Source organism: Methylomarinum sp. Ch1-1 (assembly GCF_030717995.2).
Classification (GTDB): Bacteria; Pseudomonadota; Gammaproteobacteria; order Methylococcales; family Methylomonadaceae; genus Methylomarinum; species Methylomarinum roseum.
This window is the reverse complement of sequence record NZ_CP157743.1, coordinates 747459-862801: the sequence shown is the minus strand read 5'-3', so window position 1 is coordinate 862801 and position 115343 is coordinate 747459. Positions and strand designations below refer to the sequence as shown.

At 51.4% G+C, this 115343-nt stretch carries 96 protein-coding genes and 3 pseudogenes (1 of these 99 only partly in view); 41 read left to right on the top strand and 58 right to left on the bottom strand.

The window, feature by feature from the left end:
- The 5 genes from rep to Q9L42_RS04245 all read left to right on the top strand — a co-directional run.
- Positions 1 to 1659: the 3' portion of a DNA helicase Rep gene (gene rep / locus Q9L42_RS04265; protein ID WP_349432039.1), read on the top strand. 345 nt of this gene lie to the left of the window's left edge; only the last 1659 of its 2004 coding nucleotides appear in the window; its start codon lies beyond the left edge, outside the window; it ends in the stop codon at positions 1657 to 1659.
- Between the two features lie 239 nt (positions 1660 to 1898).
- On the top strand, positions 1899 to 2534 hold the full coding sequence (gene nth, locus Q9L42_RS04260; RefSeq protein ID WP_349432037.1) for an endonuclease III: 636 nt from the start codon (positions 1899 to 1901) through the stop codon (positions 2532 to 2534).
- Between the two features lie 478 nt (positions 2535 to 3012).
- The gene (locus Q9L42_RS04255) at positions 3013 to 3636 is read left to right on the top strand and encodes an HvfA family oxazolone/thioamide-modified RiPP metallophore (RefSeq protein WP_305909667.1); all 624 of its coding nucleotides are present in this window, start codon (positions 3013 to 3015) and stop codon (positions 3634 to 3636) included.
- Positions 3637 to 3742: 106 nt separating this feature from the next.
- Positions 3743 to 4594 carry an HvfB family MNIO-type RiPP peptide maturase gene (locus tag Q9L42_RS04250; protein WP_305909668.1) on the top strand — a complete coding sequence of 284 codons (852 nt, stop codon included), beginning with the start codon at positions 3743 to 3745 and terminating at the stop codon, positions 4592 to 4594.
- The gene (locus tag Q9L42_RS04245; protein ID WP_305909669.1) at positions 4575 to 5345 is read left to right on the top strand and encodes an HvfC family RiPP maturation protein; all 771 of its coding nucleotides are present in this window, start codon (positions 4575 to 4577) and stop codon (positions 5343 to 5345) included. The genes Q9L42_RS04250 and Q9L42_RS04245 overlap by 20 nt, the downstream gene beginning before the upstream one ends.
- Here Q9L42_RS04245 and Q9L42_RS04240 read toward each other — a convergent pair.
- Positions 5326 to 5658, bottom strand: a complete 333-nt coding sequence (locus Q9L42_RS04240; RefSeq protein ID WP_305909670.1) for an ASCH domain-containing protein — start codon at positions 5656 to 5658, stop codon at positions 5326 to 5328. The genes Q9L42_RS04245 and Q9L42_RS04240 overlap by 20 nt on opposite strands.
- Before the next feature lie 180 nt (positions 5659 to 5838).
- Here Q9L42_RS04240 and Q9L42_RS04235 point away from each other — a divergent pair, with 180 nt between their 5' ends.
- Complete coding sequence (locus Q9L42_RS04235; RefSeq protein WP_305909671.1) at positions 5839 to 6279, top strand: VOC family protein; 441 nt, start codon at positions 5839 to 5841, stop codon at positions 6277 to 6279.
- A 171-nt stretch (positions 6280 to 6450) separates the two neighbouring features.
- Here the strand turns inward: Q9L42_RS04235 and Q9L42_RS04230 are convergent, their stop codons facing one another.
- The 6 genes from Q9L42_RS04230 to Q9L42_RS04205 all read right to left on the bottom strand — a co-directional run bounded on the left by Q9L42_RS04230 (position 6451) and on the right by Q9L42_RS04205 (position 14081).
- The gene (locus tag Q9L42_RS04230) at positions 6451 to 7650 is read right to left on the bottom strand and encodes an ABC transporter permease (RefSeq protein ID WP_305909672.1); all 1200 of its coding nucleotides are present in this window, start codon (positions 7648 to 7650) and stop codon (positions 6451 to 6453) included.
- 233 nt (positions 7651 to 7883) lie between these two features.
- On the bottom strand, positions 7884 to 8189 hold the full coding sequence (locus Q9L42_RS04225) for a DUF3240 family protein (RefSeq protein ID WP_349432033.1): 306 nt from the start codon (positions 8187 to 8189) through the stop codon (positions 7884 to 7886).
- A complete protein-coding gene (locus Q9L42_RS04220; protein ID WP_305909673.1) occupies positions 8186 to 11248 on the bottom strand; it encodes an efflux RND transporter permease subunit in 3063 nt (1020 codons plus the stop codon). The genes Q9L42_RS04225 and Q9L42_RS04220 overlap by 4 nt, the downstream gene beginning before the upstream one ends.
- Positions 11248 to 12345, bottom strand: coding sequence for an efflux RND transporter periplasmic adaptor subunit (locus tag Q9L42_RS04215; RefSeq protein WP_305909674.1), 1098 nt, complete (start codon positions 12343 to 12345; stop codon positions 11248 to 11250). The genes Q9L42_RS04220 and Q9L42_RS04215 overlap by 1 nt, the downstream gene beginning before the upstream one ends.
- On the bottom strand, positions 12342 to 13598 hold the full coding sequence (locus tag Q9L42_RS04210) for a TolC family protein (RefSeq protein ID WP_305909675.1): 1257 nt from the start codon (positions 13596 to 13598) through the stop codon (positions 12342 to 12344). The genes Q9L42_RS04215 and Q9L42_RS04210 overlap by 4 nt, the downstream gene beginning before the upstream one ends.
- 78 nt (positions 13599 to 13676) lie before the next feature.
- Entirely contained in the window at positions 13677 to 14081 is a 405-nt protein-coding gene (locus tag Q9L42_RS04205; protein WP_349432030.1) for a hypothetical protein, read from the bottom strand.
- A gap of 112 nt (positions 14082 to 14193) precedes the next feature.
- Between Q9L42_RS04205 and Q9L42_RS04200 the strand changes: the two genes are divergently transcribed.
- Together Q9L42_RS04200 and Q9L42_RS04195 are read left to right on the top strand one after the other, a co-directional pair.
- Positions 14194 to 15153, top strand: a complete 960-nt coding sequence (locus Q9L42_RS04200) for a Tim44 domain-containing protein (RefSeq protein WP_305909676.1) — start codon at positions 14194 to 14196, stop codon at positions 15151 to 15153.
- An 86-nt stretch (positions 15154 to 15239) separates the two neighbouring features.
- Positions 15240 to 15857 carry a class I SAM-dependent methyltransferase gene (locus Q9L42_RS04195; RefSeq protein ID WP_305909677.1) on the top strand — a complete coding sequence of 206 codons (618 nt, stop codon included), beginning with the start codon at positions 15240 to 15242 and terminating at the stop codon, positions 15855 to 15857.
- Positions 15858 to 15859: 2 nt separating this feature from the next.
- Here Q9L42_RS04195 and Q9L42_RS04190 read toward each other — a convergent pair whose 3' ends face one another.
- The 3 genes from Q9L42_RS04190 to Q9L42_RS04180 all read right to left on the bottom strand — a co-directional run bounded on the left by Q9L42_RS04190 (position 15860) and on the right by Q9L42_RS04180 (position 20399).
- Positions 15860 to 18721, bottom strand: coding sequence for a cation-transporting P-type ATPase (locus Q9L42_RS04190; protein ID WP_305909678.1), 2862 nt, complete (start codon positions 18719 to 18721; stop codon positions 15860 to 15862).
- A 409-nt stretch (positions 18722 to 19130) separates the two neighbouring features.
- A complete protein-coding gene (locus tag Q9L42_RS04185; RefSeq protein ID WP_305909679.1) occupies positions 19131 to 19454 on the bottom strand; it encodes a chaperone modulator CbpM in 324 nt (107 codons plus the stop codon).
- The gene (locus Q9L42_RS04180) at positions 19455 to 20399 is read right to left on the bottom strand and encodes a DnaJ C-terminal domain-containing protein (protein ID WP_305909680.1); all 945 of its coding nucleotides are present in this window, start codon (positions 20397 to 20399) and stop codon (positions 19455 to 19457) included.
- Positions 20400 to 20810: 411 nt separating this feature from the next.
- Here Q9L42_RS04180 and Q9L42_RS04175 point away from each other — a divergent pair, with 411 nt between their 5' ends.
- The 8 genes and pseudogenes from Q9L42_RS04175 to Q9L42_RS04140 all read left to right on the top strand — a co-directional run bounded on the left by Q9L42_RS04175 (position 20811) and on the right by Q9L42_RS04140 (position 30067).
- A complete protein-coding gene (locus Q9L42_RS04175; RefSeq protein ID WP_305909681.1) occupies positions 20811 to 21389 on the top strand; it encodes an Hsp20/alpha crystallin family protein in 579 nt (192 codons plus the stop codon).
- Between the two features lie 62 nt (positions 21390 to 21451).
- The gene (locus Q9L42_RS04170; RefSeq protein ID WP_305909682.1) at positions 21452 to 22798 is read left to right on the top strand and encodes a DegQ family serine endoprotease; all 1347 of its coding nucleotides are present in this window, start codon (positions 21452 to 21454) and stop codon (positions 22796 to 22798) included.
- Between the two features lie 67 nt (positions 22799 to 22865).
- Complete coding sequence (locus Q9L42_RS04165) at positions 22866 to 23834, top strand: zinc metalloprotease HtpX (RefSeq protein ID WP_305909683.1); 969 nt, start codon at positions 22866 to 22868, stop codon at positions 23832 to 23834.
- Positions 23835 to 24151: 317 nt separating this feature from the next.
- Positions 24152 to 26583, top strand: a pseudogene (locus tag Q9L42_RS04160) (DUF1631 family protein); the annotation flags it as partial.
- A gap of 24 nt (positions 26584 to 26607) precedes the next feature.
- Positions 26608 to 27933, top strand: a complete 1326-nt coding sequence (locus Q9L42_RS04155; RefSeq protein WP_349432732.1) for an EAL domain-containing protein — start codon at positions 26608 to 26610, stop codon at positions 27931 to 27933.
- 645 nt (positions 27934 to 28578) lie between these two features.
- Positions 28579 to 29217 carry a hypothetical protein gene (locus Q9L42_RS04150; protein WP_349432025.1) on the top strand — a complete coding sequence of 213 codons (639 nt, stop codon included), beginning with the start codon at positions 28579 to 28581 and terminating at the stop codon, positions 29215 to 29217.
- Positions 29218 to 29664: 447 nt separating this feature from the next.
- The gene (locus Q9L42_RS04145; protein ID WP_305909686.1) at positions 29665 to 29844 is read left to right on the top strand and encodes a heavy metal translocating P-type ATPase metal-binding domain-containing protein; all 180 of its coding nucleotides are present in this window, start codon (positions 29665 to 29667) and stop codon (positions 29842 to 29844) included.
- Between the two features lie 19 nt (positions 29845 to 29863).
- Positions 29864 to 30067, top strand: a complete 204-nt coding sequence (locus tag Q9L42_RS04140) for a hypothetical protein (RefSeq protein ID WP_349432023.1) — start codon at positions 29864 to 29866, stop codon at positions 30065 to 30067.
- 61 nt (positions 30068 to 30128) lie between these two features.
- On the opposite strand, the gene Q9L42_RS04135 is transcribed toward Q9L42_RS04140, so the two are convergent.
- Positions 30129 to 30698: a hypothetical protein gene (locus Q9L42_RS04135; protein ID WP_349432021.1), complete on the bottom strand. Its 570-nt coding sequence runs from the start codon at positions 30696 to 30698 to the stop codon at positions 30129 to 30131.
- A 578-nt stretch (positions 30699 to 31276) separates the two neighbouring features.
- On the opposite strand from Q9L42_RS04135, the gene ppnN reads away from it, so the two are divergent.
- A complete protein-coding gene (gene ppnN, locus Q9L42_RS04130; RefSeq protein ID WP_305909690.1) occupies positions 31277 to 32647 on the top strand; it encodes a nucleotide 5'-monophosphate nucleosidase PpnN in 1371 nt (456 codons plus the stop codon).
- Between the two features lie 556 nt (positions 32648 to 33203).
- On the opposite strand, the gene Q9L42_RS04125 is transcribed toward ppnN, so the two are convergent.
- The 7 genes from Q9L42_RS04125 to Q9L42_RS04095 form a co-directional block, all read right to left on the bottom strand.
- Entirely contained in the window at positions 33204 to 33941 is a 738-nt protein-coding gene (locus tag Q9L42_RS04125; RefSeq protein ID WP_305909691.1) for a DUF5765 domain-containing protein, read from the bottom strand.
- A gap of 72 nt (positions 33942 to 34013) precedes the next feature.
- On the bottom strand, positions 34014 to 34826 hold the full coding sequence (locus Q9L42_RS04120; RefSeq protein ID WP_349432018.1) for a class I SAM-dependent methyltransferase: 813 nt from the start codon (positions 34824 to 34826) through the stop codon (positions 34014 to 34016).
- Positions 34819 to 35349: a disulfide bond formation protein B gene (locus Q9L42_RS04115; protein ID WP_305909694.1), complete on the bottom strand. Its 531-nt coding sequence runs from the start codon at positions 35347 to 35349 to the stop codon at positions 34819 to 34821. The genes Q9L42_RS04120 and Q9L42_RS04115 overlap by 8 nt, the downstream gene beginning before the upstream one ends.
- Positions 35339 to 36034, bottom strand: a complete 696-nt coding sequence (locus Q9L42_RS04110) for a potassium channel family protein (protein ID WP_305909695.1) — start codon at positions 36032 to 36034, stop codon at positions 35339 to 35341. The genes Q9L42_RS04115 and Q9L42_RS04110 overlap by 11 nt, the downstream gene beginning before the upstream one ends.
- Entirely contained in the window at positions 36031 to 37635 is a 1605-nt protein-coding gene (locus Q9L42_RS04105) for an NAD-binding protein (protein WP_305909696.1), read from the bottom strand. Before Q9L42_RS04105 ends, Q9L42_RS04110 begins: the two co-directional genes overlap by 4 nt.
- A gap of 22 nt (positions 37636 to 37657) precedes the next feature.
- Positions 37658 to 38383: an SDR family oxidoreductase gene (locus Q9L42_RS04100; RefSeq protein WP_305909697.1), complete on the bottom strand. Its 726-nt coding sequence runs from the start codon at positions 38381 to 38383 to the stop codon at positions 37658 to 37660.
- On the bottom strand, positions 38371 to 39363 hold the full coding sequence (locus Q9L42_RS04095; protein WP_349432015.1) for an SPL family radical SAM protein: 993 nt from the start codon (positions 39361 to 39363) through the stop codon (positions 38371 to 38373). Before Q9L42_RS04095 ends, Q9L42_RS04100 begins: the two co-directional genes overlap by 13 nt.
- 199 nt (positions 39364 to 39562) lie before the next feature.
- On the opposite strand from Q9L42_RS04095, the gene ribF reads away from it, so the two are divergent.
- The 5 genes from ribF (at position 39563) to Q9L42_RS04070 (ending at position 48363) form a co-directional block, all read left to right on the top strand.
- Complete coding sequence (gene ribF, locus Q9L42_RS04090) at positions 39563 to 40504, top strand: bifunctional riboflavin kinase/FAD synthetase (RefSeq protein WP_305909698.1); 942 nt, start codon at positions 39563 to 39565, stop codon at positions 40502 to 40504.
- Entirely contained in the window at positions 40501 to 43332 is a 2832-nt protein-coding gene (ileS, locus tag Q9L42_RS04085; protein ID WP_349432013.1) for an isoleucine--tRNA ligase, read from the top strand. Before ribF ends, ileS begins: the two co-directional genes overlap by 4 nt.
- A gap of 271 nt (positions 43333 to 43603) precedes the next feature.
- Entirely contained in the window at positions 43604 to 44074 is a 471-nt protein-coding gene (gene lspA / locus Q9L42_RS04080; RefSeq protein ID WP_305909699.1) for a signal peptidase II, read from the top strand.
- A complete protein-coding gene (locus Q9L42_RS04075) occupies positions 44074 to 45987 on the top strand; it encodes a TonB-dependent receptor plug domain-containing protein (protein ID WP_349432011.1) in 1914 nt (637 codons plus the stop codon). The genes lspA and Q9L42_RS04075 overlap by 1 nt, the downstream gene beginning before the upstream one ends.
- Positions 45988 to 46458: 471 nt before the next feature.
- Complete coding sequence (locus Q9L42_RS04070) at positions 46459 to 48363, top strand: TonB-dependent receptor plug domain-containing protein (protein WP_349432009.1); 1905 nt, start codon at positions 46459 to 46461, stop codon at positions 48361 to 48363.
- On the opposite strand, the gene ampD is transcribed toward Q9L42_RS04070, so the two are convergent.
- Entirely contained in the window at positions 48360 to 48902 is a 543-nt protein-coding gene (gene ampD, locus Q9L42_RS04065; protein ID WP_305909703.1) for a 1,6-anhydro-N-acetylmuramyl-L-alanine amidase AmpD, read from the bottom strand. The two genes, Q9L42_RS04070 and ampD, sit on opposite strands and share 4 nt — an antisense overlap.
- Positions 48903 to 49547: 645 nt before the next feature.
- Here ampD and Q9L42_RS04060 point away from each other — a divergent pair.
- From Q9L42_RS04060 to Q9L42_RS04045, 4 genes are all read left to right on the top strand, one after another.
- A complete protein-coding gene (locus Q9L42_RS04060; RefSeq protein WP_349432006.1) occupies positions 49548 to 50402 on the top strand; it encodes a 5-bromo-4-chloroindolyl phosphate hydrolysis family protein in 855 nt (284 codons plus the stop codon).
- Positions 50403 to 50421: 19 nt separating this feature from the next.
- Positions 50422 to 51585 carry a toxic anion resistance protein gene (locus tag Q9L42_RS04055; RefSeq protein WP_305909705.1) on the top strand — a complete coding sequence of 388 codons (1164 nt, stop codon included), beginning with the start codon at positions 50422 to 50424 and terminating at the stop codon, positions 51583 to 51585.
- 253 nt (positions 51586 to 51838) lie between these two features.
- Positions 51839 to 52936, top strand: coding sequence for an SPFH domain-containing protein (locus Q9L42_RS04050; protein WP_305909706.1), 1098 nt, complete (start codon positions 51839 to 51841; stop codon positions 52934 to 52936).
- An 11-nt stretch (positions 52937 to 52947) separates the two neighbouring features.
- Positions 52948 to 54135 carry a primosomal protein N' (replication factor Y) - superfamily II helicase gene (locus Q9L42_RS04045; RefSeq protein WP_305909707.1) on the top strand — a complete coding sequence of 396 codons (1188 nt, stop codon included), beginning with the start codon at positions 52948 to 52950 and terminating at the stop codon, positions 54133 to 54135.
- A 40-nt stretch (positions 54136 to 54175) separates the two neighbouring features.
- On the opposite strand, the gene Q9L42_RS04040 is transcribed toward Q9L42_RS04045, so the two are convergent.
- From Q9L42_RS04040 to Q9L42_RS04030, 3 genes are all read right to left on the bottom strand, one after another.
- Positions 54176 to 55429, bottom strand: coding sequence for a glutamate-5-semialdehyde dehydrogenase (locus tag Q9L42_RS04040; RefSeq protein ID WP_305909708.1), 1254 nt, complete (start codon positions 55427 to 55429; stop codon positions 54176 to 54178).
- A 254-nt stretch (positions 55430 to 55683) separates the two neighbouring features.
- Positions 55684 to 56223: a copper resistance protein NlpE gene (locus Q9L42_RS04035; protein ID WP_349432003.1), complete on the bottom strand. Its 540-nt coding sequence runs from the start codon at positions 56221 to 56223 to the stop codon at positions 55684 to 55686.
- Between the two features lie 256 nt (positions 56224 to 56479).
- The gene (locus tag Q9L42_RS04030) at positions 56480 to 57370 is read right to left on the bottom strand and encodes a WYL domain-containing protein (RefSeq protein WP_305909710.1); all 891 of its coding nucleotides are present in this window, start codon (positions 57368 to 57370) and stop codon (positions 56480 to 56482) included.
- Between the two features lie 259 nt (positions 57371 to 57629).
- Between Q9L42_RS04030 and Q9L42_RS04025 the strand changes: the two genes are divergently transcribed.
- From Q9L42_RS04025 to pgi, 5 genes are all read left to right on the top strand, one after another.
- Positions 57630 to 59090 carry a DUF3375 domain-containing protein gene (locus Q9L42_RS04025; protein WP_305909711.1) on the top strand — a complete coding sequence of 487 codons (1461 nt, stop codon included), beginning with the start codon at positions 57630 to 57632 and terminating at the stop codon, positions 59088 to 59090.
- A complete protein-coding gene (locus Q9L42_RS04020; protein ID WP_305909712.1) occupies positions 59087 to 59914 on the top strand; it encodes a DUF4194 domain-containing protein in 828 nt (275 codons plus the stop codon). The genes Q9L42_RS04025 and Q9L42_RS04020 overlap by 4 nt, the downstream gene beginning before the upstream one ends.
- Position 59915: 1 nt before the next feature.
- A complete protein-coding gene (locus Q9L42_RS04015) occupies positions 59916 to 63308 on the top strand; it encodes an ATP-binding protein (RefSeq protein WP_349432000.1) in 3393 nt (1130 codons plus the stop codon).
- Positions 63301 to 64509, top strand: a complete 1209-nt coding sequence (locus Q9L42_RS04010) for a DUF3322 domain-containing protein (protein ID WP_349431998.1) — start codon at positions 63301 to 63303, stop codon at positions 64507 to 64509. Before Q9L42_RS04015 ends, Q9L42_RS04010 begins: the two co-directional genes overlap by 8 nt.
- Positions 64510 to 65087: 578 nt before the next feature.
- The gene (gene pgi / locus Q9L42_RS04005; protein ID WP_349431996.1) at positions 65088 to 66722 is read left to right on the top strand and encodes a glucose-6-phosphate isomerase; all 1635 of its coding nucleotides are present in this window, start codon (positions 65088 to 65090) and stop codon (positions 66720 to 66722) included.
- A gap of 241 nt (positions 66723 to 66963) precedes the next feature.
- Here pgi and Q9L42_RS04000 read toward each other — a convergent pair whose 3' ends face one another.
- From Q9L42_RS04000 to Q9L42_RS03860, 30 genes and pseudogenes are all read right to left on the bottom strand, one after another.
- The gene (locus Q9L42_RS04000; protein WP_305909717.1) at positions 66964 to 68460 is read right to left on the bottom strand and encodes an HsdM family class I SAM-dependent methyltransferase; all 1497 of its coding nucleotides are present in this window, start codon (positions 68458 to 68460) and stop codon (positions 66964 to 66966) included.
- Between the two features lie 44 nt (positions 68461 to 68504).
- Positions 68505 to 70343: a S8 family peptidase gene (locus tag Q9L42_RS03995; protein ID WP_349431994.1), complete on the bottom strand. Its 1839-nt coding sequence runs from the start codon at positions 70341 to 70343 to the stop codon at positions 68505 to 68507.
- A 21-nt stretch (positions 70344 to 70364) separates the two neighbouring features.
- Positions 70365 to 71006, bottom strand: a complete 642-nt coding sequence (locus Q9L42_RS03990; protein ID WP_305909720.1) for a hypothetical protein — start codon at positions 71004 to 71006, stop codon at positions 70365 to 70367.
- Between the two features lie 15 nt (positions 71007 to 71021).
- A complete protein-coding gene (locus Q9L42_RS03985; protein WP_305909721.1) occupies positions 71022 to 72029 on the bottom strand; it encodes an AAA family ATPase in 1008 nt (335 codons plus the stop codon).
- Between the two features lie 204 nt (positions 72030 to 72233).
- The gene (gene herA, locus Q9L42_RS03980; RefSeq protein WP_349431991.1) at positions 72234 to 73997 is read right to left on the bottom strand and encodes an anti-phage-associated helicase HerA; all 1764 of its coding nucleotides are present in this window, start codon (positions 73995 to 73997) and stop codon (positions 72234 to 72236) included.
- Positions 73987 to 75231 (bottom strand): SIR2 family anti-phage-associated protein, encoded by a 1245-nt coding sequence (locus Q9L42_RS03975; protein WP_305909724.1) that lies wholly within the window; start codon positions 75229 to 75231, stop codon positions 73987 to 73989. The genes herA and Q9L42_RS03975 overlap by 11 nt, the downstream gene beginning before the upstream one ends.
- Positions 75228 to 76742, bottom strand: coding sequence for a restriction endonuclease subunit S (locus Q9L42_RS03970; RefSeq protein ID WP_305909725.1), 1515 nt, complete (start codon positions 76740 to 76742; stop codon positions 75228 to 75230). Before Q9L42_RS03970 ends, Q9L42_RS03975 begins: the two co-directional genes overlap by 4 nt.
- A complete protein-coding gene (locus Q9L42_RS03965; protein ID WP_349431988.1) occupies positions 76742 to 79549 on the bottom strand; it encodes a DEAD/DEAH box helicase family protein in 2808 nt (935 codons plus the stop codon). Before Q9L42_RS03965 ends, Q9L42_RS03970 begins: the two co-directional genes overlap by 1 nt.
- A gap of 15 nt (positions 79550 to 79564) precedes the next feature.
- Positions 79565 to 79804 (bottom strand): helix-turn-helix domain-containing protein, encoded by a 240-nt coding sequence (locus Q9L42_RS03960; protein ID WP_305909728.1) that lies wholly within the window; start codon positions 79802 to 79804, stop codon positions 79565 to 79567.
- A 397-nt stretch (positions 79805 to 80201) separates the two neighbouring features.
- Complete coding sequence (locus Q9L42_RS03955; RefSeq protein ID WP_305909729.1) at positions 80202 to 80633, bottom strand: hypothetical protein; 432 nt, start codon at positions 80631 to 80633, stop codon at positions 80202 to 80204.
- 522 nt (positions 80634 to 81155) lie between these two features.
- The gene (locus Q9L42_RS03950; RefSeq protein WP_305909730.1) at positions 81156 to 81329 is read right to left on the bottom strand and encodes a hypothetical protein; all 174 of its coding nucleotides are present in this window, start codon (positions 81327 to 81329) and stop codon (positions 81156 to 81158) included.
- Between the two features lie 840 nt (positions 81330 to 82169).
- Positions 82170 to 83303, bottom strand: coding sequence for a Fic family protein (locus tag Q9L42_RS03945; RefSeq protein WP_349431985.1), 1134 nt, complete (start codon positions 83301 to 83303; stop codon positions 82170 to 82172).
- Between the two features lie 119 nt (positions 83304 to 83422).
- A pseudogene (locus tag Q9L42_RS03940) lies at positions 83423 to 83838 on the bottom strand (virulence RhuM family protein).
- A gap of 67 nt (positions 83839 to 83905) precedes the next feature.
- Positions 83906 to 84034, bottom strand: a pseudogene (locus Q9L42_RS21430) (REP-associated tyrosine transposase); the annotation flags it as partial.
- Between the two features lie 120 nt (positions 84035 to 84154).
- Positions 84155 to 85984 carry a glutamine--fructose-6-phosphate transaminase (isomerizing) gene (gene glmS / locus Q9L42_RS03935; RefSeq protein WP_305909733.1) on the bottom strand — a complete coding sequence of 610 codons (1830 nt, stop codon included), beginning with the start codon at positions 85982 to 85984 and terminating at the stop codon, positions 84155 to 84157.
- A 1-nt stretch (position 85985) separates the two neighbouring features.
- Positions 85986 to 87356, bottom strand: coding sequence for a bifunctional UDP-N-acetylglucosamine diphosphorylase/glucosamine-1-phosphate N-acetyltransferase GlmU (gene glmU / locus Q9L42_RS03930; RefSeq protein ID WP_305909734.1), 1371 nt, complete (start codon positions 87354 to 87356; stop codon positions 85986 to 85988).
- A 247-nt stretch (positions 87357 to 87603) separates the two neighbouring features.
- Positions 87604 to 88026, bottom strand: a complete 423-nt coding sequence (locus Q9L42_RS03925; protein ID WP_305909735.1) for a F0F1 ATP synthase subunit epsilon — start codon at positions 88024 to 88026, stop codon at positions 87604 to 87606.
- A 21-nt stretch (positions 88027 to 88047) separates the two neighbouring features.
- Positions 88048 to 89427, bottom strand: coding sequence for a F0F1 ATP synthase subunit beta (gene atpD / locus Q9L42_RS03920; protein ID WP_305909736.1), 1380 nt, complete (start codon positions 89425 to 89427; stop codon positions 88048 to 88050).
- 43 nt (positions 89428 to 89470) lie between these two features.
- Entirely contained in the window at positions 89471 to 90334 is an 864-nt protein-coding gene (gene atpG / locus Q9L42_RS03915; protein ID WP_305909737.1) for a F0F1 ATP synthase subunit gamma, read from the bottom strand.
- Positions 90335 to 90345: 11 nt separating this feature from the next.
- Positions 90346 to 91887, bottom strand: a complete 1542-nt coding sequence (gene atpA / locus Q9L42_RS03910) for a F0F1 ATP synthase subunit alpha (RefSeq protein ID WP_305909738.1) — start codon at positions 91885 to 91887, stop codon at positions 90346 to 90348.
- A 23-nt stretch (positions 91888 to 91910) separates the two neighbouring features.
- A complete protein-coding gene (locus Q9L42_RS03905) occupies positions 91911 to 92441 on the bottom strand; it encodes a F0F1 ATP synthase subunit delta (RefSeq protein ID WP_305909739.1) in 531 nt (176 codons plus the stop codon).
- Positions 92442 to 92444: 3 nt separating this feature from the next.
- Positions 92445 to 92918, bottom strand: coding sequence for a F0F1 ATP synthase subunit B (locus Q9L42_RS03900; RefSeq protein ID WP_305909740.1), 474 nt, complete (start codon positions 92916 to 92918; stop codon positions 92445 to 92447).
- A gap of 39 nt (positions 92919 to 92957) precedes the next feature.
- On the bottom strand, positions 92958 to 93242 hold the full coding sequence (gene atpE, locus Q9L42_RS03895; protein WP_432648877.1) for a F0F1 ATP synthase subunit C: 285 nt from the start codon (positions 93240 to 93242) through the stop codon (positions 92958 to 92960).
- A 48-nt stretch (positions 93243 to 93290) separates the two neighbouring features.
- A complete protein-coding gene (gene atpB, locus Q9L42_RS03890) occupies positions 93291 to 94055 on the bottom strand; it encodes a F0F1 ATP synthase subunit A (RefSeq protein ID WP_305909741.1) in 765 nt (254 codons plus the stop codon).
- An 18-nt stretch (positions 94056 to 94073) separates the two neighbouring features.
- The gene (locus Q9L42_RS03885; protein WP_349431980.1) at positions 94074 to 94442 is read right to left on the bottom strand and encodes an ATP synthase subunit I; all 369 of its coding nucleotides are present in this window, start codon (positions 94440 to 94442) and stop codon (positions 94074 to 94076) included.
- 298 nt (positions 94443 to 94740) lie between these two features.
- Entirely contained in the window at positions 94741 to 95124 is a 384-nt protein-coding gene (locus Q9L42_RS03880; protein WP_305909742.1) for a hypothetical protein, read from the bottom strand.
- A gap of 158 nt (positions 95125 to 95282) precedes the next feature.
- Entirely contained in the window at positions 95283 to 95474 is a 192-nt protein-coding gene (locus Q9L42_RS03875) for a CPXCG motif-containing cysteine-rich protein (protein WP_305909743.1), read from the bottom strand.
- Positions 95475 to 96308, bottom strand: a complete 834-nt coding sequence (locus Q9L42_RS03870; RefSeq protein WP_305909744.1) for an SDR family oxidoreductase — start codon at positions 96306 to 96308, stop codon at positions 95475 to 95477.
- Positions 96305 to 96883 (bottom strand): DUF4124 domain-containing protein, encoded by a 579-nt coding sequence (locus Q9L42_RS03865; protein ID WP_305909745.1) that lies wholly within the window; start codon positions 96881 to 96883, stop codon positions 96305 to 96307. Before Q9L42_RS03865 ends, Q9L42_RS03870 begins: the two co-directional genes overlap by 4 nt.
- Positions 96884 to 96918: 35 nt before the next feature.
- Positions 96919 to 98259, bottom strand: coding sequence for a POT family MFS transporter (locus tag Q9L42_RS03860; protein WP_349431976.1), 1341 nt, complete (start codon positions 98257 to 98259; stop codon positions 96919 to 96921).
- A gap of 309 nt (positions 98260 to 98568) precedes the next feature.
- On the opposite strand from Q9L42_RS03860, the gene Q9L42_RS03855 reads away from it, so the two are divergent.
- The 7 genes from Q9L42_RS03855 (at position 98569) to bamE (ending at position 105837) form a co-directional block, all read left to right on the top strand.
- A complete protein-coding gene (locus Q9L42_RS03855) occupies positions 98569 to 99555 on the top strand; it encodes an AAA family ATPase (protein WP_305909746.1) in 987 nt (328 codons plus the stop codon).
- Between the two features lie 45 nt (positions 99556 to 99600).
- On the top strand, positions 99601 to 100506 hold the full coding sequence (locus Q9L42_RS03850; protein ID WP_349431974.1) for a DUF58 domain-containing protein: 906 nt from the start codon (positions 99601 to 99603) through the stop codon (positions 100504 to 100506).
- Positions 100506 to 100970, top strand: a complete 465-nt coding sequence (locus Q9L42_RS03845; protein ID WP_305909747.1) for a DUF4381 domain-containing protein — start codon at positions 100506 to 100508, stop codon at positions 100968 to 100970. Before Q9L42_RS03850 ends, Q9L42_RS03845 begins: the two co-directional genes overlap by 1 nt.
- On the top strand, positions 100967 to 101953 hold the full coding sequence (locus tag Q9L42_RS03840) for a vWA domain-containing protein (RefSeq protein ID WP_349431972.1): 987 nt from the start codon (positions 100967 to 100969) through the stop codon (positions 101951 to 101953). Before Q9L42_RS03845 ends, Q9L42_RS03840 begins: the two co-directional genes overlap by 4 nt.
- Complete coding sequence (locus tag Q9L42_RS03835; protein ID WP_305909748.1) at positions 101950 to 103713, top strand: VWA domain-containing protein; 1764 nt, start codon at positions 101950 to 101952, stop codon at positions 103711 to 103713. The genes Q9L42_RS03840 and Q9L42_RS03835 overlap by 4 nt, the downstream gene beginning before the upstream one ends.
- Entirely contained in the window at positions 103707 to 105407 is a 1701-nt protein-coding gene (locus tag Q9L42_RS03830) for a BatD family protein (protein ID WP_305909749.1), read from the top strand. Before Q9L42_RS03835 ends, Q9L42_RS03830 begins: the two co-directional genes overlap by 7 nt.
- A gap of 91 nt (positions 105408 to 105498) precedes the next feature.
- Complete coding sequence (gene bamE, locus Q9L42_RS03825) at positions 105499 to 105837, top strand: outer membrane protein assembly factor BamE domain-containing protein (RefSeq protein WP_305909750.1); 339 nt, start codon at positions 105499 to 105501, stop codon at positions 105835 to 105837.
- On the opposite strand, the gene Q9L42_RS03820 is transcribed toward bamE, so the two are convergent.
- Positions 105838 to 106812: a hypothetical protein gene (locus Q9L42_RS03820; RefSeq protein WP_349431969.1), complete on the bottom strand. Its 975-nt coding sequence runs from the start codon at positions 106810 to 106812 to the stop codon at positions 105838 to 105840.
- Positions 106809 to 107363 carry an ADP compounds hydrolase NudE gene (nudE, locus tag Q9L42_RS03815; protein WP_305909753.1) on the bottom strand — a complete coding sequence of 185 codons (555 nt, stop codon included), beginning with the start codon at positions 107361 to 107363 and terminating at the stop codon, positions 106809 to 106811. The genes Q9L42_RS03820 and nudE overlap by 4 nt, the downstream gene beginning before the upstream one ends.
- A 311-nt stretch (positions 107364 to 107674) precedes the next feature.
- On the opposite strand from nudE, the gene yrfG reads away from it, so the two are divergent.
- Positions 107675 to 108334: a GMP/IMP nucleotidase gene (gene yrfG, locus Q9L42_RS03810; RefSeq protein ID WP_305909754.1), complete on the top strand. Its 660-nt coding sequence runs from the start codon at positions 107675 to 107677 to the stop codon at positions 108332 to 108334.
- On the opposite strand, the gene rhlB is transcribed toward yrfG, so the two are convergent.
- The gene (gene rhlB / locus Q9L42_RS03805) at positions 108294 to 109574 is read right to left on the bottom strand and encodes an ATP-dependent RNA helicase RhlB (protein ID WP_305909755.1); all 1281 of its coding nucleotides are present in this window, start codon (positions 109572 to 109574) and stop codon (positions 108294 to 108296) included. The genes yrfG and rhlB overlap by 41 nt on opposite strands.
- Positions 109575 to 109674: 100 nt before the next feature.
- On the opposite strand from rhlB, the gene trxA reads away from it, so the two are divergent.
- On the top strand, positions 109675 to 110001 hold the full coding sequence (gene trxA, locus Q9L42_RS03800) for a thioredoxin TrxA (RefSeq protein WP_305909756.1): 327 nt from the start codon (positions 109675 to 109677) through the stop codon (positions 109999 to 110001).
- Between the two features lie 182 nt (positions 110002 to 110183).
- The gene (gene rho / locus Q9L42_RS03795) at positions 110184 to 111440 is read left to right on the top strand and encodes a transcription termination factor Rho (protein ID WP_305909757.1); all 1257 of its coding nucleotides are present in this window, start codon (positions 110184 to 110186) and stop codon (positions 111438 to 111440) included.
- A gap of 358 nt (positions 111441 to 111798) precedes the next feature.
- On the opposite strand, the gene Q9L42_RS03790 is transcribed toward rho, so the two are convergent.
- From Q9L42_RS03790 to Q9L42_RS03780, 3 genes are read right to left on the bottom strand one after another with little or no spacing between them, the layout of a single operon-like run.
- Positions 111799 to 112071 (bottom strand): oxidative damage protection protein, encoded by a 273-nt coding sequence (locus Q9L42_RS03790; RefSeq protein ID WP_305909758.1) that lies wholly within the window; start codon positions 112069 to 112071, stop codon positions 111799 to 111801.
- A complete protein-coding gene (gene mutY / locus Q9L42_RS03785; protein ID WP_305910300.1) occupies positions 112055 to 113122 on the bottom strand; it encodes an A/G-specific adenine glycosylase in 1068 nt (355 codons plus the stop codon). The genes Q9L42_RS03790 and mutY overlap by 17 nt, the downstream gene beginning before the upstream one ends.
- Before the next feature lie 43 nt (positions 113123 to 113165).
- Complete coding sequence (locus Q9L42_RS03780) at positions 113166 to 115292, bottom strand: AsmA family protein (protein ID WP_349431965.1); 2127 nt, start codon at positions 115290 to 115292, stop codon at positions 113166 to 113168.
- Positions 115293 to 115343: the final 51 nt, after the last annotated feature.

Below are 115343 nucleotides of genomic sequence, written 5' to 3'. Positions count from 1 at the left end.
CTGTTGCGCAGCCTAATCAATCACGGCCTCAAGGACTGCGACATCGATGCCGTGGAAAGCTATAACCGGCAGATCGGACAATGGAAAAACGCCTTCGTGACCCCGGAACAGGCGCTCAGCAATGCCGATCATGAGACCTTGGCGGCAGCTCGTCTATATGTCGATTTTAACCGCAGCCTGAAGGCCTATAATGCGGTCGATTTCGACGACCTGATTTTATTGCCGGTGTTATTGTTCCAACAACATCCGGAGATCCTGGAAAAATGGCAGAACCGCATCCGCTATCTGCTGGTCGATGAATATCAGGACACCAATATCACTCAATATCAATTGGTGCGCCTGCTGGCCGGCAACCTGGGCCGCTTCACCGTGGTCGGCGATGACGACCAATCCATTTACGCCTGGCGTGGCGCGCAACCGGAGAACCTGAGCCAGTTGCAGAAGGATTACGGCCGCCTGCAAGTCATCAAGCTGGAACAAAACTATCGCTCCGCCGGCCGCATCCTGAAGGTCGCCAATCAGCTGATCGCCAACAACCCCCATACCTTCGACAAGAAACTATGGAGTAATCTAGGTTTTGGCGAACCGCTGCGAGTATTAAGCCATAAAAACGATATCACCGAAGCCAAACAGATCGTCTCCGAAATCATCCATCATAAATTCAGACACGGCGGCAGTTACGCCGACTACGCGATACTCTATCGCGGCAACCATCAATCACGGCTGTTTGAACGAGGCTTGCGGGAAAACAATGTGCCTTATTTCATCAGCGGCAGCACCTCGTTCTTCGCCTATTCCGAAATCAAGGACATCCTGGCCTATCTACGCCTGTTCGTGAATCACGAGGACGATGCCGCCTTTTTGCGCATCATCAACACGCCACGCCGCGAAATCGGCCCTAGCACACTGGAAACGCTCGGCGACTACGCCAATCAGCGCCATGTCAGCCTGTTCGCCGCCTGCTCCGAATTCGGTCTGCAACAAAGGCTGGCGGAAAAAGCCGTGCAACGGTTGCAAAGATTCTGCCATTGGGTTTCCGATACCGCCGAGCGCATCGAACGGGAAGACACCTTCGCCGTCATCGACGAGGTGATTCAGCAAATCAATTATGAGCAATGGCTGCAGGAAAACAGTAAAACGCCGGCCTCGGCCGAACGCAAAATTTCCAATGTCTACGAACTGATCGACTGGCTGAAACGCATCGCCGGCAATGAACAGGGCGGGGAAAAATCGCTGGCGGAAATCATCAGCAAGGTGCTGTTAATGGATATCCTGGAACGAAATCAGGAGCAGGAAGCCGGCGACCAGGTCAGTCTGATGACCTTGCATGCCTCCAAGGGACTGGAATTTCCGCATGTGTTTTTGATTGGCATGGAGGAAAATCTGCTGCCGCATCAAAACAGCATCGAAACCGATAATATCGAGGAAGAACGACGGCTGGCCTATGTCGGCATCACCCGCGCGCAGAAAAGCTGCACGTTCAGTTACTGCACCCATCGCAAACGCTACGGCGAAATGACCGAGTGCGAACCCAGCCGCTTCCTGAATGAATTACCGGAAGGCGACCTGGAATGGGCCAACAAAAAACAGCTGGACCCCGAAGTCGTCAAGGAGCGTGGCAAGGCTAGCCTGGCTCATTTGAAAAACATGCTGGCGTGATCACTAAAGGCTAAAGCCGGTCTGAGGCTAGCATGCGAGCAACACCTATTTAAGAGATCAAAAAGTGCGCGGGGTGTGTTTGACAAGGATCTCGGCGTCAGGGAGTCCGCCGTCAGCCCTCCCAAGGATGGGTTCCTCGACAGACACACCCCAAGTCCTAAACACCGCTAAAACACTCAAACTGGTGCTTTAAACTAACAAACAGAAAATTGCGCATTATCCAATAAACACTCGTTTTAATGAACAAAGAAAAACGACTGGCGATTTTCGATCGCCTGGCCGCCGCCATCCCCGAACCCACGACGGAGCTGAACTACAGCACGCCATTTGAATTATTGATTGCGGTCGTATTGTCCGCTCAGGCTACCGACAAGGGGGTCAATAAAGCCACCGCCAAGCTGTACCCGGTCGCCAACACCCCACAAGCCATTCTGGAGCTCGGCGAAGAGGGGCTGAAGGAATACATCAAGACCATCGGCCTCTACAACAGCAAGGCCGCCAATATCATCAAGCTGTGCCGGAGCTTGCTGGAAAAACACGACGGCGAAGTTCCGCAGAGCCGCGAGCAATTGGAAGCACTGGCCGGGGTCGGCCGAAAAACCGCCAATGTGATTCTAAACACCGCATTTGACCAACCGACCATCGCCGTCGATACGCATATTTTCAGGGTATCGAATCGCACACGAATCGCACCGGGCAAAACCGTGCTGGAAGTGGAAAAAAAGTTGGAAAAATGGGTGCCGAAGCAACATAAAAAAGACGCGCATCACCTATTGATTTTACATGGTCGCTATACCTGCATCGCCCGTAAACCGCGCTGCCAAAGCTGCGTGATCGCGGATCTGTGCGAATATAAGGATAAGACCGACAGTTAATGCACGAAACTTCCCAACGAACCTTAATGAGGCCGTGAGGCGATATCAACAACTACCCATTAGAATAACAAAGAGGTCTTGGGGTGTGTTTGGCGAGGGTGTCGGCGGCAGGGAGTCCCCCAGGGGTGAGTTTACCCAGCACCTAATTCCATGGCTACAGGACTATATTTTACATTCCAGGATAATTTAGGTGCTGGGTGAACGGCGTTCCTCGACAGACACTCTCCAGGCCCTAAACAGCGCTAAAACGCTCAAACTTGGAATTGCTGAAAGGCATCCCCTTTATGGATGGAACGTTCATTTTTCTGTATAGTCGTAGGGCAATGCTTAACATGAACTGCATCGATCTATTTCATATCGTATGCCGCAATGGATGCGCTTTATATTTCGTAACTATTCAGTATAAAAATGTTTTCTCAGTATCAAGCTGAATAGTTACTATATTTCAAACAATAAAAAACAGCAAAGAGGATTACTAATGAAAAAAATGCATAAAACTCCATTGGCTACTGCGATGGGAACCGCTCTTGTCACCTCACTCACCGCAACATCGGCACAAGCCGAAACCAATCCGTTCGCGATGACCGAACTCTCCGAAGGTTACATGCAGGTCGCCGAAGCGGGTAAGGGCTATAGCGTCGTCCCTTATTCGGGCGGCAAAAAATCCAAGGAAGCCAGCTGCGGCGAAGGTCAATGCGGCGCGATGATGGAAAACGGCAAAATGAAAAAAGGCATGGAGAATTCCTGCGGTGCGATGATGAAAGGCAAGGAAGGCAAATGCGGCATGGGTATGTCCAAGCCTAAAGATACTGAAGGTAAATGCGGCGAAGGACGCTGCGGCGATATGATGGAAAACGGCAAAATGAAAAAAGGCATGGAAAATTCCTGCGGCGCGATGATGAAAGGCAAGGAAGGCAAATGCGGCATGGGCGGCATGATGAAAGGCAAGGACATGAAAGGCGGTGAAATGTCCTGTGGCGCGATGATGGAAAATGAAGGAAAGGGCGGTGAAATGTCCTGCGGCGCGATGATGGAAAACGAAGGAAAGGGCGGTGAAATGTCCTGCGGCGCGATGATGGAAAACGAAGGAAAGGGCGAATAAATCCCCCAAAAATCCCGTCGGGTGCAATAGGCTCCGGCCGACTTGCACCCTTCTCTGCAGTCAAAGCTGCTGACTTTTTTATCGTTAGTTTCCAAGAGGTAAACATATGGAAACATGTCAAAATCTCGTGCATGACGCCGGTCTGGGTTTACGACGCTCATTTTTAAGCGAAATAGTCGATCATCCGCCGGAAAACGTCTCTTTTTACGAAGTCGCGCCGGAAAACTGGATGACTCTAGGCGGCAAGCTAGGCAAACAATTTCGCGCACTGACCGAACGCTTTGATTTTGTCTGTCACGGCCTGTCCTTGTCGATCGGCAGCAGCGATCCGCTCGATGAAGACTTTGTCCGCGCGGTGAAAGCCTTCCTGAGCGAACATCGAATCAAATTCTACAGCGAACATTTAAGCTACTGTAGCCACGAAGGCCATTTATACGATCTAATGCCGATCCCCTTTACCTCTGATGCCGTCAAGCATGTCGCGGAACGCATCAAGCAGGTGCAAGATATTCTGGAACAAAAAATCGCGATCGAAAACGTCTCCTATTACGCTGCGCCGGGCCAGGAAATGGATGAAATCGCTTTTTTCAACGCCGTCGCCGAAGAAGCCGATTGCGATGTGCTGATCGATATCAACAACATCTATGTCAACAGCATCAACCACGGTTATGATGCCGAAGCCTTCCTGCGCGCGATTCCGGCCAAACGCATCGCCTATGCCCACATTGCCGGCCACTATGTCGAAGCGGACGATTTTCTGGTCGACACCCACGGCGCCGAAGTGATCGACCCGGTGTGGAAACTGCTGGGCAAGGCCTATGAGCTTTATGGCGTGTTTCCAACGTTACTGGAGCGCGACTTCAATATTCCGTCATTGGACGTGTTGTTAAAAGAAGTCGACACGATCCGTAGCATTCAGAAAGCCTGGGGCAGCCAACATGAGCAGCGCACAGCCTAAGACAGACTTCAAAGCCAAGCAAGCCGAATTCGCCGCCTATATCCGCGACCCGGCCAATAATCCGTGCCCGAGCGATGTCAAAAAACAGCGCATGGACACCTACCGAGAGCTATTTTTCAACAATGTCGACAGTTTCCTGAGCAGCAACTTTCCGGTGTTAAAACGCATTCTGAGCAATCAACAATGGTTTGAATTGAGTCAGGATTTTTTCAGCAAGCATGTCAGCCGCTCGCCGTATTTTTCCGAAATACCGGAAGAGTTTCTGGAATACCTGCAACATGAACGTGACAATGCCGACGATTACCCTTTCCTGCTGGAATTGGCGCATTACGAATGGGTGGAAATGGCGCTATCGATCGCCCAAGAGCATGTCGCGCCAGCCGATGAGACCTTTATCGACACGCTTTTGCAACAAAACATCGCCTTATCGCCGCTGGCCTGGCCGCTGGTTTATCGATACCCGGTGCAAAAAATTTCTCCCGACTATTTGCCGGAGACGGCGCCGGAACAACCGACTTATTTGCTGGTGTATCGTGATAGCGTCGATGAGGTGCATTTTATCCAGATCAACGCGATGACCTTCAGACTGCTGCAGATGATTCAACAGCACGACGGCATCAATACGGCAGCATGTTTACAGCAATTGGCCACGGAAGCCGCCCAACCGAATCAACAAATCATTATCGAAGGCGGCTTAACGATACTGCAGGATATGGCCAGCAAGGGAATTGTTATTCCTGAACGCGAGTGAATGTATGCACCCATACGCTGTGCGTATCGTCCCAGCTCATCCCCGGATGCATCTTGATAATTAAATCGCGATAGAACTCCAGATTGGGGTATCCTTCCGCCTGAGCATCGCGGTCACTCATGTCGCCCAGTGTTTGTTTTTCTACCGCGGTTACGATAAAGCGAACCCCTTCCAGCTCGAAAGTTTCATCGGGATAGGCATACAAGCCGTCGCGGCGTTGCTGGGTTTTACGGCCTTCTAAGGCGGCTGCTACTAATTTCGGATGGCGAATCAGACGATCTATGTCACAGGTTTTTTCTGGGTACTCGGTCATTGTTTTATAGGGCTAATCTGGTTAAAGTATCGGGTTGAAAATAAATGCAGCGCAAATCGAAATTCTTTCATCGCTTACAACCCTAGAAAAGCTCGTGAAGGGTAAAAAGCGAATTTTGAACCGCACTATAGCGCCGCTTAGCATAGCAGAATCCTTTTAACCAAACAGTGAAATCAACAAATGCGTTATTTACATACAATGGTACGAGTCAAGGATCTGGACGAGTCTCTGGATTTCTATTGCAATAAATTAGGGCTGGTGGAAACCCGCCGAATAGAGAGCGAAGAAGGTCGATTCACGTTAGTCTATCTGTCTGCGCCGCTGGACAAAGGCAGCGCGGAATCGACGCATGCCCCGGAACTGGAATTGACTTATAACTGGGATCCCGAGCAATATGACGGCGGACGCAATTTCGGTCATCTGGCTTACGAGGTCGATGACATTTATGCGCTCTGCCAGCGCCTGATGAATCAAGGCGTCACAATCAATCGTCCGCCGCGCGACGGTTGGATGGCGTTCATACGCTCTCCGGATAACATCTCCATAGAACTGCTGCAAAGAGGAGACAAACAGGAGCCTCAGGAGCCCTGGGCATCGATGGAAAATATCGGTAGCTGGTGACCTTCTCTCCGCTCTTTGCCGGAAATGAGAATCTCCTTGTTTAAATTCCCATAGGAGAACAAAGCGGTCTTCATACCTAAGGCGGCATAGAAAAGCTCACCGCCAAGGGCAGGAAGAGCATGAGCTTCACTTCGTTCAGTACACCTATGAAGGCGATGTAATAAGCGACCTTCATTCGGTGCGCAATGCGTCCAGCGGCTTCAATCTCGCCGCCTTCATCGCCGGCAATACGCCGGCGGCGATACCGATCACCAATGAAATAAAAAACGCCCCGACGATGTAATACCAGGCCAATTCCACCGGTAGTTTTGGCACGACCAGCTTAAGCGCCTGCGCAACGGCGATGCCTAACAAGATGCCGCCGGCGCCGCCGGCCAAGCTCAAGGCCAATGCTTCGGCGAGAAAAATTTGGAAAATGGTGCGCTGTTCTGCGCCCACCGCTCGCAACAGGCCGATTTCCGAAATGCGCTCGGAGACCGCGATGGTCATGATCGTCAAGATGCCGACCGAACCGACGAGTAACGAAATACTGCCTAACGCGGCCACCGCCATAGTCAGAATATTCAAGATGGAGTCCATCGTTTCCAACATTTGATTCTGGGTAATGATGGTAAAATCCTCCTGACCGTGACGGGCGACCAACAAGCGGCTAACCGCTTTTTCGATGCCTTCGACCGCAACCCCGCTTTGATAGAGTAGATCTATTTCCATGACACTTTCCCGATCAAACATTTCCAATGCCTTACCGATCGGAATATAAATCGAGTCGTCCATATCAAACCCCACCATCTGACCTTTCTCCTCCATTACGCCGATGACCCGATAACGGTCAGCGCCGATACGCACCCGCTTTCCCAGCGGATTGTCGCCGCCAAACAGCTCATCACGCAGTTTGCTGCCCAACACCGCAAACGCTCGCGGGTTATTCATCTCGCCCGCCGGCAGGAACCTGCCTTGCTGAACATTGATTTTCCACACTTCCGGAACCGCCGCGCCAACACCGAAGACGCTGGCGCGGCGTTGTTTATCGCCGGCCTCAATCCTGGCATTGCCTTGTATCACCGGCACAACCGCTAAGACATGATCCAATCTTTCCAGGCTAGCCGCATCATCCTGGGTCAACGGCCTGACCGTGCTGATCGTCGCGCCGGACAAGCCCAACGTCGTGGTCTTGCCGGGAAACACCGCCAACAGATTGGTGCCGAACTGGGTGAACTCGGCCAATACAAATTGATGCACGCCGCGACCGATCGACGTCAGGATCACCACCGCCGCAATGCCGATAATCAAGCCCAGCGCCGTCAACACCGAGCGCAATTTCTGGCTGCCGATGCTGCGATAGGATAAGGTGATGAGATCGATAGCGCGCATGGTTGGCCTCACCGAATAATGAGCTAGGGTCTAGTATAAATGCATCTGGGCCGCCTTTTCAGGTTTTTATTGCCTTGAGTTTTTTGCCCCGGGAGCGGCGCTCCTACGATTTATGCAATTATCGACAATGGTGATCGGAGCGGGGAACGCAGGAAACATAGGATGCGGCCGACGCAGAAGGCGCATCATTGCATTTAACCCCTCCTGCATCGCAATTAGCCAAAGAGTCCTTATTAAATCAGGCCATTTTCGATCACCGGCATCACCCAGTAATGGATGCCGGCCCCAGCAAAATCCGCTCTCAATCGATCGATCAAGGCCGATAAAGCCTGCTTCTCGATATACATCTGAAAGCGCACTTTTTTTTGCCGGCCACCGACCTGCTCGGCCACCGACAAACCTTCATTCCTATGGTCGTGCGCCGACACCGGCAAGCTGCTGAAGCCGTGTTCCGACTCGAAGGTCAGCAAGCAATCGACAATCGCCTCCTCCAGACTGGGAGGCACATTGAGGGTGATTAGAAACTCCTGATGATTCATGCTCTCGCCTCCTTAGATTGGCCGAATAAGCGATACAATATCGGTAATAAAACCAGAGTCAGAAACGTCGACGATACCAGCCCGCCAATCACGACGATGGCAAGGGGTTTTTGTATTTCGGAACCCGGCCCGCTCGCGAACAACAATGGAATCAAACCCAGGGCGGTGGTGCAGGCGGTCATCAACACCGGCCGCAGACGTCTGCCGGAACCGACCAACACCACCTCATCCAGATCCATGCCGGTATCGAACAACTGGTTGAAATAGTTCACCATTACGACCCCATTCAATACCGCGATCCCCAACAGCGTGATGAAGCCGACCGACGCCGGAACCGACAGATATTCGCCGGAAATCCACAGGGCGAAGACGCCACCGATCATCGCCAGCGGAATATTGGACAATACCAGCGTCGCCTGTCTGACCGAACCAAACGTGGAAAACAGCAGTAAGAAAATCAAACCCAACGAGACAGGAATCACCAGCGACAGCCGCGCCGCGGCGCGTTGTTGGTTTTCAAACTGGCCGCCGAATTCGACGTAATAGCCGCTCGGTAACGACACTTTATCGGCGACGGCCTGACGCGCTTCGTCGACGAAGCCGACCAAATCGCGATCTTCGACATTGCTGCGTATCACGACGAAACGTTGACCTCTTTCCCGTTGTATCGACACCAGCCCTTCGACGCGTTTGATCTTGGCCACCTCGGTGATCGGCACATGACCGCCCTCTGGCAGGGCGATCTGCAAATTATCGAAATTAGCGCTATTACTGTCGCCGCGCACGATCAGCGGCGATTTCACAATGCCTTCCTGCACGATGCCAACCCGCAATCCTTCAATCTGCGAACGCAACAGCATTTGAATTTCGTCGCTGCTCAGCCCCCAACGCCCGGCCGCTTGTTTGTCGATCTCCAACTGCAAAAACTGCATGCCTTCGTTTTCCCGGGTAAACACGTCGCTGGCTCCCCGAATGCTTCTCAGCACGGTGACGATTTCCTGGGCTTTTTGATTCAACACCTCCAAATCGGCGCCGAACAGCTTGACGGCGACATCGCCTCGGGTCCCGGTCAACATTTCCGACACCCGCATTTCGATCGGCTGGGTAAAACCGAAGGCGATGCCCGGCGTCTCCGCCATATATTTGCGGATTTCATCGATCAATTCTTCCTTGGTTTCCATGCGCCATTGATCCTTGGGCTTGAGCACCATGAAGGTATCGGTGTCATTCAAGCTCATCGGGTCCAGCCCCAGTTCGTCGGTGCCGACCCGTGAAACCACACTGCTGACTTCGGGAATGTTTTTCAGGATATTCTTCTGGACTTGCACATCCAGAGCCACGGATTGCTCCAGCGTGATCGACGGCAGCTTTTCCAACTGCACGATGATGTCGCCTTCATCCATGGTCGGCATGAACGTACTGCCGATCCGGGTAAATATCAACCCCGTCACCAACAACATCGCGAGGGCGCCGATAAACACTTTTTTGCTGTTATGTAGACACCAATCCAACGCCGGCAAATAAAGCCTCTGCAATTGCCTGGGCAGCCAAGGTTCCTCGTCCGACACATTTTTCAATAAAAACGACGCCAACACAGGAATTACCGTCAGCGACAATAACAGCGAACCGGATAACGCAAATACGATGGTCAACGCCACCGGTGTGAACAGCTTGCCTTCCAACCCTTGCAAAGTCAGCAACGGCACGAACACGATAACGATGATCGTGGTGCCGGAAACGACCGGCAGCGCCACTTCCCGGGTCGCCCGGTAGATGCTGTGCAGATGCGGCAAGCGTTTGGACTTTTCCTTATCGGCGAACAGGGTGGTGATGTTTTCGACCACCACCACGGCGCCGTCGACCAGCATGCCGATGGCGATGGCCAAGCCGCCCAGACTCATCAAGTTGGCCGACATGCCGGTATAATGCATTAAAATAAACGTGAACAACGCCGCCAGCGGCAAAGCAAGCGCAACGGTCAAGGCTGCGCGCAGATTACCCAAAAACAGAATCAAGGTGACGACGACCAGCACGATCGCTTGAACCAGCGCCTCGGACACGGTATTGACCGCCTTTTCCACCAAGGTGCCGCGATTGTAGAACACATTGACCTTGACGCCTTCCGGAAAACCGCTACTGAGCTCCGCCAGCTTTTTCTCGATATCCTCGACGGTCTGGCGGGCATTGGCGCCACGAAGACTCAGCACCAGCCCCGTCACCGCTTCCCCTTTACCGTCCTTGCTGACCGCGCCGTAACGAGTCAGCGCTCCGATGCGCACTTTGGCCACATCGGCTACGCTAATCGGCACGCCTTGATGTTCGGCGACGACGATGGCGCCGACATCGCGTTCGGTCTTGATGCGTCCTTCGGCCCGGACAATCAGCGTCTCCTCGCCTTCGGTCAAACGACCGGCGCCGTCATTGCGATTGTTGCTCTTCAACGCATCGACCAGTTGCCCGATGCTGATGCCCCGTGAGGTCATCCGGGTATTATCGGGCACGACTTCGAAACTACGCACCAGGCCGCCCAGGGAATTGACATCGGCCACCCCCGGCACGGTGCGCAGCGCCGGTCTGATCACCCAGTCCAACAGCGTCCGTCTCTCCATCAGATCCAGATCACCGCCTTCGATCGCGAACATGAACATTTCCCCCAGCGGCGTCGTCATCGGGGCGATGCCGCCTTCGACGCCTTCCGGCAAATCGGCCCAGATCGTATTCAGGCGTTCGGCCACCTGTTGCCTGGCCCAATAGATATCGGTGCCTTCCTCGAAATCGATGGTAATGTCGGTAATCGCATACTTGGCCAACGAACGCAACATCGTCTGCTTCGGTATGCCGAGCAATTCATACTCCAACGGCGTCGTGATACGAGTCTCGACTTCTTCCGGGGTCATGCCGTTGGCCTTGACGATCACCTTCACCTGGGTCGGGGAGACCTCCGGAAAGGCGTCGATCGGAATTTTCTGAAAGGCCAAATAACCGCCGCCGATCAGCAGCAGAATAAACAATAGCATTAAGATGCGCTGGCTCAGCGCAAAACGTATCAGCGCAGTCATCATTCATCCTCGCCCAAGCCCAGCCAATTGGCTTTCAGCGCCACGGCGCCGCGCACGGCAATCTCCTCACGTCCCGTTAATGGACCGCTGATCACCGAATCTTCGTCCTGCCTGCCGATCACCGTTACCGGCGTGGCGACAAAACCATCGTCGTTACGAACAAACACATAGGCTTGCCCTTCGTTTTGCGCGATCGCCACATTGGGAACCTTATAAGCGGACTGACCGGCGGCGGCCTGGATAATTTGCGTATTGACCGTCTGTCCGGCGCGGATTTTGCGCCGGTTGTTGTCGATCACGGCGCGCGCCAACACCGTCTGATTATCGGGATTGACGCTCTGCCCCAGCATGCTGATTTTGGCCCTGACCTCGCCGCCTTCGACCAGCACCTGATCGCCGACCTTAATCAAGCCGACGCGCTCCTGGGGAATGTTGATCTCCAGCCAGAGCAGATTCAGGTTGGCGATGCGATACAGCGGCTCCAGAATATCCAGGCGCTCGCCGGCAACCACCATGCGTTCCAGCACCACGCCTGTAATCGGCGATCGAACATTCAACTGGCTGCTGAGGTGACGATTTTTCTGTAGGCTGTCGATGTCCGCTTTCGACATGCCGGCGATTTCCAGCAGTTGTTTCGCCTCGTTCAACTCCGAGACCTTACTGCTGTATAGACTGCGGGTTTCCTGCCAGCGCCGATCGGCAATCACGCCTTCCCGCAGCAGTTTTTTATCGCGCTGATAAGCCAGCCAGGCTAAGCGGTGTTCACTGCCGGCCTTCAGAAACTGACGTTGCAGCGTCAGCAATTCCGGGCTGTTGATATGCGCCAGCACCTGGTCTTTTTCGACTCGATCGCCGACGGCCGCATTCAGCTTGCTGATCAAGCCGGCCTGCGGAGCGCTGACGATGAATTCCTGACTGGGCGGCACAACTACTTTAGCCGGCGCATAAAGCAGGGGGATTTGTTCAATCGACTGCAAGCGCCCGATTTTGACGCCCAGATTGTAAAACTGCATTTGCGAGATGTTGATCTGCTCATTTTGAGCTTGTATAGGGCTGCTGCCGATCAACAACAGCAGGGTGCATAAAAGAATTCTCATGGTTGTACTCCTACCGCCTGATTATAAAAGGCGATGTGACGTTGCTTTTGGACTTCATGTTCTTTGGCGTGACGGATGGCGTTATGGGTTTGCGCCTGAATCTTCAACAAGTCCAGTAAATTGATCTCGCCGGCGGCGAAACTGAGTTCGATCATCTTCAGATGTCTTTCGGCGATCTCTTTCATTTCGTTGGCGATCGCCAGTTCCGCTTCGTCCACTTCCAGCGCATGCTCAGCTTCATGCAGATTTTTCTCCAGCTGACGATATAAATGTTCGCGCCGGGCCAGACCCTGAGTCAGTTCTATATTGGCCTGCTCAACCTGCGGCTGCAGAAAGGCCTTGCCGCCAAACGGAATGGAAATACCGACGCCGGCGCTTTGTATCGCGCGGCCGCCGCGCTGATCCCTCTCGTTTTGCATGCCGATCTGTAGATTCGGCTGTCCGGAACCCTGGCTTTTCACCCAATGCAGTTCCGCTTGCTTGCGTTCGATCTGGGCGTTGACGGCTTGCAACAGCGGGTGTCGATCGCTGATCGTCGCTTCCTCGCTTAAGGTTTCGGTATAATTTTCCGGAATCCGGTTCATGCCGGTAAGGATGGAATAATTTTTTCGGGCATGCATCACTTTCGCTTCGGCCTGAGTGACCAAGGAACGTTTTTGCAGATAATCCGATTTTGCCAGCAGATAATCGGAGCGGGGCAGGTCGCCCAAATCCACCCGGCGACGGATTTTTTGCAACAGCTTCTCGGAAATATCGAGAATCTGTTTGGACTGCTGATAACGGATATTTTCCAGCGCCAGATCCCATAACGCCGCCCTGACCAATCCGGCAACCTGCAGCTTCAATACCGCCACTTGCTTGTCCGCGGACAACTGCGCCTGCTCGGCGACCTTCTCCCCGGCGGAACGTTGATTCCAGTTCCATAATGGAACTTGTATTTGTCCGGAAATCTGTCGATAGCCGATATCATCGGCCACGACATCATCGAGATATTGCACCGATAGGCTGGAGGAACCCGCCAACCAGCTGTCCCCACGCTGCTTCAAGGCATCGGCTTCCCGTTGTAGCGCCTGATTCAGCGTCCGATCCGGATATTTGGCCAGCGTTTGCTCGATGACCTGAGGCAGGGTCAGCTGAACATCGATGCTGATCGGATCTACATGTTCGACAATATAGTTATTTTCGGCAAAATTCGGCGTTGCCGTCAGACATAACAACGGCAGACAAAACTTAGCTAAGCTAGAGCCTTTCATACTAAAACTCCGCTGCGAACGGATCGCAGGTAAATAAAAAGAAGTTTTTACAGAGGTCAGAAATTCTGACGATGACTTTTAAAGAGGAAGAGTACGGGGAGGCGCACGGGGACTGTGCAGACAGAAAAGCAGACGATCGACGAGCGACTTATCCTGCGGGGAAAAATTAATCGTGCAGCCATTTAGCGCGATGGAAAAGACCATCTCAGCCGGAATATACGAATCAATATACGAAGACTCAACGGATGCATCTTGCTTCTGAGGTATCGCCGAACTGATGCCGACCAAACAGCTATCCTGATGATATTGACCGCTAATGGAACTAAACTTGTCCACATCCGTTCCAACCGACAGAGCTTCCAACCCTGGCACATGCACACCCAGATTAGAGATTTCCATGCCTGCATGCGCATGCACCAGCGGCGCTGCAAATTGCAGCAACACCAATAGCGCCATGATCATTTTTTGCAGGAATGAAATCATCTTAAAATTGCTAAGCGAGATAAAGTTAACTATTCTACTTGAAAATAATTAATTTACCCAGAACATAAGATAAATCTTATTAATTCAACAACACCGATACTTAAATTACGTTATGAATAAATTTTTTGGTCTTGCAGCAACTCTCATCATGACCCTGACCTTTTCTTTGGGCGCTATATCCGATGCTGAAGCCAAACGCTTCGGAGGCGCCCGCTCATTTGGCGGCAAGTCTGCTTACAGCTCGCCTTATCGCCGCTCAACAACCAGCCAGAGCAGCCGTTCCGCCAGTCAACAGCAGGCTCATAATAAGAATCAGGCGCTTAAACAGAATCTTTCCAAACGCGGCGGCCTAATGGGCATGTTGGGCGCCTTGGCTCTGGGCGGGCTGCTCGGTTCGCTACTTTTCGGCGGCGCCTTCGAAGGCTTTAACTTCATGGATATCCTGATATTCGGCGGCATAGCCTATCTGCTCTACCGCCTGTTCGCGGCCAAGGCCGGACAAACGCCATCACCGGCTTATAGTCGCAATGATGGCCATGATACACAGACGCCTTTTCAATACCGCGACAATCAACAGACCTATGGCGGCAATTCGTCCGAATTTGACACCGACGTGTTATTCAACAAGGACAAGACAAGCAACATGAATACACGTAGCCCTGCTCAACAGGACGCCGACTTCACCCCGGCGATGATACCCGACGGCTTCAATGAACAGGATTTCCTGGCCGGCGCCGAAATCGCCTTCCGCAGCCTACAGACCGCCTGGGACAACCGGGATTTGGCTGAGATTCGCGGCCTAACCACCGATAAGGTCTTTGCCGAAATAAAGGAACAATTGCAGGCCAACGATGAAGAAGACCAAACCGACGTGCTGAAACTGCAAGCGGAACTACTGGAAGTGCGCGAAATCGGCTCGGAACTGGAAGCGGTCGTGCTGTTCGATGCGATCATGCGTGAAAACGCCAATGAGCAGGCCGAACAAATTCGCGAAGTCTGGCATTTCATCAAACCGAAAACCAGCATCCAGCCTAAATGGTATTTGGACGGCATTCAGCAACTTGAGAATTAACCGACGAAGACGGTGAGTCAGTTGGGTATCGGGAGACAACCCAGCTGGCCCATTATTGTCACCCACTTTTTCCAGGCTATTCCACGATGAGCTCCGACAGCGAAAAAACTCGACGCCGCTACGACCGTATTGCACCTTATTTCGAAGTCCTGGAAAGCGTCCTGGAAGGCTTGTTTTTCAGCCGTTGGCGCAAGCTATTATGGTCCAAGGCCAGGGGACCGCATATCCTTGAAGTGGGCGTCGGCACCGGTAAGAATTTTCCCTTGTATCCGCAGGACGCCAACATCACCGCCATCGATTTCAGTCCGAAAATGCTGGAACAGGCGCAAAACAAACGCGATCGCAAGCATATCAATGTCGATCTGGAGCTGATGGATGTGGAATCCTTATGTTATGCCGACAACAGCTTCGACACCGTGATCGCGACCTTTGTGTTCTGTTCGGTGCCCAGACCCAACAAAGGCTTACAGGAACTTTACCGGGTCTGCAAACCCGGCGGGCAGGTATTATTGCTGGAGCATGTATTGAGTTCAAACAAGGTCATGGCGGCGATGATGAACCTGATGAACCCGCTGATCAAATCGCTGGTCGGCGCCAACATCAACCGGCAAACGCTGAAAAATGTCCAGGCCCGTCCGTTTCAAAAGGTACTGCTGGACCCGGCCAGCGGCGACATGGTCAAACTGATCCGGGCGATAAAATAGATTTAAGTCGGCCGCCTAGGCTTTTTGAATACCCTGATAAGCAATTTCTCGATCTCCACGAGCGGCAACACCGTAAAGGCGATCAAGATGATCGGCAGCCATTGTTCCGCGTCGATCGCGACGGTGCCGAACAAATGATTCAGCGCATCCAAATAGGTGAAGGCTAATTGAAACACGATCAGGATCGCCACCGCCAGCAACACATAACGATTGCCGGTCACCCCCCGCCAATTGACGATCGAAGCCTCGATTTTCCTAGAGTTGAATAGATAGAAGATTTCAAACATCACTATCGTATTGATCGCCACGGTACGGGCATGTTCGATCGTTTCACCCTGCCATTTTTCCCACAGAAACAGGCCGAAAGCGCCGCAGAGCATGATCAGAGAGACAAAAAGAATGCGCCAAACCAACAACGGCGTCAGCAACGGTTCGTCCGGATTCCTCGGTGGCCGCAGCATGATGCCTTCTTCGCTGGGTTCGAAACCCAAGGTCAACGCCAGCGTCACCGTCGTGATCATGTTGATCCAAAGGATCTGTACCGGCGTGATCGGCAACTGCTCGCCGAGCATGACTGCGGCGATAATCACCAATGCTTCGCCGATGCTGGTCGGCAATATAAATAATATCGACTTTTTAAGGTTGTCATAAACCGTTCTCCCTTCGACGACGGCCTGCGCCAACGAAGCGAAATTATCGTCGGTCAACACCATTTCCGCCGCTTCCTTGGCCGCTTCGGTGCCTTTTTGTCCCATCGCCGTGCCGACATCGGCCCTTTTCAGCGCCGGCGCATCGTTGACGCCGTCGCCGGTCATCGCGACGACATGGCCATTGGCCTGCAAGGCCTTAACCAGACGCAGCTTATGTTCGGGGCTGGAGCGAGCAAAAATATTCACTTCGCCGACCGTCCGCCGCAATTCCGCATCGGATAAATCTTCGATTTGATGGCCAGCCAATACGCCGCCCTGGCCGTTCAAGCCTAATTGCGAACTGATCGCCGCCGCGGTGTCGGCATGATCGCCGGTAATCATCTTGACCACGATGCCGGCCTGCTGACATTGGCGCACGGCGGCGATCGCTTCGGAACGCGGCGGATCGATCATGCCGACGACGCCAAGCAAGGTCAGACCGCTTTCCAGATCATCGGATTCTAGGCTCCTCAAACCGTCGCCGCCCTCTTTGATCGCGATCGCCAACAGCCTTTGCCCTTGTTGCGCCAGGGCCTGCATCTGCTCCAACCAATAATCGCGATCCAGCGCGCCGTCTTCGGCGCCGTTGCGCTGTTTCGTACACATCTCCAGCAGTCTTTCCGGCGCGCCTTTGATATAAGTAAAACCTTGGCCGGCATGATCATGATGCAGGGTCGCCATGAACCTGTGTTCCGATTCAAACGGAATGACATCGGTGCGCGGCCATTTTTCCCTCTCCGGCATGATTTTCAAACCTGCTTTCAGCGCCATCGCCAGTAATGCAACTTCGGTCGGATCTCCTTGCAGAGTCCATTCGCCATTAGTTTCATGCAAAACGGCGTCGTTGCACAGCAACGCCGCACGGGCCAGTTCCTGCAGCACCGGAAAATTCCGCGCTTCAACGGCCTGTTGCTGACATTGAAAACCGCCATCAGAATTATAGCCGACGCCGCTGACCGAAAATGACTGTTCGGCGGTCAGCACCGAACCGACCGTCATTTCGTTGCGGGTCAGCGTGCCGGTTTTATCGGAGCAGATCACTGTCACCGAGCCCAAGGTTTCAACGGCCGGTAAACGACGGATGATCGCGTGACGATCAGCCATTCGTTGCACGCCTATCGCCAAGGTGATGGTCATGATCGCCGGCAAGCCTTCCGGTATCGCGGCGACGGCCAACCCTACGGCCGCCATGAACATTTCGGTCATCGGATAGCCGCGATAGAAAAAGCCGAATAGAAAAGTGCCCGTCGCCAATAACAGGATAGCCGCGGTCAACCAGCGGCCGAAATGCGCCAGTTGCTTCAATAATGGCGTCGTCAGTGTTTCGACCTGAGCCACCAACGCGCTGATCAAGCCTATTTCGGTATCGCCGCCGCTAGCCACGACGACGCCTGTCGCCTGACCGCTGCTGACCAGGGTGCCGGAATAAGCCATGCTCACACGGTCCCCGAGCTCCACCCGTCGCTCGACCGCTTCGACCTGTTTTTCAACCGGCAGTGACTCTCCGGTCAGCACCGCTTCCTGCACTCGGAAATTACGACATTTCAGCAAACGCAAGTCGGCCGGCACCTTATCGCCAGATTGCAGCAACACGATATCGCCGGGCACCAGTTGTTCGGCCGCGATGCTCAGCTGTTTGCCGCCGCGCATCACCGTCGCCTGCAACGACAGCATGTTACGAATCGCCCGCAACGCATTCTCGGCCTTGCCCTCCTGAATAAAGCCGATCAGTCCGTTGATCAAGACGACGCCGACGATGACCGCACTATCGACGATATGGCCGATTAAATAGGTAATCAACGCAGCAATCAGCAGCACATAGATCAACAAGTTGTGGAACTGGCCGAAGAAGCGCAATATGGCGCTGCGCGATTTGCTTTCCGGTAGACGATTGAGGCCGTAGCGACGCTGACGCTTCGAGACTTCTGCCGGCGCTAAGCCGGACTCCGAAGCGTTTAATTTGACCAGCACTTGTTCTGGGTCCAGCGCGTGCCAAGCTTTTTTAGCGGCGCGTTTTGGCTGACTTTCCCGTTGCGTTTGTCGCCATTGCAGCACCTGCCAAGTGGCCCAGGCGGAGACGATGCCGAGGACAATCGAGGCGGACATCACCCACCAGGGCCATACCTGCGGCTGAGATAAATAGCGATAAACGAAATCGAATAAATTATTATCCAAGGCTTTATCCCCCGGGTTACGATGCGAAATATCGACGCTTGGAACGTCGCTAATATTCAGTCATGTTATATATGACGGGTACTCGGTAGGCGCCAGCCATTCCCAGTTTTAGCATTTTTGCTGTGTTTAAGGTGTGTCTGGCGAGGAGCGCCGTTGACCCATGCCCTTTTTGAAAGCCAAACTGGAAATTGCTGCGATAGGTGCGAATTTATTCGCATAGCGTGGCTAAATCTGCACCTACATTCGCAATTGCCGACAGAATAATATTGACTATGTACTAGTACAGCATCCATTTTCATCTGACGAGTTGTCTGCTTTAGCAAGCGGATGAATTCTTAGCTATTTTTTAATGTCTTTACCCGCCATTGGAATAATGGTGTTGTACTAGGTTGATTCGTAACCGCGATGACTATCGCTCGTGCAGACCTTCGAGTGCGGCAACGCGGGCGCGCAAAGCCTCGATTTCCTCCAATAATTCCAACACCAGCGCGCTGCCGGCCAAATTGACGCCGAGATCTTTTTGCAAGTGCTGAACGGCAAGAACCCGTTTCAGGTTATCACCGCTAAAACGCCATTCAGTCACATCATTGCCGCTGGGTTCCAAAATGCCTTCGTCAACCAGCGCGATGATCCACTCGGCATGGACCGAACAAGCTCGACTCAGATCGACGAGCGTGAACTCCATTTCTTCTTCCAACACGACGCCTTTTAACACATAGGATTTATCAGTCATCTAAACCCCCATTCCGGCACGCGGATTAAACCCCAGTTTTTGCTGCATTTCCCGATATAAAGCCTTGGCCTGGTCGCTGTCGGCTTTCGGTAAGACAATCTGCAGGATAACATAAAGATCCCCGGGCGGCTTGCCCGGAATGCCTCTGCCTTTCAAGCGTAGTTTCTTGCCCGATAAATTGCCGGATGGAATCGTCAAATCCACCGGACCGTTCGGCGTCGGCGTTTTTATTTTTGCCCCCAAAGCCAACTCCCAAGGCGCTATCGGTAAATCCAGCATAATATCCTTGCCATCGACGCGATAAAAACGATGCGGATTGAATTCGATCTGCAAATAAAGATCGCCGGCCTTGCCCTGACCGCTGCCAGCGCCACCCTGCCCAGACAAGCGGATATGCTGGCCCTGGCGTATGCCTCTGGGGATATGCACATTCAGCGAGCGAGTCTTGACGTGCGGGCGGCCGTCCTCGCCCAACTCGGTGTTGCGCAAATTGATGTTACGCGTGGCCCCGTTGAAGGCATCTTCCAGATCGATGCTGATTTTGGCGAAGGTATCTTGGCCGCGGACATTGAAATTCGCGCGTTGAAAACCTCTTCCGAAAAGGCCGCCGCCAAACAGCGATTCAAAAAAATCACTGAACCCGGAGGCGTCGGCGTCGGTAAAGCCTCCGCTATGAAATTCAAAACCTTTGTCCCAGTCGGGTGGCGGCCTAAAATCCTGTCCGGCCTTCCAATTGGCGCCTAAACGGTCATAGGCGGCACGCTTTTCCGGATCTTTCAATACCTCATAGGCTTCGCCGACTTCCTTAAAACGCGCCTCGGCATCCGGCTCCTTGCTGACGTCGGGGTGATACTTGCGCGCCAGCTTTCGGTAGGCGCGCTTGATTTCGTCCTTGCTGGCATCCCGGCTGACGCCCATGATTTTGTAATAGTCTTTAAATTCCATTATTGACACCCTATATGACTAACGCTTCTGACGAAGTTTAAATCAATATGGCTTGCTGTGCATGGTTTCAAAGCGAAACAACGACTCGCCCTGAAGCAGAATACTCGAAAAGTTTGGGTGCAAACAAAGCGATAACGACTTAAATAATGTGTTAGATTATCCATCAAATGATTTTGCGTTAATTTTAGAAAAATGAAAAATGGTAACTATTCAGTATAAAAATACTTTTACTATCAGTTACTTGCTCCAGAAGACGCCGTAAATATGTCCCTATAGGCTTGGATGCGACATCCTTGCCGCATACACTTCTTCCGCAAGCAATTGATAGTAAAAGAAAAATTTTCTTAGTATCAAGCTGAATAGTTACGAAAAATGTTGGTCTTATCTGTTTGAAAATTTGGGAGATCGGCTATGAACTTAAAAAAACTGAACCCCTGGAATTGGTTTAAACACGAAGAATCCCCGACTGCCCAACCGGACACCATACCGGTACGCAGAGAGCAATACGATAAACAACTCGGCGCGCAGCATCCCATGGCCCGCTTTCATCGCGAAATCGACCGTCTGTTTGACGAGGCCTTCAGAGGCTTCAGATTTCCAGCGCTTAGCCGGGACGTCTTTCCTGAGACCGGCTTTCAATGGCAACGATTGCCGACCTTCAATCCGGAACTGAATATCTCCAGCGACGACAAGGAATACACGATTACGCTGGAAGCGGCGGGATTGGAAGAAAAAGACCTGAACATTAAGCTGAACGGACGGCGTCTGTCCATCGAAGGAAACAAACAAGAAGCGAGTGAAGACCAAGACAAGAGCTTCTATCGCATCGAACGCCGATATGGAGCCTTCCAGCGGGTTCTGTCGTTACCGGATGATGCCGATGCCGACCACATCAAGGCATCGATGAAAAACGGCCTGCTGACCATGCGCATACCGCGCGAACAACAGCCGAACAGCGATACAAGAACCATCAACATCGAAAAATCGTGAGCGCAATAGGGCGGGAGCATAATTCCGCCCATTTTACTCTTTCAGAACCAGCAGAGGTCGTCATGTTTTTTGCCCATCGAGTCTTAATCCTGTGTATTACCTTGTTTTCCGTTACCGCCGCTAATGCCGCGTTACCGAACTATGACAGCAGCGGCCGGCCGGTGCCGTCCATATCGCCGATGTTGAAACAAGTGAATCCGGCCGTCGTCAATATTTCTACATTTTCGACCCGGGAAGTTTACAACCCGTTGTTAAACGATCCTTTTTTCCGCCACTTTTTTCAAATTCCCGAGCAGCCCCGCTATCAGCCGAAGCGGCGTCAACAAAGCGCCGGCTCCGGCGTCATCGTTAATAAAGACGAAGGGATAGTGCTGACCAATTTTCACGTCATCAACAATGCCGACGAAGTCTATGTGTCGTTGATCGACGGTCGTGATTTTAAGGCCGAGGTCGTCGGCGAAGACCGCGACCTGGATATCGCCGTGCTGAAAATCAAGGCCTCGAATCTGACCGAAGTGAAAATAGGTCGCTCCAGTCTGCTTGAGGTCGGAGATTTCGTCGTCGCGATCGGCAATCCGTTCGGACTGGGACAAACGGTCACGACCGGTGTAGTCAGTGCATTGGAACGTTCCGGGTTGGGCATCGAGGGCTACGAGAACTTCATTCAGACCGACGCCTCGATCAATCCGGGCAATTCCGGCGGCGCATTGGTTAATTTACTCGGTGAATTGGTCGGCATCAATACCGCCATCATCGCCCCCTCGGGCGGCAATATCGGCATCGGCTTCGCAATTCCGATCGACATGGTCAATGCAAGCATGCGGCAAATACTCGCATTCGGTGAAGTCCGACGCGGGATGATCGGCGTCAATATCCAAGACATCACCTCGGACTTGCGCAAGGCCTTCGATCTGAAACACGGTCAGCAAGGCGTGCTGGTAACCGGCGTCATAGAGGGCGGCGGCGCCGACAAAGCCGGATTGAAGGCGGGCGATGTCATCATCAGCGTCGACGATCAAATGACCCGTTCCACCGGCCGGCTGCGCAGCATGATTGCGGTCAAGGCGATAGGCGACGAACTGACATTGGGAGTGATTCGCGACGGCAAAGAACGCAAATTCAGCGTCGAAATCCAAAAGCCTAAAGCCGTCGCCGCCAGCGAGCATGCACTACTGCAAGGCGTCAAATTGGAAAATACGCCCAACAACGAAGGCGTGATTATCACCGCGATTGCGCCCAACTCCATGGCCGCTTACAGCGGCTTGCGTCCCGGCGATATCATTACCGGCGCGAATCGCAAGCGGGTCAGCGACATCGATAGTTTACGCAAGGCCTTGAGTCGGACGGATAAAGAGTTGTTGCTGCATATCAACCGCAGCGGCAGATTCTTTTATCTGATCATTCGTTAGACCACTATGCTTGGGCTCGCACGCACCGGCATCGAGCCCAGGCGAATTAATCAAAGAGTCCCGCATTATGGCGCTTGATGTAGACAACTGGAAGCAACACTCCTTAGCCAATCGGATGCAAACCCTGTTGTTGCTCGTGGTGATGGGCAGCCTCATGTTATTGCTTGGCTACTTGCTATGGGAATTCGAAGGCGTCATCGCCCTGGCCTTGATGTGCTTGCTGTTGCTGCTGTTAAATCCTAGATTTACGCCAAATCTGATCATGAGCCTATACGGCGCTTATCCGTTGCCGCCCCATCAGGCCCCGCTGATCCATAGGGCGATCGAAGAATTGAGCCGCAGGGCCGGTTTAAGCAAGGCGCCGTCACTGCATTACATCCCCAGCCGAACGCTCAATGCCTTTTCGGTCGGCCAAACTTCTGACGCCAGCATTGGCATCAGCGACGGCCTGTTGCGCGCGCTGAATATCGAGGAACTGGTCGCGGTGTTAGCCCATGAAATCAGTCATATCGGCAACAATGATATGGGCGTAATGGGGCTGGCCGACATGTTCAGCCGCCTAACCAGTCTGCTTTCTTTATTTGGTCAGCTATTATTGTTGCTTAACCTGCCTTTGATCCTGCTCACCGACGCCACTATAAACTGGTTTGCCATCATATTGCTGATTTTATCGCCCAATATCTGCGCCTTAGCTCAACTCGGCTTGTCCCGAACCCGAGAATACAATGCGGATTTGAATGCGGCGCGTCTAACCGGCGCCCCGGAAACTCTGGCCCGAGCGCTGATTAAAATTGAACATGTGCAGGGAGGCTGGATGGAGCGCGTATTTTTCCCCGGCCGCAGAATACCCGAGCCGTCTTTGCTGCGCACCCATCCTCCCACCCAGGAAAGAGTGCGTCGTTTAATGGAGCTTAAGATTCCGGAAACCGTAACTCCGCTGCCATTGATGTTGGGCAGCAGTCCCTTGCAAGATATCCTGCAAAGACGAACGGTAAAACGTCGGCCCAGATGGCATATTAACGGCTTATGGCATTAAGCCGCGGTTCGCGCCGAAGCTCCTAAGGACCTGGCAATAGTCGTGGCTCTGATGTTTATTTCCTTTGGCAATTTATTTTTTAGCAGTATGATTGGTAACTATTCACTATCTTTCGGGTTTTAGGCAGTAGGTCATTGATTTCTGAGGACGCGTTTACCCAGCACCTAAATTAACGAAGATTTTTAATCATAGCCAATAACCTGGGGTATTTCGGTGTTGGGTAAATCCCTGGCAGCTAAAGGCATCCTGCCTCACGCGTCACTTGCACCTCCCTGTGCGGCGGCCGCTGCCGATGCCCTATCTCACGCTGAATAGTTATGTTTGATCAAGTCTTAGCAACTCATCTAATATTACATTTCCGAATGCCTATGATAAAGCGTCGCCGTTATATGCGTCATGGAATTGAACTAGCCGCCACGCTGGTCGTTAATGATTCCCAGCAAATTAAAGGCATGATACGGGATTTTTGCTCCGGCGGTTTGTTCATAGAACTGCAACAAGCTCATCAGGACGGGGACTTACAACTTCAACAAATGTTACAGGTTCAATTTACCTTGAACCTTGGCCAAGATGGCGGCAAAGACTTCGAGTTAGACGTACAAATCCGCCATTTCCGCGCCCATGGCGTCGGCGTCGCGTTTGCAGGCGATGCCAAAGCGGCTTTTCAGGCGCTAAAACAGCACGCAGCAATCTCCGACGAAGCCTCTTCGACGACCAATGGACCGCCTCGCGATCCATCGAATATCCTGGAAGCGGAGCTGGCTACCCTGTTGCAGGCGCATCTGTCGAGGATATTCCGGCAATTTTATCAACGAGCGGCGCCGAAATTAACTGAAACCGCCGAGCATGTCGCCGATTTTCACGACTATACGGCCTTACTCGACGCCATTCCCAATCTGCAACTCAACAAAAACATGTTGTTTGACAGATTTTGCCATGCCGCACTGCAAGAGCCTCGTCACGTTAACCAACCAAGTCGAGAAGACAAGGAAATAGCCTTACCGCTGTCATTGGTTGATAAAAATGAGTTTGAAGACTGGCTCGATTTATCGGCCACCATCAGAAACCTGGATGCGTCATACCGATCGGAGCTACGACAACTGCAACACAAAACGGCCTATCTTATCGGCGCCGATGCCAATAGCGCGAGCAATCCCGCCAGCCCGGAAAAATTATGCGACTGTTTACGTGACGCCTTAACCGGTATAGAGGAAAATCCCCAGGTCAAACGCACCCTCTATGCTGTCTTTGAACAAACGCTGCATGACTGTCTGCCGGATTTATATAAAAAAATGGATCAAATCCTTGTTGCCCATGGCGCTCCCAGACAAATTACGGGGCCCAACACCTGGAAAAACATCATCCTAGGCAACGCAGTTACGGAAGGCCTTGCTACTGCCGATAGGACTTATCCTAGATATCCTGCAAATGCCGCCTTCAACAAAGACACTCCGTCCACTCAAACGGCGCTTAACACCGAAGGCAGCCAACCGCTCGTCAATGTCGCCAGTCATCTGTTGCGCCTGGTTAAAGGCCAAATTTCTCCCCAGCACTCCACAACCGCCGAGTCGCCGTCCAGGGATGCGGAATATTCACCCGAAGAAATCGCCGCCGCCCTGTCACACTTGCAAAAAAAACCGCCGGCAGCCCCACTCCCCATCTCGAAGGCCAGTCTCTGCAAAAGGAACTGCAACGGACGTTAAAAAAATTCGCTGGCGACCACAAAAATCTCTCCAACGCCGACCAAAGTGCTCTCGATGTCCATCAACGTCTGTTTGACACCCTGCTCAGGGACATGTCGTTGAACAAGGAAATTCAACCGTATCTGCAAAACATTTATTTGCCCGTCATGGCTCAAGCCTTGCTGGATCCGAGCTTCCTCGAATCCGATCAGCATCCTGCCCGTAATATCGTCAATCACCTGGCCTGGCTGGAGTCGGCCGTCAAAGACAATAAAGTGATCCGGAACCGACGCCTTAAGCAGACCTTAGATCAACTGGTCGAACAAATCGCCCATCAGTCAGTGAAAAATCCCGATATTTTCGTGTCGGTGGAACGGCAACTCAATGAGCTGACTCAATCGGTCAATCAATCCATCGACCACAACATTAAACGCATCATCGAAGTTTATGAAGGCAAACAGAAGTTGGAAAAAGCGCGTCTATCGGTCCAGCACGAACTCAATCGGCGCTTTGCCGGCAAACGCATCCCGAAAATCATCACGGCTCTGCTAGCGGCCGGTTGGCAACATTTATTGGTCATCGCCAAATTAAATGACGGCGCCGGTGACGATGCCTTTAGCAACTATCTGCGTCTCATCGATCAGCTGAATAACTGGCTAACCGGACCAAACAAGGTTAGCGAAGCGCAAACGCTAACGACGCTGGAATTCATCGATACCCACCTGCAGCAGGTCTGCACCAATACGTTTGTACAGCAAAAAATACTGCGCCAATTGAAAACATTATTGTCGGGAGCCCCTGATAACCAGGCGGAAATGATCACATTCCCGGTTTCCGAGACCGATAAAATTGCCGATAAGACCATCAGTCACGACGAAGGAGTCGATCAACTCCGGGTTGGAGAATGGCTGACCGTCCTAATTGACGATAATTTGGAACCCTTGAAACTGGTCTGGATCGGCGACATTCAGGATGTCTACGTCTTTGTCGACCGAAACGGTATGAAAAAGCTGGAACTGGAGCGGGAGGCGCTATCCGATCTGATCAGAAACGGCACCGCCAACCGCATTGAAAGCCTCGATGTGCCGGTCATGGACCGTGCAACTCATACCATGCTGCAGAAAATGCATGAAAAACTGGTCTATAACGCCACTCATGATCCGGTGACTCAGCTGATCAATCACAAAGAGTTTATCAAACAGTTCAAAAGAGAGCTGTCCAGACTCGACGGCGCCCAGTATGTGCTCTGCAATATCGAGATCCAGGACTTCCGCATGATCACCAATACCTGCGGCCTGGCCGGCGGCGAAGCACTGATAAAACAGTTGGCCGACTTATTGAAAAACCAACTGCATCATCGACAAATCCTGGCCCGCCTCGGCGATAACACGCTAGCCATATTATTGAGAAACTGCTCCGCCGAAGCCGCCTATGATATGGCCAGAAAACTGCAATCCCGGCTCATCGACAGTCATTTCGAGTGGCGGGATAAAAGTTATGCGATCGGCGCCAGTATCGGCATGTTGCCTTTCAACGATAATAGTTACGACATCGCCAGCCTGCTGCAAAAGGTTGATTCGGCCACGCTTTCGGCAAAAAACGCGGGTCGCAACAGCATCCGCATATTCCAGAAAAATGATCAGATGTTGAAGTCCCAACTCAATACCCATGACTGGGCCGGGCGCATCGATCAGGTCCTCAACAATGACCGCCTGTTCATCAGATGCCAGAAAATCGCCGCAATCGATCCGCAAAAAAAGGCTCACTGCCATTATGAAATCCTACTTGGCGTCAAAGATGAAAACGGCAAGGTCATCGCCCCTGACGATTTTATCCCGGCCGTCGAACGTTGCCGGCGCATGTCCGAAATAGACCGCTGGGTGGTGTTGACGGTTTTAGCCTGGATAGAACAACACCCCTCAGTCTTCGAGGCGCTGGATGGCTTCTCGATCAACCTGTCCGGCGAATCGATGAATAGCGAAGATTTTCTGGCTTTTTTAAAAAACACGCTGGCCTCCAGCAATATAGCGTTGGAAAAAATCACCTTTGAAGTCACCGAAACCGTCGCCGCCGAAAACGTCTATTTCACTCAACAGTTCATCAAACAAATCAAACGCTACAACTGTAAGTTTTCCTTAGACGACTTTGGCTCCGGCTATTCATCCTATTCTTATTTGAAAAGCCTGGATGTCGATTTCCTGAAAATTGATGGCGTCTTTGTCAAAGACATGCTCAACAACAGCACCGATGTCGCCATCGTCCGCTCGATGAATGAGATCGCTCATAGTTTAGGATTGAAAACCATCGCCGAATATGTCGAAAACGATCAAATCCACGCCTTGCTGCACGAAATAGGCGTCGATTATGCGCAAGGCTGGGGGGTGGAAAAACCCATGCTGCTCAGCGAACTGGCATAGCCTGCTCGCAACTGATCGTCATCGCGATAGCGACAATTTGTCGCGCGACACTATGCCACATTTTCAACATGGTCATTGCGCTATAAACTACGCACAACTCTTGAATGCGCTCCCAACCTCCTGGGATAGAGAGTTTTTTTATATATCCTTCTATACTAATGCGGCCTCAGGCCGCATTTTTTTTGCCTATTGCTCGGGAAAATCGCATATGTCTCAGATCGAACGCTGAGAAATCCTGGACAACACGATTCAGCATCCCATATAAACCGGCAACCACCGCCCCTCATCTGAAAAAATATTTTCAACTAATTTCCGCCGCTCATCAGAGAAAAAAAGGGCTGATCGACTCGGCAATACAAAACTAGGGGATATGACTCGGTTAAATAGGGCATATCACCCAATTTTCGTTCTTTTCAGCCCTCAAGATACCCATCTAGCGCATTTCAGCCAGGCAAACCCAGCATACATTGCAAACTTCTTGCCACAATCGGCGGCATATTGTCGCGCGACACTATGTCACATATTCAAGACAGAGTCTTGTCGCTAGACTTTACCCAACTCTTATCGCTGCTCCCTCCTCGGAGAAGTTGAGTTTTACCATCCTTCCTACTGCGGCCCTTCGGGCCGCTTTTTTGCGAGGTGCCCATGGAAAGAAATTATCACACCACCGATGCCATCCAAATTGATAACCTGGAACTGTATGCACAAACAGCCTTCCATGAAGCTGGACATGCCGCCGCCATCTATTTTGGCAACCGCCAAAAAAAACTGCCGCCGGTTTATTTTGAAATTCAGGTCAGCAAGCCGGCTGAAAATAACGCGCAATTGTTCGCCAAGGTGATTGACGGACAACTAATACAAAATTTGCCCGTCACCGTCATCGATAACCTAGCCGATCTCTCTGATGCCGATAAACACAGTTATCAATGCGCCTATGAAGCGGATGTGATGAATTTGCTGGTCGGCCCTTTAGCCGAAGCGAAATATGTCGCCGAACGTGACGGAGAAGTGTTCAATCAAAACTTGGTCAATTGCAACGCCTTGAAACACTACGGCGGCTGTTCCGATGTCAAAAAAGCCACCACCTATTTACAATATTTCATCGGTTCGCCATCGCGGCAAAAAAAGAAAATGCAGGAACTATTCATGCAAGCCTACCGCTTTATCAATCGGCCTAGTTATTGGCAAGCGGTTATGCAACTGGCGGAGTTTATCCTGGCTCATGACCACGACACGATTTCCTGCGAAGAAATCATCACAGTTTTCAACCATTATCATCGTTAAAATGACTTCAGCGTTGTCCGGCTAACACAGCAGCAATTCCCACTTTGGCGTTCAAAAAGGGCATGGGGTGTGTTTGGCGAGGATGTCGGCAGCAAGGATGCTGCCGTCAAGCCCCCAGGGATGGGTTTACCCAGCACCTAAATTCCATGTCTACTGGACTATATTTTACATTCCTGGATAATTTAGGTGCTGGGTGAACGGCGCTCCTCGACAGACACATCCCATGCCCTAAACCCTGCAAAAATACTCAAACTGATGATATGGGAATTGCTGCTAACACAGCGGAGTTTGTGTTTTTTGCTTATCCGCGGTTAGAATGTCCTAACGATTATTGACATGCGCACCGGTAATGCAAGCGCCATGCATCGTGATAAACCGATCATCTGTCACGGTTAACGATACGGTTGCAACTAAGCCGCGACTATGCGGTAATGAGTCTGAATAACAATGAAAGAACAAGCGCCCAAAGCCTGTGCATTGTGCAGTCTGCCTGTTGAGCTGAATATCTTTACCGAATTAACCAAAGACAATCAGGTATTGCATTTTTGCTGCGAAGGCTGCAAAAATATTTACAGGCTGATTAATGCCGAGGAATTAAAGCCGGAAGAAAAAGCCGATAAACACTAATCCATTATCGAGAATTATGATGAGTTCACACGCGAATCATGGCGCCAAGGGCGCCGTCAAGGCCGGAGCAATCGCCACCGGTAGCGGTCTGGGCGCTCGCATCCTAGGGGGCGCGGCCAGACATCCTGTTTTGCTATTTGGCGTCGGCGTGGTTGCCGGCATTTATCTGCATAAATACCGGCAACAGATTAATGAAGCAAGTTGCTGCGAAACGGAAGAATAAGGTCTAAATCTAGTGAGTCTATTTTGCCGTCAACGACGGCTTAATAGCTTCCGACGGCTGTTCACAAGCTTGCCAATATCGTTGTCGCCAGTTCGTAATAGGCATTGAGCAGACTGGATAATAATTCCATAGTGGCCGTTTCCAAGGTCTGTAATGGCTGTTCCATTAACAAGGCAATGATTTCCTCGCTTTTGTTTTGTAAGTCCTCCACCAGTTCCGCCGATAAATGACCTGCCGCTGTCAGGCTTTCCGTCATCGATGCTATGGCTTCGGCGCTTACCTGTTCCGGATTTTCGACGATATAGTCGACGTTATCGAGCGTCTGCGTCGCTAACTCTGACGCGGCAAGCAGCATCTGATCATAGCTTTGCTCGGCCTGAGGCAGCCATTTTTCAAAAAAAACGGCATAAAGATCGGCGCCGTATGCGACCGCCTGGTTATACCAACGCTCCGACGTTGCGATCGGGTCGTCATACCATTCCCTGCCCAGGACCGCGAGGCTATTATGAGCATCGATCGCGCCTTGACGAATCATCGTAAAAAGCCCGGCTAAATCCAATTGAATCTGATCGAGCAGTTTCTGTGTCGGAATATACAGTTTGTTTTCGAGATCCAGATATTCATATGCCATCTGTTGCTCCTTTGGATATCGCGAGATAACAAAAAAGAATGCGGCCGCAAAGCCGCATCAGAGGAAGGGTTTTCAACTCTAGTTCCCGCTTGGAAGGGTCGCATACAAGAGTTGCAAAAAAGTTTAGCGTCGGATGGCGAAAATTGAAATGTGGCATAGTGTCGCGCGACAATATGCCGCCGAAATCGGCATGGATTTTGTTATGTATATCTTTTGGCCAAACAGAAATACCGGAAAATCGGCTTAGCCGTATACTCTTAGCATTGATTTTATGGCATTTACCATACTGACTCAGTCAATTGACACAATTCTGCAGTGATCAGACGGAAAAACAGAAATCACCGTTGTTTGCTTACAAAAAAATACTCGACAATCACCGGCAATCGTTGCCGCTACCGGATAATCCCAGAACAATCCAAGACTGCCTTGTATAATCCCCCCCCTCTAAAACTTGGGAACGAGTTAAGCCGTGGCTAGATGACATCCGCGGTCGTTATAACCGATTTCCACGCCAGAGCTTTCCCTCGTCCGATTATCCGGGCTAAACTCTGTAGATAACCTTTAAGGAAAAAATTGCCATGACAGAAATGACCGTTGACGCCAGAGTCTCGCCCGAAGGGCCGCTAGCCGTTCTCTCGAAAGCCGAAGTAAATAAACTACTGGACACTAGCCAGGGCGGCTTGTATCGCTTGTTGCATAACTGCTCTCTGGCGGTGCTGAACTGTGGCAATTACATGGATGACGGCAAGGAATTGCTTGAGCGTTACCGTTCGTTTTCAATCCAAGTCATTCAGGAAGAGCGTGGCATCAAATTGGAAGTCACCGGCGCGCCGGCCAATGCCTTTGTCGATGGCTATATGATCAAGGGCATCAAGGAGCATCTATTTGCGGTGTTGCGCGACATCGTTTATGTCAGCGATGAAATCAATGACAATCCCAAGTTCGACCTGAACAATTCCGAAGGCATCACCAATGCGGTATTCCATATCCTCCGCAACGCCAACATCATTCGTCCACGCACGGAACCAAAGCTGATAGTGTGCTGGGGCGGACATTCCATTTCCCGCGAGGAATACAATTACACCAAAGAGGTCGGCTACCAGATCGGCTTGCGGGGCATGAATATCTGCACTGGCTGCGGGCCGGGCGCGATGAAGGGACCGATGAAGGGCGCGACCATCGGCCATGCCAAGCAGCGCATCAACAACGGCCATTATATCGGCATCTCGGAGCCGGGCATCATCGCCGCCGAATCGCCCAACCCGATCGTCAATGACCTGGTGATTCTGCCGGATATCGAAAAACGATTGGAAGCATTCGTGCGCACCGGCCACGGCATCGTCGTCTTCCCCGGCGGCGCCGGTACGGCCGAGGAAATACTCTACCTGCTCGGCATTCTGTTGCACCCTGATAACCGTGAAATTCCGTTTCCGTTGATTTTTACCGGCCCTCACTCCGCCTTGGAATATTTCAAACAGATCAATCAATTTATCGGCGACACCTTGGGCTTTGAAGCGCAGCAGCGCTATAAAATCATCATCGATGATCCCGCACGGGTGGCGAGGGAAATGAGAACAGGCATGCGTCAGGTGCGCGAATTTCGCCATAGAAAAGACGATGCCTACTATTTCAACTGGTTGTTGAGAATAAACCCTGAATTTCAGCTGCCGTTTGTGCCGTCGCATGAAAATATGGCTAACCTGGAATTACACAAAAACCAGGAGAGGCATCAACTGGCGGCCGATCTGCGCCGGGTATTTTCCGGAATCGTGGCCGGCAATGTCAAAGATGAGGGCATACGAGCGATAGAACAGTACGGTCATTTTGAAATCAAAGGCGATGCGGAGATTATGGAGCCTGTGGACAGGTTATTGAGCGCGTTCGTCGATCAACAGCGCATGAAACTGCCGGGCAAAGCCTATGTGCCTTGCTACAAGATTGTAAAATAAAAACGGGAAAATGTTATTTGCCCGTTCGCCAAGAACGTATTATTCACCATGAAGCACACGAAGACAACGAGTCGATCAATCTTGATGTTCTCCATGGTCGCGTCTAGTCGAATCATTGCCAATCGTAGGACGGATCAAGCGCAGCGGATCCGCCCAAATAGCGGAAACACGCACCAACCGTATTCTTCACCATGAAGCTCATGAAGCACAGGAAGACAGTAAGTCGATCAATCTTCATGCTCTTGATGTTCTCCATGGTCGCGTCTAGTCGAATCATTGCCAATCGTAGGACGGATCAAGCGCAGCGGATCCGCCCAAATAGCGGAAACACGCACCAACCGTATTCTTCACCATGAAGCTCATGAAGCACAGGAAGACAGTAAGTCGATCAATCTTCATGCTCTTGATGTTCTCCATGGTCGCGTCTAGTCGAATCATTGCCAATCGTAGGACGGATCAAGCGCAGCGGATCCGCCCAAATAGCGGAAACACGCACCAACCGTATTCCTCACCATGAAGCTCATGAAGCACAGGAAGGATTCGGCTTTAATTATTCTTACTCGCTGCTCTTATAAGCCAACTCGCCGGCTTGCTGTTGTTGCGACTGCGCGGAGAAGAATCTCTTGAAGTACGGCATGAAGCTGGCGGTGATCGGGATCGAGTAAAAGCAATACATCGCCGCCGCTTCGCCGGTGCTGACGCCGAATAGCCATTGCGGCATGAACAAAGTCATGATGGCCATGCCGAAATGATAGGAAGCGATTTTCCAGTTGTCTTTCCACAGGAAACCGCTGACGGCCAGCGCGAATAAAGAGCCCCAGGTGACCAACAAGCCGAAAGCGCTGGGAATTTGATAACCGATGTGATATTCGCCCATGAACAAACAGGCAATCATATCGCCGATGAAGTTCGGATTAATGTCGAACAGCTGCCAGCTAGTCGGCAAGAAGCTAAAAACCAAGAATGAACCACTTAAGGTCATCCCGATCATAAAGGCTTTTTTCAATGCTCCCTTGTCCGAAGAATAGGTGGCCAGCGCCGGCATGATGGCCAAAGCCTGAAGACTGATATGGTAGGTCGATAGTTCACTGAGAAATAAATTCGTTCCGTAGCCGCATTGATCGGCAACCGGATAAGCGAAAAATTGAATAAACTCCATCATCGAAAAATGTAAAATCGCATAGGAGCGGGCAACCCGCACCCACAGCGGTTCGCTTTTATCCCTGTAGGTGACGCCTGATGCAGCGAGCCCGACCAGGCCTAAACCAAGTGACATATTGGCACTAAAACACATATTGAATCCGTATATTTGAAGAAAAAATACTGTCCTATTCGGCATCATTTGCTGAATAGGGCGGTTGTTGATTTATTGATAGTCCGGCTTGATAAATTTCAGCGTCATTCTGTCGCTTTCACCGATGGCCAGATATTTGTTCCGTTGCGTCTCTCCGAGCCTCAATGTCGGCGGCAAGGTCCAAACCCCTTTAGGGTGTTTGCCAGTATCCTGCGGATTGGCATTGATTTCGGCTTTATCCAGCAACTTAAAACCGGCTTTTTCGGCCAAATCGATCACATAATCCTCGCGCACATAGCCGGAGACGGCCTGTGGATCCTGCGTGATATAGGTCGGACTGCGGTGTTCGACAACACCCAGCAAACCGCCCGGTTTCAAGGCCCGGTACATCGCCTTGAAAACCGTTTCCGCCTGACCACTTTTCATCCAATTATGCACATTCCTGAAGGTCAAGATCCGATCGGCGCTGCCCTCGGGGGCGATCGTCAGTTTTTGCGGCGGCTGTAAAACGGTCAGTTTAAGCTCGCCATAGACTTCGGGTTCGGCGGCGATTTTATCTTTGAAGGCGGCCAGACTTTTTTTGAAATAGGGAACGGTCGACTCGGCCGAGAAATGCGCCGCATACAACTGTCCCCGGCCTTTTAGGTACGGCGCCAGGATTTCCGTGTACCAGCCGCCGCCGGGCCAGATTTCAACGACGGTCATGTCGTCTTTCACGTCAAAAAATGTCAACGTCTCGGCCGGGTGACGATATTGGTCGCGAGCCTTGTTTGCGGCGCTGCGCCGCTCGCCGTCAATCGCCGCCTGCAAGCCATCCGGCGTTTGCGCGCCGGCTATCGATGCAAACAATAAGGGGAAACATAAGGCTAATAAGTATTTATTCATCGTCTAGGCCTCTAGGTGTCAAGGTGTTGTCATTCCAGTATTGCAGCAAGCTGACCGCGGCCAGCATCAGAAAGGCGATCAGTGTCCAGCCGGGAATGCTCAGGCCTAAGAAGGTCCACAGCACATCGGCGCATTCACCGGTGCCGTTCAGCATCAGCTTGATCGTTTCCGTCAACGGAAAGTGTTCAAAAACATAGGACAATCCGGGACCGCATTCCGGCACCTCTTCCGGCGGTAGATTCTGCAGCCAGACATGACGGGTGGATATCGCGGCGCCCGCCAGAGCGACCACGGCGCCGAGTATCGCGTATATCTTCCGCCCCGTCGCCACCGGATTGTGTATACAAGCGGCCAAAAAGACGAGGCCGGTCGAAAAAATGGCGATGCGTTGCGAAATACAAAGCGGGCAGGGCTCCAGATCCATGATCAATTGAAAATAGGCACCTATGGCTAGCATGCTAAAACAACTAAAAAAACCGATAAAAAACCAGGTTCGGGGATTAAATTTAATTTTATTCAACATGGGCGACTTCTTTTTTAAAAGCTCTGATGTCCCTGGAGGGGCCTAAAATAACGAGGGTATCGCCGGCATTCAACAAGTAATCCTGTTCGCCGGTGGCAAAATGCAGGTCTTCCCCCAAATCCTTGTCTATGATACCAATTAAAATCAAATTATGGTCTTCATTCAATCTTAGTCGGCTGCTATGAATATTTTCCAATACGCTGTTTTCGGGAATCACGACTTCGGCGATGTTCAAGTCCTGGCGACCGAAAACGGTGTGATCGATGATATTGGTAATATCCGGTTTTTTGATCAATTCATGTATTTTTCGGCCACAGATCTGATAGGGATCGATTACCTTATTGGCGCCCGCCGCGATCAGCTTGTCAACGGCATCGGGATCTTCGACGATGGCGATGATGTGCAGCGCCGGATCGATCGCCCGGGCCGAAATCGTCAAGAATACATTTTCCGAATCTTCCGTTAAAAAACAAAAAATCGTATCGATATGTTTGCCTAGGCCTATCGACTTTAAATCCTCATCATCGCGAAAATCGATGGTCGCGACCGCATAGCCTTTTTCCGTTGCCGACTCGATCGCCGTTTCGCTTTGTTCGACGATAATAACGTTATGGCGTTCGGTATCCAGGCGTTTCAAGGCTTCTATCGACAAGCGGTTATAACCGAAAACGACGATGTTTCTCATACTTTATTCCTTTTCAACAATCGTTTCTGTTCGATTTGGTCGCGAAAATGCTCGATGCTATATTGCCGTCCCAACACCACGAGTATATCCCCGGCCCGCAAGATGAAATGGGGATCGGGATTAAAATAAAAATGCTGTTGTTTAAGTGGATACTTGTTCCTATGCTTCAAATGGATCGGATTGGCGCTGATCACGCCAACCAGCGTCAGCCTGATGCCGGTAAAGTCAAAGCCTCCGACTTGGGCATTATCCAGCATCGAATCCGGTCTAATTCGAATGGTTTCCAAGCGCACATCTTTTTGTTCTTGCAGTATGCCGAAAATAACCTCAAAAGCCACCGGTTGACCAATATATTCGGCGGCCAGCAGGCCGGCGGTCGCGAACGGTTCTATCACATTATCGGCGCCGGCCTGATAAAATTTATCGATATTTTCAGGCTGATTGGCGCGAGAAATGATCTGAATATCCGCATTCAGTTGTCGACTGCTCAGGGTGATATAGACATTGGTGACATCATCGCCCGTTACGCATAACACCGCCGTCGCGCCTCGCTTGATGCCGGCCTTGACCAGGCTATCGTTCTTGTTCACGTCGCCCAGATTGGCCAGAAAGCCCTGTTGTCTGGCGAGGTTGATATTGCTTTCGTCTTTATCGATAACGATGAAATTCTGTCGGTCATTAGCCAACTGCCGGGCGATTTCCTGCCCGACCCGGCCGTAACCGCAGATGATAATGAAACTCTTAAAACGCTCCAATTCCGAAGTCGTTCTGTTTTCTCTAAGGGCCAGCATCTTGTCGCTGAAGGCGGCGACAATAATTGAGGTGAAAAAGGCCAGCACGCCCAGCCCGGTCAGAATCAAGGAAATGGTCACCAAGCGGCCGCCGACGGTCTGCGGAGCGATGTCGCCATAACCGACGGTGGAAATAGTCACGATGGACCAATACAGCGCATCATATAAATTATCGACATGACCTCCAGCAACCTTGTTCTCGAACAAGTAAATGCCGATGCTGGCGATAAACACTAAAAAGCCCATGAAGACCATCAAGGTAATCAATTCAAAGCGTTTGCTGGCTAAGACATCGGCAAATACCTTGATGCTATTCGAGTAGCGGAATAGCTTGAACAGACGGAAGATCAAAAAAATACGCAGAATTCTCAACGACCGATAACTGGGCAGTATCGCCAGTAAATCGATGATCGCCAACGGCGAAAAAACATAATGCAGTTTTTTGTCCATCGCCTGTCTCAGCGCCCGCGATAAACTGAAACGGATATTCAGATACTGCGCTTTTTCGTAATGTTCGATAATGATCCGATGCGAATCGGAATAAAGCCACCCCCTGAGCAAGTACTCGATAATAAATATCGTCACGACGCCATGCTCCAAATATTCCCCGAGCCTGCCGACTTCATGCTCGACACGATAAACCAGCACAAAAACACTGAACATGACCAAAAAGATCATAAACACGTCGAACTGTTTTTTCGCCCGACTGTCCGGATTCTCCAACAGATCGTAGAACAGACGCTTGACAAGGTTATAGCGACGCGCGTTCTTTAAATAATAAGCGCAATAAACGACGGTTCTGGAAATCATGCGATCTATCTGTCAATAAACATTATTGTCGGCCTTTCGTCTTAAACTTAATCACCTTATTGGCTGGGCTTAGGTTGATTTCATCGACCACCATATGAGTTGCCGCCTCTAAGATATAAGTCACGGCGTCGGCCACATCGTCGGCCTGCAGCACTTGTCCTTGACCTTCGCCCGGCATGAACGACAAGTCGTCAAAAAAGGGCGTTTGCACCATACCGGGATTGACCAGCGACACCCTGACGCGGCTATTGCCGCATTCATCACGCAAACCTTGAGTAAATCCCCTTAAGGCAAATTTGCTGGCGCAATAGATGCTGCCTTTGCGGCTACCTTGCAAGGCCGCCTCCGAGCCGATATAAACCAAGTTGCAGCGTTCTTGGCGCTTCAATTCAGGCAGCAGGGCCCGAGTCAACAATGCTTGACCGGTAAAGTTGACCATCATCAGCCGCTCGATCTGGTCAAAGGAAAACTCCTCCAACGAGCCGAACTGGCCGTATCCGGCGGAAAAGACCACCATATCCAGGGCCGGATAAGCTTGTTGCAGTCGCCTGGCCAGCTGCGGAATGCTGTCCGGCTTGGAAAAATCCAATGTATAGCCGCTAAAGCGAGGATGTTCGGTGGTAAAGCAACGGCAGTCTCTGGCGCTGCCGATGACGTAATGACCCAACGCCAGCAAGCGTCTGGCGGTCGCCCGACCGATGCCGGAACTGGCGCCGGTGACGAGTATGGTTCGACTTACAGTGTGCATGGAAAAAACTTATCGGCCGGAATATAGTTCAGCAGCAATTCGCCACAGGTCTGCATCATTTCCTGTTCAAGCTCCGCGCGATAGGAGGTCATGCCCTGCTGAGTCTGCAGCGGACTGGCGAACAGCTTTTCTTGTGGATAAAGCTTATGCATTTTTTTGAAATATTTTTCCGGCAAACGAAACACTCCCAAGCTGGCCGAATGCAGCGATTCCACGTCGATCACCTCGAAGACCTGATCAAATAATTGCTGATATTGTTGTTGATAGCCCTGTTGATAAATCAGCGGATCGAAACGCAGCCCCAACGACCATCCTTGTTGCTGAAGCTTACGCATCGCCTCCAGACGACGCTGCAGCGGCGGGGCCTTATGCTCCACCTTGGCCGCGACCTGTTCCGGCGCCAAGCTAAAGGCCACCACGCAGCGCGGCATGGCCGGCCGGTTGAGCAACGTCCTGATTTGCGTGCTTTTCGTCCTCAATTCCAACCACGCGTTCGGCAAGGTCTCGAACAACGGCAGAAAATGTTCGGCAAAACCGGTCACCGGCTCGAAAGCCAGGCTATCGCAATCGTAGCCGGAAAAAAAATGCACCGCTTCATCCTTATGTTGCCGACTGATGCGGCGAATTTCGTCCTGGTAATCTTCATAATTGACGAACAATACATAATTGGCCGATTGGTACATGCCCTGTAAAAAACAATAGCGGCAATCGTACAGACAGTTCAGCATATGGGAAAAATAATAATTATGTTTCGCCCCGATGCCGTAGCCGGGCGGCGCCGGCAGCACGAAGTGCTTGAATTTTTCCGCCAGAATCAGCGCCGGGCGCTGTTTCTGCAGGCGGAAATTTTGCGCTTTCGGATTAAAGACTTCGCCGTAGCGACGGCAGAGGATTTGCCGTGCGTCGGGAAAGCGGGCGCAAATCTGCTTGACCCGCGGATGTTGGAGAATATGCTGTTCTATATAGATGCTATCGATCATCGCTGCCCTGCTGACGGATGGCGCCGGGCCCATCCACTCTGCTATATTGTCAATCGGTGATTGTACCGAAGCCTCGCGCAATTGGGCGCAATATTTTTTTTCGGCGCCTAAAATTCAGTTCATTAGCAGATTTGTGTTTAACTTTCTAGGCTTGACAAGTTAATGGTAGAATGAACGGTTTTCAAATTATCCGATAATCATGCAGTTAATCAGGGGCCTGGCTCATCTAGAACCATTGCAGCATGGCTGTGTGTTGACGATAGGCAACTTTGATGGATTGCATCTGGGGCACCGTGCGGTCATAGAAAAACTGGCGGCGCACGGAAAAAGATTGGGGCTGCCGGTGGTCGTGCTGTTGTTCGAGCCGCAGCCGTTGGAATATTTCCTCGGAGAAAACGCGCCTTCACGACTGACTCGCCTGCGGGAGAAGACGATACAGTTCGCCAAACTACCGGTCGATCAACTGCTGGTGCTGCGATTTAACCGACACTTGGCGAATTACCGGGCCGAGGACTTTATCAAAGACATACTGATCGCCAAGTTGAACGTGAAATACCTGGTGATCGGCGACGATTTTCATTTCGGTAAGGCTCGGCGCGGCAATTTTGCGATGCTCAAGGAAGCCGGGCGAAACTTCGGCTTTCAATTGGAAGACACCCACTCCTACGAGCTGAACGGCATGCGCATCAGCAGCACGCTGATACGCGACGCGCTGGGAGAGGGCAACCTGGCCTTGGCGGCGAAAATGCTGGGGCGAGATTATTCGGTTTGCGGTAGAGTGGCCCATGGTGATAAAAGGGGCAGAACCATCGGTTTTCCGACCGCCAATATCGAAATGTTCAGAAACAACACGCCGATCATCGGCGTTTATGCGGTCACGATGACCGGGATCGACGACCAGGAATATGTCGGCGTCGCCAATGTCGGCACCCGGCCAACCGTCGATGGCGGCGCCAAGGTGATTCTGGAAACGCACCTGTTTGACTTTCACCGGGAAATCTACGGTGCTTATGTCGAAGTGCATTTCAAACGGAAAATACGGGATGAAATGTGTTTTCAGTCGCTGCAACAACTAAAACAGCAGATCGATCGCGATGTGCTGCAGGCTAAAAAGATTTTTGCTGATTTAAACAAAACATGACGATGGACTATAAAAAAACACTCAATTTACCTAAAACGGGATTTCCGATGAAAGGCAATCTGGCGCAGCGCGAGCCGGAAATGTTGAAAAAATGGAATGACAAGGCGTTATACCGGAAAATCAGGGAAGCGTGCGCCGGGCGTCCGAAATTCATCTTGCACGATGGCCCTCCTTACGCCAACGGTGCGATACATATCGGCCATGCGGTCAACAAAGTCCTGAAAGACATCGTCATTAAAGCAAAAACCTTGAGCGGTTATGATGCGCCTTACGTGCCTGGCTGGGATTGCCATGGTCTGCCGATCGAGTTGATGGTGGAGAAAAAAGTCGGTAAGGCCGGCGCCAAGGTTAGCCATGCCCAATTCCGCAAGGAATGCCGCAACTATGCCGGCAAACAGGTGAAGATGCAAAAAGACGAATTCATTCGTCTGGGCGTACTCGGCGACTGGGACAATCCTTATTTGACCATGGATTACGCCTTTGAGGCCGACATCATCCGTTCGCTGGGCAAGATCGCCGCCAAAGGCCATTTGAGTCAAGGCGCCAAACCGGTGCACTGGTGCACCGATTGCGGCTCGGCGCTGGCCGAGGCGGAAGTCGAGTATGAAGACAAACACTCTCCGGCGATCGATGTCCGTTTTCAGGTCGTCGACGATGCCGCCTTCCTGGCCGGCTGCCACCATGTGCCCGAACACGAAGGCGAGGGGCCGCTGTCGGTCGTGATCTGGACCACGACGCCGTGGACCTTGCCCGCCAATCAGGCAGTGGCGGTTAATCCGGAACTGGAATACGCCGTCGTGCAATGTGAAACCGACGGCCGTAAAGAACGTTTGCTGATCGCCGAAGTACTGCTGAAAGACGCGATGGCGCGCTACGACATCGACGACTATCATGTCATTGCCTATTGCAAGGGGGAAGTGCTGGAAAACCAGTTGCTTCAACATCCCTTCTATGACCGTCGGGTGCCGGTGATCCTCGGCGACCATGTCACCGTCGACGCCGGCACCGGCGCGGTGCATACCGCTCCCGGCCACGGTCAGGAAGACTATGCGGTCGGCCTTAAATACCAATTGCCGGTCGATAATCCGGTCGGCGCCAATGGCGTATTCCTGCCCAGCACCGAACTGTTCGCCGGCGAACATGTGTTCAGCGCCAACGACCATGTGCTGGAGGTTCTCAGAGAGAGGGGCAAGCTGTTGCATCACGAGGCCTTATTGCACAGTTACCCGCACTGCTGGCGGCATAAGACGCCGATCATCTTCCGCGCCACCGCGCAGTGGTTTATCTCGATGGATAAAAACCGCCTGCGCGAAACCGCCCTGAATGAAGTCAAACAGGTCGCCTGGATTCCCGACTGGGGACAGGCGCGTATCGAAAGCATGATGGAGAAACGTCCCGATTGGTGTATTTCCAGACAACGCACCTGGGGCGTGCCGATCGCGTTCTTCATTCACAAGGAAAGCGGAGAGCTGCATCCGCGCAGCGCCGAACTGATCGAGGAAGTCGCCCGGCGCGTCGAACGAAAGGGCATAGAAGCCTGGTTCGAGCTCGATGCGGCGGAGCTGATCGGCGCCGATGCCGAACATTACGACAAGATGCAGGATACGTTGGATGTCTGGTTCGATTCCGGCGTTACCCATGCCTGCGTGCTGAACAGACGTGATCAACTGGACTTCCCGGCCGACTTGTACCTGGAAGGCTCGGACCAGCACCGAGGTTGGTTCCAGTCCTCGTTATTGGCCTCGACGGCGATGAACGACGCCGCCCCTTATAAGGCGGTGCTGACCCATGGCTTCACCGTCGATGCGGAAGGCAAGAAGATGTCCAAATCCAAAGGCAACGTCGTCGCGCCGCAATCGGTGATGAAATCGCTGGGCGCCGACGTGTTGCGTCTATGGGTCTCGGCGACCGACTATCGCGGCGAGATGAATGTCTCCGATGAGATTCTGACTCGCACCTCCGACGGTTATCGACGCCTCAGAAACACCGCCCGCTTCCTGCTATCCAATCTGAACGGCTTCGACCCCGCCCAACATAGCGTCGCCAAACAAGACATGTTGGCGCTGGACCGTTGGGTCGTCGACCGAACCTGGCGTCTGCAAGAAGAAGTCAAGCAGGCCTATGACAGTTATCAATTCCAACAGGTCTATCAAAAAGTGCATCATTTCTGCGCGATTGACCTGGGCGGTTTCTATCTGGATATTATCAAAGACCGCCAATACACCGCCAAAGCCGACGGCATTCCGCGCCGTTCCGCACAAACGGCGATGTATCATGTCATCGAGGCGCTAACCCGTTGGCTGGCGCCGATCATCAGTTATACCGCCGATGAAATCTGGCAATATATTCCCGGCGACAGAGGCGAATCGGCTTTCCTGGAAACCTGGTATGACGGCATGTTCGAGATGGATCAAGACGCAGCCGTTTCCCGTGACACCTGGGACAAGGTTATGGCCGTCAGGACCGTGGTCAGCAAGGAAGTCGAACAATTACGTTCGCAAGGCGCCATCGGCGCCTCGTTAAACGCCGAAGTCGCACTGTATTGCAACGAAGGCTATGCCTCGGCGCTGAATCAGTTGGACGGCGAGCTGCATTTTGTCTTCATCACTTCCGCCGCCCGCGTTTTCGCTGACCAGGAATGCCCGGACGATGCCGTGCAAACCGATCTTGAAGGCGTCAAACTGAAAGTGACGGCGTCGCAACACGCTAAATGTGTGCGTTGCTGGCATCAACGCGAGGATGTCGGCGCCGATGCCGAACATCCCGAATTGTGCGGCCGCTGCGTCGAGAACATCGCCGGCGACGGGGAAGTACGCCATTTCGCCTAACTGGCGTAGGATGGGTAGAGCGTAGCGAAACCCATCATCACTACTTCTGTGGCTTATTGACGGGTAACTATTCAGCTTGATACTGAGCATCTTTGGCGGATGCGCCCTTCAGGCTTATCCACCCTACATGCCTGTCACTACTCACCCCCATTCGTAGGGTGGATAAGCGGAGCGCATCCACCGGGTCGGCTGATAGTAAAAGCATTTTTATACTGAATAGTTACGTTGACGCCAACAATGATTTTTCCGCTAAGATTGCAAGAAATTTAACATGCTTAAATGGTTATGGTTATCCCTGCTGGCCTTGCTGTTGGACCAGGGCAGTAAACTGATTGTTGCCGGTTCGATGCGTTTGTATGAATCCATAGCCGTGCTGCCTTATTTTAATCTCACCTATGTCCATAATACCGGCGCCGCCTTCAGCCTGCTCAGCGAGGCCGGTGGCTGGCAACGCTGGTTGTTTGCCGCGCTGGCGGTGATCATCAGCGCGGTGTTGACGATCTGGCTGTCTCGTTTGCAAAAACATGAAACCTTACTGGCGATCGCCTTGGCGCTGGTCTTGGGCGGCGCCCTCGGCAACCTAATCGATCGCCTCGCTTACGGCTATGTCATCGATTTTCTCGATATCTATTACCGAGACTGGCATTGGCCGGCCTTCAATATTGCCGACTCGGCGATTACGCTCGGCGTTGTCCTGATGCTGCTGGAAAGCATCGGCGTCGGCCGACAGAAAGACCAATAATGCTCCGGATTGTAGGCCTGTTGGCCGCGCTCGGCAGCCCTCTGTCTCGAGCCGATCAACAACAGCCATATCAGGATGCCGACGACTTCTTCCTCGCCGACGCCCCGGCCGTATTGACGGCAACCCGCCTGAAACAACCCTTGGCCAGCGCGCCGGCGGCGGTGACGGTGATCGACAAGGCCATGATCAAGGCCAGCGGGACGAAGGAAATTGTCGAACTTTTCCGCCTCGTGCCCGGCATGCAGGTCGGCTACAGACGCGGCCATTTAGCTGCGGCGACCTACCACGGCATGAGCGATGAGCTGGCGCGAGGCATGCAGGTATTGGTGGACGGTCATTCCATTTACAATGCCAGCTTCGGCGGTGTCACCTGGGACGATTATCCGCTGCTGATCGAGGATATCGAACGAATCGAGGTCATTCGCGGCCCCAATTCGGCGACCTACGGCCCTAATTCTTTTTTGGGGGTGATCAATATCATCACCACCGACACCGCTCATGATCAGGGCGGCAAAGCCTCGTTCCGCGCCGGCAGCAACGACTATTACCGCGGCATGGGACGCTATGGCGGGAGCTGGCGTGATTTGAGTTATCGCCTCAGTTTTCTGCATCAACAGGATGACGGACTAGAGGGACTGTATGATGCTCGACGTGTCGATGCTTTGAGCAGCCGTTTCGATTATCGCTTAACGGACCGGGATGTCTTGCAATACAACTTCGGCTACAGCGAAGATAAGAGCAATGTCGGGGATAAGGGCGATCCGGCCGATCCCGGGCGCAGCGCCCAAGCCAACCTGTTGTCACAGAGTTTTCGCTGGACTCATCTGAAAAGCGCCGATGAACAACTCGTCTTGCGCCTGACTCATATCAGACGAGAAAAGGACGAGCGATTCGAATCGCTGGGAATGCCGATCGACAATCTTACGTTGACCGAAAGATTGGATTTCGAATTGCAGCATGTTTTTCAACCGTTCGACCAGGCCAGGATGATGTGGGGCGTCGGCAGTCGTTTGGACCGCACTCGTCTGCCGCTATGGTTAGGCGACGGTGATGACAAAAGCAATGTGCTTTATCGAGTGTTCGGCAACATCGAATGGACTTTTCTCGATGACTTCATCCTAAATCTGGGCGCGTTACTGGAAAAAAACGCCTATACAGATATCGATGTCTCACCGAAAATCGCCCTGAATTATTTATGGTCCGATCAGCACAGTTTTCGGGTGATGTTATCGAGAGCTTCTAGAATGCCGACTATCGGGGAGCAAAACCTCGACGTGCAAAAAACGGTCCATTCGATCATACCGGTCAGAGTCAGAACCGAACGCACCCTGAAACCGGTAGAGGTAATCTCCGTTGAAGCCGGTCATCATGGCCAATTCTTCGATCACACCTTGACGACCGATATCAAACTGGCCCATCAGCGCTTTCGCAGATTGACTCAATTCGTCTTGCCAAATGCCTCTGAACCCGTTTTAGAATATACCAGCGCCAATGTGGCCAACAGCCTGAACGCCGAATTGCAACTGGATTACCAGCCGAATCAACAAACCTTGCTGCACATGGGCTATTCCTGGATCAATATCGATCATGATGATGGCAGCCATATCGATTACGCCGCCTCGGCGCCGCATCACACCGCCAATATCCTGGCCTCTTATCGATTTACCGAGGGATGGCAAACCAGTGTCGCTTATTATTATCGCGGCGCAATGCAATACCTGCGTACACCAGCCCCGATCGGCGCCTTTCAACGCCTCGATCTAATCGTGCAAAAGTCGTTTAAATTGGCTGACAAACAAACATTGAACCTCGCAGTGGTGCATCAAAACAATTTGGGATCGAATGACGAATTTCTCGAAGGTGAACAGCTTAGCGATGAGACCTTTGTCGAAGTATCTTATCGGTTTGAATGAGCTTAATTTCCGAACTAACTATTCAGCTTGATACTGAGAAAATATTTCTTTTACTATCGATTGCTTGCGGAAAAAGCGTATGCGACAGGGATGTCGCATCCAAGCCTATAGGGATTCACCCAGCACCTAAATTCCATGGCTACAGGACTATATATATTTTACATTCCAGGATAATTTAGGTGCTGGGTGAACGGCGCTCCTCGACAGACATACCCCATACCCTAAACACAGCAAAATGCTCAAACTGATGAGAATTGCTGTAGATAGCCAGCAAGGCTTTCTAGCGCATATAATAATTTGCTATTCTGTATGAAATTGAATCCTTTTAATACTTTTAACAAGCCTCACTATTCAACCGATGTTACCAGCTCCCTATCAGTTCTATATCGGCTTTGTGATTTTTGCCCTCGACTCGCTTCATCTAGCCTACACCATCGATTCGGTTAGCGCTAAGCAGCAAAAGGGCGTGCAATGAAGCGGGTCGCAGGCGTTCTGACCTTGTTCGTCAGTCAGGCCTCCTACGCACAGGACGCTAATGACTTCTTTCTCGACGACGCGCCTGCCGTGTTGACCGCGACCCGCCTAAAACAACCGTTATCCAGAGCGCCGGGCGCAATGACGGTGATCGACAAAACGATGATCAAGGCCAGCGGCGCCAAGGAAATTGTCGAACTGTTCCGGTTGGTGCCCGGCATGCAAATAGGTTACAAACGCAAAAACCTGTCTTCCGCCACCTACCATGGCATGTCCGATGAATTCTCCCGCGGCATGCAAGTGCTGATCGACGGACACTCCATTTACAATGCCAGCTTTGGCGGCGTGCATTGGGATGATTACCCGTTGCTAATCGAGGATATCGAAAGAATCGAGGTCATTCGCGGCCCCAATGCGGCCACCTACGGTCCCAATTCTTTTTTAGGGGTCATCAATATCATCACCACCCATACTTCTCAGGATCAAGGCGCGCATGCCTCATTCCGAGCCGGCAGCAACGACTATTACCGCTCGACGGCACGCTATGCCGGGACCTGGAACGATTTAAGCTACCGTTTCAGCTACATGCATCAGCAGGAAGACGGGCTCGAAAGCGTCGCGGACAGTCAACTGGTCGATGTGCTGAGCACCCGCTTCGATTACCGCCTATCGGAAAATAGCGCCCTGCAATATAATTTCGGCTATAGCGCCGATAAAAGCCAAACCGGAGGCCACGGCGGCTTAAACGACTCGGTTCGCAATCAACGCGCCAGTCGCATCTCCCAAAACCTGAGTTGGACGCATCAATTCGATATGAATGAACAATTACTGGTCCAGCTCACCCATATCCGCAGGGACAGCGTAGAGCCTGTTCGTGTGGGGCTAACAAATCTCAACAATGATACGATGAGCGAAAGACTGGATTTCGAATTACAGCATACGACACAGCTGTTCGACGATCTCCGTATGGTGTGGGGTTTGGGCAGTCGCCTGGATCGCACCCGCTTACCCTTTTGGCTAAACACCCATGACGACAAAAGCAATGTGCTATACCGTTTGTTCGCTAACTTCGAATGGAAATTTCTAGAGGACTTCACATTGAACTTGGGCGCCTTATTGGAAAAAAACGCCTATCAAAACGTCGATATTTCGCCGAAAGCGGCCTTGAACTATTTGTGGTCGGAGCAACACAGTTTTCGTTTGATCGCCTCCAAGGCGTCTAGGATGCCGACCATCGGCGAACAGCATATCGATATTCGCAACACGGTGCCGTCGATATTGCCATTTCTGGTCAAAACGACCGGCCATTTAATGCCTGAAGAAGTCTATACTCTGGAGTTCGGTCATCACGGACAGTTTTTCGATAAGACGCTGACCAGTGATATCAAGTTTTCTCATCAGCGTTTTAGACGCCTGACCCAGATAACGGGTTTCGACGTGGACCCGGAAACAGGGGAACCGATCTTTCACTATCAGACCGGCGATGTCGCCACGGCGTTGAACTATGAAATGCAGTTGGATTACCGGCCAAATCCTGAAACATTGCTGCATATGGGCTATTCCTGGATAAACATCGACGGTCGCCCGATGGCATTGATCGACTATGGATCGTCGGCTCCCCACCATTCGGCAAATTTGCTTGCCTCCTACCGGTTTCCCCAACAATGGCAGGCCAGTGTCGGTTATTACTATCAAAGCGCGATGACTTATCTGCGCTCGACAGAAATCAATCAATTCCAGCGTCTGGATCTTATTTTGCAAAAGTCGCTGAAGCTGACCGAAAACCAGTCCCTGAATCTGGCCCTGATACATCAGAATGTGCTCGGTTCCAAAGACGAGTTCACTCCGGGCCAGCACTGGTCCGATCAGACTTTTTTTGAAATCAGCTACCGCTTCGACTAATCCAACAGACTCAACAAACGATCCCAATCGAACGACGGTCCGGGGTCGGTCTTGCGGCCTGGCGCAATATCGCTGTGGCCGGCAATGGCCTGCTTGTTCAATCCGGGATAATTTTCCAGCAACAAACGCGTGACCGCCGCCAGTTGTTGATACTGCTCATCGCTATAAGGCGTCGATTCACAGCCTTCCAGCTCGATGCCGATGGAAAAATCGTTGCAGCGATCCCGTCCGGCAAAACAGGACTGACCGGCATGCCAGGCGCGCCGATCGAAGGGCACAAACTGAATCATTTCGCCGTCACGCCGGATCAACAAATGCGCAGACACCTTGAGCCGGTAAATCTGCTTAAAATAGGGGTCGTCTTCCGGATCCAGACGATTACAAAACAGCTGGGCGATATAGTCGCCGCCGAACTGCTGCGGCGGCAGGCTGATGCAATGAATCACCAACAGGGAAATATCTTCAGGATCGGGGCGTTGATCAAAATTCGGCGAAGCGATTTGTTGCGCCGTGCTAATACAGTGGTTGTGGATGTTCATTCGCTAAACGGCTCAAACAGCCGCTTATTTGGTGGGAATCAAATCGAATACTTCTAAACAATCATCGACGTGGCAGCGCTAGATTTTCATAAATACATCGACAGGTCAATACTAAAGCGTCGATTTATCAGGGCCACCTCATTAAATGAATGAGTGGCAAAACAGAAAATTAACAACAAATACGCCTAAAGTAAGTTAAACGTTTAGGGTCTGTTAAATAATCCCCCCCGCGTGCACGGCCAATTTTGCCCCGGAGGCGGTTTTTGGCGGCTTGCTTCGCGAAGCCGCCCTACGGTGCGGGTAGGGAGTGCTGACGATAGGAAGCGCACCGGTTTTTTAGATTGGCATAGGGTTGAAAAATTCAGGCAAAACGGTATCCAAATTACAGATTTATTTTGCCTGACGGCCTATTCGGACGGTTTTGCAGTTTTCACAGCGGTGAAGGATAATGCATCGATGAACCTAAATCTAATGCTGTGTGAGGACCTGAAACGATGCCGACGATATTACGAAGATTGCTGGGATTCATACTATTGCTCGCCACAGTCGGGCTGACGACCTGTCAGTCGATGGTGAAGGCGGAACCGGCAAAACAGGGATTGGAACTAACGACGTCAGGATCAAAAATCTAGTGGCGCCACAACAATGAAACCATTCTATTCCAGAAAACCCAAGCGTTTTGTTCACGACGCCTTGCAGCGCTATTCGCCGCGAGGCTTGTTGATGTATTTTTTGCCGGCGGCCTTGATTCCGGCGACGATCATTGGCTTGGCTAAAGGCCATGTTGCAACAATCATTATCAATGCCTCCGGCTTTGCCGGCTACATGCTGGCTGCTTGGTGTATACGCCAAGGATTAAAGGCCGAAGCGCTCTATCAGCAAAACCGCATCGCCCGTCCGCCGCGCTGGCCTTTGAAGCTAGTCGCGGCCGTCATGACCGCGTTAACGACCGGCCTAATCGCATGGCTCGGCGTCCGGCAACCGCCGGTGTCTGCGTTGTTAATAGCAGGCGGCGCCTTGCTGGGCATGTATCTGAGTTACGGTTTCGACCCGAGACGGGAAAAAAAGATTGCCGGCGCTCATGGCTACTCCGGTGATGAGATTTTTCGGACCCTCGAAGAATCGGCCCTGATCATACGCGACATCGAGCAAGCCAATGACAAGATTGAAAATCCCGAATTAAATCAGCGGATCGAACGCATTTGCGAGATTGCCAACGGCATCCTCGCCGAAATTGAAGCCGATCCCCGCGACATACGCCGGGCTCGTAAATTCCTTAACGTTTATCTAGACGGCGCCAGAAAAGTGACCGAAGGTTATGCACGCACGCATCGACACAGCCAGTCCGGCGAGCTGGAACAAAATTTCCGCAACGTGCTGGCCACGATTGAATCGGTATTTCAGGAACAAAAACAGAAATTATTGGAAGATGATGTGTTCGATCTGGACGTACAAATCGAAGTGTTGAATACGCAACTTAAACGAGAAGGCATCCGTTGATGCTCAGGAGGATTCAAGCATGAGTGAACAACAGACAACCACGACGACGCCATCAGGCAGCGACACGACCGACATACCGGGCAGCGAGGTATTCAAGGAAATTGTACCGGGCGTCAAGGCCGAAGTCGTTCCTTTTGGCGACGCGTCAGATGACAGGAAACAGAGCATTCAACAGCTGCTCATCGAAATCGACATCAACGACACCCATTCGATTATTTTCTTCGGCAGCAGGGCGCAGGAGCAGTTGACGACCATTTCCGACCGAATGCTGGACGGCGTCAAAAACAAGGATGTCGGACCCGCCGGCGAAGACCTCAACGAAATGGTGGCGACAATTCGCGGCTTCGACGTCGATGAACTGGATCCTAATAAGAAACAGGGTTTTTTCGACCGCTTGTTGGGCAAGGCCAAGCCTGTCGTCAAGTTCCTGCAACGTTACGAGGAAGTTCGCAAACAAATCGACTCGATCATCGACAAGCTGGAGCGCCATAAAACCAGTCTACTGACCGACATCACCTCGCTGGACCGCCTTTACCAAGCCAATTTGGACTATTTTCATGCGCTTGAGGATTATATCGCCGCCGGCGAAGAAAAATTGCGCGAATTGGATGATACGATCATTCCGGAACTGGCCAAAACAGCCGAAACCAGCGCCGAAGTCCTAGACGCGCAGAACTTGCGCGATCTACGCGCCGCCCGCGACGACCTGGAACGCCGTATCCATGACCTGCGCTTGACCCGGCAAGTATCGATGCAAAGCCTGCCCGGCATCCGTCTGGTGCAGGAAAACGACAAGGGCTTGGTCAACAAAATCAACTCGACCATCGTCAACACAGTGCCATTATGGCGCCAGCAACTGGCGACCGCGGTGACCATATACCGTTCCTCGCAGGCGGCGGAAACGGTCAAAGCCGCGACCGACCTGACCAATGAGCTATTGGCCGCCAACGCGGAAAATCTGAAACAGGCCAACGCCGAAACCCGCAAACAGTTGGAACGCGGCGTATTCGATATCGAGACGGTCAAAAAAGCCAACGAAACCCTGATCGCGACGATAGAGGAAAGCCTGCAGATCGCCGATCAGGGCAAAAAGATGCGCAGCGACGCCGTGGTTCAATTGCAGGAATGCGAAACCGAACTGCGCAAGACTCTTGCCTCGGCGAACGCCAAGGCAAGTGCTTAGGATCAAGAATATGATCTCGATCCAATAGGGGAATCAAGGAGGGCATGGAGTATCTGACAAGAATTCTGCTTTAAATCGTAGGTCATGTTGCCGCTTTAGCGGCTACGTGACACATCGAGGTGACGAGAAAACTATTGTCAGGGAACGCTATCGCGCACCCTGACCTACGTTTGCAAATAATCGCGGCCATCTAATTTAAATTGTGGGAATTTAAGATTTACTTTACTAGCGTCACGAACGGGAGAAACAGACAGTGGGCATTTGGGATAAATTATTCGGCGAATTCATCGACGTCATCGAATGGATTGATGATTCCAACGACACGATGGTCTATCGCTTCGAACGCTATGGCAACGAAATAAAGTATGGCGCGATGCTGACCGTCCGCGAATCGCAAACGGCGGTGTTGGTCAGCGAAGGCCGCGTTGCGGACTTTTTCGAGCCGGGCTTATACCAGCTCGAAACCGCTAACATGCCGATCCTGACCACGCTGGAAAGCTGGCCGCACGGTTTTTCCAGTCCGTTCAAGGCGGAAGTGTATTTCTTCAATATGCGCCGTTTCACCGACTTGAAGTGGGGCACCAAAAATCCGGTGATGTTGCGCGACCGGGAATTCGGCCCCTTACGGCTGAGAGCCTTCGGAACCTATTCCATCAAGATTAAAGACCCCGTCACCTTCATCAAGGAAATCGTCGGCACCGACGGTCACTTCCAAACCGGCGAAATCAGTCAGCAACTGCGCAACCTGATCGTCTCGCGCTTTTCCAGCATCATCGGCGAATCGGGCATTCCGATACTGGATCTGGCCGCCAATTACGATGATCTTGGGGACTTCATCACCGAGCAAATCAATCCCGAATTTGCCGCCTACGGCCTCGAAGTGCTGCATTTGACGATCGAGAATATTTCGCTACCGCCGCAAGTCGAAGAGACTCTGGACAAGCGCACCAGCATGGGCATCATCGGCGATTTAGGCCGTTATGCCCATTATCAGGCGGCCGAGGCGATGACGAAGGCCGCCGACAACCCGTCGGGTGCCGCCGGCGAGGGCATCGGCATGGGCATGGGTTTCGCGATGGCCAATCAAATGGGACAGGCTTTTTCCAAACAAACGGCGAAGCCGAAAAGCCCGCCTCCGCTACCAAATTCGGTCGCCTATTATGTCGCGATCGACGGTCAACAACAGGGGCCTTTCCAGCAAGACATCATGGTCCAAAAAATCAACAATGGCGAAATCAACCGTTCTACGCTGGTCTGGCATGCCGACTTGACGGAATGGACGCGCGCCGACAAAGTCTCCGAATTGAGCGGACTGTTCGCAATGACGCCTCCGCCTTTGCCTAAAGCATAACCTGATCGTCGATGCGAACAAGCAAAAAGTCAACGAACAAAGATGTAGAGCGTTTTCCTTGCGGCCAATGCGGAGCGGTGCTGAAATACGCGCCAGGGACAACGCATCTGCTGTGCGACTATTGCGGATTCGACAACCCCATCGCCCGACGCGGCGGCATGATCGAGGAATACGATCTGCAACAGGCATTGAGAGACTTAACGCAACCGCGTAGCGAAGCCCCCAAGTCCCAGATTCATTGCGACGAATGCGGCGCCGCATTCCAGTTCGCAAGCAACCAGCATGCCGGCGAATGTCCGTTTTGCGGCACCCCGATCATTTCGACCACGGCGCAAATCAAGCCTATACAACCGAAGTCGCTGCTGCCTTTCCGCATCGATGAAAGCGAAGCGAGACGGCAGTTTCAGCGTTGGCTGAACGGTTTGTGGTTTGCCCCCAATGCGGTCAAGAAATATGCGCGCGGCGAATCGAAATTGGCCGGCGTCTATCTGCCATATTGGACTTTCGACAGCCAGACCGATTCCACTTACAGCGGCGAGCGCGGCGATGTCTATTATGTCGACCAGCCGGTCCAGGTCATGCGCAACAACCGGGGCGTCACCGAAATCAGACGGGTTCCCAAGATTCACTGGACGCCGGTGCGCGGTCATGTCAGCCGCTTTTTTGACGATGTGCTGGTCGGGGCCAGCAACTCGTTGCCGCGCAAGATTCTGGATGCGTTGCAGCCCTGGGATCTGGAGAACTTAGTGCCTTATGACGCGAACTACTTGAGCGGATTTCGCAGCGAATTCTATCAGGTCGACCTGGACGAAGGGTTCGATGTTGCCAGGCAGGTTATGGATGGCGTGATATATCGCGATATCGCCTTCGATATCGGCGGGGATCATCAACGCATTCATCAGGTTCAAACCCGCCATAGCGACACGACTTATAAGCATTGTCTGTTGCCGGTCTGGTCCGCCGCTTTCCGCTACCGTAATAAAACCTATCGCTACATCGTCAACGGCCGCACCGGCGAAGTGCAAGGTGAGCGTCCTTACAGTGGGTGGAAAATAGCCTTCGCGAGCCTCGCCGCATTGCTGCTAGCCGCCGGCGTTTACTATTATTTGGAGAAAACCGGCGCACTGCAAAATGGGCAGCCTCATTACGAACCTAGTGCACCATACTATGACGCTCCCTCTTACTTCTATGTTGAGTAGAAACGAGTCGAGTATCTATGATGGATCATCGCAGCCATGGCTATCCCCGCAAATGACCATTGCCGTAAGCCACCCACTTGTAGGTTGTCAATTCATCGGGACCGACCGGGCCGCGGGCGTGCAGCTTGTCGGTGCTGATGCCGACGACCGACCCCAATCCGTAATCGCCGCCGCCTGACAAACGGGTCGAGGCGTTAATCAATACCGACGCCGAATCGATCTGCTGTTCAAATTGTTGCGCATTGCTCAGACTTTGCGTGACGATGCCGTCGGTATGGCCCGAGCCATAGGTATTGATATGATCTATCGCCTCTTCAATGCCGCCGACGACCTTTATCGAAAGAATCGGAGCCAAATATTCTGTATGCCAGTCCTCTTCGCTCGCCGGCACGATATCCGGCAACAGCTGTTGGGCCTTTCCGCAGCCGCGCAGCTCGATATCGTTTGCATCGAACGCCTTCTGCAATAACGGCAGCATCTGTTCGGCGCAGCGTTGGTCGACCAATAGCGTTTCCAGCGCGTTACAGACCTGCACGCTTTGGCATTTAGAATTTACCGCCAACTCGACCGCTTGCGCCGGGACAGCGTCTGCGGCGATATAAAGATGGCAGATGCCGTCGTAATGTTTGATGACGGGAATCCGGGTTTCCTCGGCGATGCGCCTGATCAAGCCTTTGCCGCCGCGCGGAATCAATACGTCGACATAGTCATCCATTTTCAGCAGTTCGCCCACCGCTTCATGGCCCGGAACTCTGATCATCTGAATCGCATGCTCTGGCAGCCCAGCCTCAACGGCGCCCTCGATCATCGCATCGGTCAGCATCGTGTTGGTTTGCAGCGCTTCCGATCCGCCTCGCAAGATAACCGCATTGCCGCTTTTGATGCAGACGCCGGCGGCATCGGTGGTGACATTGGGGCGCGATTCATAAATGATGCCGATGACGCCTAGCGGCACCGATTTTTTGTAGACCTGCAACCCGTTAGGATTGGTATGGCCTTCGAGCACTCGATTCAACGGGTCGGGTCGCCGGGCCACTTTTCTCAGTCGGGTGAGCATATACTGAAAAACCTTGTCGTCGATGGTCAAACGCTTGACCATCGCCGCCGATAATCCATCCTGCCGTGCTTTCGCGACTTCCTGGGCATTAATCTCCAGAATCTGCCGCCTAACCGATTCAAGCGAATCGGCCATTTTCGCAAGAGCGAGATTACGCACTGATTCGGAGGTCGATGATAGCTGGCGCGCCGCAAGGCGACTTTGTCTGGCAATGACTTGAACGCTAGGGGTATTCATATACTGATAAGGGTCGTTTTTTGAGAGGAGGAAGGTTAGCAGCAAATCGGAGGCCGCACAAATCAGTAAAGCTGCGGCGTGCCCAACCAGATGCCCATCGTACACGCCGACGCTTGCTGCAGCTTATCGAAGCTTACTAATTTGGCAAATATCTTCTGGTTTCAGCATTGAAACTCTCAGCCAAAATCAATTTACCACCCTAATCCATTCGTATTATCTCAAGATATGTTAAATATACGGACTCGCTTTCTCGCTCAGTGTATATGGACTTGTCGGGTTTTGATTGCATCGCTTCTTTGCAACGTATAATCTTTTTGATTACCGGCGATTGGCGTTCCATCATTGTTCAGTTGAATCAGTGTGGCTTCGTCTTGAATACTGAATTGACGTTTGGCGGCTTGCTTTTTTGGGGTTAGCGTCACGATACGGTTTTCTTCATCCCAAGCGTATTTACCTTTTTCGTAATACTCTCTGGTAGACGCTTTTGCATACTGAGTAACCAGCAAGTAATTGTTCTTTTGTTTCAACGACAAGGTCACTTTGATGCCATCGCAATCTTTCTGCTCACAAGGCAGATAGCCATAAAAAACGCCTCGAAATACACGGCTGGCATCAGTCGGTTTTGCATGAGCCGAATGCTCCATGGCATTGTGACTTTTACCTTCGCGAGCCTTCAATGCTTTTTCCATAAGCTGCATATCAGACGCCGCCCAAGTAGTGTTAAGTGGAGAAAATAATGCAGTGAAAATAACCAGCATCCCATTTTTTTTCATTGTTCTAGTGATTGTTTGCATATCAATTCTTCTTGCTTCTGAGCATAACGGTAAGTAAAAGACGCATTATTATAATCAAACGCTTTCACACCGGCATCCGAAACGTCGCACGGGGTCCGTCGCACGCGCACGGGGTCAGACTCGATTTAAACAAACATTGACTCATGTTTATTTACCGGAAGCGGATAGAAAAAATGTCAAATGTAAGGCCTGACACCGGCTGGCTAATGGGTGACCCTTTGGGTTACCATGGCCTAAGACCTAACCCGACCAACGGTTATTCTGTCTGATATCCGGGGGCAATTGCCAGATTTTCCACGCCGTATAAAGTCACGGTATTTTTCAACCACAGATGGTATTCCGATCCTGTCAATGAATGGTCGTCAGTGCAATCGACGTTCCATCTGCGCAACACATATCCCGCCACTGCCGCGCGCACATTTGCTTTCAACACGTCGTGTTCCATACCGTATTCCATGGCGATGGTTTCGGGATGCGCCAAGCGGGGATGAGGCACGATGTGCATCTCGACGATGCGGTTCCACTGAATGTCGGCCTCGCGGGTCTGGGTATTTGGGATGTAACCATCATGCAAAGAGGCTGCAGAGATACGATTGATGACAAAGTCGCCAAACTGCTCCCGCTTACGATCGAAGGCTCTCACATGGCAGCGCAAACCATTATCGACCAAGGCGAAAGGCACAATATCGCGTTTGCTCCGGCCACTGGACAAAGATTGATAATCCACCGTCAAAATTTTTTGCTGATAAATAGCTTTGCTGACTTCGGCCAGTATATCAAGGTTAGGCGTATTCAGTTGCGTCGGAACCTCGGCCGAGATCAGTGCGCTTTGAACGCAAACATGGTCGTCTCCCAAACCATGACATAAGGCGGCGAGGGCCTGCCCACCCGGATAAGCGAAGACCGGCTTAAAGTCGCCGGCCTGGAGATAACGCTTGACCTTGGTATCGTAAATCAGATTGTCAGGGGCGATTTCTTTGTACTGGGCGAGATCTCGTGTCGCCGCGGCGGCCTTAATGCCAAAACGAGAAACAAGATCGGTCCGATTGATGAGGCCCGAAAACCGTAATTTGAAATCGATATAAAACAATCTTTCTTGCTGAGCCTGACCGATATCGTCTAACAATATCCGAGGTTGTGAATCCATACCAATCCAAATCTAGGTCGGGTTCGTGTAACCCGACAAGTTAGATGTCGGGTTACACCCATAGGGAACAAGCGGCAGTCCCTAACCCGACCTATGAGAGAATGATAATGGCAAAGCGGAATATGCGTCAATTTTATTTGTTGACATCATCATTTTGATGATGATAATGTCATTTGATGATTTTTTTATTGTCGGGTTACGCTTTGCTTTTATGCCCTTAAGGGTAAATCCGACCTACGCATTTTGATGGGAGAGTCGTTTGAATTTTCAGGGCTTACAGGCCAAATATCGTCGCCTGTACCAGGAAAGCGCCGCCTGGAAACTGCTGCGGGCGGACAATGCGCCCATCATCCTGGCGTTCATTGCCGATTTATTCTCCGATGAAAACGAGGTCCCTTTCGGACGCGCGCGTATTGCGTTGGCCGCCGAACTGGAAAAATGCAAGGAGCAGGGGATATGGGAAACGGAAACGCCGGCGGGCGCTTATCTGAATCAATGGATTCATAGCGGATGGTTGCGCGAAATGGACGACAAACTCAGCAAAACCGACGCCAGCGAAATCGCGTTAAGGTTTTGTATGGGGTTGGATCAAAGAAATACCGGCACCACGGCCTCTCACCTTCGAATTGTACAAGAAGCCGTGCGCGAGTTTGCCGTCGCCATCAGTCCGAACGCCGACGAGCGGATTGCCTTGCTCGAACAGAAAAAAGCCGAGCTGCAGCATGAAATCGATGCGTTGAATGCCGGCGTTGTCACCCAGTTAACGGAGGCGCAACAACGCGAACGCATTAGAGAAATCTATCAATTGGCCTCGGTACTGACCGGAGATTTCCGGCGAGTGGAGGACGAAATCCGCGAACTCGACCAGGCTATCCGGGTGCAAATGATCGATGGTGGCGCAAAACGCGGCGAAGTGCTTTTATCCGTGATGGAAAAAGAAGCATTGCTGGCCGAAACCGATGCCGGCAGCGCTTTTGAAGGTTTTTTCCAACTATTATGCGATCAAAACCGCTCGACCGAGTTCAAGGACCAGTTGCGCAGTATTTTAAGCAAACCGGTCGCGGAAAAGTTAACGCCGCAACAACATCAGTTCCTCAGTCAATTGATGCGGGAGCTGTCCAAAGAAAGCGAACGGGTTTTTCATATCCGGCGGCGAACGGAAGAAGGCCTTAGAGCCTATATCGAAAGCGGCGCTGCGTTGGAAAACCGGGCCGTCAACCGGCTGCTGCAACAATTGGAACGCAAGGCGATAGCTTTAAAGGATGCCGGCGTCGAATCCAAAACCGCAACCGTACTCTCGTTACCGGTAGGCCCGATCAAGATAAGCTCTCCGGACAGCATGCGTCTCAGACCCCCGGATGAAAAACTCGATACCTCCGACATAGAGGAACAGGTCAATTCCCGCACACCGAGTTCTCTGATGCTGGATTGTCTGGACGCCGTTCAAGTCAGGGAAATCGCACTGCAAACGCGCAATACCTTGCTTAAGCACGGCCCGATGACCATTGCTTCCATCGCGGCCATTCAACCGCTGAAATCGGGACTCGAAGAATTGGTCGCTTACTTACGGGTCGCAAGATCGGTGGGCGCGACCAGTCTGGACGAAAAAGAAAGCGTAGAGGTTTTGGACAAACAAGGCATCCGCCTTAAGGCCGACATTCCGAAATATCTGTTAAGCGCGGACTTGTTCCCCGACAATATAGAGGAGATGGCGATATGAGTCACGATGAAATTGAACGAAGTTCGCTGACTTCAGGAGCCGGCGATTTATTCGACCGTTTTCGGGAACGTCAATCCGACCGGTCACCATTGGAGCAAAATACGAATGTCGAACACGATGACCGCGACTCATCTCCGTTCGCTCCCGACCCCGCTTCATCGGCGACGACGGAAACAGCTCCCGATTCCCCTTCGACGAATAGCGGAACCCTTCCGCCGGAAGCCAGGCGCGCCTTGGTCAGTTTACTCAGACACGGGGTCGTGTTAGCCAGCCAAAAAGCCAATTTGTTCGATTCCATTTGTCGCTATCAAGACGCCGTTCGCAGCCATCTGGCGGACGTCTATTTAAAACTGGTGCTCGATCAAAGAACGGGCGTCGTATTCGTGGCCGGACTGGATGAAGACGACAACGAACAAGAAGAGGAAGCTGTGTCATTGATCAGCCGCAGAACCCTGACGCTGTACGACACCTTGTTGTTGCTGATTCTGCGCAAACATTATCAAGAACGGGAAACGGCCGGCGAACAACGCATCATCATCGATAGCGAAAAAATCGAGGCCAATTTGTCGCCCTTTCTGCCCTTAACCAACAGCACCCGCTCGGATCGCAGAAAACTCGACAGCGCCTTAAAAAAGATGAGCGAAAAACATATATTAAGCGCCGTTCGAGGCAGCGATGACCGCTTCGAAATAACCCCCATCATTCGTTACGTCGTCAATGCCGGTTTTCTGGAAAGCATGCTGACGGAGTACACACGCCTGGCTCTCGATGCCGGTTTAACGCAGGATGCTCCCGTCGCAGCCGAAATGAATGAAGGAGGATAATATGCAAGATAAGGAATTTACCAACATTCACTCCCTGTTCGACAGTGGACAAATCAGACTGGCCGAACTCTCGGTCTATAACTGGGGTTCGTTCCACGGCCTGCATACGGCGAAGATAGACCCGCACGGCACCTTGGTCACCGGCGACAATGGCGCCGGCAAATCGACCTTTATCGATGGCTTGATGGCGCTACTGCTGCCTGCCGGACGAGCCACCTTCAATGTCGCCGCCGCCCAAGGCGACCGCACCGATCGGACACTACTTTCTTATATGCGCGGCAGTTTCGGTTCCGTGCATGACGGCGGCAGTACGCGGGTCAAGAGTAAGCGTGACAAAGCGGTCGTCACCGGATTAAGAGCGCTGTACCGCGGGGATGACGGTTCTTGCATGACCTTGGCGGCTCTGTTTTGGACGACTCAGGCAAGTAATGCGCTGTCGGATGTGAAACGGATTTATTGTGTCGCGAAAAGAAATCTGTCCCTCAAGGAAATGCTCGATGCCTTCGGCGAAGGCAATGCCCGCTCGTTAAAGCAGTGGCTGAGAAACGATCCGGCCATTACCTGCTGCGACGACAGTTTTCCCAACTATCAGGAGTTGTATCGGAAGCTGCTGCACATGGATAACAAGAATGCGCCTGCACTGCTGTCGAGGGCGTTGGGACTGAAAAAAATCGATGATCTGACCTCGCTGATCCGGGAACTGGTCTTGGAGCCCAGCACCGTTAAAGATGATGCGCGGAAAGTCGTCGACGAGTTTGCCGACTTGGTTGCCATACACGACAGCCTGATCGACGCCAGGGCGCAAAGAGATCGTTTGTCCGGATTGCCCGATCTGCATCAGGCGTTGGAACAGGCGGAAACCGAACTGGACTCTCTCGCGCGGGAAAGAAGCGGCTTGCCGGTTTATTTCGGCGAGATTTGTTATGCGCTTTGGACCGAGAAAATCGCCAAACTGCAATCCGCTTTCGACGATTTAGTATTACGACTCAAACAACTCACCGAGCAGGAACAAGAGGCCGAAACCCAAAAGGATCAGCGCTACGCCGATTATCTCGACGCCGGCGGGGAACGAATCGAAGTTCTGAAAAAAGAACTTGGCGACGCGCGGCAACGGCTCAATCAAATTACGGTCCGTGCAGCCGGCTATCAACAAGATATTCGCAAACTCGATCTCGACGATCGCCTGGAAGAAAAACAGTTTTTGGCTAACCAGCAACTCGCCGCCAATACACTCGAAAACATCGGTGCGGAGAAACAAGCGGCCCAGGACCGTTTCGGCAATTTGACTGCCGAATGGACTAATCAGAAGGAACAAAAAGCCGCCCTCGACAAAGAAATCGCAGAAATCAGCACAAGGCCCGATTCCAACATCGATCTGAAATATCAGCAATTGCGCGACGAATTGGTGCAATCGTTGGGGTTTGGCAAGGAGCAATGCATGTTTATCGGCGAATTGATCGATGTCAAAGAAGATCATCGCCACTGGCAAGGCGCGATCGAACGCGCGTTGGGGGGATTGCGAACGACCTTGGCGGTGCCGGCCGACCGTTACTCGATGGTGACCCGTTGGTTGAATACCCGGCATACCGGATTGCATGTCCGCGTTCAGGTGGTCAAAGAAGCAAATTCTCACGACAGGACCGACTTTAAAAGCGACGGCTTTTTGCGCAAATTGATTTGGCGTGAGCATCCTTATCGCGAATGGCTCAAAAAACACCTCTCGCGTTTCGATTTGCAATGCGTATCTTCGACCGAAGAACTGGACAGCACGCCTTTTTCGCTGACCGAACAAGGCCTGATTCAGTTCGATAAAGGCCGGTTCGAGAAAAAAGACCAGCACAAAATCGACGACCGCCGGCGTTGGCAACTGGGCTTTTCAAACAAATCGCGACTGGCCTTGTTGCAAAACGACTTGAAGCAAGCCGTTCAACGCGTAGCCGAACTCTACAAATCCCTGGAAAACGCCAGGGCCGAACTGAATCTGGTCGGCGAACGGGAAGCCACTTGGAAGCGTATTCTCGACTATTCCTGGCCGGAGATCGATGCGCCCAAATGGCATGAAACAGTCAATCGGTTGAAGACGGATATAGCGGAACTCGAGCACGCCGGCAACGCTTTGGAAACGGCGACACGGCGGCTGGAAGAAGCCAAACAAGAGTTAATGGACATCAGAAACCAAAAAGAGGAGGCGATTGGCCAAAAAGGCGAACTCTCCACTCAGCTGGAGGATGCCAAAATGAAACAGACCCAAGCGAGCGCGGCCGCCGCTTCCGGCATAGCCGAAGATATCCGGGCAATGCTCAAGAAACGCATCGGGCCTATACGGGAAAACGACCTGGAACAGATCGTGCAGTTGCAAAACCGTCATGACAAAAACATCGAAAAGCTGCAAGATAAATGGCGGAACAAAAAGAGCGAAGCCGTCAATAAGGCCATCGGCATCATGTCCTCGTTCCGCGCCCATGAAAAATGGCGGGTCGTGGCGGAAGATTGGGGCTGCGATATCGCCAGCCTGGACGAATACCTGGACTACTTAAAACAGCTAGAGGAAGAAGGTTTGCCCAACTTGGTCGAACAATTTATTGGAAGACTCAATAAACACGCAACGCAATCGTTGGCCCGCATTCATAACCGCCTCGATTCCGAACGCGATGACATCGTCGAACGCATCGAGACGATCAACCGGGTTTTATCCCGCACCGAGTTTCGACAGGGCACGCATTTGAAACTGGGGAACAAACTGGAACACTATCCGCATGTCCAGGATTTCAACCGCCAGGTGCGCAGCGTTTTGGGCCAAGCCGCCAGCGACGATCACGAAACCCGTTTCGAGCAATTAAAAGCGGTGGTCGATATTCTGGAAAAAGCCAGCAACCCGGGCACAGCGAACACGATGGAAAGTTTAAGGCTGCTCGACCCGCGCTATCAAATGTCCTTTTATGCGGAAGAACTGGATGCCGAAACACAGGAAGTTAGAGATGTATTGGCCTCTTCCAGCGGCAAATCCGGCGGCGAAAAAGAATCGTTCGCCGGTACGATCGTCGCCGCCAGCCTGGCCTATGTGTTGACGCCGGACGGTTATGACAAACCCGTTTACTGCACGGTATTTCTGGATGAAGCGTTTTCCAACACCGCCGAGGCGGTCAGCCGTCGAGTGCTGCGGGTATTCAAAGAACTTCATATCCATGTCAATCTGATCACCCCTTACAAAAATCTCAATTTAGCCCGCGAATCCGCGCACTCCCTGCTGATTGCCGAACGTGACCCGGAAAATCACGAAAGCAGCCTCTGTGAAGTCACCTGGGAAGAAGTCGATAAACGGCTCGAGCAACAGAGAGAACAGAAGCTCATGACGGAAGCAGTGGAACTGGGCGTGGAAATAGCGCATGGCTAGGTCATGGGGCTTATTGCCTGCCGACATCAGAGCACGGGTTTTAAAGCGGGAATGGCGCAATACTTCTAACTTAAAAGCGCGCCTATTAAATAAAAAACCGTTTCCGATTCGAATTGGGCTAAAACCGCCGACAGGTCAATCCGCCGTCGAGGACATGGAACACTTTCAAACCTTCATTCGCCAATGGCGCTCCTTTCCCTCGCAACAATTTGTTGAATGGGATACCCGCAACTATCGAACGCTTTCCGAGCAGAGCTTGCCGAAATTTTTCATTTTAAAAAATATCCAGGAACTGATCGAGTTTATCGGCGCTGAGGCTGTCAAGCGGAGCCAAATCTGGCAGCGCAATATGTCGCCTTTGTTGGAAGCTTATCCCGGCACGTATCGGGCATTAGTCAAACACTTGCAGACGATAGAGTCGATGCGTCCGTCCGACGCCCGGTTAATGCCTACCTTGGTCGAACAGTTAACGCCGGGGATGGGGGAGGGCAAATACCTCAGAGCATTACCCCTAGTTGGCGTCGACACCAAATTTTTAGAAAATTACCAGTCCCTGATTGCCGACATTCTCGATACGGTGCATGACAATGCCGCCGTGAATGCCGGCGGCTTACACGGATGGCTAGGCTGCCATGCCAATCCGAAAGGCTGGTTAACGATACGCCCCCTATGTGAAAAGGTTCGGGCAAAACTGGGCGGTTTACCCATACTGCAATTGCCTGGCGATGTTTTGAAAGAACAACGTCTTCCAGCCGATAACATTCTCGTCGTCGAAAATATGGCATCAGGACTGGGGCTACCTTTGCTTCCAAATACGATTGCCGTATTCGGTGGCGGAAAAAACGTCGCCTGGATGGAGGCGCCATGGTTGAAATCCAAACGCGTCGCCTATTGGGGCGATCTCGATACCTGGGGACTTTCCATCTTGAGCGACGTGCGTTCCAAATTACCGACGGTAACAGCGCTGATGATGGACCAGGAAACGCTCGACCGCCATGAAGATCGCATGGTTGGCGAACGAAAATCCGTCGATGCCATACCTGAATTTCTTACCGCTTCGGAAACCCAGATTTTTTTAGATTTGAGAAACTCGGAGAAAAACGACTCCAGACTGGAACAAGAAAGGTTGTCGCCAGACTATATCAAAGCCAAACTAAAAAACTGGATAACTATTCAGTATCTTTCAGGGGTTGGGGAGTAGACCATTGATTTCTCGGGACGCGTGAATACATCCATGTAAGCTCTGGCTGCAACGTCCTGTTGCAGACAGCCCGATAAATCAATAATCTACTCCCTCTGATAAAAATACGCTGAATAATTACAAAACTGGATAACTTCTGAAGATTACAGTCAGAAGATACAAATTTGATACGTCATTACAATCATTGAAAAATCACGATATCAATCAACCCCTTTGATGCTTCAAATCTAGATTATTTGTCCAAACTCAATACCATTATTCTTTTAAGGTTACTGCTCGCCCCACTTATCGAACGCGGAAGGGCATGTAGGGTGGATAATCCTGAAGGGCGCATCCCTGCGCGGGGCGGGTTATTCAACCCGCCCCGAACGTTTTGATTTTATTGGCATAGGATTGAAAGATTCAGGCCGGAGTTACAAACTCCGGCCTGCTCAGAGGATGCATCCACCAAAAATGCCGACCCGGTGGATGTGCTCCGCTTATCCACGAATGGGGGTGAGTAGTTACCTTTTAAGCTTGTTTTTCAAACTTTTTTTCATTAGGCTTTCCATCTTACAGAGAAAATACGGAGCCTTCCATTGTCGTCCCTCACCGATTCAGCAACTTGGCAAGAACTCCGGGAACATCATCGGGAAATTGCCGAACTACACATGCGGGATATGTTTGCGCAAGACTCGAAGCGTTTCGATAAACTCTCCCTGAAATTCCAAGATATCCTGTTCGATTTTTCCAAGAACAGAATCACCGAAAAAACCCTGCCCTTGTTACTCAAACTGGCTGAAGAAAGCGACCTGGCGGACAAAATCGCCGCCCTATTCAGCGGGGAAAAAATCAACCGCACCGAAAATCGCTCCGTTTTACATACCGCCTTGAGAAACCCAGGCCGACAGCCCTTTATGTTGGATGGCCGGGATATTCATGCCGATATCCATAGTGTCCTGAACAAAATGCGTGTTTTTTCTGATGCGGTGCATTCGGGAGAGTGGCGAGGTTACACCGGTAAAGTCATCACCGACGTCGTCAACATCGGCATCGGCGGTTCGGACCTGGGCCCCAAAATGGTGGTCAGGGCCTTGCAGCCTTACGCCAAGGGCACTATCCAATCTCACTTTGTATCCAACGTCGCCCAGGCCGAGCTGATCAATACCTTAAACAAATTGAACCCGGAAACGACGCTGTTTTTGATCGCATCGAAAACGTTCACGACTCTGGAAACCATGACCAATGCGTTTTCGGCGCGCGCATGGTTAGTGGATAGCCTCAAAGCGCCGGGCGCGGTCGATAAACATTTTGTCGCCGTCTCCACCAACCGCGACAAGGTCGTCGAATTCGGCATCGATCCCGACAATATTTTCGAGTTCTGGGACTGGGTCGGCGGTCGTTATTCGCTTTGGTCGGCAATCGGTTTATCCATTCCGCTCAATATCGGCATGGATAATTTCGAGCAACTGTTGAACGGCGCCCACGAAGCGGACGAATACTTCAAAAACGCGCCTTTCGAGCAAAACATCCCCGTCATCATGGCACTGCTGGGTATCTGGTATAACAACTTTTTCAATGCGGAAACCCATGCCATTCTGCCTTATGGCTATTATCTGCGGTACTTTCCGGCCTTCATGCAACAAATGGACATGGAAAGCAACGGCAAAAACATCGATATCGACGGCAATCCGGTCGATTATCAAACCGGACCTATCGTCTGGGGACAAGCCGGCACGAACGGCCAGCACGCCTACTATCAATTAATCCATCAAGGCACCAAACTAGTTCCGTGCGATTTTCTGATCCCCGGCACCAGCTGCCATTTCCTGCCGGATCACCGCAATATCCTGGTCTCCAACTTTTTGGGCCAAACCCAGGCCCTGATGCAGGGCAAAACCGCCGACCAGGTGCGCAAAGAACTGGAACAGGCCGGCAGCGAATACGACGAAGCGCTGATCAACGCCAAGGTCTTCCCCGGCAATATTCCGACCAACTCGTTTTTATTCAAAGTCTTGTCGCCGAAAACGCTGGGCTCGTTAATCGCATTGTACGAGCACAAAGTCTTCGTGCAAGGCGCTATCTGGAACATCAACTCATTCGACCAGATGGGGGTCGAACTGGGCAAAAAACTCTCCGGCGCCATTTTTCCGGAATTGCAGAACGACCAACCGGTGCATAGCTACGACAGCTCGACTAACGGCCTGATCAATTATTTGAAAGAAATTCGTTGATGTGTCGGCTTATAGCCACAGGGCACATGCGGCTTCGCCTAACCAGACCTATGTGGCTACCATGACACTTCAATCGATACCGACCCCCCTTTTGATTTCGCCGACCCTTTTGATTTCGTACTGAGTTCTGCAAGAAGAAACCGGGCTGCCCAAGTAGGTGCTGAAAAATGCTATTCAGACGGCTTATGGGGCTTTGCGGGTTGGGAACTAGCGGTGCCCAACCATTGCCGGATAAGGACAGTTATGTGGGTTCTTTTGTAGACAAGCCGCTTAGCACTTCCCGGAAGCTGTTTAATCCAGCCTCCAGGTTTTCAATAATCTCTTCTGCGAGATCGTCTGGTTCAGGCAAGTTCTCCAGGTCGGTCAGGCTTTTGTCTTTTAGCCAGAAGATGTCCAGGCTGGTTTTGTCGCGCGCTAGTAATTCCTCAATACTGTATTTCCGCCAGCGGCCTTCTAGGTTCTTCTCGGGATGCCAGGTTTCTTTGCGCTTGGACGGGCTTTTCGGGTTGTAGCACTCGATAAAGTCCGCTAAATCTTCAAAGCGCATTGGCTTTTTCTTCAGGGTGTGATGGATATTAGTTCGGTAATCGTAAAACCACACGGCTTTCGTCCACGCCTTTGGACTGGCTGGCTGGTTATCGAAAAACAACACATTCGCCTTAACCCCTTGCGCGTAAAAAATGCCAGTGGGTAAACGCAGAATGGTATGCAGGGTTGTGTTTTCCAACAGCTTCTTGCGGATCGTTTCACCCGCGCCGCCCTCAAACAGCACGTTATCCGGTACAACGACGGCGGCTTTGCCGGTGGTTTTCAACATGCTGCGAATATGCTGAACGAAGTTGAGCTGCTTGTTGGAGGTAGTGGCCCAAAAGTCTTGTCGGTTATAAGTGAGCTCGTCAGTCTCCTGTTCACCTTCTTCGTTGGTAAAGCTCATAGAGCTTTTCTTGCCAAACGGTGGATTGGCGAGCACATAGTCTACGCTAACGGGGCTGGCCGCGATCAGCGCATCATTAGGGGAAACTAGGCTATCGCCATCAATTTCGCCGATGTTGTGTAAAAACATATTCATCAAACACAGGCGGCGGGTATTGGCGACGATTTCGTTACCATAGAAAGTGCTGTGTTTGAGAAACTGCTTTTGTTCTTTATCGAGCGAATAGTTTTCGTTGTTTGTCAGAAAGTCATAGGCCGCCAGGAAAAATCCACCCGTACCGCATGATGGGTCGGCGATGGTTTTTCCGGGTTCTGGCCGAACGCACTCGACCATGGCGCGAATTAATGCCCTCGGCGTGAAATACTGGCCCGCTCCAGACTTGGTATCTTCCGCGTTCTTCTCCAGTAAACCTTCATAGATGTCACCCTTAACATCTGCACCCATCATGATCCACTGGGTGCTATCGATCATATCGATCAGGCGGTACAACTTGGCGGGGTCTTGAATCTTGTTTTGCGCTTTGGTGAAAATCTGGCCCAACATGCCTTTCTGCTTACCCAGCTCGCGCAGCAACTCCACATAAAGCACCTCAAGCTCCGCACCTTTCTTACTAGTCAGCGCCTGCCAGTTGTACTTTGCAGGAATACCCACATCACGAGAGTATGGTGGTTTGGAGTATTCATCGGCCATCTTCAGGAAGATCAGATAGGTTAGCTGTTCAAGATAGTCGCCATAGCCCACACCGTCGTCGCGTAGGGTGGTGCAGAAGCTCCAGACTCTGGAGATAATGGTTGATGTATTCATATTTCTTGCTCTCTTATTAGTGGTATCAGAGCCACTTAAATCAATTATTCGATAACAATCGGCACGCCAATCTGGTTCGCAATCGGTGTGTATAAATCCACGTCAATATCTGGTGCATTAATAGATACGACCAGCGAGTACCTGATGCGCTGATCGTACCGTTCAAGCGCTGGCCTGGTTTTCCACCAACCAAGCGAGGGGTAAACCGCAATGGCACCGCGGCTTGCTAGCTCTGCTGCACTGCCTTTCCAAATATCTGAGTGCAGCGAGCCTTTATGCCGGTTCTTTTTGCCAATCATCCAGTTGGGATCATTGTCGCTTCTACTTACACGCTCTTCATCGTCTCTAGCTGCAGCATTGATACGGGCACGGAAGTCAGCTTCGCTTTCCAGCGGGCGTTTTACATCAAAACGAAGGCCATGGGACTCATACCGATAGCGCGAAGTAACGCCACGGGCAGAAGGGTTGGGTTCGATGAAATAAGACAGGGTTACCCGCATTTCTACCTGCGTTTCACCAAGCGCTTCAAGCTCCTGCAATGGCCATGGCAAGCGGTGCAGATTCATATCCCTTAGCTGTGGTTCTTTGCCTTTTTCGCGTTTGAACGGATTTAAAAATTCCTCACAAATCATGGTTAACGAGTTGTCCGCGCTCCACATGGCTCTATCGAGGCTTGGCTCACCAAACCCGCAATGCCTTACCATTTCAGCTGTTTGTGCCTTGGTTGGCCCCCCTCTTGCGGGCAGAAACATACGCTTCATGGCATCGGTCCACTGCGCTGAATGCACTATCAATCCGCGTATACTTTCTGGCCACAGGTTCGGGTATCTGGCCATTAACTGGGCCGCCATTCGTGCACAAAGGGCTGAAGCGGCACTGGTGGCATTGCTCGTGGTCAGCAGGCGTTCTGCTGGATTTGCATTGGTCGTCAGCAGACTTAAGCTTGGCATCCAGGCGGCACCTAAACCGTCTTGTGCCACATTACCACCTTCGAATACCACATCCGGTTTTAATGGCCAGAGGGATTGCCACGTTTGTGATGTAGTACTGAACGGGCTTAAACCACCGTTTTCTGCAATCGGAGCGTAGTGCTCTGCATCCGCTTCGGTGATTCTTGCCAGGTTGGTCATGGCACCCACAGTCAAGGCATTCCATGCCTGCGCCGGGTCATGAATACCATCGGAGGCATTGCTGTGTGGGTATTCCATCCAAGCGTTAGGGTCTTTAATGTTACCGGCAGATATCACAAATAATTTTGGCGCCTCACCTTGTGCATCTGCATCAAAGGCAAGCCGGTCGATGGTTGCAGACCAGGCTGAAGGACGCCCCCGGTCACGATTGTCTCTGGCGGTAATCGCCATACTGAAAACCCGTTTGCGGTGCGGCGCAGTAACGGTTGGTCGATCGACGGCCTCGGAGGTCAGGTAGCCATGCAGAATGGCATCACCACCATTGGCTCCATCTTCTGGCAGTAATTTAACGGACTCCAAACGATGTGAAATCGTTACCGGAGCCAGAATAGTTAGCGCTTCAGTGAGATTACCAAGCAGGGCAAGGCCCGCCATCTCTGTACCATGCCCTTCGCCATCATCAACAGCCCATGCAGGTTCAACGCTATGCTTATCGGCATTGGCAATAGCCTGTTGCAATAACGGGTGTCCATTGTTCACCCCTGTATCAAGCAGGCACACATAGGGCGCGTCTGCACCGTCATCGGGAAAGGTTAAGCGGTCATTTAGCTCATCAATCCATTCAGGCTGCTCTTCCGTGGGTAAAGCATCAAAGAACTCTGCCGTTTCTTTAGCACGACGCAATTCGGCGATACTGTTTAACGTCATCATCGAGCGCTTCATCTGGCCGACTGACCCATAAACCAGCAGCACTGAGCGTTCCGGAAAGTAGAGCTAACCTGGTACAATACGAAAGTTCAGGCCAGTCGCCGTTTCCCGGAATTGATTCACAATCCCTTGGCGATCCCCTCGAGTCGGCAACCAGACCTCCCACCATAAGTGTTCGTCGTCTGCGACCGGCATGGAATCGGGCGAGTCAGTCCACAGGGCTTGTAAAGTGGCCGCACGAATTTCCGAAATGGCATTCAGCAATTTGCTATGAGCAGGACCACTCTTTTTGTCCTTGCTGTCATCTAAGTAATCGGTGATGAGTTTTTCGAAAACACCGAGCTTACCGTCTGGCACAAAAACCGTAGCAAACGTCTTATTACCTTCTTGGCGGACATTTCGCAGTTCGATACCTGAGCGTTCACGGGCAAGGGATTCAAAAGCCAGTTCAACATCCGGGAAGCTTTCAAACTCAATTTGCAGACCGATCCCTTCTTCAACACCAGCCTGCCGCTGTTGATCCGCCGCTTCGGCCAGCACGGGCGTCAGTTGCTGAAGCTTACCCAGTAGGGCACCGCCATGTGTCTCCCTGTCTCTGCTAGGTATCTGTTTACCGCCGCCACCTGTTGCTGGGGATGTAAAGCTTTCTGCTTGAGCGCTGTTTTGAAAAATAAAATGCGGGTGGTTATTCGGCTCCCTTTCTGCCATATGATGTCCTTATCGTTAACTGTTCTTATTCAATCGGTTGGAAAGCCTGCGGCGTTCCTCCAGTGCTTGCGAAATATCTTTTTCTGATATTTTTTCTGCTCGTTCAATTAACGCCGTTTTCAACACCTCATCCGCAGCACGAGTGAGCTCCGCGTAGCTCAAGCCAAGCGCCTTAGTGGCCAAACGCTTCCAAGAGGTATTCTTAACGGCCATACGCGACAAGCGTGACTTCAATACACTGGCAATATGTGCTTCATCTGGCAACTCGTAATGCAGCAGATCATCAAAGCGGCGGAACAGGGCGTTATCCAGAATATCCGGGTGGTTGGTGGCGCCGATGATCAAACTGTGGGAGTCATCCTGCTCGATCATTTGCAGGAAGCTGTTAAGTATACGACGCACTTCTCCCACATCGTTAGCCAACCCCCGTTGGGAGCCGATAGCATCAAACTCATCAAAGAAATACACTCCGCGAGCATGGTGGGTCGACTCAAAAATCTGCCGCAGCTTGGCTGCAGTCTCGCCCATAAACTTGGTGATCAGCCCATCGAGACGCACCTGGAACAACGGCAGACCCAGTTCACCGGCCAGTACCGATGCAGTCATGGTTTTGCCCGTACCGGGTGGGCCGACTAACAGCAGCTTGCGCCGTGGCGATAACCCGTGGGACAGGATTTCCGTGGCATGGCGCTGCTCGCGAATAATCCGCTCCAACTGTAGGGCAAGCTCGTTATTAAGCACCATATCTCCCAGGCGGGATTTGGGGTAACTCACACTAAGCAAGTTAGCCAGTTCACCCCTTGGCTTGCTGATTGGCACCGCCTTGCTATCTGGCATACTCCCTGGTAAAGCCGCCCGGCGGGATTTGGCCTGATCAACCAGCGCACGCAACTCTTCAGCCAGCTTGCCATGGCCACGCTTGGCTTCATGGGCCGCCACCTGCATGGCAACGGAGTAAAAACGGCTTTCGTCGCCCTCCAGATGAGACTGGAGCAGCGCCTTTAATTGGTCTGCACTGGCCATAATCGGGCCCTCCTCAATATGAGGTTATTGTACCTTTTCGGGTGGAGGATCACGATCAAAAACATCAGGAGGCCACCTTGGGCTTTCGGCCCCGCTTGACGCCTGGTATTGCGGCTGCCCTGGGGATTCCAGCTTTTTTTGTTCACCATGTGTTCGCTTTCGTTTGTGCAGTGGGATACGTTGTCGACATTGACTCGGAGCTTGCTACTCATTTGTTGCCCACCCATCAAATCTTCCATCCTCGGATTTAGGTGTTGGGTCTGCACTTTTGGACCGTATACAGGTTGGCAAGGCCACAGTCCCCCCCATTACAAGGGCATGTTGCCTGGGTAGACCTGCAATACGAGATACCTCACGTTTATCTGCCCACTCGCAAGCAGATGAAATCACACGCAAGTCTTGCTCGGATGTAAGGCGAAAGGAAACCCATGTGTTGCACTGAGAAAGGACTGTTGGCGATACTTCGGACGGCCTCTGTGTACTAAGCCATAGTGCAAGTCCAAACTTACGACCTTCTTTAGCCAGTCTTTCATATGCGAGCGATGAGGTGCCTGAATCCCCATCAGGCACGGGCCGCAGATAGTGATGCGCCTCTTCAAGTACTAGCAAGGTGGCTGGGTTATTGCCTTGTCCGCGGCGGAACAGGACTTGAGAATATAGCTCTAGCATCGAACCCAGCACGAGGGGCATTAAGTCTTGCGGTACTTGGCGAAGATTCACAACGTGCACGCGCCACTGAGTCTCCGCACAGCCAAAGATCTTATCGACCAGGTGTTCTCCTTCCGCCCGCATATCAAGGTTGCCACCATTGACTGGAGCACCACCGCTTACATCAACGACCGCTCGAAGCATCTCATCATCTACTAGACGATGGATTCGGGTGATAAGAGGTGAGACGTTGCCATATTGAAAGCCATTTCGCTCAATAGCGCCTCTATTGTTAGGCGCTAAGCTATGACTCTCTGCAACTAAAGCCGATAGAGCAGACATGTGAGGCCAATTTTGAGCGAGCTGGCCCTGACGTTCTCTGAGGGCATTGATTGCACGGTCAGCTTCCGCAGCACCATTTTGGCGACAATCATCAAAAAGAACAGGATTAACACCATCAATCGATGCACCTCGCTGAGCCGGGTGCCAATGAATATATTTCAAGTTGTCGATGGCAAATGACAATGCTGGCCGCTGTGTTTTTTCACTTGGCAAAAGAAGTCGATTGAGGCCCTGTCTGCCGAGCGCGTAATAGGGAATACGATACCCTTCTGCACCATCAGCATCTTCACCTATAACGGTATGCTGATAGGCACCTTCTGGCAGTCTGCACTCCATGTCGCCCGCAGCTATCGCACTCTCAGATTTTCTGAATGCGCGATCGTACTCCCCATTGATATCGAATATAACAATGCGGGAGTTCGGCATATCTGCTAGTTGCTGTAAAACGGCGGCAGTAAAGCAGCTTTTACCTTGGCCTGAACTTCCTAGAACAGCAATATGCTGCGCCAAGAGTCGGTTTAGACCAGTCCTAACACTATTCCCTGTTTTATACTCGTTACCAAGTGTAATGGGCCCGTCAGGCTCCGGCCCCCCAAGTACAATTTGCGACTCTTCGCCTGTTAGTGGAAAGGCTTCTGCTCCCAAAGGCGGTGATGCCAAATTGTCGGATACAAATCTTCCCGCCTCTACCCAACCAATTACTGTGCCATGCAAATGACGTAAAGGCTGGCCATTCTGACTCTGGCTGCTTGCGGAAGGGCGATGAATTTCTTTGGGTTCTGAAAAATTTAGGCCGGAAATTTTCAGTACAAAAAGCCGATACCCCCCATCGAGAACCAACAGCCCGCCAACTTCACCTACCGGAGTGACGCCTTGATAGTGACTCGCCATTTGTCCACGGTGGTGATCCAGTAGATTGAGCGTGACCTGGCCGCCATCAATCTGAACAACATAGCCAATAGCGGTTCTACTCAGCATCTTCGTCACCAGATATCGCTTTTATTCTGTCTCGAAATTCCTGCTCCTTCAAATCGTAGAGCATAGGGTCTGGCAGGAAGTCGACCATGTGATTGAAATATGCATTCGCGCCACCGCCCACAAAAGTCAGGCGGGGCGATTTCAGAGCGATTAGGCGCTTCACTTCAGGCTTAAGTGCCTCAAGCTGCGTTGGGTCAGTGCCTATAAATTCTGGCAAAAACGCAATGACTTGCAGTGTTGGATTAAGCAGTGCGGAGCGTAGAAGGCGGTTGATATGGTCATCGCCAAACGAATAGCCTGCCAAAATGATGCAGCTTTGTGGCCTGGCTAGAAAGTCGGAGAAGCGGCGGAACAGCTCTCCAGACAGAAAACCAACGGTCTGTAAATATTTAGCTGCCCTGGGGAAAACCATCAGTGACTCGTCTATTGCTTCCACACCATCAGCGATTTTTTTGAGTTTCGGCCAAGCTTCAGGTGCAGCCAGTTCACGATATTCGCCATCAGTACATTGCCAGGTTAGCGAGCCATGTAGTTTTGCCAAGTAAACATCGTTACAGCCAAACCTGGCTTCACCTTTGGCATTGATGTTTCGGTATCCCAAGTCGAAAGATTGTGGCGAGAATGTGCGATTATGAATGCCGACAAACCCGGTATGTGTGTGTATCCCTACGGATTCGGCTGCCCACTCCACAGCCAGATCGTAGTTTGTAGTAAACACCCATGGGCTTGCCTGTCCAGGCTGTCGAGCGCCAACCAAGCGTTGCAACAATTTAACGTGATAAGGTAAACGATCAAATGCCGGTGGTTTTGCCCATGCATCTTCATCCAGTATGGCTGCTTTAACCACGTATTTAAGTAGTATGGCTATGTCGCTTTTGAGGGTTTTTAAATTCCTACTGGCGGGTTTGCGGCGGTGCCAGTCAATCTGCGCCATTTCCAACTGATCCAGAAGAATTTCGATATTAGGCAGCGCTCTGGGGTTGCCTCCTTCAAAGTTGGCTAAAACGACATCTTCCTGTGCGATAAACCCGTCATTTGCAAATCGCACCGCAGTATCAGCGTGGTCGCGGATAAAATCCTTCCACAGCTGTACAATGGTCATGCCGCCAGCGGCAACGGACGCCCCCGCACCAAGCAGCACAGCTGTGTTTTCCAGACGCAGCATGGCCGCCAAATGCGCACGTAAATCTTGCTCGTCTAAAGCGGTGTCGCCGCGTATACAGACAATACTCATTTTGCCCTCCTTGTCTTTGTAGTGCTGTTTGCCTTAGACGTTTCTCTCTCGGCTTGTATACGTGCCAGCAGCTCACTGGCAGGTTCATCGTTGGCGTCTTGGGGAACCAACTGGCCAGAGAAGGCTTTTTTCAAGATAGACTGGCGTAGGGTTTCGGCTTTCACTAACTGAATATTCAATTCATTATCTAAGTTTTCGACAAAAGATAGTTTCTCGGATAGTGCTTGTACTACCGCCATTTGTTCTTCGACGGAACAAAGTGGGAACTGAATACTTGCTACCCGGCTTTTATTCAGTGCCTTTTGATTGTTACCGGAACCTACTCGTCTGGTCTGCTCATACTGATACTGGAGAAAATAATAGATATACTCTGGCGGCAAACCAACCTCAGATACTCTAATCGCCGCAGTGTTTTGATTGTGAGCTGCTGGAACTCGAAGAATAGCGGCTTGACCTCTGGTTTTACCCTCGCCAATCATTGCTAACAAAACCGTGCCTTCCTGGTGTATTTCCGTTGAGGTGTTCCCGTATCCTTTCGTGGTTATAGTCTCGGTTGTTTTATGGATTTCGCAGAAAGCGACTTCTCCACTACTTACCCAAAATATATCGCCATTCCAGAATTCATTCTTTTTCCGACTTGGGGTTGCACCAACGTGAACCGAAAAAACGTGCCCCATAAGCATAGATTCCCATGTTTCGGGAATATCGAAATCTATTTCGGAGCCAGCGCCTATCTCACCTTGTTTTTCAAATTCTTTTGGCTTTCCCGGCTTTTTCCCCTCTTTGCCATTCGCTTCCCACGCTTCTACAGCGGCTTTCCACTCTTCCAGCTGTTGCTGGTAACGAGCTTCGCGTTCTTGTTGAATACGGGCGAGGAGTTGTTCGGGGGATTCCAGCTTGTAGCCATTATCTTCCCGCCACTTTGCTGTTAGTTTGCCTTCAAAGGCATGTTTGAGCACGGCCTGGCGGTAGACTTTGAGTTGTTCGCGGGCGGTCTTCAGCGCGGCAATGCCGTTGTCCAATTCGGAGAACAGCTCTTCGATTTTGGCTACAATGCGTTTTTGTTCGTTGAAAGGAGCAATAGGAAATTGATAATTCCAGAGTAGATCTGGATCAACATGAGGAGTCCCGCTTCCCTTGGCTCGCGTATTGATTTCTTGATATTTAGATAGGAGAAAATAATACGCATATTGATTGTTCATCCCCGGGAAATTGATGCGCACAAGTGTGCTTCCTAATGCACCGTGCATACCTTTTCCGACCAACCCCGAACGCGAGCCATCCCAAACCATTAGGAAGTCTGACTCATAACAAATTCGACAGCCCTCACCATCAGTCCAAGACTTAATATTACCTTCATCGAAAGCCTCTATATCAACATAAGGAAGGCTAGACTCAGCCGTTTTTTCTGCTGTCTGCTTTTTGGGTTTTTTCCCTTTTTCATTTTCGACAAATTGCCCGAGCTTAACGCTTTCCCAAGAAGGTGGCAGCACCCCGTATAAATTACTCATCACGCCACCAACTCCCGATTCAGCTCATCAATCACCCAATCCATCTTGTCACCAAACTGCTGGTACATGCCCATTAAGCCGCCTTTGGCGTCGAAGGGAGTCATATCCAGATCATCGCGTTCAAAGTGAAAGGAACTGGCGATATGGTCGCGAATGGCTTGCAGCCATTGCATTTGTTGTTCATTAAATTTTTCTGAATTACCTGAGTGGTACTTCATGATCCAATCCTGAAAGTTCTTTCTTACGGTGCTGCTAAAGGGCGTGATTTGACTATCGATGCCACACACCCGGCGAACCAGTGCGACTAAGGCGGTAAGTTCGGTCAATGGGTTTTCACCGGTATAGTTATCCAAATGGGCGTAAGCCTGCCAGATGCGTAACGGCGCGAGTTTGGGGCGGTCTTGCTTGAGCTTTTCCAACAGGGCTTTGATTTGTGGGTAGGTCACCTCAGCACGGCGTGCTGGTGTATGGAAATAGATGGCGAGCGCATCAATTTCATCAGCCTGTTCTTGCAAGTAGTCGGCAAACTCCTGGGTGAGCATCTTGGCGTTTTCGGTGGTTTCACCATCCCACTCGGCTTTGAGTACTGTATCCAGGTCGTCGTGAACGATGGTTTGTTCTTTGTCGCGGCGGATTGAATCAATCAGCTCGATCAATTCGCCGTTAAACACGTTTGCCACCTGACTGACCAGTTGTTGCTGAGCTTTGTTGCGGGCATCGTCACCGGGGTCGGTACCGACGGGCTGGCCTGCGATTTCCAATGCTTTTTGCTCTACGCGGTCGCCATCAATGGCGTTGAAGAGTTCACCCACGATCATCAGTAGTGGCGTGCCACCGGCCTTTTCCGCAATGCGGGCGCGTTCCTTGTCATCCAGTTGCTTGTCCAGCCGAGCCAAGCGGCCTGCCAGCGATGAAACAGTGTCGCTGTCACTCGCTCCCATCATCACGCCCATGGCCAGGTCTTTCAGCGGCACGCTAGGTTTGGTGATCAGCGGTTGGCTGGCGGTTTTGACGGATTTGGTCACGCCGATGGCATCGACAATCACATAATGGGTTTTGGCGCTTTGCGCGGATGGTGTCACCTTTTGCAGACTGTCTTTATCCAGTGTGCGGGTGCCGCGCCCCTTCATTTGTTCAAAGTAGTTTTTGCTTTTGACATCGCGCATAAACAGCAGGCATTCCAGCGCCTTGACGTCGGTACCTGTGGCAATCATATCGACGGTAACGGCGATACGCGGGTAGTAATCGTTGCGGAACTGGGCGAGCACGGATTTTGGATCTTCCCCTTTTTCAATCACGTTGCCGTCGGCATCGGTCTTGTCATTGGCTACGCGGTAGGTGACTTTTTTGCAAAACTGGTTACTTTCGCCAAACTCTTCGCGCACGGTTTGAATGATGTCATCGGCGTGGCTGTCGGTTTTGGCAAAGATCAGGGTTTTGGGCACTTCTTTACGCCCAGGGAATATGGCCGGTAGCGCATCCCTGAATGTTCGGGTAACGGTGCGAATCTGGTCGGGGTTAACAATGTCGCGATCAAGCTGTTTCGCGGTGTAGGCTTCGTCCTGATCCTGTTGCTCCCAGCGCTTGCGGCGGGTGGTGCGCTCGCGGCGCTCTACCTGTTGTTTGGCTTCGATTTTGCCGCCTTGCTTGGTCTTTTCGGTTTCGATCACAAAGATCTCGTTACCGACGTTAACACCATCGGCCACGGCTTTTTCGTGGTTGTATTCGCTGACCACGTTTTTGCGGAAGAAGCCGTAGGTGCGGTTGTCCGGTGTGGCAGTCAGGCCGACCAGGTAGGCATCAAAATACTCCAACACCTGCCGCCACAGATTGTAAATTGAGCGGTGGCATTCATCTATGATGATGACATCGAAAAACTCGGGTGGGATCTTTTCGTTGTATACGACCGGCAGTGGCTCTTTAGGCTTAGTGAATTGCTCAGCCGGGTTCTGCTCTTCGAGTGATTCGTCTAACGGTTCATCTTTTAAAATGGAATACATGCGCTGGATGGTGCTGATACAGACCTGGGCATCTTTGGCGATGTATTGATTCTTCAGCCGCTGTACCGTGTAAAGCTCAGTAAACTTTCGGTTATCGTCGTTTGGCACGAAGCTCATGAACTCTTGTTCTGCCTGCTCCCCAAGATTCTTGGTATCCACCAGAAAGAGAATGCGATTGGCACTCACGGGCTCGCGTAACAGACGATAACTGGCTGTAATCGCAGTAAAGGTTTTACCTGAGCCAGTGGCCATCTGTACCAGGGCGCGGGGCTTGTCTTGCTTGAAGGACTCTTCCAGGTTGGTGATGGCGGTAATCTGGCAATCACGCAGACCTTCTTTGATCAATGGCGGGAAATCCTGCAAACGACCTCGCAGGCTTTTGGGCTCTTTCAGCCATTTGGCAAGGGTTTCCGGGCGGTGGAAGTTAAACACTTCGCGGGAGCGTGGGTGTGGATCTAAACCATCAGTAAAGCGGGTAATGACGCCGGTACTTTCATACACGAAGCGCAAAGGCTGGCTGTTGTTTACCCATTTCAAGGTGGCGTTCGCATACCCTTGCGACTGATCTTCAACCGTGGTGATCTTCTCGCCCCAGGCTTCAGGTTTGGCTTCAATTACGCCCACGGCTTGTTTATCAACAAACAGCACATAATCAGCTGGGCCGACATCGGTCTGATACTCGCGGACAGAAATTCCCGTGGCAGCAGAGAAATCGATTTTCTTTTTGTCCTGCACGACCCATCCCGCTTGCGCGAGCAAAGCGTCTATTTGGTCACGGGCTTTTTGTTCTGGATTTTGATTGACCATGTTTCACGTCCCTGTCTACTGACTGCCATCGTGCGCTTGATGTTTGTTGCCTGTCGGCGTCGCGCGCTCTAACAGATCACCAATGCCGCAGTCGAACAACTCACACAATTTGTCGAGCGCTTCCAGATCCACTTTCTGCGCCGTCTCTTTATAAAGCAGCGTCACCGTGGCGCGGCTTAAGCCAGTTTCTCTGGCAACGTCGGCAATACGCATCTTGTGCTCGCCCATCATGCGGGCGAGATGGCAGCGGATCATGGCTGTGCCTCTGGCTAATAGTCTGGTTATAGGAATAACACACGAGCGTAGCACAATTTTTATATTAGCATCGTATTTTGTAAGTTGAAATTAAATTATGTAGGGCTAATTCTCAAATATTGCCAATCGTTTTTTGCCTACATCCCAATGACTTTTTCTGCCGCTCTGGCTAGCCATGACACCAACGCATCTTGCTCGTTTTTTCTTGTTATCCGGGCGCCCCAAATATTCCCGAACTAACCCCCCCCTATCCCTGGGCGCAAATATAGCTTCAGCGTCGTAGGGCGGATGGCGCTCTGTTTATCTGTCCTACGGTCCTATCCCCCTCATCGCGCCGGGGGCGGCGCTCCTACAAGTTGTAGGGGAATATTTCCGGCCATACCCTTAACTTAGGTCCTCACATATCCATCATCAACATCGGAATGCCGTAAGTCAAGACGAAGTAGCTGGAAGCGAAGATCAGGCTGACATTAAACGGATGATTGAAAAAGCGGCGAAAGATATAGGCAACGATGGTGACATACCAAATGACCAAGAATATCCCCAGGCCCGTGGAGACTTCCTCGTAATAAGGTTGATGACTCCTCACCATCCAAAAATACAACACTTCGACGCAGACTGCCAACGTCATAATGAAGTTTTCGCAGACGAAAATGGAGGTGTACAAGCGGCTGTAGTAGGGCCATTTTCTTTCATACAATATTAGCGCCGCTATCGAACTAAACGCCATGGTGATGCGCCCCATGACTTCCAAGGGTCCTTCGATCGGATCGGCGATCAGGCCTTCAACGATGAAGCCGGATATTAGATAAAAGCCACATTTTTCCACATGAAGGAGGCTGGTGGCGACAGCTCTGCGGGATTCTTTCTAAACAAGCAAGTGGAAAGGTATGCGAGCAATAGTTTCATGGCCAGGATTTCACGTATAAAAAGCAAGGTTTTAAAGGCTTAGGAAAAAACCGCACATTATAAATGAGCCGGCCGATTTTGGGTTCTAAATTTGTGTTGTTTTGCGGTTCTTCAGAGCGCAAATAATTCAGGCCAATTTAGCTGGTCGTAACGCACCGAATGAGCTGGAGAGAATAATCGATTTTGTATCGAGGAAAGTGAGTAGGTCGCTTTAGCACAACGCATGTGACCTGCAGATATAATCCGACACAACGTAGACGGAAATTGCCGGGTTACCGCTACCCCTAACCCGACCTACGTGACTGAGTTGCTTGATTGCAAGACCTGACTCTGATGGTGTTGTTTAATAAATCCAACTATAGTTTTGCAGATTACGCATTAAGTCCTAAATATCTAAGCTAAGCGTTATAGGAAATGTCTAAAATATCTAGAAATATCTAAACTATTGCCGTTTAGACATTCGCCAGGATTTCCCTTCCGGCGCAATCAAGCCTTCTTGTTTCAAGGCCTGTAGTAGATTCTTTATTTTATTGTCTTTTTGGCTGGCATCCAAAACATCTGGTAACTTGTCTAAAAGCAGCCGATTATTATCCCCGCGTTTGGCGATTCCAAACATCTCCAAATATTCGACTATAAGCTGCTTATAGTGCTGGTCATCAAATGCACGGTTGCGGATATATTGGGCCCGCTCGTCACTATGTTCGGCAACTCTGGCTGAAATATGATAATTTGGATTACGTCCTTCGATAAGAGATTGACTTTTAAGATACTTTACCTGTTCGCTTGTTAGAGGTTTACGCTTTTGTACTCTACCCTATAAGTAATTATTCAGCGTATTTTATTTATCGGGCTGTCTTCAACAGGACGTTGCAGCCAGAGCTTACGCCGCACAGGGAAGTGCAAGTGCAGCGTGAAGCAGGATGCTGTTAGCTGCCATGGATGTATTCACGCGTCCCGAGAAATCAATGGTCTACTCCCTAAACCCTGAAAGATACTGAATAGTTACCCCTATAACAGAATATCTTCAAGCGTTAAATCCGGAAAATCTGCCAATTTTCGAGCGTAGGCTATATCAACCACTCGGCCCGGTAATGGTCACCTGAACATGTTGGTTGTCAAGCTCATACTCTGACGACGAGTAGGTCGAGTTTGCACAGTACTTGTGCGCTTTCGGGCCATAACTTGGCACAATCGTTGAATTGTTTGTTGATCTGTTTCTTCCATGGTATTACATCTTTAAAACGGCTCAGTTCATTGTCCAGCCACTATACAAATCACGAGCCAGTTTACTAAAACCTTACCTAGCAATTCATTTATTATATTTTCCTAGCTCGTCATCTTACATTAAAAATCTTATATGTAAACTTTACTAGATTATATTACATAAAAAAATACATATGTAACTTTTATCCCATTTTCATTACATATAATTATCTATATGTAAAGCTACCTTTCCTTATTTCATAAAGAGTTCAAAGTAACGAACAAACATATAGAGCCTATTGCGACCATAACCCGTTGTTTCAACTAGCATCCCCATACCCTCCAATTGTTTCACCAAGGAATTAGCTGCTTGATGTGAAATGGCCAAAATCTCAGCGGCATCACCGACACTAATCATCGGGCTTTGATACAAATGCATCAAAAGTTTTTTACCGTTTTCCGCACGCTTACCCAAGGCCAAAATTTGATTCTCCACATCATGTCTCAACGCCATGATGGCCATAAAGGTCTCTTTGCTTTTCGTCGCGGTTTCCACCACTGCAGTTAAAAAGAACTTCAACCAATGCAGCAAATTATTTGAGCTTCGTACGACGGTTAGCGCATCGTAATAAGCTATACGGTTACGTTCAAAAAAATCGGACAAATACAGCGCCGGTTTGTGTAACAACCCCCTGGAGACCAAATATAAGGTAATCAACAATCGCCCAATCCGACCATTGCCATCTAAAAAAGGATGGATAGTCTCGAATTGGTAATGACTAATCGCAATCCTTATCAAATCAGGGACTTGTACCTGTTCATTGTGCCAGAATTTTTCCAGGTCACTCATCAATTCCGGTACTTGATTCGGGTGCGGTGGCACAAAAATCGCGTTATTCAGGTTAGAGCCCCCGATCCAATTTTGCGAGATGCGAAATTCACCCGGCGTCTTGTGCTCACCGCGGACGCCATCCATTAAAATGGCATGAGTTTGCTTCAACAAACGGTTGGACAGCGGCAGTGTTTTAAGTTCTTCTATCGCAACATTGATCGCCTGAACGTAATTTTGTACTTCCTGCCAATCGTCACGTTTTTCTGGCGCAATTTGCTCTTTACGCATGATCGCTTCGTCCATTTGCGTTTGCGTGCCTTCGATTCGGCTGGAAGTATTCGCCTCCTTGGTGATATGCATGCGAATGAACAAATCCACATCCGGCACCATTAACGACAGTGCATTCAATTCGGCTAACGCACGAGATGCCTGCTCCAATAGTGTATTGAGGCCAGGATCCAACCATTCCCAGCTTTGGTTCACAGGAGCCGGAGAAAAACTTTTGTATTGATATTGTTGTAACCAAGTACCGGAAACAAATTGCTCGACTTGCACTACTTTTCCTCACATATAAGTATAGGCCGGTGTTACCCTAAACAGCATAAAAGCGATAGCGCTACCCGGCGCACGTTACAGAAATTGTCGGATTACGGCTCCGCCTTAACCGACCTACATTACTGTGATATAGCCATGAATGGCAAAGTGAAGTTTGTTTTGCACCAATGCAAAAACCGTTTGGTGGTGCGCTCATCCTTGTTGTAATCTATGCTGGTAGCGTAAATATCGGTAATTTTTTGGTAAAAGCGCCGTTTTCAATACGTTCTTTGTCTACGGCATAGCCTTTAATGGAAAATTCGCGTATAACTCGTGTTGCCCACTGACGGAACTGAGTCGCGCGTAACGAGTTAACCCGATAGCCAACGGAGATAATCGCGTCCAGGTTGGAGTATTGCGTGTTATAGTTTTTACCGTCGGACGCAGTTATCCGGAATTTCCGGATAACTGAATTTTCATCAAGCTCCCCCGATTGAAATATGTTTTTCAGATGTTCACTGGTGGTGCGCACATCGACGCCAAATAGTTCAGCCATCAGTTTTTGCGAAAGCCAAATCGTTTCGCCCGCGTAACGCGCTTCAATGTGATGTGTCAACACTTTTCCGGACAACGCGCACCGCTTGTCGTAACTTGTCGATATGATCAACCAGCAATCGGGTTTTACGTTCGAGCAAATTGACCGTGAAGAAGTAAGTTCCGCCAGGAACACGATTGCGTCGATAGTTTGGCATAGCATAAGTTTATGCCAATTTTCAGGTATAGAATTATTGATCCCCCAGTGAGGAGGATAAAAAAGTTTGGGGGTCTTGCAATGGTGCAAATAATAAACGTCCCTGTCCATTCTCCACAAGCTACTCCACCGTCACCGACTTAGCCAAATTCCTAGGCTGATCGACATCGGTCCCTTTCAGCACCGCGACATGGTAGGACAATAGCTGCAATGGCACGGTATAGACTATCGGCGAGATCACGTTGGCGACCTTGGGCACTTTGATGATCTGCAGATTTTCGGCTTCGTCGGCTTCCAGCGATTCGTCCATGAACACGATCAACTGGCCGCCGCGGGCGCTGACTTCCTGCATGTTGGATTTCAGTTTTTCCAGCAAGGTATTGTTCGGCGCGACGGTGATGACCGGCATTTCCGCGTCGATCAAGGCCAGCGGACCGTGTTTCAATTCGCCGGCTGGATAGGCTTCGGCATGGATATAGGAGATTTCCTTCAGTTTCAGCGCGCCTTCCATCGCGATCGGATATTGCGTGCCGCGGCCGAGGAAGAGGGCATTGTGTTTCTCGGCGAATTGTTCGGACAAACGTTGGATTTGCTCGTCGAGTTTCAATACTTTTTCCAGGTTGCCCGGCAGCGTGAACAGTTCCGAGGAAATCTGCCTTTCGATTTCTTCGGACAGTTCGAAGCGGCGCCCGACGGCAATCACCAACATCAACAACGAAACCAACTGGGTCGTAAACGCCTTGGTCGAGGCGACGCCGATCTCCGGACCGGCGCGGGTCATCAACACCAAGTCGGATTCCCTGACCAACGAGCTTTCCGGCGCATTGCAGATGGTCAAGGCGTATTTGACGCCCATTTTTTTGGCTTCCAACAGGGCGGCTAGGGTGTCGGCGGTCTCGCCGGACTGGGAAATGGTCACGACCAGCGTGCCTTCGGCGATGACCGGCCGGCGATAGCGAAATTCGCTGGCGACGTCGATATTGCAAGGCACTCTGGCGTATTTCTCTAACCAATATTTTGCCACCATGCCGGCGTGATAGCTGGTGCCACAGGCCAGAATCTGCACGGCCTTGATGTTATCGAACACCTCGGCGGCGTTATGTCCGAAGGCGTTGTCCTGTAAACGGTTATCGACGAAACGCCCTTCCAGCGTCTGGGTGATAGCCCAGGGCTGTTCGTAAATTTCCTTCAGCATGTAATGGCGATATTGGCCTTTTTCGACGGCATCGGCTCTTAACTGGCTTTCCTTGATCGGGCGATCGACCACGTTTTGGTTGCTGTCGTAAATGACCAGGCTGTCGGTTTTCAGCTCGGCGATGTCGCCTTCTTCCAGGAAGATGAAGCGCTGAGTGACCGGCAGCAGGGCGGCGATATCGGAGGCGATGAAGTATTCGCCGATGCCGACGCCGATGACCAGCGGACTGCCTTTACGACAAGCCACTAGGGTGTCGGGCTGGTCCTTGTTGACCACCCCTAATGCATAGGCGCCGTCCAGACTTGATACAGCTTTCTGGACCGCCGTCAACAGGTTTGGATTTTTTTCCAGCTGATCGTGAATCTTGTGCACGATCACTTCGGTATCGGTTTCCGAGGTAAACCGATAGCCGTTTTCTTTCAACGAAGTTCTGAGTTGATCATGGTTTTCGATGATGCCGTTATGCACGACTGCAACGCTATCGTTGGAAACATGCGGATGAGCATTGTCGGTGCTGGGTTTGCCGTGCGTGGCCCAGCGGGTATGAGCGATGCCCAAGGCGCCACCGATTGGATCCTGATCGATCAATGCCTGCAAGGCGCTGACCTTGCCCAGCGCTCTTTTTCTGAAAATTTTCTGATCGTTGACAACCGCCAAGCCGGCGGAGTCATAGCCTCTGTATTCGAGTCTACGCAAGCCCTCCATTAAAATGGGTACGACATCGCGTTGCGCAATTCCACCTACTATCCCGCACATATTATTTCTCCTGTTTCACAGGTCTTTGCCAACCGTTTACACTGATTTGTTTGGACCGGCTCAAGGTTAATTGCTGGTCCGGGGCATCCTTGCTGATCGTCGAACCGGCGCCGATCGTGGCGTAAGCGCCGATCGTGACAGGCGCGATTAACTGGCTGTCCGAGCCGATGAAAGCGCCGTCGCCGATGATGGTTTTGAACTTATTGACGCCGTCATAGTTGCAGGTGATGGTGCCGGCGCCGATATTGACCTTGCTGCCTACCTCACTATCTCCAATATAGCTGAGATGGTTGATTTTGCTACCGCTGGCGACAGTCGATTTCTTGATTTCAACGAAATTGCCGACATGAACGTGATCGGCCAATTGCGCTTGCGGCCGTAATCGGGCGTAAGGACCGATGCGGCTGCTCTCGCCGACTACCGCCTCCTCGATCAGGCTGTTGGCGAGAATTTCCACGTTATCGCCGATCACCGAATTCCTGATGACGCAATTCGGGCCGATCGAGACGTTGGCGCCGATTTCGTTGTCGCCCTCGAACACCACATTGACATCGACGACGACATCCTGGCCCAATCGACTGAATTGCCCCCGTATATCGACTCTGGCCGGGTCGCGCAAGGTGACGCCCAGTTCCATCAAGCGTAAACTCTGTTCCGCTTGGTATGCCCGTTCCAGATAGGCCAGTTGAGCCCGGTTATTGACCCCCAGTACTTCGTCCTGGCTTTCGGGCTGAGTGGTTCGCACAGTCAAACCGTCCGCCACCGCCATTTCGATGATGTCGGTCAGATAATATTCATTCTGGGCATTGTTGTTTTCCAGGCGCGACAACCACTGTTTCAATTTGCCGCCTTTAACGGCCAGAATGCCGGTGTTGCCTTCATTGATCTGCAATTCCGATTCGCTGGCGTCTTTTTGCTCGACGATGCGAACGACGGCGTGATGCTGGTCTCTGATGATGCGTCCGTAACCGCTGGGATCGTCCAATGTCACGGTCAACAACGACAAGGTCCGTTCGTCCACGTTATTCAGCATGTCTTCGATCGTGGCTTGCTTCAACAGCGGCACATCGCCGTACAGTATCAACACGGTATCGTCGTCTTCGATAAACTGGCTGGCCTGTTGCACCGCATGGCCGGTGCCCAGTTGCTGCTTTTGTTCGACCCAGGTGGCGTCCAGCTCGCTCAACGCCGTTTTAACCCGCTCTCCGCCGTGTCCATATATGATATAGACCGAATTGTCGGGGATGCCGCGACTGGTATCGTAAACGTGTTTTAGCAGGGGGCGATCGGCGATTTCATGTAGAACCTTAGGTAAAGAGGAACGCATGCGCGTACCTTGGCCTGCGGCCAGGATAAGTGTTTTTACAGTCATGTTAGTCCTGATTCGGTGTCTGTCTACGGCTGGTATTGTACAATGGATGGTGGTCGGTATATAGGTGGGTCGTGTCTATGCTAGCGTGGCTCAAGAGTCCCCTGAGTCTCAAATGTTGGCTTATACCCTAAAGGGCATTAGCGGCTAACGCCTGAGCCAACCTACCTAATTTTACCGTTATTTGATAACAAAAAAGCCCGGCAGCGTCTGGCGTTACCGGGCTTTTTCGCTCATTTAAACTGGCTTGTCATGAGCCTCGTTTTCTGAGCCTGTCCAGCGTCCTTAATTGCATAATGGCCTCGGCCAGTTGCGCCTGAGCCTTAGCATAATCAATCTTACCGGACTTGTCGCTCAACGCTTCTTCCGCTCTTGCTTTTGCCTCCAAAGCGGCTGCCTCATCAATATCTTTCGCTCTGATTGCAGTGTCCGCCAGTACTGTCACCACATGCGGCTGAACTTCCAAAAGCCCGCCGGAAACAAAGAACGACTGACTTTCCTTGTCATTTATCTTGACCCTGACTTCGCCGGGGTTAAGTTTAGAGATTAATGGAGCATGACGCGGTGCAATACCGACTTCGCCAAGTTCAGCCGGAGCAAAAACCAATTCCGCCAATCCGGAAAAGATCTCCGCTTCTGCACTGACGATATCTACATGTACTGTCATTGTCATGTCTAGTCACCTATGTGTGAATTACTTCATTCCTTTCGCTTTTTCGATCGCTTCGTCTATGGTGCCGACCATATAGAAAGCCTGCTCGGGAAGATCATCATATTCACCCTCAATGATGCCTTTGAAACCGGCAATGGTATCTTTCAATGACACATACTTACCGGGTGAACCGGTGAAGACTTCGGCAACGAAGAACGGTTGTGACAGGAATCTCTGAATCTTACGTGCTCTGGATACGGTCAACTTGTCTTCTTCCGACAACTCGTCCATGCCCAAGATCGCGATGATATCGCGCAGTTCCTTATAGCGCTGCAGGATACCTTGCACGCGGCGTGCGACATCGTAATGCTCCTGACCGATCACCAGTGGGTCTAACTGGCGGCTAGTGGAATCCAGAGGATCGATCGCAGGATAAATACCCAGCTCGGCGATTTGACGAGACAGTACCACGGTCGCGTCCAAGTGAGCGAAGGTTGTCGCCGGAGACGGGTCAGTCAAGTCATCGGCAGGGACGTAAACGGCCTGGATCGAGGTGATCGAACCGGTTTTAGTCGAGGTAATACGCTCCTGCAATACCCCCATCTCTTCCGCCAAGGTCGGCTGATAACCTACCGCAGAAGGCATACGACCCAACAATGCCGATACCTCGGTGCCCGCCAGCGTATAACGATAGATGTTGTCGACGAAGAATAGAACGTCACGACCTTCTTCCCGGAAAAACTCGGCCATGGTCAGACCGGTCAATGCAACGCGCAGTCTGTTGCCGGGCGGCTCATTCATTTGACCGTAAACCAGCGATACTTTGTCGATCACGTTGGAATCGGTCATTTCGTGATAGAAGTCGTTACCTTCACGAGTCCGCTCACCGACACCGGCGAATACCGAATAACCGCTGTGTTCGATCGCGATGTTACGGATCAGCTCCATCATGTTGACCGTTTTACCCACGCCGGCGCCGCCGAACAGGCCGACTTTACCACCTTTGGCGAATGGACAAACCAAGTCGATGACCTTGATGCCGGTTTCCAGCAATTCGTTGGCCGGCGCTTGTTCGTCATAGGAAGGCGCATCGCGGTGGATGACCCATTTCTCCTTTTCGCCGATCGGGCCTTTTTCATCGATCGCATCACCGAGCACGTTCATGATCCGTCCCAGTGTTTCCTGACCTACCGGAACCTTGATCGCCTCGCCGGTGTTGCTGACTGCGACTCCGCGGCTCAGGCCGTCGGTCGTGCCCATCGCAATGGTTCTTACAACGCCGTCGCCTAATTGCTGCTGAACCTCTAATACCAGGCCTTTGTCTTCTACATTTAACGCGTCATAGACTTTCGGCAGCTGTTCACGCGGAAACTCCACGTCAACAACCGCGCCAATAATCTGAACGATTTTACCCAAACTCATTGTGTCGTCCTCTTAATACTCTTTATAAATTCGCTTTCTGGCTCTATACAGCCGCGGCGCCGCCAACAATTTCGGAGATTTCCTGCGTAATCGCGGCTTGTCTGGCTTTGTTATAAACCAGCTGCAATTCATCGATGATATTACCGGCATTATCGGAAGCGCTCTTCATCGCCACCATTCTAGCCGCCTGTTCACAAGCATTGTTTTCCACGACGCCCTGATAGACGATAGACTCGATATAACGCGACAGTAAATTATCCAGTACTTCCTTTGCGTCAGGCTCATACAGATAATCCCAATGACCGCTCAGATCTTCTTCCAATTCACCTTCAACCACAGGCAGTAATTTTTCCACCGTTGGTTTCTGTGTCATCGTGTTGACAAATTCGTTATAGGCAACGTACAACTCGTCGACTCTGCCTTCGTAAAAGGCATCCAGCATCAGTTTAATGACGCCGACGAGGTCGTTGACATGCGGCGTATCACCTAATTTAACCGCCTGGCCGATAATATTGGCGTTGATACCGCTGAAAAAACTCGCGCCCTTACTGCCGATGGCGCAAACATCCACTTCCAAGTCGGCGCCTTGCCATTCCTTGAATTGAGTCAGCACTTTTCTGAATAGATTGGAATTCAAGCCGCCGCATAAACCGCGGTCGGAACTTACGATGATGATCCCAACCCGTTTGACATCGCGTTCGATCAAGAACGGATGCTTGTATTCAGGATTTGCATGCGCCAGATGTTTGATTATCCGACTGATTTTTTGCGAGTAGGGGCGGGTCGCCTCCATTTTATCTTTGGTTTTACGCATTTTACTCGCCGCGACCATTTCCATAGCGCGGGTGATTTTCTGCGTATTCTTGATACTCGCTATCTGGGTGCGTATTTCTTTACCAACAGCCATTACTAGACCCTTTACCAGCTACTTGTTTTAATGAAATCCTTTACTGCAGCATGAAGACTCTGCTGAATTTCATCATTGTAATCGCCTGTTTCGTTGATCTTCGCCAGCAAATCGGCCTGTTCCGCCTTCATATAAGATTGCAGCGCATCCTCGAAATCACGAACTTTTTCAACTTCCACGTCATCCAGATAGCCTTCGTTGGCGGCAAACAGCGACACAGCCATTTGTGCGACCGACATCGGGCTGTATTGATTCTGCTTCATCAATTCGGTGACGCGTTGACCGCGTTCGATTTGTTTACGCGTGCTTTCATCCAAGTCTGAAGCGAACTGAGCGAATGCCGCCAATTCACGATACTGAGCCAAATCCAGACGAATACCGCCGCCCAGTTTCTTGATGATCTTGGTTTGCGCAGAACCGCCGACCCGGGAAACCGACAGACCGGCGTTAACCGCAGGGCGGATACCGGAATTGAACAGATCCGTTTCCAGGAAAATCTGACCGTCGGTAATCGAAATCACGTTGGTCGGTACGAAAGCCGATACGTCGCCACCTTGAGTTTCGATGATAGGCAATGCGGTCAACGAACCGGTTTTGCCTTTGACTTTACCGTTGGTCAGTTTTTCCACTTCCGCGGCGTTGATACGCGCGGCGCGTTCCAACAAGCGCGAATGGATGTAGAAAACATCGCCCGGATAAGCTTCACGACCCGGTGGACGACGCAGCAACAATGAAATCTGGCGATAAGCCCAGGCTTGTTTGGTCAAATCATCATAAATGATCAACGCATCTTCGCCGCGATCGCGGAAGAATTCTCCCATCGAGCAACCGGTGTAAGGAGCGATGAATTGCAGCGCTGCGGATTCCGACGCAGAAGCCGAAACGATGATCGTGTGATCCATCGCGCCGTGCTCTTCCAGCTTGCGTACGACGTTGGCGATGGACGAGCGTTTTTGCCCGATCGCCACATAAATACATTTAACGCCGGTGCCTTTTTGATTGATGATCGCATCGACGGCAATCGCCGTTTTACCGGTTTGTCTATCGCCGATGATCAACTCCCGCTGACCGCGACCGACTGGAATCATCGAGTCGATTGATTTCAAACCTATTTGAACCGGTTGATCGACCGATTGCCTGGCGATAACGCCCGGTGCGATTTTTTCGACCGGCGATGTTTCGTTGGTGTCGATGGCGCCTTTACCGTCGATCGAGTTACCCAAGGCGTCGACGACACGACCCAGCAGGGCTTCGCCGACCGGTACTTCCAAGATCTTGCCGGTACATTTAACGGTGTCGCCTTCGGTGATGTGCTGGTAGGCGCCCAACATAACCACACCGACAGAGTCTCTTTCCAGGTTCAGCGCCATACCGTATGAACCGCCGGGGAATTCCAGCATTTCACCTTGCATTGCGTCAGACAGGCCATGAACCCTTACGATACCATCGGTCACGCTGACCACGGTACCTTCTGTATGAGCTTCGACTTTGACGTCGAAATTCTCGATCTTCTTCTTAATCAGATCACTAATTTCAGATGGATTTAATTGCATTTTGTTTTTTCCCACTCTGGCTTTTAGAGCCTTTTCGCTAATTGATGAAGCTGGCCGCTGATTGAACCGTCAATGACTTTGTCGCCCGCTTTCGCACGAATGCCGCCGATCAATGTCTTATCGATCGAAACGCTTGCATGCACTTTTTTGTTGAGCGCTTTCTCCAGCGTCGCGACGTATTTCTTTTCCTCTTCCTTGGTCAAGGCATAGGCGCTGTAAACTTCAACATTGACGTAACCCTCGTCATCGGCTTTATATTGCTCATATAATGCTGCAATTTGGGGCGCCAGTTTTAATCGGTCATTTTCTATTAGCACTTTCAGAAAATTGACGGCTTCATCATGGATTTGTCCCTCACAGATATCCATCATCAATTGCGTCGCTCGTTCCTTGCCGACTCTTGGATTATCGATGATTGCGGCCAATTCTTTATCCTGCATGGCTGCCGATAAGAAGGCCAACGAATCGGACCAAATGCCCGCAGCGCCAACTTCTTTGGCTCTTTTAAAAGCCGCTTCCGCATAGGGTCTTGCTAATGTTGATAGTTCACTCATTGCTTAACCTAGTTGTTCAGAGGCTTTATTGATAATGTCTTTGTGCTTGGCCTTGTCGATTTCTTGCTGCAAAATCTGTTCAGCTGCACGTAAAGCTAATGCGGAAACTTCCTTACGCAAGCTTTCCCTGGCTTGTTGCATTTCCTGTTCAATTTGCGCGTTCGCGGCCTGAATCATGCGCTCGCCTTCTTTTTGCGCATTGCCCTTCGACTCTTCAACCACTTCGTTAGCGCGTTTCTGCGCCAGACTGACGATTTCCGACGCCTGTTCTTTCGCTTCCTTCAGAACTTTCTTGGCTTTTTTCTCGGCCAATCTGATTTCTTCCTGACCCTTTTCCGCGGCGGCGAGGCCTTCGGCAATTTTGCTTTTACGTTCTTCCAACGCCTGCATTATTGGCGGCCAAACGTACTTCATGGTGAACCACACCAGAAGCGTAAACGTTATCATCTGCCCGATCAGAGTAGCATTGATACTCATGATGCTTTCCTCGTATAGCTGTTGTTAATTGGGTACACCTCAGCCTGCAGCAGACTGTACAGCAGCAAGGAACGGATTCGCGAAAGTGAAAAATAAAGCCATACCAACACCGATCATGGTGACCGCGTCCAACAGACCCGCAACGATGAACATTTTAACCTGCAACATAGGCACTAATTCAGGCTGACGAGCCGCGCCTTCCAGGAACTTGCCGCCCAACAGACCGAAACCGATCGCGGTGCCGACGGCGCCTAGACCTAAAATGATACCGACAGAAACAGCTGTTAAGCCTTGAACCTGAGCGATTAAAGATGCGATTTCCATAAAATCTCCTAGTTATGTATTAATAAAGTAAAGGAATAAAGCTTGAAATTAGTGATCTTCGTGCGCCATGCTCATATAGACGATGGTCAACACCATGAATATAAAAGCCTGCAACGTGATGATCAGAATATGAAACACTGCCCATGGAAAACTGAGCAGCGGTTGCATTAAAGGTGGCAGCAAAGCAATCAGGATGAAAATCAATTCACCGGCATAAAGGTTGCCGAAAAGCCGCAGCCCCAATGAAATGGGTTTCGCGATTTCCTCAACCACTTTCAACAACAGGTTGAAAGGCATCATCCACGGCCCGAAAGGGGTGCAGGTCAGCTCTTTGGCGAAGCCGAAGACGCCTTTTACCTTAACGCTGTAAAAGATAATCAGGAAAAACACGCTCAGTGATAAAGCAAAGGTCGCATTCAAGTCGGTGCTAGGCACCACGCGCATATATTCCATGCCCATCAAGCTAGCGATCAACGGTAACAAATCAACCGGAATCAAATCCATGAAATTCCACAAAAACACCCAGCAAAAAATGGTCAAACCCAAAGGCGCTATCAACTCGCTGCGGCCGTGGAAAGTATCCTTGACCTGGCCATCGACGAACTCCACCAGCATTTCGGCGATATTCTGGGTCAGATTGGGCACTCCGGCGGTCGCCTTGTCCGCTTGTGATTTAAAAAACCAGACAAACAGGCCACCCAGCAGCGCCGAAAAAAACAGGGTATCCAGATGCAGAGTCCAGAAACCTTCACCGACCGTCAACGGGGTCAAGTGATGAACAATATAACCGGTTGCTCCACCTTCGCTAGCCATTTTTCCTCACAATAATCATTAATTACGCCACAATATCAGGGCAAACCAAAAAGTCGACAACACCGCCAAATAACCGATTAGCAGTGTTAATAAATTTATATCAGGGATTTGAAAGGCGATTGCAAACAAAGCCGCCGTTAAAAATAGTTTTTTCGATTCGCTCGCATAGAAGGAACGAACGATTTTTTTTGCATCCCAGTTTCTACTCAGATATAAACGGTAGGCAAAATAACAGTTCGGCAGCAATGCAATGCTGCTCCCGAGAAACGGAGACAACGCATTTTTCCAACCGCCGAGCACGAAAAATCCCGACGCTACCGAGATAGCAATCAGGACTTGCATCAGTAATAAATTCTTGACAGTAGAAAATTCATTTCTAGCTGTCATATTCATCCCCGTAATTTCTTAGCTTAGGAATTATATCCAGCAAGCTGCCTGAAAGCAAGGCGAGAGATGATGTTTGCACGCATTTAAGCGCTTAATCCGGAAATTTCAATGTGCCGTTGTCTTCGAATGCGGCAAGAGTCGGGATGGCTATAACCAAGATCACTGACGATTCGTCGGCGCTATGCTGAATAAAGAGAGGAGGGGGGCTAACGACCTAGAGACCTAAGATCAAGCTGAACAGGGAGAGGAGATGAAAAACAATAGGGCGCCAATTTGACGCCCTGTATCCGGCAACTGCTTACAGCATGCCTTTCAGCTTTTCCATGCCTTCGATGCCTTTGTCCAAATGCTTAGTAGCGCCTTCCAGGTCACCTTTTTTAGCCGCGCGACGCGCTTTTTTGAAGTGACCGTTTGCACGTTGACGGTTTCTGTCAACGACGTCATTCGCATTGATTTCTTTAGTCGTATCGCTGGCTTTTTTGATCAGGTCAGCAACTTCCATCGCATCAGCGCCTGCGCCGATAGCAGCTTTGGCAGCCTGAGCACGCTCTACAGTCATGTTGATCGCATCAATTGGACTGAAAGTAGTACGACCTTCTTCATAGGCGACTGCTGTTGTGGAGAAAGTCCCCATCGAGATAGCTAAAGAGAAAGCAACGACAGCGCTTTTTAAAATATTCATGTAATAAAACCTCATTGTTGTTTTTTTATAATAAGCATATAACTATTAACACCATGCTCATTAGCTATATGTCATGGGCGATTCTAACACAAATTTTATGGATGGATAGACCCTATCTTATTCGCTAACGCTGTCAAAGAAGCTGAATTCAAGCTGAATTATTCGTCATCTCTGCGGGCCGAAAGCATGATTTTCCCCTCTTCATCGATCTCTAAAGTAATGAAAATCGGCGCACAACAAACCTGACAGTCTTCATAATATTGCTGCCCACCCGATGAGGCATCGACTAAAACCGTAATGTTTTCACCGCAATAGGGGCAATTGATTGGAAATTCCTGCAACTGCTGCATTCATTGCACCGATCTGAGCAGATAATCCAACCAGGACATCGGCAACAAACGCTTTAAATAAGCGAACAAATAGGTAGGAAAGGTCACATAGTAACGGATTTTGGGCTTTTTGGCCTCCAACGCATGCACAACTTTTTCGGCAACCGCTGCCGCCGGCAGGGTAAAAGGGGCCGCCGGACCTTGCTTTTGCAAGCGCTGCTCCATCGCTCGATAGGTCTCTTTATGAAAGCTGCGCTCGGGATCGATATTCTTTTTGTACAACGCGTAGGCATTTTTGCGGAAATCGCTCTCGATCGGCCCCGGTTCGATCAGAACGATGTGTATGTTCGTGCCATGCAGTTCGATCCTTAGCGTATCGGCCAAGCCCTCCAGGGCGAATTTGCTGGAATTGTAGGCGCCGCGATAGCGCATCGCGACAAACCCCAGGATCGAACTATTATAAATGATGCGTCCATGGCCTTGTTTGCGCATCAATGGCAACAATGACGTGGTCAGCTCATGGGCGCCGAAAAAATTAGTTTCAAACTGCTCTCTGAGCACTTTCCGGCTCAAATCTTCCACCGCGCCAGGCTGGCCGAAGGCGCCGTTATGAAAAACCGCGTCGATACTGCCATCGGTCAGTTCGATCAGTTCCCGCATCGCGGCTTGTATGCTTGCCGAATCGGCCAAATCCAGTCGCAGGGCTTCAAAACCCTCGGCCTGCAAACGCTGGACATCGTCGTCCTTACGCGCCGAGCAGATAACTCGGTGACCGCGTTTTTTGACTTCCTGCGCCGTGACATAACCGATGCCGCTGGAACAACCGGTAATGAAAAGGGTCTTCGCTGTACTCATTGTTCCGTTAGCTCCATCTCATTGAAATATAAACGCTTGCCGCTGCTGCAATCGATCACAAAAACCAGCTTGCTTTTCCGGCTCTTGAGATCCAACTCATCGGCTTCAACACGCTGGCATTGACCGCTGGCCAAGGCCTTTTGCGCCGCCAAACGACGAAATTTCTCGATGTCCGGCAAGCGCTCTGCAAACTGCTTGACCAAGGCCGGTAATTTTTCCGGCTTATAGGCCGGTATCGCGAAAGGCGAATATTGAGCCGGGTTGCTCTTGATCATGGCCTGGTTGATCTCACTTTCCGCTACCGCCGCTTTGTTACGTCGTTCTATTTGCAACAAACGTTGCCGTTCCTGCTGTTGCAAGCGTTGCTGTTCTTCCGCTTCCTGTTGTTTTTGACGCTGTTGCCGACCTAAATCGACCGCCGCACCGCTTTTAATATCCATTTCAAAGGACTTGTTCCGGTCGGCGCAGGGTTTGGATTGATAACTGGTGTTGCCTGACGCATCTGTGCATTTATACACGCCGGCGAAGCTGCCGCCGGAAAACAATGCGGCAATCATTAAGATGGTTTTTTTCATGTGATGCCCTTAGTCAGAATTGCAGGCCGCAAAGATTATACCGCCTGTTCATCATGTAAATATGTCTTTTCAGTGTAGTAGCGTATGATCCATATGAAAAGGCAGGCGGTCAGCAACATCAAGGCGCTGAAGAACCAAAAATAATCGGCGCCGGCCAGTTTGCTGCTACCGTCCTCGTTCTGAATAAAAAAATTAACGGCGCTGGTAAACAGATTACCTATCGCGATGGATAAAAAATAAAAAGCCATGATGAACGACTTCATCGTTTTCGGAGCCTGAGTATAGGAAAACTCCAGACATGTAATCGAAACCATCACCTCGGCAGCAGTCAACAATAGATATGCCAATAACTGCCAACCGATATGCACTCTCCCCCCTTCATCCAACTGGACCTGAATCAAAGCCGCGATGACGAAGGCGATCACCGTGATGAACAGACCGATAGCCATTTTCTTCAGCTCGGTCAGCGTCATGATGCGATCCAGAACCGGATATAGCCAATACGAAAACAGCGGCGCCAACAACATGATCAACAACGGGTTGGCCGCCTGAATTTGTGACGGCAACAATTCCAGGCCGAAGATCATCCGGTCCATTTTTTGCGCCTGCAGGACCCAGGAAGAACCGATCTGTTCGAATAAGGCCCAAAACACCGCGATAAACAGATAAATCGAGGCCAATTTACCCAAGGTCTGCAAACCGGTGCGACTGAGGCTTTCCCGAACGAAGTCCATGCCGGACGGCGGAATGTGAACAAAACGGTAACGACCGCTCCAGAACACGATCGTCGCCAGCAGCATCAATAGACCGGGCGCCGCGAAGGCGACCGATGAGCCGTATTCGGCCAGCAACCAGGGAATGATCAACATCGCCGCAAAGGCGCCCAGATTGATCGAGAAATAAAACCAACCAAACACCTTGCTGAGCAGGTGTCGATTGGAGGCGCCGAACTGGTCGCCCAAATGCGAGGAAACGCAAGGCTTGATTCCGCCCGCTCCCAATGCGATCAGGCCTTGTCCCACCAGCAAGCCCATGCGGGTGTCATCAAGCGCCAAAGCGAAATGACCGACGCAGTAAAACAGCGACAAAAACAATATCGTACGGTATTTGCCCAGCACGCTGTCCGCCAACAGCGCGCCAAGGACCGGCATGAAATAAACGGCGGAGACAAACAAATGAAAATACCCCTGCGCCTCATTTTCCGACATCAAGTCGGGCTGACCATTAGCGTCCATTAAATAGCGGGTCATGAAAATGACCAGTATCGCGCGCATGCCGTAATAACTGAAACGTTCGGCGGCTTCGTTAACGACGATGAAGGGCGTGCCCGGCGGCAGTTCGCGGCTGGCCACCGGGGCGGTTTTATAAGCTGTCATCTTGGATCGCTGAAAAAATTCGATCAATATACTATCCCAAGTCCGCCAAATTCAAGCGCCGGCCAGCATCCAGCAATTCAAAACAGAGCATGGGCGGCGAAAGCTCATCAATATTTTCCAATATATTGTTTTATAATCATTATTTTACTTATCCGGGCTGCCTTAATCGACTATCCGAGTTAAAATAGGGAACTTTAATCCCGACTTTACGTCACAGTCGCCGTTTACTGCCAACGAATCGGCCAAGGATGAAAAACCGCAGGGACAGGCGCGACGGAATCAAAATCTAATTAAAGGAAAGCGCAAAATATGGCTGAAACCAGTTTAAGCACTACACAAATCGCCTTGCAACAACTGAAATCTTACATTAGCAAACAGATCATCGGCCAGGACGTGTTGGTTGAAAGAATGTTGATCGCTTTGCTCGCCGACGGTCATATCCTGGTCGAAGGCGCTCCTGGCCTGGCCAAAACCCGGGCCATCAACGTCTTGAGCCAGGGCATCGAGGCGGATTTCCACCGGGTGCAGTTCACGCCGGATTTATTGCCGGCTGATCTGACCGGCACGGAAATCTATCGTCCTCAGCAGGGCAGCTTTGAATTTCAAAAAGGGCCGTTGTTTCACAATCTGGTGCTGGCTGACGAAATCAACCGCTCTCCGGCCAAAGTCCAGGCGGCGCTGCTCGAAGCGATGGCGGAAAGACAAATCACCGTCGGCGGCGCCACCTACCCGCTGCCGAAATTATTCATGGTGATGGCCACCCAGAATCCGATCGAACAAGAGGGCACTTATCCGCTGCCGGAAGCTCAGTTGGATCGGTTTTTACTGCATATCAAAATCGATTACCCGCCCGCCGACCATGAACAAGAAATCCTGCATCTAGCCAGGGCCGAAGCCAAAGGCGAACTTGCCGGGCAACAGCCGACACTGCAGAAAATCAATCAGCAAACGCTGTTTGCCGCCCGCCATGAAGTACTGGACATCCACATGGCCGACAGCTTGGAACAATATCTGTTGCAATTGGTGTTGGCGACCCGTAATCCCGGCGCCTATGGCGAGGACCTGGCGTCATGGCTGCAGTACGGCGCCAGCCCCCGCGCCAGCATCGCCTTGGACCGTTGCGCCCGCGCCAAGGCCTGGCTGCAGCAGCGTGACTTCGTCGCCCCGGAAGACATTCAAGACATGGCTTACGATGTGATGCGGCATCGCTTGATCTTGACCTACGAGGCGGAAGCCGAAGGCATTACCGCCGACCGTTTCATCGAGGAATTAATCGCCCGCGTCGCGGTGCCGTAACGATATCGCCGCAAGGGTAGCGGGTTAGAAAAGTTTATAGATGAAATGAAAACAGCAATTGACACTCATCCGTCATCCAACGAACGGGTCTCGGTGACACTGAACACCTTGGTCTATCTCGCCAAGGCGGCGTCGGCGTTGAATCTGCGCCACGATCAGATTCGCTCCGGGCAAAGCGGCGGCTATTTGTCCCGTTTCAAGGGGCGCGGCATGGAATTCGATGAGACTCGTCTTTATCAACCTGGCGACGATATCCGCAGCATAGACTGGCGTGTCACCGCGCGCACCGGCAAAGCTCACACCAAGATTTACCGTGAAGAACGGGAGCGACCGGTGTTTATCTCGGTGGATTATCGCCAGACCATGAGCTTCGCCACCCGCGGCGTATTCAAGTCGGTACAGGCCGCCAAACTGGCCGCTTTGCTGGCCTGGGCGGCGCAGCAACACGGCGACCGTATCGGCGGCCAGATTTTCACCGACGAAGCCTGCCTGGAACTGAAGCCGCAAAACGGCAAACATGCAGTCTTGCGCCTGTTTAAAGCGCTGGTCAAACCTTATTTCGCCTTCGAGGCCGCGATGACGCTGGAACTAGTCCTGGCCCGCCTGGTTCAGCACGCCCGACCCGGCAGTCTGGTCTATCTGATCAGTGATTTCCGAGGTCTCGCCGGCAACAACGCGGAACGACATTTAGCGAAGCTGAGCAGGCACTGCGAGGTGGTGATGATTCATGTCTACGATCCGCTGGAAAGCCATTTGCCGTCTAAAGGCCGATACCGCTTTACCGACGAACGACGCGATGTCGTGATAGACAGCGGCGATAAACAACGCATCCTCGGTTATCAGCAACGTTTTCGGCAACGCACAGATTATTTGCGACAGTTGAACCGTAAACCCGGCTTAACCGTGTTGCATTGCAGCACCGCCGACGACCCGCTGGAGGTGTTCAGATAATGGAACAACAACTGCCGCTCAAAGATATTCATATACCGGAAGCGGTCGACTGGTGGCCTCCGGCAATCGGCTGGTGGCTGCTGCTGATCCTGATTCCGGCGCTGATTTTCATGCTGTGGCGCCTCTATCGACGCATAGTGCGGCGCACCGCGGTTAAAAGTGCGAAAAAGATATTGGCCGCGATCAAAGAAGATCAGCAGTCGGATCCTCTGCAAAAACTGCAGCAGCTATCTGCGTTGCTGCGTCGGGTGTCGATCAGCGTGACGCCGCGCGAACACTGCGCCGGCTTGACCGGCGCCGACTGGTTGCGCCATCTGGACCGCTCCGTCAAAGGCTCGCCGTTCAGCGAAGGCGTCGGACGCTGCTTGGCCGATGCGCATTTTCGCAAAACGGCGCCCGACGATGTCGATCTGTCGGCGTTGATCGGCTTGTGCGAACAGTGGCTAAAAGGGCAGAAACGATGATCCATTTCGAATGGCCATGGCTGATGTTATTGCTGCCCCTGCCTCTGCTGTTTCGGTGGCTGCTGCCGGCGCAAACGCCGGTGGAGCAGGCGGCGTTGAAAGTGCCTTTTCTCGACGATCTGGCCGGCGCCGAGACCACAGCGGTTTCGCAGCCTCAGCAATGGCCTTTGCTGTTGGCCGCGCTGGCCTGGATCCTGCTGGTGCTGGCCGGTTGCCGTCCGCAATGGCTGGGCGAACCGATAGAGCAGGCGGTCAGCGGCCGCGACCTGATGCTGGCGGTCGATGTCTCCGGCAGCATGGAAGAGCGCGATTTCATCGTCGGCAAACAGCGGGTCGACCGGCTGACCGCCACCAAGCAGGTAGCCGGCGACTTCATCGCGCGCCGGGTCGGCGACCGTATCGGCCTGATCTTGTTCGGCACGACCGCCTATTTGCAGACCCCGCTGACCTTCGACCGCCAGACTGTCGTGACCTTATTGAATGAAGCCTTCATCGGCATTACCGATGACGAGCCGGCAACGTCCATCGGCGACGCCATCGGCCTGGCGGTTAAACGCCTGAAAAATCAACAGGCGGACAGCCGAGTGCTGATTTTGCTGACCGACGGCGCCAACACCGCCGGCGAGGTCTCGCCGTTGCAAGCGGCGGAACTGGCGGCGGAAAATCAACTGAAAATCTACACCATCGGCATCGGCGCCGATGAAATGATCGTGCGCAGTTTTTTCGGCTCGCGCAAGATCAATCCTTCGCGCGATCTCGATGAACGCACCCTGAGCGCGATCGCGAAAAAAACCGGCGGTCGTTATTTTCGCGCCAGAAACACGCAGGAACTGAACAAAATTTATCAATTACTCGATGAATTGGAGCCGGTGGAAAAAGACAAGCAATATTTTCGCCCCCGAACCGAACTGTATCACTGGCCTTTGGCGTTGGCGCTGCTATTAGCGGCGGCGATCGCCATCAACCGTACGAGGTGGACATGAACTTGGCGGAATTTCATTTTATCAGGCCTTATTGGCTGCTAGCCCTATTGCCGGCGTTAGTGCTGATCATGCTGTCGCTGAAAAAGCGGCTGGGCCGAGGCAATTGGTCCGAGGTCTGCGATGCCGCCTTGCTGCCGTATATTTTGCAAGACCGGGCCGTAGAACAAAGCCGCTGGCCGTTGACGGCGGCCTCCTTGGCCGCGCTGCTGGGCATTGTCGCGTTGGCCGGCCCGACCTGGGAGCGGCTGCCCGCGCCGGTTTTTCGTAATGACGCGGCGCTAGTGATCGCGCTGGATCTGTCGCGTTCGATGAACGCCAGCGACATCAAACCGAGCCGGCTGATACGCGCGCGTTATAAAATCGCCGACATCCTGAACCGGCGCAAGGACGGCCAGACCGCATTACTGGTCTATGCCGGCGACGCCTTCACTGTCACCCCGCTCACCGAGGATAACGAAACCATCGCCAGTCAATTGAATGCGTTGCATACCAGCATCATGCCCAGCCAGGGCAGCAATGCCGAATCCGCGCTTAAACTGGCGATCGATCTGCTGCGCCAGGCCGGTCTGCAACAGGGGCAGATTCTATTGATCGGCGACGCGATCACCGCCGATGTCATTGACGAGGCTTCTGAATTATTGGGCGCTTACCGTTTATCGGTATTGGGCGTCGGCACTGCGGAAGGCGCACCGGTCAAGGCGGCCGAAGGCGGTTTCTTAAAAGACGTCGACGGCAATATCGTCGTGCCAAAACTCAATGCCGAACAATTGTCGGCGCTGGCCGCGGCCGGCGACGGTGTTTATCGCAGCATCAGTGCCGATGACAGCGATATCGAGGCCTTGCTGTCCGCGATGGACCAACCCAAAACAGACAAGCAAGAACACAATCCGCTGTATCTGGATCAGTGGGCCGAAAAAGGCCCCTGGTTATTGCTGCTGGTCTTGCCGTTGGCGGCGTTAAGTTTCAGAAAAGGCCTGCTGACGATGACTTTTTTCGTGTTGCTGCCGTTTCCACAGGACAGTTTTGCGCTGGAATGGCGAGATCTGTGGACGAACCCGAATCAACAGGCGCAACAGGCGTTCGAGCAACAACAATACCAACAGGCGGCGGAACAATTCGAATCATTGCCATGGAAGGCCGCCGCCCAGTACAAGGCCGGACAATATCAGCAGGCGGCGGAAACGCTGCAAAATATCGATACCGCCGACGGCCATTACAACCGGGGCAATGCCTTAGCGAAGACCGGACAATACCAGCAGGCGCTGGAAGCTTATCGACAAGCGTTGCAGATCGATCCCGGTCATGAAGACGCCCAATACAATAAGGACTTGGTCGAAAAGGAGCTGGAAAAACAGCAACAACAAAATCAGCAACAAGACGATAATAGCCGGCCGTCCGATCAACAGCAGCAGCAAAACCAGGATGGCGAACCCTCGCAACAATCCGGGGAGCGGCAAGATAGCGAACGACAGCAGACCGATGCCGAGCAGCAAAACGACAATCAGCAGCCCGAGGCCTCCGAACAAACGCCTCAGGACGATGGGCAACAACGTGAAAATGAAAGCCCACGGCAAGCGGAACAGGCTGCCGAACAACAGGAGCAGGCTGCCCAACAAACGGAAACGGAGGAAAGCGAGCAGGCCAGCGAACAATGGCTGAAGCGCATTCCCGACGATCCTTCGGGTCTGCTAAAACGTAAATTCAGATATCAATACGGCCGGCGCGGCCGCAAACCAGCATCGACGGATCAGACATGGTAACCATTCAAACTCTCGCGGCCTGGCTTAAATACGGCTCGGCCATCGTTTTGTTAACCTTGTTATTCACCCCCTTAACACAGGCGGCTAACATCGAGGTCGCCGTGGACAGAAACCCGGTCAGCATCAGTGACTCGTTTCAGTTGACCTTCACCGCCCGCGAATCGCCCGACGACGATCCCGATTTCAGCACGCTGCGGCAAGACTTCGATATCCTCAATCAACGGCAAAGCTCGCAATCCTCCTGGGTCAACGGCCGCTTCAGCAAAACCATTCAGTGGACGCTGGACGTGATGGCCAAACGCACCGGCCGATTGCTGATACCCTCGATTGCATTTGGCGATGACGCCACCGAACCGTTGACCATCACGGTGATGCAGGCGCCCGCGCTCAACAACCGCGATGATGAACTATTCCTGGAAGTCGAGACAACACCGGAGCAAGCCTATGTGCAGTCGCAGATTATCTATACATTGCGTTTTTATCGCCGGGTGCAGATTACCCAGGCCAGCCTGAGCGAACCGGAGCTGGACGACGCCGTTGTGGAAAAACTCACCGAGGATAGCAATTACAATACCCGTATCAATGGCGTCAGTTACGCGGTGACCGAACGTAAATATGCAATATTTCCGCAGCAGAGCGGCCGCTTGACCATTCCGCCGCTAACGCTGACCGCCGAAGTGGTCAGCGGTTCCCGCTCGCGCTTTAACGGTTTTTTCAGTTCCCAGGTCACCAGAACCAAGCGCGTCTCTTCCAGAGCCGTGACGTTGGACGTGCTGCCGGCGGCGGACAGCTATACGGCCGACCATTGGCTGCCGGCAGAACAACTTCATCTTGAGCAAAAATGGTCCAACGATAATTTACGGTTCCAGGTTGGCGAACCGTTGACCCGCACGTTGACGATTTTGGCCAAGGGCACGACGGTCGGCCAACTCCCGGAACTGGCGACGCCTAGCGATGACGCCCAACTGAAGACTTATCCCGATCAGCCGGTTCTGAAGGAACAGAAAAACGCCACAGGCCTGATCGCGTTTCGCGAGGAGAAAATCGCCTTCATCCCTTCCTCAGCCGGCACGTTCGAACTGCCCGCGATCGAAGTCCCTTGGTTCAATACCGAAAGCCAGCAAATGGAAATAGCGCGCATTCCGCCGGTGACCTTGACCGCCGTTGCCGGCACGCCGGCCGCTAAACCGACTCCGCCTGCGGCTCCGGCCTCTCCTTCAACGCAGCCGACTGAAACGACCGTGCAGCCGACGTCAGCAGGCGATCATTTCTGGAGGTGGCTGGCGTTATTTTTAGGGAGCGGTTGGCTGGTGACGCTGGCGTTTTTGCTGCATCGGCATTTTCGTAAACCGAAATCTCAGGACGTGCCGCTCGTCGACAGCGAACACAAGCGCTTGAAAGACTCGATTAAGCGGCTGAAGGCGGCCTGTCAAGTCAATGATGCGCAGGGCGCAAAACAGGCTCTAATGGAATGGGGTAAAATGCAATACCATAGCGCCAGCCTGGGCGCCATCGCGCCGCATTGCGAGGCGCGTCTGCGCGATGAAATTCTGCACCTTAATCAATGTCTTTATGCGGCGGATCAAAACGCCTGGGAAGGCAAGCCCTTGTTTCAGGCCTTCGCCGAACACAATGCCCGCGAACAGATTAAACGGCCAGTGGATGAGGCGCTGGAACCGCTTTATCGTATTTAAACAGGATGCGACCGAATTATTTGTATTCAAATGGCTTGACTCAAGCGGCATTTCATCGGACGATGGCGCATTTTTTACCGGAGAGCTATAAATGAAGATGGGTCTTTTCCGAATCACGGTCTTATTGAGTGTGTTGTCATTGGTCAGCGGCTGCGCCTCGATCGGCCGTGAATTTCCCAGCAGTCAGGTTTCGGTAATCACCATCGGCGAAACCACGCAGCGGCAGATACGCTCGATGTTTGGCGCACCCTGGCGGGTCGGCATCGAAAACGGCCAACGGACCTGGACTTACGGTCATTATCAATACAGCCTATTCGGCGAGGGCAGCACCGAGGATCTGGTAGTGCGCTTCGATAACCGGGGCATCGTCGCCTCCTATGTGTTCAACACCACGGAACATCAGGAAGGCGCGCCGGTGGCCGGACAATAACTATCTTTTCTTATCCAGCTGCGCCTCGGTAGTCGACAGGATGCTGGGCACCAGTTTTTCCGAGAAGCCGGCGATGAAACACCAGATTATCAGGGAAAAAAAGCTTTTCGAGTTCAGATTAATCTCCTGCTTTTGACCGAAATCCGGAAACAACGATCCGCTCAGCAGTTCGGCTCTGAAGAAATAATAACAGATCAGCGCTGCGCCGATGCCGGTGATGATTCGAGTCAGAATGAAATGCAGACTGTGTAAATTGCCCAGCTCCTGCAACGTGACCGTTTCCACCCTGGCTTTAAGCGAAATCAACATGCTGAAACAGGCTCCCATATAGCCGGCCATCAATGCGGTGATGGCGAAATGCAGATGGATAGGCGTGGAATCGGGACTTTCGGCGGTCAATGTCTTGAGCCATGGGCTATCGGCAACATACTGATATATGCCATCCGGATACAGTATGCCGATCGCAAGCAGGAATACGCTGAGCAGGATCGCCGCGCTGAAGAAAAAGCCGATCTTCAAGCGCGCCTTATTGGCATACATGCTTCTATGCTGCCGCCCTTCATAGAACCTGTGCAGGCTGGCGGTCAGTTTGCTCAACAAGGCGCGTTTTTTTTCGCGAACAGATTCAGCATCCTCTTCTGCGATTTTTTTGAATTCCTGGTTGAAGAATGCGTATTCCTGGTCATTGAATAGTGTAGCCGCCTTATGCAGTTGATAACGCAGCTCGATATCGAGATCGCATTCGCTCAGCAACGGTATCATTAACAATTCGACCGTTTTGACAGTATTCCAATCCGGGTGGCTCTTCAATTTGTCCAATTGCTCCTCGATAGCGGAGGCTGCCGGTCCCTTTTTTTCAATATTTTGAAAACGGGTCCACAAACGAACATAATTCTGCTGATTGATCTGGTCGAAATTTGTGCTATCGAAGCACTTGTTGATCCAGCCCAATCCGGACTCGAGCGGTGATTTCATTCTCGGCGCCTGTTCAGATAATCCAGCGTCAAATACAAGGCGGCTATGGAACGCGCTTCGCTGCATTCACCACTGGCCAACAGCCCGGGAATATCGTCGATTTTCCAGGGCACCACTTGCAATTCTTCCGGTTCATCGCCCGGTAGTTTTTCCTGGTATAAATCCATCGCGATCACGACATCGATGCTGTGCTCCATGTAAGAGGGGGCCAACGACAATTCCATGATATGCTGCAATTTTTTGGCGCCATAGCCGATCTCTTCCTTCAGTTCGCGATTGGCTGCCGCCATATAGTCTTCGCCGGGATCGAGCTTGCCTTTCGGCAGCCCCAGTTCATAACGGTCGAGACCGGCGCCATATTCCCTGACCAGCAGCACTGTTTCGTTATCCAATAACGGCACCACCAGCACCGCCCCGCAGCCGGCGCCGCGAATCAAGCGTTCGTAATTTCGTTGTTCACCGTTGCTGAATTCAAGCTCCAATGCTTCAATATGAAACAAACGGCTTCTGGCAACAGTCGACTTGGCAAGTATTTTCGGTTTCTGAATCATTTTTCGTGGCTAGGGCTCGGTTCAAGCGACTTAGGGAAACGCTTAACAAGGCCCATCCGTGGATTTCTCGGTGGTCGCCGAAGCAATGACTTGTCGTCAACGATTTGAGTTGTGCATCGGCGCACATTCCTTGGGAATGTCGGCTCGTTTCTTAAGGAACGAGTATGAAATAACTTCTCCAAACGTCGGAAGAGGAATCGGTGGCTCGATTGACAGTTGACTGCAACGTCCTGTTGCAGACAGCCCGATAAATCAATAACCTACTCCCTCTGATAAAACTACGCTGAATAATTACAATATAACTCACTCTTATGCTAAATTGGAAACAAATTGACACCGTTTTGCTGGATATGGACGGCACGTTACTGGATTTGAATTTCGATAATCATTTCTGGAATGAATTTGTGCCGTTGCGCTATGCGGAAAATAACGGTCTGACTCTGGCCGAAGCCAAACGGCAACTGGCGCCGCGCTTTAAGGCGATGGAAGGAAAACTCGAGTGGTATTGCATGGACTACTGGAGTAACGCCTTGGATCTGGATATAGCCGGACTTAAACAGGAAATTTCCGGGCTGATCGATGTATTGCCGCATGTGACCGAATTCCTGGAGGCGGTGCAAAAGTCGTCGCGCCAATTACTGCTGGTCACCAATGCGCATCGAAACAGCCTGGGGCTGAAAATGGAAAAAACCAGCCTGAATGTGTTTTTCGACGCCATTATCTGTTCCCATGATTTCGGCTTCGCCAAGGAGCAGCAGGGCTTCTGGCAACGCCTGCAACAGCATCATGTCTTCGCCAAACACCGCAGCTTGCTGGTGGATGACAGCCAGGCGGTGTTGACCGCAGCCAGAGAATTCGGCATTGCCCAGCTGATTTCGGTCAGCAAACCGGACAGCCGGGCCGGCAAACGCAACATCACCGAGTTTCCTGCTATTGAGGACTTTCGGGAGCTGATGCCGGTGGACGGCTAGGCTTGCGCCGCGGTTTGCCGGTACGCTTGTCTTGAGAGGGTTTTCGCGGCGGCCTGCTTGTCGGCTGCTTGATATCTTTGGCCAGCAATTCTTCCGAGATGCTCTGCACCGGAATTTTTTCACCGATATAGGCTTCGATATCCGGCATCGAATAAGCGTATTCCTCGCAGATAAAGCTGATCGCCTCACCGCTGGCTCCGAAACGCGCCGTTCTGCCGATTCGATGCACGTAATCTTCGACGTCCTGGGGCAGATCATAATTGAATACATGCGAGACATCCGGAATATGCAGGCCGCGAGCGGCGACATCGGTCGCTATCATCAACGTCAGCTTGCTTTCCTGAAAATCATTGAGCAGGCGCTGACGCATGTCTTGAGGGACATCGCCACTTAACAGGGCGGTTTTGTAACCGTTGGCCTGCAGATAATTGTTTAATTGCTCGGCGCTGCGTTTGGTATTGACGAAAACGATGCTGCGTTGGGGTTGATGCTGTTTGAGCAGACCCAACAACAACGGGATTTTTTGTTCATTGGCAGGGCAGTAGGCGATTTGCTTGATCGATTTCGAGGTCACTTCCTCGGTCTCGATCTTGACCACGACCGGGTTGTTCATGTGCTCATAGGCCAATTCGGTGACCTTGTATGACATGGTCGCCGAAAACAGCATATTCAGGCGTTTCTCGGGCGGCGGCATGCGGCGCAGCAGATAGCGGATATCCTTGATGAAACCGAGATCGAACATCCGGTCCGCTTCGTCCAGCACCATGACCTGGATGTTGTTCAACGTGAAGGCGTTTTGCTTGTAAAAATCGATAATGCGGCCCGGCGTGCCGATAATAATATCGACATTGGACTTGATCTTATCCAGTTGTTTTTTGTAATCGGTGCCCCCATATATTAGTGCGAACCTAAGATTTAGGTAAGAACTTAACTGAACGGCGTCCTTATGAATCTGGATGGCCAGCTCTCGAGTCGGCGCCACAATCAAAGCCCGGGGATTTTTTATCTTCTCGCTATCATCATTGATTAAATGTTGAAAGGCCGCCAGCAGGAAGGTCGCGGTTTTACCGGTTCCGGTTTGCGCCTGACCGGCGATGTCCTTGCCCCTGAGCGACAACGGCAAAGACTTTTCCTGTATCGGCGTACAGTTGATAAAGCCAGCATCTTTCAAGCCTTTTATGATGGAATCCGAAAGTTCCAGGTTGCTGAAGCGTGTTTCGGTCAAATGTGATTTTTTCATCCTTAATAGCATAACGTAAAAATTAATTTCACTGAAATTGATTGACAAATTATCCTCGGCCCACCTATAGTTTTAAATTTGAAAAATATTGGAGAATAGCGTGAGTGACTTAGTCCTTCATGTATCAGATGCGGATTTTAACGAAACAGTGATTAAGGCCAGTGGCCCTGTTCTGGTCGACTACTGGGCTGAATGGTGCGGCCCATGCAAAATGATTGCACCAGTGCTGGATGAAGTTGCTGCTGAATACGAAGGTAAATTGACAGTGGCAAAGCTGAATATCGACGAAAATCCCGAAGCCCCTCAACACTATGGTGTGCGAGGCATTCCCACCTTAATGATTTTCAAAGATGGCGAAGTGGAAGCAACTAAGGTTGGCGCTTTAACCAAGTCACAATTAACCGATTTCATCGATAGCAACATCTGATCGGCAGCATTGCTTGGAAGGGTCCGGTAAAAATTATTTGGACGGGCCCGCTCCATTGCGTTATACTCACCACGTGCTTATTTCAGCGCGCCCCTATTTCTGTCTTTTTATCCCTAATTATTAACCCTTTCTTCGTGACCGCGGCCTTCTGTCGTGTTGCATTTCCTGAACGCTCTTTTAATATGAATCTTTCCGAGTTAAAACTAAAACCGATTAATGAAATTATTTCCATTGCCGAATCTTTAGGCCTTGATAATATCGCCAGAGCCCGAAAGCAGGAATTAATTTTTGCCATTCTGAAAAGCCAGGCAAAAAGTGGTGAAGATATTTATGGTGATGGCGTACTGGAAATACTGCAGGATGGTTTCGGCTTTTTACGAACTCCCGGCTGTTCTTATCTTGCCGGCCCCGATGACATCTATGTTTCCCCCAGTCAGATAAGGCGATTCGGTCTGCGCACCGGCGACACCGTCAGCGGTAAAATCAGGCCGCCAAAGGACAGTGAACGTTATTTCGCGATGCTGAAGGTCGAAAGCATCAACTTCGAAGCCCCGGAACACGCCAAGCATAAAATCCTCTTTTCCAACCTCACCCCCTTATTCGCCAATAAACGCTTTAGACTAGAGCAGGGCAACGGCTCCAGCGAAGACCTGACAGGCCGCATCATCGACTTGGTGGCGCCTATCGGCAAAGGACAACGGGGGCTGATCGTATCGCCGCCCAAAGCCGGTAAGACGATGATCATGCAGAATATCGCCCACTCTATCGCCGAAAACAATCCAGAATGCTATCTGATCGTGTTATTGATCGATGAACGTCCGGAAGAGGTGACCGAGATGGAGCGTTGCGTGCGCGGCGAGGTGGTTTCCAGCACCTTTGACGAACCCGCCACGCGTCATGTCCAGGTCGCCGAAATGGTCATCGAAAAAGCCCGTCGTCTTGTTGAGCACAAACACGATGTCGTTATTCTGTTAGACTCGATCACCCGTCTGGCGAGGGCTTACAACATGGTGGTGCCGTCTTCCGGCAAACTGCTGTCGGGCGGCGTCGACGCCAATGCACTGGAGAAACCGAAACGCTTTTTCGGTGCGGCTAGAAATATCGAAGAGGGCGGCAGTCTGACCATCCTCGCGACCGCCTTGATCGATACCGGCTCACGCATGGATGAAGTGATCTACGAAGAATTCAAAGGCACCGGCAACATGGAATTGCATCTGGAACGCAAAATCGCCGAAAAACGCATCTATCCCGCGATCAACATCAATCGCTCCGGCACACGTCGCGAGGAATACCTAGTCGAGCCGGAAGAACTGCAAAAAACCTGGATTCTGCGCAAAATACTGCAGCCGATGGATGAAATGGCCGCTTCGGAATTTTTGCTGGGCAAACTGAAAGACTTTAAAACCAACGCAGAATTTTTCGAATCGATGAAGCGGTAAAAAGCTTGGCCACACTAACTATTCAGTATAAAAATGATTTTCTCAGCATCAAGCTGAATAGTTACAAAAGCTTTAGGTTCAAGGTAAAGCATTTAATCTTGAATTCAGAGATTAAATGCTTAGCGTGTCATGCCTCAGTGAGTTATGTAGAAACACATGCAGCATGGCTGCATTAAAGCTTACACCGCACAAGGATGTGCAAGTGCAGCGTGAAGCAGAAGCAGTTAGCCGCCATGGACGTACTCATGGCGGCTTTCGGAGCAAGTTAGCTGGGACATGACTGCAAACATCGACTTACAACTCCTTGATTTTTCAGGCACGAACTCTCAGCGTTTAATGCATATTTGAACCCTTAGATTCAGTCTTTTTGCGGCACGTAGCCTTCCGGCATTTCGAATCCACCGGAAAACAGAAATTTTTCCCTTTCTTCTTCCAGGATCTTCTTCGATCTGGGATCGAAGCTGGCCAAACGCTGCTCGTTAATAATCATAGTCTGCATGTTCAGCCATTCCTGCCAAGCCTGTTTCGACACATGCTCATAAATATATTGTCCTTTCGGGCCGGGAAACGGCGGTTGTTCCAAACCTTCCGCTTCAATCCCCAGTTTCACGCATTTAACCATTCTCGTCATACTCTTCCTCTATCTGTTGATCCTGCAATAATCTCTTTACCGGCGCAGGTAAACCTAATGAGTCAATTTGACTGGTTTTATACCAGACTGCCAGATTTGCTTCCATCACATTATTATTGGGGTTTTCACTCTCGACGATGACGGCGGTATAGTCGAGATGATAGTGAGAGAAGGTATGGCGCTGGCTAGCCAATTCTCGAAGGCGTCGCACCGGATAATTTTTCTCTAGACACCACTGCTGCAATTCCGCCAGACTGACGAATTCGGGCAAACTCCATAATCCGCCCCAGATGCCGCTAGGCGGTCTTTTTTGTAACAATACTTGTTGTTCGTCGTTTTTCAACAGCAGCCAAAAGGCTTGTTTCACCGGTATTTTCTGGCGCGGCTTCGGGGTCGGCAACACATCGGTTTTATTTTCCCGAAAGGCAAAACAAGCAGTGCCCAACGGACAGCCATCGCAATTGGGCTTACTCCGGGTGCATAGCGTCGCCCCCATATCCATCATCGCCTGGGTGTAATCGGCAGTGCGTTGCAGCGGCGTGTAACGACGACTGACGCTCCACAATTCCTTATTGACCTTGCTGTCGCCGGACCAGCCATGTATGCCATGAAAACGAGCCAATACCCGCCTGACGTTGCCATCCAAGATCGGATGACTTTGTCCACAGGCGATGCTCAATATCGCCCCGGCGGTGGAACGGCCGATGCCGGGCAACTCACTCATCGAGTCTAGGGTGTCTGGAAACACGCCGCCATTGTCGGCGACGATACGCGCGGATTTATGCAGATTTCTGGCTCGGGCGTAGTAACCGAGACCCGCCCAGTGCTGCAAAACCTCATCGAGCGGCGCCTCGGCCAGTCTGAACACATCCGGGAAACGGACCATGAAGCGCTGAAAGTAGGGGATCACCGTCGCGACCTGGGTTTGCTGCAGCATGATTTCCGAAACCCAAACCCGGTAGGGATTGATGTTTTGCTGCCAGGGCAGGTCTTTGCGGCCGTGCCGGTCAAACCAGCCGAGGATGCGGCGTTGGAATATTTCAGGTGTCATGGCGTCTAGGCCGGCATCCACATAAAACTTCGCCGCAGGATAATTATCTGAAAAGCCCCTTGAGCAAATCGCTGGCGCCAGGACCCAGTTTTTCATCCAGTTTTTTCAGCACTTCTTCTTTCTTCTCTTCGATCTTGCCTTTGTTTTTCTCCAACAGCATCGCCGGTACATCCAGTGTATAAGACGGTTTATTAAATGTTCCACCGATTTTAATGATCAACGGCACGCCTTTTACCTTTTCGGGCTGATCGCCGGTCGCTTTTTTGATCAATTTGCCGTGGATTTTATAATCCAGTTTTTCATTAACCAGGTTTGCCGTGCCTTCGCCGTCAACATGCACTCTTGAAGACAGCGCTTGCAGGTCATTATTTCTCACCAGGCCGTCATTAACCGTCGCCGACCCGCTGATGACCGAAAACACGGTCTGATCATTCTTGTTTTCGGTCGGCAGCGGCGACCCCTCAATCAGCGCCTTCGTGTTATCGATCATCTTTTGCAGATTGAAGCCTCTGATCACCCCATCCTTGAAGTTGAAATCGAGCTTGCCGTCCAGCGAGGATTTGATCGCCGCCACGCTGTTCCCGGAGCCGCGCAGATCGGCGTTCAGATTAACGATGCCGGACATTTTGCTTTTCCCTCCCTGCAGATCCTGCAATAAGGACTCGACCTGAACATTGTTCAGCGCTTCACGCAACGCGATCGTAGGGCGGCTGCCCTTGACATTAATCGTCGTGTTTCCTGAAAAAGCGCCTTGATACAGCTTGTTAATAACCTGCTCGGTTTTGACTACACCGTTGGCGGCATTCAGTTTCAAACGAATATCCTGCATGCTCAAGTTGTTGATTTTCAACTTACCGATCGCCAGATTACCGTTGGCATTCAATCCCCGCAGGGTATCGACAGGCAGTAACGCCGCGCCGGCCGCAGCCACCGCGGCGGATGATGCGGCGCCCGTTTTTCCGCCTTTAGCTTGTGGCTTGGCCGGCGGCATATAACGGTCGGCATCGATAGCATCCAGGTTAAGATCGAAAACAATCGCCTGAGTCGCGAAGTTTTTGATGCCGGCGGAGCCTTTTAAGGTGCTGTCATCCAGTTTCAGCTGTAGATTCTGCATGGTGACGCTGGTATCCGTCGCCTGAAGATTGAAATTGGCCGACAAGCTGCTCAGGGCGTCGCCGTCCTGCATCGCCGGCAGCGCAATGCTCATGTCTTTCAGCAATTTAGCCAAGTTGAATTCGGCAATACTGATCGGTCCCTGGAAAACCGGCTTATCTTTGATTTGCGTGCCCTTGATGTCGGCATTGACCATTAAATCGCCGGAACTAAGCTTCAACTTAGAGATATCCAGGGTTTGCTGCGTCAAATCGATAGCGACCTCGGATTGCAGCGTAGCCTGAAGCTTTTCTCCGGGTATCGCTTTACCACTGGTCTCGCTATTCAACTGCAAGCCATTCAGCTTGATGATATCGAATTTTTCATTGATGACCGCATCGGTCGTGAAACTGAGATGTTCGGTCAACTGCGGTTCTTGATTGATCAGCGTCAACGACAAATCGATGCCTATCGGTTCGGCAAATGCCAGTTCGTCGGTGACCAGGTTAAAATCCTTGATCTCGGTATGTTTACCCGCTTGCCGATCGTCCCAGACGATATTGGCGTCTTCGATCGACAGACCGCCTATCGCCAGTGCGGCAAGCGCGCTGCTGGTATCGGTCTTGGGCGAGGATGGTTTTTCCTCGGCCGCAGAGGTTTTCTTTTCTTCCTTTGCCGGAACCAGATCATCCCAGTTAGTAACTCCTTGCTTGTTCTTGGCCAAATTGAGCGCCAAGCCCTTAAGCACAATGCGATTGACCTCCACCTGTTTCGACAACAGCGGCAGCAATTTAACCTTGATATCGCTTTGTTCTATCTCGGCGAAGGGCTTGCCGTTGAAGCCCTCGGCATTGCTCAAGGACAACCGTCCGGTTGACAGTCCTATCCATGGAAATATCGACAGCTCCAGGTCTCCCTCGATGCTGAGTTCGCGCCCGGTATGGTCTTTGACGACTGCCTGGATTTGCGGCTTAAAATCATTGGGGTCGATAACAAAAGGTAACACGACGGCGGCAACCATGATTAACAGTACTAAGGTTGCGATAACTGTTAACAGGATTTTAAGCGGCTTGCCCATCTGAATCTCCATGTAGTTAAAAAGATGTAATGAATTTGGATATCGAATATG

Excerpts from the sequence above, each read along its gene's own strand:
- nth (WP_349432037.1), top strand. The coding sequence starts at position 1,899 with ATGAACAAAGAAAAACGACTGGCGATTTTCGATCGCCTGGCCGCCGCC.
- Q9L42_RS04255 (WP_305909667.1), top strand. The coding sequence starts at position 3,013 with ATGAAAAAAATGCATAAAACTCCATTGGCTACTGCGATGGGAACCGCT.
- Q9L42_RS04250 (WP_305909668.1), top strand. The coding sequence starts at position 3,743 with ATGGAAACATGTCAAAATCTCGTGCATGACGCCGGTCTGGGTTTACGA.
- Q9L42_RS04245 (WP_305909669.1), top strand. The coding sequence starts at position 4,575 with ATGAGCAGCGCACAGCCTAAGACAGACTTCAAAGCCAAGCAAGCCGAA.
- Q9L42_RS04240 (WP_305909670.1), bottom strand. The coding sequence starts at position 5,658 with ATGACCGAGTACCCAGAAAAAACCTGTGACATAGATCGTCTGATTCGC.
- Q9L42_RS04235 (WP_305909671.1), top strand. The coding sequence starts at position 5,839 with ATGCGTTATTTACATACAATGGTACGAGTCAAGGATCTGGACGAGTCT.
- Q9L42_RS04230 (WP_305909672.1), bottom strand. The coding sequence starts at position 7,650 with ATGCGCGCTATCGATCTCATCACCTTATCCTATCGCAGCATCGGCAGC.
- Q9L42_RS04225 (WP_349432033.1), bottom strand. The coding sequence starts at position 8,189 with ATGAATCATCAGGAGTTTCTAATCACCCTCAATGTGCCTCCCAGTCTG.
- Q9L42_RS04220 (WP_305909673.1), bottom strand. The coding sequence starts at position 11,248 with ATGACTGCGCTGATACGTTTTGCGCTGAGCCAGCGCATCTTAATGCTA.
- Q9L42_RS04215 (WP_305909674.1), bottom strand. The coding sequence starts at position 12,345 with ATGAGAATTCTTTTATGCACCCTGCTGTTGTTGATCGGCAGCAGCCCT.
- Q9L42_RS04210 (WP_305909675.1), bottom strand. The coding sequence starts at position 13,598 with ATGAAAGGCTCTAGCTTAGCTAAGTTTTGTCTGCCGTTGTTATGTCTG.
- Q9L42_RS04205 (WP_349432030.1), bottom strand. The coding sequence starts at position 14,081 with ATGATTTCATTCCTGCAAAAAATGATCATGGCGCTATTGGTGTTGCTG.
- Q9L42_RS04200 (WP_305909676.1), top strand. The coding sequence starts at position 14,194 with ATGAATAAATTTTTTGGTCTTGCAGCAACTCTCATCATGACCCTGACC.
- Q9L42_RS04195 (WP_305909677.1), top strand. The coding sequence starts at position 15,240 with ATGAGCTCCGACAGCGAAAAAACTCGACGCCGCTACGACCGTATTGCA.
- Q9L42_RS04185 (WP_305909679.1), bottom strand. The coding sequence starts at position 19,454 with ATGACTGATAAATCCTATGTGTTAAAAGGCGTCGTGTTGGAAGAAGAA.
- Q9L42_RS04180 (WP_305909680.1), bottom strand. The coding sequence starts at position 20,399 with ATGGAATTTAAAGACTATTACAAAATCATGGGCGTCAGCCGGGATGCC.
- Q9L42_RS04175 (WP_305909681.1), top strand. The coding sequence starts at position 20,811 with ATGAACTTAAAAAAACTGAACCCCTGGAATTGGTTTAAACACGAAGAA.
- Q9L42_RS04170 (WP_305909682.1), top strand. The coding sequence starts at position 21,452 with ATGTTTTTTGCCCATCGAGTCTTAATCCTGTGTATTACCTTGTTTTCC.
- Q9L42_RS04165 (WP_305909683.1), top strand. The coding sequence starts at position 22,866 with ATGGCGCTTGATGTAGACAACTGGAAGCAACACTCCTTAGCCAATCGG.
- Q9L42_RS04155 (WP_349432732.1), top strand. The coding sequence starts at position 26,608 with ATGGACCGTGCAACTCATACCATGCTGCAGAAAATGCATGAAAAACTG.
- Q9L42_RS04150 (WP_349432025.1), top strand. The coding sequence starts at position 28,579 with ATGGAAAGAAATTATCACACCACCGATGCCATCCAAATTGATAACCTG.
- Q9L42_RS04145 (WP_305909686.1), top strand. The coding sequence starts at position 29,665 with ATGAAAGAACAAGCGCCCAAAGCCTGTGCATTGTGCAGTCTGCCTGTT.
- Q9L42_RS04140 (WP_349432023.1), top strand. The coding sequence starts at position 29,864 with ATGAGTTCACACGCGAATCATGGCGCCAAGGGCGCCGTCAAGGCCGGA.
- Q9L42_RS04135 (WP_349432021.1), bottom strand. The coding sequence starts at position 30,698 with ATGGCATATGAATATCTGGATCTCGAAAACAAACTGTATATTCCGACA.
- ppnN (WP_305909690.1), top strand. The coding sequence starts at position 31,277 with ATGACAGAAATGACCGTTGACGCCAGAGTCTCGCCCGAAGGGCCGCTA.
- Q9L42_RS04125 (WP_305909691.1), bottom strand. The coding sequence starts at position 33,941 with ATGTGTTTTAGTGCCAATATGTCACTTGGTTTAGGCCTGGTCGGGCTC.
- Q9L42_RS04120 (WP_349432018.1), bottom strand. The coding sequence starts at position 34,826 with ATGAATAAATACTTATTAGCCTTATGTTTCCCCTTATTGTTTGCATCG.
- Q9L42_RS04115 (WP_305909694.1), bottom strand. The coding sequence starts at position 35,349 with ATGTTGAATAAAATTAAATTTAATCCCCGAACCTGGTTTTTTATCGGT.
- Q9L42_RS04110 (WP_305909695.1), bottom strand. The coding sequence starts at position 36,034 with ATGAGAAACATCGTCGTTTTCGGTTATAACCGCTTGTCGATAGAAGCC.
- Q9L42_RS04105 (WP_305909696.1), bottom strand. The coding sequence starts at position 37,635 with ATGATTTCCAGAACCGTCGTTTATTGCGCTTATTATTTAAAGAACGCG.
- Q9L42_RS04100 (WP_305909697.1), bottom strand. The coding sequence starts at position 38,383 with ATGCACACTGTAAGTCGAACCATACTCGTCACCGGCGCCAGTTCCGGC.
- Q9L42_RS04095 (WP_349432015.1), bottom strand. The coding sequence starts at position 39,363 with ATGATCGATAGCATCTATATAGAACAGCATATTCTCCAACATCCGCGG.
- ribF (WP_305909698.1), top strand. The coding sequence starts at position 39,563 with ATGCAGTTAATCAGGGGCCTGGCTCATCTAGAACCATTGCAGCATGGC.
- ileS (WP_349432013.1), top strand. The coding sequence starts at position 40,501 with ATGACGATGGACTATAAAAAAACACTCAATTTACCTAAAACGGGATTT.
- lspA (WP_305909699.1), top strand. The coding sequence starts at position 43,604 with ATGCTTAAATGGTTATGGTTATCCCTGCTGGCCTTGCTGTTGGACCAG.
- Q9L42_RS04075 (WP_349432011.1), top strand. The coding sequence starts at position 44,074 with ATGCTCCGGATTGTAGGCCTGTTGGCCGCGCTCGGCAGCCCTCTGTCT.
- Q9L42_RS04070 (WP_349432009.1), top strand. The coding sequence starts at position 46,459 with ATGAAGCGGGTCGCAGGCGTTCTGACCTTGTTCGTCAGTCAGGCCTCC.
- ampD (WP_305909703.1), bottom strand. The coding sequence starts at position 48,902 with ATGAACATCCACAACCACTGTATTAGCACGGCGCAACAAATCGCTTCG.
- Q9L42_RS04060 (WP_349432006.1), top strand. The coding sequence starts at position 49,548 with ATGAAACCATTCTATTCCAGAAAACCCAAGCGTTTTGTTCACGACGCC.
- Q9L42_RS04055 (WP_305909705.1), top strand. The coding sequence starts at position 50,422 with ATGAGTGAACAACAGACAACCACGACGACGCCATCAGGCAGCGACACG.
- Q9L42_RS04045 (WP_305909707.1), top strand. The coding sequence starts at position 52,948 with ATGCGAACAAGCAAAAAGTCAACGAACAAAGATGTAGAGCGTTTTCCT.
- Q9L42_RS04040 (WP_305909708.1), bottom strand. The coding sequence starts at position 55,429 with ATGAATACCCCTAGCGTTCAAGTCATTGCCAGACAAAGTCGCCTTGCG.
- Q9L42_RS04035 (WP_349432003.1), bottom strand. The coding sequence starts at position 56,223 with ATGCAAACAATCACTAGAACAATGAAAAAAAATGGGATGCTGGTTATT.
- Q9L42_RS04030 (WP_305909710.1), bottom strand. The coding sequence starts at position 57,370 with ATGGATTCACAACCTCGGATATTGTTAGACGATATCGGTCAGGCTCAG.
- Q9L42_RS04020 (WP_305909712.1), top strand. The coding sequence starts at position 59,087 with ATGAGTCACGATGAAATTGAACGAAGTTCGCTGACTTCAGGAGCCGGC.
- Q9L42_RS04015 (WP_349432000.1), top strand. The coding sequence starts at position 59,916 with ATGCAAGATAAGGAATTTACCAACATTCACTCCCTGTTCGACAGTGGA.
- Q9L42_RS04010 (WP_349431998.1), top strand. The coding sequence starts at position 63,301 with ATGGCTAGGTCATGGGGCTTATTGCCTGCCGACATCAGAGCACGGGTT.
- Q9L42_RS04000 (WP_305909717.1), bottom strand. The coding sequence starts at position 68,460 with ATGAATACATCAACCATTATCTCCAGAGTCTGGAGCTTCTGCACCACC.
- Q9L42_RS03990 (WP_305909720.1), bottom strand. The coding sequence starts at position 71,006 with ATGGCAGAAAGGGAGCCGAATAACCACCCGCATTTTATTTTTCAAAAC.
- Q9L42_RS03985 (WP_305909721.1), bottom strand. The coding sequence starts at position 72,029 with ATGGCCAGTGCAGACCAATTAAAGGCGCTGCTCCAGTCTCATCTGGAG.
- herA (WP_349431991.1), bottom strand. The coding sequence starts at position 73,997 with ATGCTGAGTAGAACCGCTATTGGCTATGTTGTTCAGATTGATGGCGGC.
- Q9L42_RS03975 (WP_305909724.1), bottom strand. The coding sequence starts at position 75,231 with ATGAGTATTGTCTGTATACGCGGCGACACCGCTTTAGACGAGCAAGAT.
- Q9L42_RS03970 (WP_305909725.1), bottom strand. The coding sequence starts at position 76,742 with ATGAGTAATTTATACGGGGTGCTGCCACCTTCTTGGGAAAGCGTTAAG.
- Q9L42_RS03965 (WP_349431988.1), bottom strand. The coding sequence starts at position 79,549 with ATGGTCAATCAAAATCCAGAACAAAAAGCCCGTGACCAAATAGACGCT.
- Q9L42_RS03960 (WP_305909728.1), bottom strand. The coding sequence starts at position 79,804 with ATGATCCGCTGCCATCTCGCCCGCATGATGGGCGAGCACAAGATGCGT.
- Q9L42_RS03950 (WP_305909730.1), bottom strand. The coding sequence starts at position 81,329 with ATGTTTGGAATCGCCAAACGCGGGGATAATAATCGGCTGCTTTTAGAC.
- glmS (WP_305909733.1), bottom strand. The coding sequence starts at position 85,984 with ATGTGCGGGATAGTAGGTGGAATTGCGCAACGCGATGTCGTACCCATT.
- glmU (WP_305909734.1), bottom strand. The coding sequence starts at position 87,356 with ATGACTGTAAAAACACTTATCCTGGCCGCAGGCCAAGGTACGCGCATG.
- Q9L42_RS03925 (WP_305909735.1), bottom strand. The coding sequence starts at position 88,026 with ATGACAATGACAGTACATGTAGATATCGTCAGTGCAGAAGCGGAGATC.
- atpD (WP_305909736.1), bottom strand. The coding sequence starts at position 89,427 with ATGAGTTTGGGTAAAATCGTTCAGATTATTGGCGCGGTTGTTGACGTG.
- atpG (WP_305909737.1), bottom strand. The coding sequence starts at position 90,334 with ATGGCTGTTGGTAAAGAAATACGCACCCAGATAGCGAGTATCAAGAAT.
- atpA (WP_305909738.1), bottom strand. The coding sequence starts at position 91,887 with ATGCAATTAAATCCATCTGAAATTAGTGATCTGATTAAGAAGAAGATC.
- Q9L42_RS03905 (WP_305909739.1), bottom strand. The coding sequence starts at position 92,441 with ATGAGTGAACTATCAACATTAGCAAGACCCTATGCGGAAGCGGCTTTT.
- Q9L42_RS03900 (WP_305909740.1), bottom strand. The coding sequence starts at position 92,918 with ATGAGTATCAATGCTACTCTGATCGGGCAGATGATAACGTTTACGCTT.
- atpE (WP_432648877.1), bottom strand. The coding sequence starts at position 93,242 with ATGGAAATCGCATCTTTAATCGCTCAGGTTCAAGGCTTAACAGCTGTT.
- atpB (WP_305909741.1), bottom strand. The coding sequence starts at position 94,055 with ATGGCTAGCGAAGGTGGAGCAACCGGTTATATTGTTCATCACTTGACC.
- Q9L42_RS03885 (WP_349431980.1), bottom strand. The coding sequence starts at position 94,442 with ATGACAGCTAGAAATGAATTTTCTACTGTCAAGAATTTATTACTGATG.
- Q9L42_RS03880 (WP_305909742.1), bottom strand. The coding sequence starts at position 95,124 with ATGAATATTTTAAAAAGCGCTGTCGTTGCTTTCTCTTTAGCTATCTCG.
- Q9L42_RS03875 (WP_305909743.1), bottom strand. The coding sequence starts at position 95,474 with ATGCAGCAGTTGCAGGAATTTCCAATCAATTGCCCCTATTGCGGTGAA.
- Q9L42_RS03870 (WP_305909744.1), bottom strand. The coding sequence starts at position 96,308 with ATGAGTACAGCGAAGACCCTTTTCATTACCGGTTGTTCCAGCGGCATC.
- Q9L42_RS03865 (WP_305909745.1), bottom strand. The coding sequence starts at position 96,883 with ATGAAAAAAACCATCTTAATGATTGCCGCATTGTTTTCCGGCGGCAGC.
- Q9L42_RS03860 (WP_349431976.1), bottom strand. The coding sequence starts at position 98,259 with ATGACAGCTTATAAAACCGCCCCGGTGGCCAGCCGCGAACTGCCGCCG.
- Q9L42_RS03855 (WP_305909746.1), top strand. The coding sequence starts at position 98,569 with ATGGCTGAAACCAGTTTAAGCACTACACAAATCGCCTTGCAACAACTG.
- Q9L42_RS03850 (WP_349431974.1), top strand. The coding sequence starts at position 99,601 with ATGAAAACAGCAATTGACACTCATCCGTCATCCAACGAACGGGTCTCG.
- Q9L42_RS03845 (WP_305909747.1), top strand. The coding sequence starts at position 100,506 with ATGGAACAACAACTGCCGCTCAAAGATATTCATATACCGGAAGCGGTC.
- Q9L42_RS03840 (WP_349431972.1), top strand. The coding sequence starts at position 100,967 with ATGATCCATTTCGAATGGCCATGGCTGATGTTATTGCTGCCCCTGCCT.
- Q9L42_RS03835 (WP_305909748.1), top strand. The coding sequence starts at position 101,950 with ATGAACTTGGCGGAATTTCATTTTATCAGGCCTTATTGGCTGCTAGCC.
- Q9L42_RS03830 (WP_305909749.1), top strand. The coding sequence starts at position 103,707 with ATGGTAACCATTCAAACTCTCGCGGCCTGGCTTAAATACGGCTCGGCC.
- bamE (WP_305909750.1), top strand. The coding sequence starts at position 105,499 with ATGAAGATGGGTCTTTTCCGAATCACGGTCTTATTGAGTGTGTTGTCA.
- Q9L42_RS03820 (WP_349431969.1), bottom strand. The coding sequence starts at position 106,812 with ATGAAATCACCGCTCGAGTCCGGATTGGGCTGGATCAACAAGTGCTTC.
- nudE (WP_305909753.1), bottom strand. The coding sequence starts at position 107,363 with ATGATTCAGAAACCGAAAATACTTGCCAAGTCGACTGTTGCCAGAAGC.
- yrfG (WP_305909754.1), top strand. The coding sequence starts at position 107,675 with ATGCTAAATTGGAAACAAATTGACACCGTTTTGCTGGATATGGACGGC.
- rhlB (WP_305909755.1), bottom strand. The coding sequence starts at position 109,574 with ATGAAAAAATCACATTTGACCGAAACACGCTTCAGCAACCTGGAACTT.
- rho (WP_305909757.1), top strand. The coding sequence starts at position 110,184 with ATGAATCTTTCCGAGTTAAAACTAAAACCGATTAATGAAATTATTTCC.
- Q9L42_RS03790 (WP_305909758.1), bottom strand. The coding sequence starts at position 112,071 with ATGACGAGAATGGTTAAATGCGTGAAACTGGGGATTGAAGCGGAAGGT.
- mutY (WP_305910300.1), bottom strand. The coding sequence starts at position 113,122 with ATGACACCTGAAATATTCCAACGCCGCATCCTCGGCTGGTTTGACCGG.
- Q9L42_RS03780 (WP_349431965.1), bottom strand. The coding sequence starts at position 115,292 with ATGGGCAAGCCGCTTAAAATCCTGTTAACAGTTATCGCAACCTTAGTA.